The organism is Xanthomonas arboricola pv. juglandis, from assembly GCF_905367715.1.
Classification (GTDB): Bacteria; Pseudomonadota; Gammaproteobacteria; order Xanthomonadales; family Xanthomonadaceae; genus Xanthomonas; species Xanthomonas arboricola.
This window is the reverse complement of the sequence record NZ_HG999362.1, coordinates 1,781,725-1,893,856: the sequence shown is the minus strand read 5'-3', so window position 1 is coordinate 1,893,856 and position 112,132 is coordinate 1,781,725. Positions and strand designations below refer to the sequence as shown.

At 64.7% G+C, this 112,132-nt stretch carries 113 protein-coding genes, 1 tRNA gene and 2 other RNA genes (2 of these 116 running past the window's edge); 46 read left to right on the top strand and 70 right to left on the bottom strand.

Annotated features, from left to right (window positions below; translation table 11 throughout):
- The 3 genes from rlmB to rnr all read right to left on the bottom strand — a co-directional run.
- Positions 1-121: the beginning of a 23S rRNA (guanosine(2251)-2'-O)-methyltransferase RlmB gene (rlmB, locus tag KHN93_RS08200; RefSeq protein ID WP_024940443.1), read on the bottom strand. The gene continues 632 nt to the left of window position 1, outside the view; the window shows 121 of its 753 coding nt (coding positions 1-121); its start codon is at positions 119-121; its stop codon lies beyond the left edge, outside the window.
- Positions 122-366: 245 nt separating this feature from the next.
- The gene (locus tag KHN93_RS08195; protein WP_104559147.1) at positions 367-840 is read right to left on the bottom strand and encodes a GFA family protein; all 474 of its coding nucleotides are present in this window, start codon (positions 838-840) and stop codon (positions 367-369) included.
- A 137-nt stretch (positions 841-977) separates the two neighbouring features.
- Positions 978-3,524 (bottom strand): ribonuclease R, encoded by a 2,547-nt coding sequence (gene rnr / locus KHN93_RS08190; RefSeq protein ID WP_104559146.1) that lies wholly within the window; start codon positions 3,522-3,524, stop codon positions 978-980.
- Between the two features lie 121 nt (positions 3,525-3,645).
- On the opposite strand from rnr, the gene KHN93_RS08185 reads away from it, so the two are divergent.
- Positions 3,646-3,732 (top strand) — tRNA-Leu (locus KHN93_RS08185).
- Positions 3,733-3,962: 230 nt separating this feature from the next.
- Here KHN93_RS08185 and KHN93_RS08180 read toward each other — a convergent pair.
- Complete coding sequence (locus KHN93_RS08180) at positions 3,963-5,486, bottom strand: platelet-activating factor acetylhydrolase IB subunit (RefSeq protein WP_212579374.1); 1,524 nt, start codon at positions 5,484-5,486, stop codon at positions 3,963-3,965.
- A 329-nt stretch (positions 5,487-5,815) separates the two neighbouring features.
- Positions 5,816-6,934 carry an acyl-CoA dehydrogenase family protein gene (locus tag KHN93_RS08175; protein ID WP_244812245.1) on the bottom strand — a complete coding sequence of 373 codons (1,119 nt, stop codon included), beginning with the start codon at positions 6,932-6,934 and terminating at the stop codon, positions 5,816-5,818.
- Between the two features lie 152 nt (positions 6,935-7,086).
- On the opposite strand from KHN93_RS08175, the gene KHN93_RS08170 reads away from it, so the two are divergent.
- The 3 genes from KHN93_RS08170 to metH all read left to right on the top strand — a co-directional run bounded on the left by KHN93_RS08170 (position 7,087) and on the right by metH (position 12,126).
- Complete coding sequence (locus tag KHN93_RS08170) at positions 7,087-8,082, top strand: ArsR/SmtB family transcription factor (protein ID WP_181141780.1); 996 nt, start codon at positions 7,087-7,089, stop codon at positions 8,080-8,082.
- Positions 8,079-9,218 (top strand): homocysteine S-methyltransferase family protein, encoded by a 1,140-nt coding sequence (locus KHN93_RS08165; protein WP_104559142.1) that lies wholly within the window; start codon positions 8,079-8,081, stop codon positions 9,216-9,218. The genes KHN93_RS08170 and KHN93_RS08165 overlap by 4 nt, the downstream gene beginning before the upstream one ends.
- Before the next feature lie 154 nt (positions 9,219-9,372).
- Complete coding sequence (gene metH / locus KHN93_RS08160) at positions 9,373-12,126, top strand: methionine synthase (RefSeq protein WP_104559141.1); 2,754 nt, start codon at positions 9,373-9,375, stop codon at positions 12,124-12,126.
- A 137-nt stretch (positions 12,127-12,263) separates the two neighbouring features.
- Here the strand turns inward: metH and KHN93_RS08155 are convergent, their stop codons facing one another.
- The 11 genes from KHN93_RS08155 to KHN93_RS08105 all read right to left on the bottom strand — a co-directional run bounded on the left by KHN93_RS08155 (position 12,264) and on the right by KHN93_RS08105 (position 24,336).
- Positions 12,264-13,469: an AGE family epimerase/isomerase gene (locus KHN93_RS08155; RefSeq protein WP_039520523.1), complete on the bottom strand. Its 1,206-nt coding sequence runs from the start codon at positions 13,467-13,469 to the stop codon at positions 12,264-12,266.
- Positions 13,466-14,452 (bottom strand): carbohydrate kinase family protein, encoded by a 987-nt coding sequence (locus tag KHN93_RS08150; RefSeq protein WP_181141779.1) that lies wholly within the window; start codon positions 14,450-14,452, stop codon positions 13,466-13,468. Before KHN93_RS08150 ends, KHN93_RS08155 begins: the two co-directional genes overlap by 4 nt.
- On the bottom strand, positions 14,449-15,759 hold the full coding sequence (gene fucP / locus KHN93_RS08145) for an L-fucose:H+ symporter permease (protein WP_039812780.1): 1,311 nt from the start codon (positions 15,757-15,759) through the stop codon (positions 14,449-14,451). The genes KHN93_RS08150 and fucP overlap by 4 nt, the downstream gene beginning before the upstream one ends.
- 13 nt (positions 15,760-15,772) lie before the next feature.
- Complete coding sequence (locus KHN93_RS08140; RefSeq protein ID WP_104559139.1) at positions 15,773-16,945, bottom strand: LacI family DNA-binding transcriptional regulator; 1,173 nt, start codon at positions 16,943-16,945, stop codon at positions 15,773-15,775.
- Between the two features lie 108 nt (positions 16,946-17,053).
- A complete protein-coding gene (locus KHN93_RS08135) occupies positions 17,054-17,899 on the bottom strand; it encodes a transporter (RefSeq protein ID WP_212579373.1) in 846 nt (281 codons plus the stop codon).
- A gap of 135 nt (positions 17,900-18,034) precedes the next feature.
- The gene (locus tag KHN93_RS08130; RefSeq protein WP_104559137.1) at positions 18,035-20,131 is read right to left on the bottom strand and encodes an acyltransferase family protein; all 2,097 of its coding nucleotides are present in this window, start codon (positions 20,129-20,131) and stop codon (positions 18,035-18,037) included.
- A 226-nt stretch (positions 20,132-20,357) separates the two neighbouring features.
- Positions 20,358-21,095 carry a DUF2058 domain-containing protein gene (locus KHN93_RS08125; RefSeq protein ID WP_342344389.1) on the bottom strand — a complete coding sequence of 246 codons (738 nt, stop codon included), beginning with the start codon at positions 21,093-21,095 and terminating at the stop codon, positions 20,358-20,360.
- Between the two features lie 18 nt (positions 21,096-21,113).
- A complete protein-coding gene (locus tag KHN93_RS08120) occupies positions 21,114-21,350 on the bottom strand; it encodes a SlyX family protein (RefSeq protein ID WP_024939344.1) in 237 nt (78 codons plus the stop codon).
- Positions 21,343-22,692, bottom strand: coding sequence for a UDP-glucose dehydrogenase family protein (locus tag KHN93_RS08115; protein WP_024939343.1), 1,350 nt, complete (start codon positions 22,690-22,692; stop codon positions 21,343-21,345). Before KHN93_RS08115 ends, KHN93_RS08120 begins: the two co-directional genes overlap by 8 nt.
- Positions 22,693-22,716: 24 nt before the next feature.
- The gene (locus KHN93_RS08110; protein ID WP_016901531.1) at positions 22,717-23,688 is read right to left on the bottom strand and encodes an FKBP-type peptidyl-prolyl cis-trans isomerase; all 972 of its coding nucleotides are present in this window, start codon (positions 23,686-23,688) and stop codon (positions 22,717-22,719) included.
- Between the two features lie 90 nt (positions 23,689-23,778).
- Complete coding sequence (locus KHN93_RS08105) at positions 23,779-24,336, bottom strand: glutathione peroxidase (RefSeq protein ID WP_104559135.1); 558 nt, start codon at positions 24,334-24,336, stop codon at positions 23,779-23,781.
- Between the two features lie 134 nt (positions 24,337-24,470).
- Between KHN93_RS08105 and KHN93_RS08100 the strand changes: the two genes are divergently transcribed.
- The 7 genes from KHN93_RS08100 to KHN93_RS08070 all read left to right on the top strand — a co-directional run bounded on the left by KHN93_RS08100 (position 24,471) and on the right by KHN93_RS08070 (position 28,967).
- Complete coding sequence (locus KHN93_RS08100; RefSeq protein WP_024939341.1) at positions 24,471-24,719, top strand: hypothetical protein; 249 nt, start codon at positions 24,471-24,473, stop codon at positions 24,717-24,719.
- Between the two features lie 2 nt (positions 24,720-24,721).
- Positions 24,722-25,084, top strand: coding sequence for a GntR family transcriptional regulator (locus KHN93_RS08095; protein ID WP_003483692.1), 363 nt, complete (start codon positions 24,722-24,724; stop codon positions 25,082-25,084).
- Positions 25,081-25,956, top strand: coding sequence for an ABC transporter ATP-binding protein (locus tag KHN93_RS08090; protein ID WP_016901534.1), 876 nt, complete (start codon positions 25,081-25,083; stop codon positions 25,954-25,956). Before KHN93_RS08095 ends, KHN93_RS08090 begins: the two co-directional genes overlap by 4 nt.
- Complete coding sequence (locus tag KHN93_RS08085) at positions 25,953-26,939, top strand: ABC transporter permease (RefSeq protein WP_104559134.1); 987 nt, start codon at positions 25,953-25,955, stop codon at positions 26,937-26,939. Before KHN93_RS08090 ends, KHN93_RS08085 begins: the two co-directional genes overlap by 4 nt.
- Before the next feature lie 10 nt (positions 26,940-26,949).
- Positions 26,950-27,774, top strand: a complete 825-nt coding sequence (locus KHN93_RS08080; protein WP_104559133.1) for a DUF4097 family beta strand repeat-containing protein — start codon at positions 26,950-26,952, stop codon at positions 27,772-27,774.
- Positions 27,775-27,808: 34 nt separating this feature from the next.
- Entirely contained in the window at positions 27,809-28,339 is a 531-nt protein-coding gene (locus KHN93_RS08075; RefSeq protein WP_104559132.1) for a YggN family protein, read from the top strand.
- A gap of 205 nt (positions 28,340-28,544) precedes the next feature.
- On the top strand, positions 28,545-28,967 hold the full coding sequence (locus KHN93_RS08070; RefSeq protein ID WP_212579372.1) for a hypothetical protein: 423 nt from the start codon (positions 28,545-28,547) through the stop codon (positions 28,965-28,967).
- A 120-nt stretch (positions 28,968-29,087) separates the two neighbouring features.
- Here the strand turns inward: KHN93_RS08070 and KHN93_RS08065 are convergent, their stop codons facing one another.
- A complete protein-coding gene (locus KHN93_RS08065) occupies positions 29,088-30,494 on the bottom strand; it encodes a class II fumarate hydratase (protein WP_047128497.1) in 1,407 nt (468 codons plus the stop codon).
- A gap of 289 nt (positions 30,495-30,783) precedes the next feature.
- On the opposite strand from KHN93_RS08065, the gene KHN93_RS08060 reads away from it, so the two are divergent.
- The 16 genes from KHN93_RS08060 to KHN93_RS07985 all read left to right on the top strand — a co-directional run bounded on the left by KHN93_RS08060 (position 30,784) and on the right by KHN93_RS07985 (position 51,782).
- Entirely contained in the window at positions 30,784-32,106 is a 1,323-nt protein-coding gene (locus KHN93_RS08060) for a hemolysin family protein (protein WP_104574107.1), read from the top strand.
- A 36-nt stretch (positions 32,107-32,142) separates the two neighbouring features.
- Entirely contained in the window at positions 32,143-33,510 is a 1,368-nt protein-coding gene (purB, locus tag KHN93_RS08055; RefSeq protein WP_102580983.1) for an adenylosuccinate lyase, read from the top strand.
- Positions 33,511-33,568: 58 nt separating this feature from the next.
- A complete protein-coding gene (locus KHN93_RS08050; protein ID WP_212579371.1) occupies positions 33,569-34,201 on the top strand; it encodes a DUF3060 domain-containing protein in 633 nt (210 codons plus the stop codon).
- A 192-nt stretch (positions 34,202-34,393) separates the two neighbouring features.
- Positions 34,394-35,884, top strand: a complete 1,491-nt coding sequence (locus KHN93_RS08045; protein ID WP_212579619.1) for a ribosomal protein uL16 3-hydroxylase — start codon at positions 34,394-34,396, stop codon at positions 35,882-35,884.
- A complete protein-coding gene (locus KHN93_RS08040) occupies positions 35,881-36,810 on the top strand; it encodes a GNAT family N-acetyltransferase (RefSeq protein WP_212579370.1) in 930 nt (309 codons plus the stop codon). The genes KHN93_RS08045 and KHN93_RS08040 overlap by 4 nt, the downstream gene beginning before the upstream one ends.
- Before the next feature lie 180 nt (positions 36,811-36,990).
- Positions 36,991-39,819, top strand: a complete 2,829-nt coding sequence (locus KHN93_RS08035) for a 2-oxoglutarate dehydrogenase E1 component (protein ID WP_047125629.1) — start codon at positions 36,991-36,993, stop codon at positions 39,817-39,819.
- Between the two features lie 42 nt (positions 39,820-39,861).
- A complete protein-coding gene (gene sucB, locus KHN93_RS08030; RefSeq protein WP_212579369.1) occupies positions 39,862-41,085 on the top strand; it encodes a dihydrolipoyllysine-residue succinyltransferase in 1,224 nt (407 codons plus the stop codon).
- 150 nt (positions 41,086-41,235) lie between these two features.
- Complete coding sequence (gene lpdA, locus KHN93_RS08025) at positions 41,236-42,672, top strand: dihydrolipoyl dehydrogenase (protein WP_039528099.1); 1,437 nt, start codon at positions 41,236-41,238, stop codon at positions 42,670-42,672.
- Positions 42,673-42,826: 154 nt separating this feature from the next.
- Positions 42,827-43,420: an LOG family protein gene (locus KHN93_RS08020; RefSeq protein ID WP_016901548.1), complete on the top strand. Its 594-nt coding sequence runs from the start codon at positions 42,827-42,829 to the stop codon at positions 43,418-43,420.
- Positions 43,421-43,801: 381 nt separating this feature from the next.
- Positions 43,802-44,404, top strand: coding sequence for an IMPACT family protein (locus KHN93_RS08015; RefSeq protein WP_212579618.1), 603 nt, complete (start codon positions 43,802-43,804; stop codon positions 44,402-44,404).
- Entirely contained in the window at positions 44,401-46,170 is a 1,770-nt protein-coding gene (locus tag KHN93_RS08010) for an ABC transporter transmembrane domain-containing protein (RefSeq protein ID WP_104559129.1), read from the top strand. The genes KHN93_RS08015 and KHN93_RS08010 overlap by 4 nt, the downstream gene beginning before the upstream one ends.
- Before the next feature lie 101 nt (positions 46,171-46,271).
- Positions 46,272-47,171 (top strand): hydrogen peroxide-inducible genes activator, encoded by a 900-nt coding sequence (locus tag KHN93_RS08005; RefSeq protein WP_104559128.1) that lies wholly within the window; start codon positions 46,272-46,274, stop codon positions 47,169-47,171.
- An 88-nt stretch (positions 47,172-47,259) separates the two neighbouring features.
- Positions 47,260-48,948, top strand: coding sequence for an ATP-binding cassette domain-containing protein (locus KHN93_RS08000; protein WP_104559127.1), 1,689 nt, complete (start codon positions 47,260-47,262; stop codon positions 48,946-48,948).
- Positions 48,932-50,017, top strand: coding sequence for an efflux RND transporter periplasmic adaptor subunit (locus KHN93_RS07995; RefSeq protein ID WP_039520460.1), 1,086 nt, complete (start codon positions 48,932-48,934; stop codon positions 50,015-50,017). The genes KHN93_RS08000 and KHN93_RS07995 overlap by 17 nt, the downstream gene beginning before the upstream one ends.
- Positions 50,014-51,417: a TolC family protein gene (locus KHN93_RS07990; protein WP_104600718.1), complete on the top strand. Its 1,404-nt coding sequence runs from the start codon at positions 50,014-50,016 to the stop codon at positions 51,415-51,417. The genes KHN93_RS07995 and KHN93_RS07990 overlap by 4 nt, the downstream gene beginning before the upstream one ends.
- A gap of 152 nt (positions 51,418-51,569) precedes the next feature.
- Positions 51,570-51,782 (top strand): hypothetical protein, encoded by a 213-nt coding sequence (locus KHN93_RS07985; protein ID WP_104600719.1) that lies wholly within the window; start codon positions 51,570-51,572, stop codon positions 51,780-51,782.
- 271 nt (positions 51,783-52,053) lie between these two features.
- Here the strand turns inward: KHN93_RS07985 and KHN93_RS07980 are convergent, their stop codons facing one another.
- From KHN93_RS07980 to hrcA, 6 genes are all read right to left on the bottom strand, one after another.
- Complete coding sequence (locus tag KHN93_RS07980) at positions 52,054-53,181, bottom strand: prephenate dehydrogenase (RefSeq protein WP_104600720.1); 1,128 nt, start codon at positions 53,179-53,181, stop codon at positions 52,054-52,056.
- Positions 53,178-54,086 (bottom strand): pyridoxal kinase, encoded by a 909-nt coding sequence (gene pdxY / locus KHN93_RS07975; protein ID WP_102580990.1) that lies wholly within the window; start codon positions 54,084-54,086, stop codon positions 53,178-53,180. The genes KHN93_RS07980 and pdxY overlap by 4 nt, the downstream gene beginning before the upstream one ends.
- Before the next feature lie 341 nt (positions 54,087-54,427).
- Complete coding sequence (gene dnaJ / locus KHN93_RS07970) at positions 54,428-55,555, bottom strand: molecular chaperone DnaJ (RefSeq protein ID WP_016901560.1); 1,128 nt, start codon at positions 55,553-55,555, stop codon at positions 54,428-54,430.
- Between the two features lie 143 nt (positions 55,556-55,698).
- Positions 55,699-57,627: a molecular chaperone DnaK gene (dnaK, locus tag KHN93_RS07965; protein ID WP_039511674.1), complete on the bottom strand. Its 1,929-nt coding sequence runs from the start codon at positions 57,625-57,627 to the stop codon at positions 55,699-55,701.
- 142 nt (positions 57,628-57,769) lie between these two features.
- Positions 57,770-58,288 (bottom strand): nucleotide exchange factor GrpE, encoded by a 519-nt coding sequence (gene grpE, locus KHN93_RS07960; RefSeq protein ID WP_010366360.1) that lies wholly within the window; start codon positions 58,286-58,288, stop codon positions 57,770-57,772.
- Between the two features lie 99 nt (positions 58,289-58,387).
- Positions 58,388-59,440: a heat-inducible transcriptional repressor HrcA gene (hrcA, locus tag KHN93_RS07955; protein WP_212579368.1), complete on the bottom strand. Its 1,053-nt coding sequence runs from the start codon at positions 59,438-59,440 to the stop codon at positions 58,388-58,390.
- Positions 59,441-59,556: 116 nt separating this feature from the next.
- Here hrcA and recN point away from each other — a divergent pair, with 116 nt between their 5' ends.
- Positions 59,557-61,221 (top strand): DNA repair protein RecN, encoded by a 1,665-nt coding sequence (recN, locus tag KHN93_RS07950; protein WP_104623292.1) that lies wholly within the window; start codon positions 59,557-59,559, stop codon positions 61,219-61,221.
- A gap of 111 nt (positions 61,222-61,332) precedes the next feature.
- On the opposite strand, the gene fur is transcribed toward recN, so the two are convergent.
- On the bottom strand, positions 61,333-61,743 hold the full coding sequence (gene fur / locus KHN93_RS07945) for a ferric iron uptake transcriptional regulator (protein WP_016901564.1): 411 nt from the start codon (positions 61,741-61,743) through the stop codon (positions 61,333-61,335).
- 104 nt (positions 61,744-61,847) lie between these two features.
- On the opposite strand from fur, the gene KHN93_RS07940 reads away from it, so the two are divergent.
- On the top strand, positions 61,848-62,243 hold the full coding sequence (locus KHN93_RS07940) for an outer membrane protein assembly factor BamE (RefSeq protein ID WP_039528130.1): 396 nt from the start codon (positions 61,848-61,850) through the stop codon (positions 62,241-62,243).
- A gap of 275 nt (positions 62,244-62,518) precedes the next feature.
- Here the strand turns inward: KHN93_RS07940 and KHN93_RS07935 are convergent, their stop codons facing one another.
- On the bottom strand, positions 62,519-62,794 hold the full coding sequence (locus KHN93_RS07935) for an RnfH family protein (RefSeq protein WP_104570544.1): 276 nt from the start codon (positions 62,792-62,794) through the stop codon (positions 62,519-62,521).
- 2 nt (positions 62,795-62,796) lie between these two features.
- The gene (locus KHN93_RS07930; RefSeq protein ID WP_212579367.1) at positions 62,797-63,228 is read right to left on the bottom strand and encodes a type II toxin-antitoxin system RatA family toxin; all 432 of its coding nucleotides are present in this window, start codon (positions 63,226-63,228) and stop codon (positions 62,797-62,799) included.
- Between the two features lie 60 nt (positions 63,229-63,288).
- Between KHN93_RS07930 and smpB the strand changes: the two genes are divergently transcribed.
- Entirely contained in the window at positions 63,289-63,792 is a 504-nt protein-coding gene (smpB, locus tag KHN93_RS07925) for an SsrA-binding protein SmpB (RefSeq protein ID WP_039520446.1), read from the top strand.
- Between the two features lie 142 nt (positions 63,793-63,934).
- On the opposite strand, the gene KHN93_RS07920 is transcribed toward smpB, so the two are convergent.
- Entirely contained in the window at positions 63,935-66,391 is a 2,457-nt protein-coding gene (locus KHN93_RS07920; RefSeq protein WP_212579366.1) for a S8 family serine peptidase, read from the bottom strand.
- Between the two features lie 133 nt (positions 66,392-66,524).
- Here KHN93_RS07920 and ssrA point away from each other — a divergent pair.
- The 6 genes from ssrA (at position 66,525) to KHN93_RS07890 (ending at position 71,174) form a co-directional block, all read left to right on the top strand.
- Positions 66,525-66,921, top strand: a transfer-messenger RNA (tmRNA) gene (ssrA, locus tag KHN93_RS07915).
- Positions 66,922-67,076: 155 nt separating this feature from the next.
- Positions 67,077-68,264 carry a tyrosine-type recombinase/integrase gene (locus tag KHN93_RS07910; RefSeq protein WP_212579365.1) on the top strand — a complete coding sequence of 396 codons (1,188 nt, stop codon included), beginning with the start codon at positions 67,077-67,079 and terminating at the stop codon, positions 68,262-68,264.
- 180 nt (positions 68,265-68,444) lie between these two features.
- A complete protein-coding gene (locus KHN93_RS07905) occupies positions 68,445-69,125 on the top strand; it encodes a hypothetical protein (RefSeq protein WP_104559122.1) in 681 nt (226 codons plus the stop codon).
- A gap of 2 nt (positions 69,126-69,127) precedes the next feature.
- A complete protein-coding gene (locus tag KHN93_RS07900; protein ID WP_104559121.1) occupies positions 69,128-69,655 on the top strand; it encodes a PIN domain-containing protein in 528 nt (175 codons plus the stop codon).
- A gap of 322 nt (positions 69,656-69,977) precedes the next feature.
- Positions 69,978-70,463 carry a hypothetical protein gene (locus tag KHN93_RS07895; RefSeq protein ID WP_146092491.1) on the top strand — a complete coding sequence of 162 codons (486 nt, stop codon included), beginning with the start codon at positions 69,978-69,980 and terminating at the stop codon, positions 70,461-70,463.
- 501 nt (positions 70,464-70,964) lie between these two features.
- Entirely contained in the window at positions 70,965-71,174 is a 210-nt protein-coding gene (locus tag KHN93_RS07890; protein ID WP_212579364.1) for a hypothetical protein, read from the top strand.
- A gap of 161 nt (positions 71,175-71,335) precedes the next feature.
- Here KHN93_RS07890 and KHN93_RS07885 read toward each other — a convergent pair whose 3' ends face one another.
- Together KHN93_RS07885 and KHN93_RS07880 are read right to left on the bottom strand one after the other, a co-directional pair.
- A complete protein-coding gene (locus tag KHN93_RS07885) occupies positions 71,336-71,893 on the bottom strand; it encodes a hypothetical protein (RefSeq protein ID WP_146092490.1) in 558 nt (185 codons plus the stop codon).
- A gap of 111 nt (positions 71,894-72,004) precedes the next feature.
- Positions 72,005-72,565 (bottom strand): hypothetical protein, encoded by a 561-nt coding sequence (locus KHN93_RS07880; RefSeq protein ID WP_244812222.1) that lies wholly within the window; start codon positions 72,563-72,565, stop codon positions 72,005-72,007.
- Between the two features lie 240 nt (positions 72,566-72,805).
- Here KHN93_RS07880 and KHN93_RS07875 point away from each other — a divergent pair, with 240 nt between their 5' ends.
- The gene (locus KHN93_RS07875) at positions 72,806-73,933 is read left to right on the top strand and encodes an FG-GAP repeat domain-containing protein (protein WP_181141777.1); all 1,128 of its coding nucleotides are present in this window, start codon (positions 72,806-72,808) and stop codon (positions 73,931-73,933) included.
- Between the two features lie 59 nt (positions 73,934-73,992).
- Here KHN93_RS07875 and KHN93_RS07870 read toward each other — a convergent pair whose 3' ends face one another.
- The 19 genes from KHN93_RS07870 to KHN93_RS07780 all read right to left on the bottom strand — a co-directional run bounded on the left by KHN93_RS07870 (position 73,993) and on the right by KHN93_RS07780 (position 87,134).
- Positions 73,993-74,589 carry a hypothetical protein gene (locus KHN93_RS07870; protein ID WP_104559117.1) on the bottom strand — a complete coding sequence of 199 codons (597 nt, stop codon included), beginning with the start codon at positions 74,587-74,589 and terminating at the stop codon, positions 73,993-73,995.
- Between the two features lie 7 nt (positions 74,590-74,596).
- Positions 74,597-74,911 carry a phage tail assembly chaperone gene (locus KHN93_RS07865; protein WP_104559116.1) on the bottom strand — a complete coding sequence of 105 codons (315 nt, stop codon included), beginning with the start codon at positions 74,909-74,911 and terminating at the stop codon, positions 74,597-74,599.
- Positions 74,912-74,939: 28 nt separating this feature from the next.
- Complete coding sequence (locus KHN93_RS07860; RefSeq protein ID WP_104559115.1) at positions 74,940-75,332, bottom strand: hypothetical protein; 393 nt, start codon at positions 75,330-75,332, stop codon at positions 74,940-74,942.
- Between the two features lie 61 nt (positions 75,333-75,393).
- Complete coding sequence (locus tag KHN93_RS07855; protein WP_146092488.1) at positions 75,394-76,200, bottom strand: hypothetical protein; 807 nt, start codon at positions 76,198-76,200, stop codon at positions 75,394-75,396.
- Between the two features lie 107 nt (positions 76,201-76,307).
- Positions 76,308-76,676, bottom strand: a complete 369-nt coding sequence (locus KHN93_RS07850) for a hypothetical protein (RefSeq protein WP_244812221.1) — start codon at positions 76,674-76,676, stop codon at positions 76,308-76,310.
- A gap of 193 nt (positions 76,677-76,869) precedes the next feature.
- A complete protein-coding gene (locus KHN93_RS07845; RefSeq protein ID WP_212579363.1) occupies positions 76,870-77,316 on the bottom strand; it encodes a hypothetical protein in 447 nt (148 codons plus the stop codon).
- 42 nt (positions 77,317-77,358) lie between these two features.
- A complete protein-coding gene (locus KHN93_RS07840) occupies positions 77,359-77,757 on the bottom strand; it encodes a phage tail terminator-like protein (RefSeq protein ID WP_104559113.1) in 399 nt (132 codons plus the stop codon).
- Positions 77,754-78,179: a hypothetical protein gene (locus KHN93_RS07835; protein ID WP_244812220.1), complete on the bottom strand. Its 426-nt coding sequence runs from the start codon at positions 78,177-78,179 to the stop codon at positions 77,754-77,756. Before KHN93_RS07835 ends, KHN93_RS07840 begins: the two co-directional genes overlap by 4 nt.
- Positions 78,160-79,257 (bottom strand): phage minor head protein, encoded by a 1,098-nt coding sequence (locus KHN93_RS07830; RefSeq protein WP_104559112.1) that lies wholly within the window; start codon positions 79,255-79,257, stop codon positions 78,160-78,162. Before KHN93_RS07830 ends, KHN93_RS07835 begins: the two co-directional genes overlap by 20 nt.
- Positions 79,257-79,616 (bottom strand): hypothetical protein, encoded by a 360-nt coding sequence (locus KHN93_RS07825; RefSeq protein ID WP_104559111.1) that lies wholly within the window; start codon positions 79,614-79,616, stop codon positions 79,257-79,259. The genes KHN93_RS07830 and KHN93_RS07825 overlap by 1 nt, the downstream gene beginning before the upstream one ends.
- The gene (locus KHN93_RS07820; protein WP_104559110.1) at positions 79,616-80,128 is read right to left on the bottom strand and encodes a DnaT-like ssDNA-binding protein; all 513 of its coding nucleotides are present in this window, start codon (positions 80,126-80,128) and stop codon (positions 79,616-79,618) included. The genes KHN93_RS07825 and KHN93_RS07820 overlap by 1 nt, the downstream gene beginning before the upstream one ends.
- A 2-nt stretch (positions 80,129-80,130) precedes the next feature.
- Complete coding sequence (locus KHN93_RS07815; protein ID WP_212579362.1) at positions 80,131-80,787, bottom strand: hypothetical protein; 657 nt, start codon at positions 80,785-80,787, stop codon at positions 80,131-80,133.
- Between the two features lie 48 nt (positions 80,788-80,835).
- Positions 80,836-81,783 (bottom strand): DUF2184 domain-containing protein, encoded by a 948-nt coding sequence (locus KHN93_RS07810; RefSeq protein WP_244812219.1) that lies wholly within the window; start codon positions 81,781-81,783, stop codon positions 80,836-80,838.
- A 13-nt stretch (positions 81,784-81,796) separates the two neighbouring features.
- Positions 81,797-82,237: a structural cement protein Gp24 gene (locus KHN93_RS07805; protein ID WP_065031490.1), complete on the bottom strand. Its 441-nt coding sequence runs from the start codon at positions 82,235-82,237 to the stop codon at positions 81,797-81,799.
- A 3-nt stretch (positions 82,238-82,240) separates the two neighbouring features.
- Positions 82,241-83,365 (bottom strand): DUF2213 domain-containing protein, encoded by a 1,125-nt coding sequence (locus KHN93_RS07800; protein WP_104559107.1) that lies wholly within the window; start codon positions 83,363-83,365, stop codon positions 82,241-82,243.
- A gap of 84 nt (positions 83,366-83,449) precedes the next feature.
- Entirely contained in the window at positions 83,450-83,764 is a 315-nt protein-coding gene (locus KHN93_RS07795; RefSeq protein ID WP_104559106.1) for a hypothetical protein, read from the bottom strand.
- A 32-nt stretch (positions 83,765-83,796) separates the two neighbouring features.
- A complete protein-coding gene (locus tag KHN93_RS07790; protein WP_244812218.1) occupies positions 83,797-85,143 on the bottom strand; it encodes a DUF1073 domain-containing protein in 1,347 nt (448 codons plus the stop codon).
- Entirely contained in the window at positions 85,143-86,420 is a 1,278-nt protein-coding gene (terL, locus tag KHN93_RS07785) for a phage terminase large subunit (RefSeq protein ID WP_212579361.1), read from the bottom strand. Before terL ends, KHN93_RS07790 begins: the two co-directional genes overlap by 1 nt.
- 219 nt (positions 86,421-86,639) lie before the next feature.
- On the bottom strand, positions 86,640-87,134 hold the full coding sequence (locus KHN93_RS07780; protein WP_104559104.1) for a terminase small subunit: 495 nt from the start codon (positions 87,132-87,134) through the stop codon (positions 86,640-86,642).
- 81 nt (positions 87,135-87,215) lie between these two features.
- Here KHN93_RS07780 and KHN93_RS07775 point away from each other — a divergent pair, with 81 nt between their 5' ends.
- Positions 87,216-87,476 (top strand): hypothetical protein, encoded by a 261-nt coding sequence (locus tag KHN93_RS07775; protein ID WP_181141776.1) that lies wholly within the window; start codon positions 87,216-87,218, stop codon positions 87,474-87,476.
- Here the strand turns inward: KHN93_RS07775 and KHN93_RS07770 are convergent.
- Genes KHN93_RS07770 through KHN93_RS07750 form a run of 6 tightly spaced genes read right to left on the bottom strand, consistent with a single transcriptional unit; the run spans position 87,470 to position 89,494 of the window.
- Positions 87,470-87,937: a hypothetical protein gene (locus KHN93_RS07770; RefSeq protein ID WP_104559103.1), complete on the bottom strand. Its 468-nt coding sequence runs from the start codon at positions 87,935-87,937 to the stop codon at positions 87,470-87,472. The genes KHN93_RS07775 and KHN93_RS07770 overlap by 7 nt on opposite strands.
- Complete coding sequence (locus KHN93_RS07765) at positions 87,934-88,134, bottom strand: hypothetical protein (protein ID WP_104559102.1); 201 nt, start codon at positions 88,132-88,134, stop codon at positions 87,934-87,936. Before KHN93_RS07765 ends, KHN93_RS07770 begins: the two co-directional genes overlap by 4 nt.
- Before the next feature lie 2 nt (positions 88,135-88,136).
- On the bottom strand, positions 88,137-88,268 hold the full coding sequence (locus tag KHN93_RS21660) for a hypothetical protein (RefSeq protein WP_258079120.1): 132 nt from the start codon (positions 88,266-88,268) through the stop codon (positions 88,137-88,139).
- Between the two features lies 1 nt (position 88,269).
- Positions 88,270-88,482, bottom strand: coding sequence for a hypothetical protein (locus KHN93_RS07760; RefSeq protein WP_104559101.1), 213 nt, complete (start codon positions 88,480-88,482; stop codon positions 88,270-88,272).
- Positions 88,479-88,982 (bottom strand): hypothetical protein, encoded by a 504-nt coding sequence (locus KHN93_RS07755; protein WP_146092486.1) that lies wholly within the window; start codon positions 88,980-88,982, stop codon positions 88,479-88,481. The genes KHN93_RS07760 and KHN93_RS07755 overlap by 4 nt, the downstream gene beginning before the upstream one ends.
- A complete protein-coding gene (locus KHN93_RS07750) occupies positions 88,979-89,494 on the bottom strand; it encodes a glycoside hydrolase family 24 protein (RefSeq protein WP_104559697.1) in 516 nt (171 codons plus the stop codon). The genes KHN93_RS07755 and KHN93_RS07750 overlap by 4 nt, the downstream gene beginning before the upstream one ends.
- 112 nt (positions 89,495-89,606) lie before the next feature.
- Here KHN93_RS07750 and KHN93_RS07745 point away from each other — a divergent pair, with 112 nt between their 5' ends.
- Positions 89,607-90,158 carry a YfbU family protein gene (locus KHN93_RS07745; RefSeq protein WP_104559099.1) on the top strand — a complete coding sequence of 184 codons (552 nt, stop codon included), beginning with the start codon at positions 89,607-89,609 and terminating at the stop codon, positions 90,156-90,158.
- 410 nt (positions 90,159-90,568) lie between these two features.
- Here KHN93_RS07745 and KHN93_RS07740 read toward each other — a convergent pair whose 3' ends face one another.
- Positions 90,569-90,934, bottom strand: coding sequence for a hypothetical protein (locus KHN93_RS07740; protein ID WP_104559098.1), 366 nt, complete (start codon positions 90,932-90,934; stop codon positions 90,569-90,571).
- A 125-nt stretch (positions 90,935-91,059) separates the two neighbouring features.
- On the opposite strand from KHN93_RS07740, the gene KHN93_RS07735 reads away from it, so the two are divergent.
- On the top strand, positions 91,060-92,154 hold the full coding sequence (locus KHN93_RS07735) for a DNA cytosine methyltransferase (RefSeq protein ID WP_146092485.1): 1,095 nt from the start codon (positions 91,060-91,062) through the stop codon (positions 92,152-92,154).
- A gap of 2 nt (positions 92,155-92,156) precedes the next feature.
- On the opposite strand, the gene KHN93_RS07730 is transcribed toward KHN93_RS07735, so the two are convergent.
- Positions 92,157-92,366: a YegP family protein gene (locus tag KHN93_RS07730; RefSeq protein WP_104559097.1), complete on the bottom strand. Its 210-nt coding sequence runs from the start codon at positions 92,364-92,366 to the stop codon at positions 92,157-92,159.
- An 83-nt stretch (positions 92,367-92,449) separates the two neighbouring features.
- On the opposite strand from KHN93_RS07730, the gene KHN93_RS07725 reads away from it, so the two are divergent.
- The 3 genes from KHN93_RS07725 to KHN93_RS07715 are packed head-to-tail and all read left to right on the top strand — an operon-like array spanning position 92,450 to position 93,648.
- Positions 92,450-92,665 carry a hypothetical protein gene (locus tag KHN93_RS07725; RefSeq protein ID WP_104559096.1) on the top strand — a complete coding sequence of 72 codons (216 nt, stop codon included), beginning with the start codon at positions 92,450-92,452 and terminating at the stop codon, positions 92,663-92,665.
- The gene (locus KHN93_RS07720) at positions 92,665-92,868 is read left to right on the top strand and encodes a helix-turn-helix transcriptional regulator (protein WP_104559095.1); all 204 of its coding nucleotides are present in this window, start codon (positions 92,665-92,667) and stop codon (positions 92,866-92,868) included. Before KHN93_RS07725 ends, KHN93_RS07720 begins: the two co-directional genes overlap by 1 nt.
- 24 nt (positions 92,869-92,892) lie before the next feature.
- Complete coding sequence (locus KHN93_RS07715) at positions 92,893-93,648, top strand: hypothetical protein (protein WP_146092484.1); 756 nt, start codon at positions 92,893-92,895, stop codon at positions 93,646-93,648.
- A gap of 297 nt (positions 93,649-93,945) precedes the next feature.
- Here the strand turns inward: KHN93_RS07715 and KHN93_RS07710 are convergent, their stop codons facing one another.
- Together KHN93_RS07710 and KHN93_RS07705 are read right to left on the bottom strand one after the other, a co-directional pair.
- Entirely contained in the window at positions 93,946-94,116 is a 171-nt protein-coding gene (locus KHN93_RS07710) for a hypothetical protein (protein WP_181141775.1), read from the bottom strand.
- Between the two features lie 117 nt (positions 94,117-94,233).
- Positions 94,234-94,482: a hypothetical protein gene (locus tag KHN93_RS07705; RefSeq protein WP_024939309.1), complete on the bottom strand. Its 249-nt coding sequence runs from the start codon at positions 94,480-94,482 to the stop codon at positions 94,234-94,236.
- 154 nt (positions 94,483-94,636) lie between these two features.
- On the opposite strand from KHN93_RS07705, the gene KHN93_RS07700 reads away from it, so the two are divergent.
- Positions 94,637-96,334 (top strand): sensor domain-containing diguanylate cyclase, encoded by a 1,698-nt coding sequence (locus KHN93_RS07700; protein WP_065048932.1) that lies wholly within the window; start codon positions 94,637-94,639, stop codon positions 96,332-96,334.
- Positions 96,335-96,429: 95 nt separating this feature from the next.
- On the opposite strand, the gene KHN93_RS07695 is transcribed toward KHN93_RS07700, so the two are convergent.
- A complete protein-coding gene (locus KHN93_RS07695; RefSeq protein ID WP_024938939.1) occupies positions 96,430-96,735 on the bottom strand; it encodes a hypothetical protein in 306 nt (101 codons plus the stop codon).
- Between the two features lie 94 nt (positions 96,736-96,829).
- On the opposite strand from KHN93_RS07695, the gene KHN93_RS07690 reads away from it, so the two are divergent.
- Complete coding sequence (locus KHN93_RS07690; protein WP_024938938.1) at positions 96,830-97,804, top strand: GGDEF domain-containing protein; 975 nt, start codon at positions 96,830-96,832, stop codon at positions 97,802-97,804.
- A gap of 120 nt (positions 97,805-97,924) precedes the next feature.
- On the opposite strand, the gene KHN93_RS07685 is transcribed toward KHN93_RS07690, so the two are convergent.
- The 7 genes from KHN93_RS07685 to KHN93_RS07655 form a co-directional block, all read right to left on the bottom strand.
- Positions 97,925-98,000, bottom strand: a non-coding RNA gene (locus KHN93_RS07685) — sX9 sRNA.
- Positions 98,001-98,123: 123 nt separating this feature from the next.
- Complete coding sequence (locus tag KHN93_RS07680; RefSeq protein WP_039520439.1) at positions 98,124-99,548, bottom strand: efflux transporter outer membrane subunit; 1,425 nt, start codon at positions 99,546-99,548, stop codon at positions 98,124-98,126.
- The gene (locus tag KHN93_RS07675) at positions 99,542-100,273 is read right to left on the bottom strand and encodes an SDR family oxidoreductase (RefSeq protein WP_039520437.1); all 732 of its coding nucleotides are present in this window, start codon (positions 100,271-100,273) and stop codon (positions 99,542-99,544) included. The genes KHN93_RS07680 and KHN93_RS07675 overlap by 7 nt, the downstream gene beginning before the upstream one ends.
- 43 nt (positions 100,274-100,316) lie before the next feature.
- Positions 100,317-103,487, bottom strand: coding sequence for an efflux RND transporter permease subunit (locus KHN93_RS07670; protein WP_039520435.1), 3,171 nt, complete (start codon positions 103,485-103,487; stop codon positions 100,317-100,319).
- Between the two features lie 105 nt (positions 103,488-103,592).
- On the bottom strand, positions 103,593-104,783 hold the full coding sequence (locus tag KHN93_RS07665; protein ID WP_024938934.1) for an efflux RND transporter periplasmic adaptor subunit: 1,191 nt from the start codon (positions 104,781-104,783) through the stop codon (positions 103,593-103,595).
- Positions 104,780-105,553 (bottom strand): SDR family NAD(P)-dependent oxidoreductase, encoded by a 774-nt coding sequence (locus KHN93_RS07660; RefSeq protein WP_212579360.1) that lies wholly within the window; start codon positions 105,551-105,553, stop codon positions 104,780-104,782. The genes KHN93_RS07665 and KHN93_RS07660 overlap by 4 nt, the downstream gene beginning before the upstream one ends.
- Positions 105,550-105,777, bottom strand: a complete 228-nt coding sequence (locus KHN93_RS07655; protein ID WP_104589014.1) for a hypothetical protein — start codon at positions 105,775-105,777, stop codon at positions 105,550-105,552. The genes KHN93_RS07660 and KHN93_RS07655 overlap by 4 nt, the downstream gene beginning before the upstream one ends.
- A gap of 129 nt (positions 105,778-105,906) precedes the next feature.
- On the opposite strand from KHN93_RS07655, the gene KHN93_RS07650 reads away from it, so the two are divergent.
- Complete coding sequence (locus KHN93_RS07650) at positions 105,907-106,941, top strand: XC_2801 family transcriptional regulator (RefSeq protein WP_054592674.1); 1,035 nt, start codon at positions 105,907-105,909, stop codon at positions 106,939-106,941.
- Between the two features lie 885 nt (positions 106,942-107,826).
- Here KHN93_RS07650 and KHN93_RS07645 read toward each other — a convergent pair.
- From KHN93_RS07645 to KHN93_RS07630, 4 genes are all read right to left on the bottom strand, one after another.
- Entirely contained in the window at positions 107,827-108,552 is a 726-nt protein-coding gene (locus tag KHN93_RS07645) for a YiaD family glycine zipper/OmpA-like lipoprotein (RefSeq protein WP_016902719.1), read from the bottom strand.
- Positions 108,553-108,844: 292 nt separating this feature from the next.
- Positions 108,845-110,263: a cryptochrome/photolyase family protein gene (locus tag KHN93_RS07640; protein ID WP_212579359.1), complete on the bottom strand. Its 1,419-nt coding sequence runs from the start codon at positions 110,261-110,263 to the stop codon at positions 108,845-108,847.
- Between the two features lie 102 nt (positions 110,264-110,365).
- Entirely contained in the window at positions 110,366-111,796 is a 1,431-nt protein-coding gene (locus KHN93_RS07635; protein ID WP_047130779.1) for a replicative DNA helicase, read from the bottom strand.
- A gap of 222 nt (positions 111,797-112,018) precedes the next feature.
- A protein-coding gene (locus tag KHN93_RS07630; protein WP_212579358.1) for an NADPH-dependent FMN reductase crosses the window boundary here: on the bottom strand, positions 112,019-112,132 show its 3' end. It continues 441 nt past the right edge of the window; 114 of the gene's 555 nt are visible here — the last part of the coding sequence; its start codon lies off the right edge, out of view; it ends in the stop codon at positions 112,019-112,021.

Here is a 112,132-nt window from a genome sequence, read left to right as displayed (position 1 = left end):
TCAGGCGCGGATTCTTGCTGCCGGCCTCGATCAAGACCTCGCGCACGTTGTCGGCGTCGTTCTCGACGGACGAGGCGACGGCGTTGACGCCGACGATCCACTGATTCTGCTTGCTGCTCATTGCGCCGGATACGAAGAGATAAAGGGGAATGGTAGGGCCTGCGGCCTGCCACGTCACGGCCGGAGCGCAGACGGCGCTGCCAGCACGGAGATCGCGTTGTTCCTGGGCCACGGCCAGAACCTCAGCACGCCGTACGGCCGATTGCGGGGATGGCGCTCGCACCATTGTGATGGTGCCGGCACCTGCACGCACCCGCTATCGCGCCCCCCCCCCTGCGATCTGCACTCACGCCTGCGGGCGCGGACTCACACTGGCCACTGCGCGGTATCGTGATCCGGATGCTGCCTTGACACCACATCGGCCAGAAACGCCAATGCGGCGACATCGTCCTCGGTGGTGCGCGCCGGCAGACAGGCCAATGCATCGACAAACGGCAGCTTGCGCTCCACCCCGTACTGGATTGCCGGAGGCAGCCGCTCGGGCGTATCGAACGCACCGGCAGCAATCGCCAGGCCGTCGGGCGCTTCGTAGGTCAGCGGCGTTCCACATTCGGCGCAGAAGCCACGCAACACCATCGATGAAGAGGCGAAGCGCTTCGGCTCGCCGCGTGTCCAGCTGAACTCGACACCGCGCACCGAAACCAACGGCGCATAGTAGGCACCGAAGGCTTTTTGACACATGCGGCAATGGCAGATCGAGGCGTCCGTCAGCCCGCCGCGCACGTGGAAACGCACGGCGCCGCACTGGCAGCCACCGCTGTACTCGATTGCTGCGTCCATCGTCGCCTCAAACCTTGAAAGTGGGCACCCAGCACGCGTTACGAGCGTCTGCCCGCAACGACCTGCAGCTCAATATCGGGCGATCCATGGCATCGCGAGCCGCCGTCGGACGGCGGCTCGCGGTCCTGCAGACGCGCTTAGTACTGCTTCTTCTTGCGCTTGGCCGGCTGAGCGCTCGGCGGCGGCGGCGGTTCGGGCGAATCGCCGCGATCCTCGGCCAGGCGGAAGTCGATCTTGCGTTCCTCCATGCTGGCCTTGAGTACCAGCACCCGCACCGGATCGCCCAGACGGAACGTGCGGCCACGGCGCTCGCCACTGAGCGTCTTGCGGATCGGATCGAACTGGTAATAGTCCTGCGGCAGCTGGGTGACATGCACCAGGCCGTTGACCTTGGACTGGGTCAACTCCACGAACAGGCCGAACCCGGTCACGCCGCTGATCACGCCATCGAACTGGCCGCCGACATGCTTTTCCATCCACGCGGCGCGATACCGCTCGTCGACTTCGCGTTCGGCTTCGTCGGCACGCCGACCACGCTCGGAACACTGCAGCGACAGGGCCGCCATCTGACGCGGGGTGTAGATGTATTTTTCCGGGCTGGCGCCGGTCAGGGCGTGCTTGATCGCGCGGTGCACCAGCAGGTCCGGGTAACGCCGGATCGGCGAGGTGAAGTGCGCATACGCCTCCAGCGCCAGACCGAAGTGACCATTGTTGTCCGGCGAATACACCGCCAGGCTCTGGCTGCGCAGCAGCACCGATTCCAGCAACGCCGCATCGGGGCGCGCGCGCACCTTCTTCAGCAACTTGGTGTAGTCGCCGGGGCGCACCTTGCTCCATGCCGGCAGGCTCAGCTGGAATTCCTTGAGGAACTCCAGCAGGTCTTCGTATTTACTCTCCGGCGGCCGTTCGTGCACGCGGTACGGCGCCGGCACATGCATGCTCAGCAGGTAACGCGCGGCCTCGACGTTGGCGGCGATCATGCATTCTTCGATCAGCTTGTGCGCATCGTTGCGCACCAGCATGCCGGCCTGGGTGACTTCGCCGGTGTTGTCGAGCACGAAGCGCACTTCGGAGGTTTCGAACTCGATTGCGCCACGCTGCGTGCGCGCCTTGGACAGCACGTTGTACAGCTGGTGCAGGCGCTGCACCTGCGGCAACAACGGGCCGATGAAGGCCTTGGTGTCGGCATCGTCTTCGCCCACCGCCTTCCAGACCTGGTTATAGGTCAGGCGCGCATGCGAGTTCATCACCGCTTCGTAGAAACGCGAACCGGTGACTTCGCCGTCGCGGCCCACCTGCATGTCGCAGACGAAGCACATGCGGTCGACCTTGGGCATCAGCGAGCAGATGCCGTTGGACAGGGTTTCCGGCAGCATCGGCACCACGAACCCCGGGAAATACACCGAGGTGGCGCGCTTTTGCGCTTCGTCGTCCAGCGGCGTGCCCGGACGCACATAGTTGGACACGTCGGCGATCGCCACCACCAGACGGAAACCGTCGATATTGGGCTCGCAATACACCGCGTCGTCGAAATCCTTGGCGTCTTCGCCGTCGATGGTGACCAGCGGCATCTGCCGCAGATCCACGCGCCCGCCGATCATCTGCGGCTCGACCACCAACGGCACTGCCGCGGCCTCGTCCAGCACTTCCTGCGGAAATTCGTGCGGCAGCTCATGGCCGTGGATGGCCATCTCCACCACCAGCGACGGGGTGAGCTTGTCACCGAGCACCGCGATGATCTTGCCGATCGCCGGGCGCCGCGCATCCGGCGGCGCGATCAGTTCGCACACCACCAACTGCCCTTCGCGCGCCTCGCCGATGCCATCCGGCGCGATCTGCACGTTGCGTTGCACGCGCTTGTCGTCCGGGTCGACATAGGCCACGCCATGCTCGTAGAAGAAGCGTCCGAGCATGCGCGACATACGGCGTTCGAGCACGCGGGCGATCGCACCTTCGCGACGGCCGCGGCGGTCGATGCCGGTGACGTTGGCCAGCGCACGATCGCCGTGCATGACCTTGCGCATTTCATAAGGCGGCAGGAACAGGTCGTCGCCACCTTCGTCCGGCTTGAGGAAACCGAAGCCTTCCGGATTGGCGATCACCACGCCGGCAATCAGGCTGGTCTGCTGCACCGGCGCGTAGCCGCCGCGACGGTTCTGCACCAGCTGCGCTTCGCGCACCATCGCCGCCAGGCGCTTGCCCAGCGCATCGATGCGGTCGCTGAGATTGAGTTTTTCGGCGATTTCCTCGGCGGTCTGCGGGCCATCGCAGGCGTCGAGCAACTGCAGGATGGCCTCGCGGCTGGCGATCGGCTCGGCGTAGCGCAGTGCTTCGCGATCGGCATGCGGATCCTTGAACTCCGCCGCCGGCGCGGACGCTTCGGTCGGCGCCTGCTGGAAGCGTTCCGGCGGCGGCGCCGGCGGACCACTCTTGCGCGGATGCGGTGCGCGTGGCGCCGGCGGCGTGGGCAGCGCTGGCGCTACCGGCAGCTCGGGCGAGGCGTTGGCGGCCTTGTCGGCAGCGCGCTTGTTGGCGGACTTGGTCGACGCACCGGCGGCAGCGCGGACCAGGAAGTCCGGCATCCAGCCCGGCAACTTCTGTTTTTCGGCGGTGGTGGACTCGCCCGGGCTGGTGGACTTGCGGCGACTGGGCCGATCGGAATCTGGGGTGTTTTTCTTTGTCATTGCTTACATGGTACCCCTTGCGGCCGCGCCATGGGCAGCAAGCCTCGCCCGGCCGGCCATCATTGCCGCTCGCCAGGCATTGACAAGCCCGCCGGGAGTCTGCAAAATTCGCGGCTCACCTGCCCAGGTGGCGGAATTGGTAGACGCACTAGCTTCAGGTGCTAGCGGGGGCAACTTCGTGGAGGTTCGAGTCCTCTTCTGGGCACCAGTTTAAAAAGACCTCCGAGCGATCGGGGGTCTTCTGGTTTCTGGGGTTTGGAAAGTTCTGACGGTGGCCGTGCGCCTGCGTTGCCGGCCGATGGCAGCCCGCCATTGATCGGCGGCCGGCGCTTCATTCCGATCACGCCATGACGCAGCAACCGTGCAACCGGATAGCCTGCTACACCACAGCAGCGCCCTCTTCGACGCCGCTGCCCTGACTCCGCAGCCCAGGACGGCTTATGGCGTTGCCGTGATGCCCGCCTCGCGCAGCGCCGTGGCCCAGATCGCATACCCGGTCTCACTGGGATGGGTGCCGTCGGGCATCAGCGCCTCGGGCAAGGTCCCGTCCGGCTGCAGCATCCGAGGGCCGATGTCGACCAGACGCACGGACGGATCCTTGCCATAACGCGCGACCAACAGCCGATTGGTCTCAGCAATGGGCGCGCGCTGCGCATCCCCGGCATGGCGGCCGCGCGGCATGATCGCCATCAGGATCAGCTGACTCCTGGGCAAACGGCGACGCACCTCGCTCACCACCGCCTCCACACCCTGCGCGGTCTCGGCCGGCGTGGCGGCGCGCGCTTGCGCGGTGCCGGTGAAGTTGTTGGTGCCGATATGCAGCACCACCCAGCGCGGATCCAGGCCGTCGAGCTCGCCCTGGCGGATGCGCCACAGCACGTTCTGGGTGCGGTCCCAGCCAAAGCCCAGATTCAGCACCGGGGCCCTGCCGTACAACCAGCTCCAGGACTCGGGGCCACTGACACGCGTGGCCTGCGGTGGGCCGGCCCAGAAGTGCGTGATCGAATCGCCGATCATCACCACCTCGGGCTTGAGGGTGCGCGCTGCGGCCAGCGCCGCATGGTGACGCGCATACCAGTCGTAGGAGTCCTGCTCCAGCCGGTCGACCGGAATCAGCGAGGTCGCAAAATCGCGGCCCAGCGCGGCAACCGGCTTGACCGGCGGCTCGCCGAGCAGGCGCGCCAGGGTCGGCTCGATCGCCTCGGCCAGCATGCGCTGGCCTTGCGTGTCCGGATGCAGGGCAGCGGCCGGCGGGCGGAAGCGGGTGTCGTAAAACAGCTCGGTGCGCAGCTTGCCGTCGCGCTGGAAGATCGACCCCACATCCAGATAGGTCACGCGTGGATTGTCGCCATAGCGCACCGCCAGGCCCTGGTTGATCTGCGCATCGCGGCGCGACTTCTCGCTGGAGATGTCGCTGGGCAGCACACCCACCAGCAAGATCTGCGTGCGCGGCAATTTCTGTTCGATCGCCGCCACCACCGCATCGATACCGAGCTGGGCCTGCTCCGCGGTCTGGCCGAGGTGGCCGGTGTTGTTGGTACCGATCAATACCAGCGCGACCTTGGGCTGCAGGCCATCGACCTCGCCATTGGCCAGCCGCCACAACACGTGTTCGGTGCCATCGCCGCTGAAGCCCAGATTGAGCGCGCCACGGCGGCCGTAGAAGGTCTGCCAGATCGGCTGAAAATCCTCGTCCGGTGCCTTGGCTTTCTCGTAGTTCTGGGTGATCGAATCGCCGATCAACAATAGAGGGGTGTCGGCGTGCTGATTCACCTGCTCCAGCACCTGCGCATGCCGCTGCGCCCACCAGGCTTCCTGCAGGCGGTCGGTGGGCACGATCGAGGGCGGCGGCGTTTGCGCGGTTGCCGCAGCGCAGACCAGCAACAGCGCCCAACAGACCAGCACCGGAACACGGGCGGACAACGAAAGGCGGGAAAACACAGCGTGCAAGGACCGGGGCATGCGCGCACCAGAGGCCAGAGAAGCTGCGATTGTGATCCGCGCGCGCCGCGCGCGACAAGGTCGGGCGCAACCATGTGCGATGTAGGGCTGTGACGTTGCTTGCGGTGTGCCGGCGCCAGGCCAATGACACGGCGCCGCTGCGATATCTGACCGCCCACGTCTGCGTAGGAGCGCGCTTGCGCGCGATGGGGCGTTATCGAGAACGCCGCTTCGCGCGCAAGCGCGCTCCTACATAGTGCGAGGCAATCGCCAGCGCCAAGGTGCCGGATCGACTGCTGCGCAGCTCGGGCCGATGGTGTCGACCGCAACGTACTGCCGGATCATGCTCTTCAGCGCAGGCCGGTCTCGCCACGGGCGATCACCAGGCGCTGGATTTCCGAGGTGCCCTCGTAGATTTCGGTGATCTTGGCGTCGCGGAAGTAACGCTCCAGCGGCATTTCCTTGGAATAGCCCATGCCGCCGTGGATCTGCACCGCCTGATGGGTGATCCACATCGCCGCTTCCGAGGCGGTGAGCTTGGCCACGGCCGCTTCGGTGCCGAACTTCTGGCCCTGCCCCTTCAACCAGGCCGCGCGCAGCGTCAGCAGCAGCGCCGCATCCAGCTTGCATTTCATGTCGGCGATCTTGGCCTGGGTCATCTGGAAGGTGCCGATGGCCGCACCGAAGGCCTTGCGCTCCTTGACGTAGGCCAGGGTCGCCTCATAGGCGGCACGCGCGATGCCGACCGCCTGCGACGCGATGCCGATGCGCCCGGCGTCGAGCACGCTCATCGCGGTCTTGAAGCCCTCGCCTTCCACGCCCAGCACTTCCTCGGGCTGGGCGATGTAATCGGCAAACTCGATCTCGCAGGTGGCCGAGGCACGGATGCCGAGCTTGGGCTCGGTCTTGCCGCGATGGAAGCCGGCGCGATCGGCGTCGACCATGAAAGCGGTAATGCCGCGCGAGCCCTTGTCTGGCTCGGTCACTGCAAACAACACGATGTACTTGGCGACCGGGCCGGAGGTGATCCAGCTCTTCTTGCCGTTGATCACGAAGCTGCCATCGGCCTGCTTGACCGCGCGGCAACGCATCGCCGAAGCATCCGAACCTGACTGCGGCTCGGTCAGTGCGAACGCGCCGATCTGCGCGCCTTCGGCGATCGCGCGCACGTACAGCTGTTTCTGCGCCTCGCTGCCGTTCTTCAGGATGCCGGTGCAAAACAGCGAGTTGTTGACCGACACGATGGTGGAATGCGCGCCGTCGGCGGCGGCGATCTCGATCATTGCCAGCGCATAGCTGATCGGGTCCATGCCGGCGCCACCGTACTCGGCCGGCACCTCGATGCCCATCAGGCCGTTTTCGCCGAGCAGGCGGATGTTCTCCAGCGGGAACTCGCCGCTGCGATCGAACTGCTCCGCGGTGGGGGCGATCTTTTCCTGGGCGATGCGGCGCGCCACATCCTGGATCATCAATTGTTCTTCGGTAAAGCTGAAATCCACGTCGCACCCCTCCAGGCCTAGGCTGAGCGCCCATTGTAGCCCCAACCATTCGCATGCGTATGTAGTTGACCCCACACCCTGCCCGGCCGAAAATATCTCCATATCGCGATATAGAGATATTCATGGATCTGGAAGACTGGTCGGCGCGCCTGAAGGTATTTGCCGACGCCACCCGCGTCCGCCTGCTGACCTTGCTAGAGCAGGAAGAACTCACCGTGGCCGAGCTGTCGGCGATCACCCGCCTGGCCCAGCCACGCGTGTCCACGCACCTGGCCAAGCTCAAGGAAGCTGGCCTGGTGCGCGACCGCCGCGCCGGCGTGTCGGCTTACTACCGTTTCGACGAAGTGTCGCTGGACCCGGCGCAGCGCGCCCTGTGGCTGGCATTGAGCACCGGCAGCGACGACCCGCTGCTGCGTCAGGACGCCGAGCGCGTGGCCGCAGTGCTGGCCAACCGCGCCGCCGACCAGAACTGGGCCGATTCGGTGGCCGGCGACATGGAACGGCACTATTCCCCGGGGCGCACCTGGGAGGCGCTGGCGCGCACCGCCCTGCCCTTGCTGGAAACCGGCGACGTGCTCGACATCGCCTCCGGCGACGGCGTGCTGGCCGAGCTGGTGGCGCCACATGCCACCCGCTACATCTGCATCGACACCAGCGCACGCGTGGTCGCCGCCGCCAGCGAGCGCCTGCGCAAGCTGCGCAATGTGGAAGTGCGCGAGGGTGACATGCATGCGTTGCCGTTTCCCGATGCCAGTTTCGATCTGGTAGTGCTGATGCATGCGCTCACCTATGCAGCCAAGCCGGCGCAGGCAGTGGCCGAATCCGCGCGCGTGCTGCGCCCCGGCGGCCGCCTGCTGCTGTGCAGCCTGGCCAAGCACGAACACCGCGCCGCAGTGCATGCCTATGGCCACGTCAATCTTGGCTTTGCTGCCAAGGAACTGCGCAGGTTTGCCGAGAAAGCCGGGCTGGACGTGTCCAGCCTGGAGACGGTGACGCGCGAGAAGCGCCCGCCGCATTTCGAGGTGATTTCATTGATTGCGGTGAAGCCGGCAATTGGGAGTCGGGAATCGGGAATCGTTGAAAGCAAAGGCACTGCTTCGCGGAGAGCTGAATCATGACGCAGGTATCCAATCCCCAATCTCCAATCCGGTTTGCATTGCCCTGGCTGCATCCCGAGCGCGCCGCCAAACTCACTGCCGCGCTCGCCGAACGCATCCTCATCATCGACGGCGCGATGGGCACGATGATCCAGCGCCACGATCTGCAGGAGCCCGACTATCGCGGCAGCCGCTTTGCCGACGGTTACGACAGTACACAGGTACACGTGCATGGCGCGGGCTGCGATCACGCACACGCACCGGAAGGCCACGACCTGAAAGGCAACAACGATCTGCTGTTGCTGTCGCGCCCGGAGATCATCGCCGGCATCCATCGCGCCTATCTGGACGCCGGTGCCGACCTGCTGGAAACCAATACCTTCAACGCCACCTCGGTGAGCCAGGCCGACTATCACCTGGAACATCTGGTGTACGAATTGAACAAGGCCGGCGCGCAGGTCGCGCGCGCCTGCTGCGACGAAGTCGAGGCGTTGACCCCGCATAAGCCGCGCTTCGTAATCGGCGTGCTCGGCCCCACCAGCCGCACCGCTTCGATCAGCCCGGACGTCAACGACCCCGGCTACCGCAACACCAGCTTCGACGCCTTGCGTGACACCTATCGCGAAGCCATCGACGGCCTGATCGACGGCGGTGCCGACACGCTGATGGTGGAAACCATCTTCGACACGCTCAACGCCAAGGCCGCGCTGTATGCCATCGAGGAAGTGTTCGAAGCGCGCGGCGGACGCCTGCCGGTGATGATCTCCGGCACCATCACCGATGCCTCCGGACGCACCTTGTCCGGCCAGACGGCCGAGGCGTTCTACGCCTCGGTCGCGCACGGGCGGCCGCTGTCGGTGGGCCTGAACTGCGCGCTCGGTGCCAAGGACCTGCGCCCGCATGTGGAAACGCTGGCGCAGATTGCCGACGCCTATGTCAGCGCGCATCCCAATGCCGGCCTGCCGAATGCCTTCGGCGAGTACGACGAAACCCCGGAAGAAATGGCCGAAACCCTGCGCGAATTTGCGCAGGCCGGTTTGCTCAATCTGGTCGGCGGCTGCTGCGGCACCTCACCGGATCACATCCGTGCGATCGCCGAAGCGGTCGCCGACCTGCCGCCGCGGCAATTGCCTGGCGCGCAGGAGCTGGCGGCGTGATGCAGAGCGATGACACTCATCCGTCCTTCGGGCACCTTCTTCCGCATGCGGGGGAAGCAAGCGTGCAGCGCCGGATGAGTGCAGACGACTGCGTCCCGTCACTTCCTTTTCCGATCCGGGCTAGCAACGCGGCCGCCCTTCTTCAGAGCATCGCATGAGCACTCCCCGCCACACCCGCCTGTCCGGCCTGGAACCGCTGGTCATCACCCCGGACCTATTGTTCGTCAACGTGGGCGAGCGCACCAACGTCACCGGCAGCGCGCAGTTCCGCAAGCTGATCAAGGAAGAGCGCTACGAAGAGGCGGTGGAGGTGGCGCGCCAGCAGGTCGCCAACGGTGCGCAGATCCTCGACGTCAACATGGACGAGGGCCTGATCGATTCGGAAAAGGCGATGACGCGTTTTCTCAACCTGATCATGTCCGAGCCGGATATCGCGCGCATCCCGGTGATGGTGGATTCCTCCAAGTGGAGCGTGATCGAAGCCGGCCTGAAATGCCTGCAAGGCAAGAGCGTGGTCAACTCGATCTCGCTCAAGGAAGGCGAGGCGCTGTTCATCGAACAGGCGCGCAAGGTGCTGCGCTATGGCGCTGCCGCGGTGGTGATGGCCTTCGACGAAGTGGGCCAGGCCGATACCTGCGCGCGCAAGGTCGAGATCTGCACGCGCGCCTACAAGGTGCTGACCGAGCAGGTGGGCTTTCCGCCGGAAGACATCATCTTCGACCCGAACATCTTTGCCGTGGCCACCGGCATCGAGGAGCACGACAACTACGCGGTGGACTTCATCGAAGCCACCCGGCAGATCAAACGCATGCTGCCGCACTGCCATGTTTCCGGTGGCGTTTCCAACGTGTCGTTCTCGTTCCGCGGCAACGAGATGGTGCGCCAGGCGATCCACTCGGTGTTCCTGTTCCATGCGATCAAGGCCGGCATGGACATGGGCATCGTCAACGCCGGCGGCATGCCGATCTACGACGAGCTGGACCCGGAGCTGCGCGAACGCGTGGAGGATGTGATCCTCAATCGGCGCAAGGACGGCACCGAACGCTTGCTGGAAATTGCAGAGCGCTACAAAGGCAGCAAGGGCGCGGCGAAAGTCGAAGACCTGGCCTGGCGCGAGAAGCCGGTGCGTGCGCGGCTGGCGCATGCGCTGGTGCACGGCATCGACGCATTCGTGGAAACCGATACCGAGGAAGCGCGCCAGCAGTCCACCCGCCCGCTGGACGTGATCGAAGGCCCGCTGATGGACGGCATGAACGTGGTCGGCGACCTGTTCGGTGCTGGCAAGATGTTCCTGCCGCAGGTGGTCAAGTCCGCGCGTGTGATGAAGAAGGCGGTGGCGTATCTGCTGCCCTTCATCGAAGCGGAAAAGCTGCGGACCGGCGATGTCGGCAAGTCCAACGGCAAGATCATCATGGCCACCGTCAAGGGCGATGTGCACGACATCGGCAAGAACATCGTCGGCGTGGTGCTGGCATGCAACAACTTCGACGTGGTGGACCTGGGCGTGATGGTCTCGGCGCAGGTGATACTGGACCGTGCACGCGCAGAGAATGCGGACCTGATCGGCTTGTCCGGCCTGATCACGCCGTCGCTGGAAGAGATGTCGCATGTCGCACGCGAGATGCAGCGGCAAGGCTTCGAGATTCCGCTATTGATCGGTGGCGCCACCACCTCGCGCGCGCACACCGCCTTGAAGATCGACCCGCACTACACCGCCCCCACCGTGTGGGTGAAAGATGCCTCGCGCGCGGTGGGCGTTGCGCAATCGCTGATCTCGCGCGACCTGCGCCAGGCCTTCGTCGCCGCCAACGATGCCGACTACGCAGAGATCCGCACGCGCCATCGCAACCGCGGCGACGCCAAACGCCTGGTGTCGCTGGAAAAGGCACGCGCACAGCGTTTCGACGGTGACTGGGACACTTACACACCACCCGCCCCGCGTCAGCCGGGCCTGCACGTGTTCGACGACTATCCGCTGCAGGAGTTGATCGAGCTGATCGACTGGACCCCGTTCTTCCAGGCCTGGGAACTGGCCGGCAAGTTCCCGGCGATCCTCAGCGACGAGGTGGTCGGCAGCCAGGCCAGCGAGTTGTACCGCGATGCACGCAAGATGCTGCGCACCATCGTCGCCGAAAAATGGCTGACCGCGAAGGCGGTGTTCGGGCTGTGGCCGGCCAATGCAGTCGGCGATGATGTTGTTGTGCTGACCGAGCCTGCGGAATCGGGAATCGGGAATCGGGAATCGCAAGGCGATGCATCGGCGCCCGACCATTCCCGATTCTCCATTCCCCATTCCCTGCACTTCCTGCGTCAGCAAGTCGACAAACCCGTCGACCGCCCCGACTTCTGCCTGGCCGATTTCATCGCGCCCAAGAGCAGCGGCAAGCAGGACTGGATCGGCGCGTTTGCAGTCACCGCCGGCATCGGCATCGAGCCGCATGTAGCGCGGTTCGAAGCCGCGCACGACGACTACAATGCGATTCTGCTCAAGGCCCTGGCCGACCGTCTGGCCGAGGCGCTGGCCGAGCGCCTGCATCAACGCGTGCGCACCGAATTCTGGGGCTATGTGGAGGATGAGACGCTGGACAACGAGGCGCTGATCGCCGAGCGCTATCGCGGCATTCGCCCGGCTCCGGGGTATCCCGCCTGCCCCGAGCACAGCGAAAAGCGCACCCTGTTCGACCTGCTCGATGCCGAGCGTCATACCACGATGACGCTGACCGAAAGTTTCGCGATGCTGCCCACCGCAGCGGTCTCCGGCTACTACTTCAGCCATCCCAAGAGCCAGTACTTCGTGGTCGGGCGCCTGGGCAAGGAACAGGTGGCCGACTACGCCAAACGCAAGGGCATTACCGTGGCATTGGCCGAACGTTGGCTGGCATCGAATCTGGATTACGACCCGGAATAAGGGCAGCTGCAGACCGCAGATATCGTAGGAGCGCACCCGGGCGCGACGAGGCTTTACCGGTAAAGCCTCGTCGCGCCCGGATGCGCTCCTACGCGGCGCCGACGCATTGCGCGGCGGCGCCCTTGATCACGCCAGCATCAAGCAGCCGGCCGCAACACGTTCAAGACCTCGTAGCACGCGCCCATGGTGTGGTAATCGGTCTTGCCGGCGGGGCTCTTTTCGTCGCTGTACTTGCGGTTGTCCGCATCCAGAATGCGGTACCACGCACCATAGCGGTGGTCGATCATGTGCTCCCAGGAATACGCCCAGAGCTTGTCGTACCACTGCCAGTAGCGCGGCTCGCCGCTGCGCTGCGCCAGCAACGCCGCCGCCGCCAGCGATTCGGCCTGCACCCAGAAGTATTTGTCGTCGTCGCAGACCTTGCCGTCCGGATCGAAGCCGTAATACAGCCCGCCACGCTGCGCATCCCAGGAGCGCTCCACCGCCACATCGAACAGATGTTGCGCGGTCGGCAACAACCAGTCGGTCGGTGCGTAGCGATCCAGCAGCATCAGCAGCTTGGCCCATTCCGTCTGATGGCCCGGCTGGAAACCCCAGGGGCGGAACAGGTGCTTGGGATTGTCGCGGTTGTAGTCCCAGTCGATGTTCCACTGCAGATCGTAGTGTTCCCACACCAGGCCATCGGCCTTGGCCGCCTGACGCCGGGTCATGGTGTCGGCCAGCGACAGCGCACGATCCAGATAGCGTTGCTCGCCACTGGCTTCGTACGCGGCGATCATCGCCTCGCACATGTGCATATTGGCGTTCTGGCCGCGGTAGCTGGTGAAGTTGAACTGCGCATCGGCTTCGTCGCGGTACAGGCCGAATTCCGGCTCCCAGAAGTGCTTTTCCAGCAGCTGCCAGGTCTCGTCCATCCATGCGCGCGCCTCCTCGATGCCCGCCTTCAGGCCGCACGAATACGCCAGCAGCACGAAGGCCACGCCGTAGCAGTGATTCATGTCGTCTTCGACCACGCCATCACGCAAGGTCCATGCGTAACCGCCGGTGGCCGGATTGCGATGCACGTTGCGCAGATAGTCCAGGCCGTGACGCACCGCCTGCAGGTACTGCGCATCCCCGAATTCGCGATACGCCATCGCGTAATTGAAGACGAAGCGCGTGCTGCTGACCAGATGCCGATGCCCGGCATCGTAGATCGAACCATCGTCGCGGAAATACTGGAAAAATCCGCCCGCCGGGTCGATCGCGCGCGGGTGGTAGAACGCCATGGTGTCGGCGATATGCTGACGCAGTACATCGGCCGAACGGAAATCGGGTGCGGGGCTCGCAGGCAAACGGCTCATGATTGTTCCTGGATCAGGGAATGGACTTCATCGACGCTCGGCATGGCCGCAAACGCGCCCTTGCGCGTTACCGCGAGCGCGCCGACCGCCGCGGCAAAACGGATCACCTCGGTGATCGCAGCGGCATCGCCGGACAGCTGCTCCAGCGTGGATGCACGCGTCGCCAGCTGAAACAGCAAGCCACCGACGAACGCATCGCCCGCCGCCGTGCTGTCGCGCACCTGCACGCGGAAGGCCGGCACCTGACCCGAATCGGTGCGTGTCTGCCAGTGCACCGGGCCACCACCGTCGGTGACCAGCAACCAACTGGCCTGGCCCTGCCAGAGCTTGCGGGTGACCGCGCTGGCGTCGCCATCGAGCGTGCCGGCCAGGTAATCGAGTTCTTCGCGCGAGAGCTTGACCACATTGGCCAGCGCCAATGCCTCCCACAGCAGTGCAGCCGGGTCCACGTCCTGCGGCCACAGCATCGGGCGCAGGTTGAGATCCAGGCTGACGATGGCGCCATCGGCGCGTGCGCGGCGCATGCCGTCCAGCGTGCATTGCGCGATCGCAGGCTCGGTCATGCTGTTGGAACACACATGCAGCACGGCAGCCTGCGTGAAGCCGTCCGCAGCGAAATGCTCCGGCCGGAACAGCAGATCCGCCGCAGGCGGACGATAGAAACTGAAACTGCGTTCGCCGGCTTCATCCAACGCCACGAAGGCCAGCGCGGTCTTCGCCTCATCGGTGCGTACGATGCCATCGGTGGCGACGCCGGCCTGCTGCAGGCTCTGCAGCAGAAAATCGCCGAACATGTCGCGCCCCAGCATGCCGACGAAATGCGCTGCGCCGCCCAGGCGCGCCACCGCGACCGCGACATTGGCCGGCGCACCGCCGGCGTATTGCGCAAACGTGCGTGCCTCATCCGGACCGGCCTGCGGCAGTGCCAGCATGTCGATCAAGGCCTCGCCAAAACACACCACCCGGTTCTTCAAGGCACTCATGCGCGCGCCTCCGCCAGTGCGCCGCGCAGACGCGAGCCCCAGATGCCGTAGAACACGATGTACAGGTAGCACACCAGCGGCAACACGAACGACTCGTGCAGACCGATGCTGTCGGCCAGCAGACCTTGCAGATACGGCACGATGGCGCCGCCGACAATGGCCATGATCAACAGGCTCGAGGCGCGGCCGGTCAGCGGACCAAGCCGCTCGATGCCGAGCGTAAAGATGGTCGGGAACATGATCGAATTGAACAGGCCGATCGCCACCAGCGCATACACCGCCAGCATGCCGCCGCTGGCCATGGTCAGGCCCAGCAGCAGTGCGTTGATCCCGGCAAACACCGACAACAGCACGCGCGGCGACAACTTGGCCAGCAAGGCCGAACCGATGAAGCGGCCGATCATCGCCAGCGTCCAGTACGCCGACACGTAGTGGGTCGCCTCGCGCTCGGTGAACCCGCCGATCTGCGGCAACGAGAAATAGTTGACCATCAGGCTGCCGATCGCCACTTCCGCACCGACATAGAAGAAGATCGCCAATACACCGAAGCGCACGTGCGGGTGCGCCAGGGCATCCAGCAGCGAATGCCTGCTTTCATCCTTCTGCGCGCCCGCATCGGTCAGGGCCGGCAGACGGAACAGGAACACGAAGATCGCCAGCAGAAACAGCACGATGCCCAAACCGATGTACGGCCCCTGCACGGCCTGCGCTTCCTGCACGCGATAGGCCAGTTGCTCGGCTTCCGGCAGCACCTTGAGCTGGTCGCCGCTCATCACCGTGTTGGACAGGATCAGCCAGCCACCGAACAACGGCGCGATCGCGGTCCCCAGCGAATTGAGCGCCTGCGCCAGGGTCAAGCGGCTGGACGCACTGCGCTCCGGACCCAGCAGCGCGACATACGGGTTGGCCGCCACCTGCAGGATGGTGATGCCGGTGGCCAGCACGAACAGCGCGCCGAGAAATGCGCCGTACACGCGCAATTCCGCCGCAGGCCAGAAGCCCAGCGCACCGACCGCGGCAACCGCCAGCCCGGCCACGATGCCTTGCTTGTAGCCAAGCCTGGCCACCAGCCAACCGGCCGGCAGCGACATCAGGAAGTACGCGCCGAAGAAGGTGAACTGCACCAGCATCGCCTGCGCGAAGTTGAGTTCGAATACCGCCTTCAGATGCGGGATCAGGATGTCGTTGAGGCAGGTGAGAAAGCCCCACATGAAGAAGATCGTGGTGACGACCGACAACGCAACGCCGTTGTTGACGGGCGCCTTGTTGCCGCTAGGCACTGTGGACTGCGTGGAAAGGGAAACCATAGGAATTGCCTGGTCAGCGGCCTGAGGCCTTGGTGGGGGAATGGGCGGGGGAATCGCTGGGGGAGTGAAGCGGAATCACGGAGCTCAACGCGCTGGCGCTGCTGGCACGGATCTTCAATTCGACTGCGGCGGTCAGGCGCTGCGATGCAAGGGCGGGACTCCCGATACGCTGCAACACCAATTGCGCAGCCTGGCGCCCGCGCGCGCGCGGATCTGCGGCCAGCGTAGTCAGCGCGGGCGTAAACAACGCGGCTTCGGCGATATCGTCGAAACCGGTCACCGCGAAGTCGCGCCCCGGCACGATGCCATGCATCGCCAGCGCCGCCATCAGGCCCAACGCGACGCTATCGTTGTAGCAGACCGCCGCAGTTGCGCGATCGTGCGCGGTGCTACCCAACATGCGACCGGCGCACAGCGCAGCATCCTGCCGGTTCGGTGCGGATTCAACGTAATGCACGGCCAGACCGGCATCGGCCATCGCGCGCGCGTAACCGGCGCGGCGTTGCCGGCAGGAACTGGATTCGGCATGACCACCGAAGAACACGATGCGCCGATGGCCTTGCGCGATCAGATGCGCGCAGGCAAGCAACGCGCCCTGCTCGTTGTCCAGTGCCAGCAGATCCCAGCCAGCGCCCTCCACTTCGCGGTTGAACAACACCACGTTGTGTTGTCGTCCCAGCACCTGGGTCAGCGCCTGTGCCTGGCTGCCTTCGGCCGGCGACAGGATGATGCCGGCTGGAGTGTGCTCCATCAACGAGGTCAGCACCGCCTGCTGGCGCTGCGTCGATTCGCCGGTACTGCCGAGCAGGGTCACATAACCGGCCGCGCCCAGCGCTTCGTCAACGCCTGCGGCGAATTCGGCAAAGAACGGGTTGGACAGATCGTTGATGACCAGCGCGATGCTGGATGAGGTGCGGCAGCGCAGATTGGCCGCAGCACGGTTGTAGACGTAGTGCTGCCGATCCAGTTCTGCCTCCACGCGCGCGCGCGTGGTCGCATGCACCAGCGGGCTACCGCGCAGCACCAACGACACCGTCGCGCGCGATACGCCGATGGCACTGGCGATATCGCGTAGGGTCACCGCCCCGCGTCCGCTGCGGCGCGCGTCGCCGTGCTCCGAAGCGGAGGGCGCCGGTTTGGCACGCGTCACGTTGCCGGCCTTGCAATGGGAGAAGTGCGCATGCATCTGGCGTCGATTGGATCGATCCAATTAGGCCTTTTCCGGGCACTCAATGCATGCGGCAGTGCAACATAGACAGCGGCCGCGACGTCGCCGCCGCCTTCCATTATCCCATCACTGAAAGGCAATCGACAGGCCGATCCCGCCCTGCCAGTCCGGGCTCTCCGAGGTCAGCCCGCGCAGCACCGAGACATCCAGTTGCATCGCGTGCGGCAGCTGCCAGGCACCGCCGGCGCCGGCCACACGCGAATGCTCGCTGCCGGTATCGAAACCTGCCTCGACATAACTGCTGAAACGCTCGCCGGAAAAGAACGTGTAGTTGGGCGAGAAGGTCCAGGTATGCCCGTCGCTGTCGCGCGCATAGTTGACGTATAGCGCCAGTGCGCGCTGCTGGGCCAGATCCCAGGACGCGGTCACGCCCAGTTCGCGCGCGTAGCCATCACTGAAGGCAGGGCTACCGGTCGGCACGCTGTAGCTGCCGAGCGCGGCCCAATGAAAGCTATCCGACTGCGACGGCAATGCCACCTTCAGGCCGATATGGCTATCGCCTCCGCCACGCACATGCGCACCGCCGCTGTGCTGCCAATTGTAGCTGTCGCTGCCGACCTGCAGTTCCACGTTCTGGAACAAGCCAAGGCGCAGCACCGTATCGGCGGTGTACTGCGTGATTCGCTGCCCGTCGCTGCGATCGGTACTCGCATCCGGCAGCCCCTGCTCCCAGGCGAACACACCCGGCTGCAGCACCTCGGCGGCAAACGGAATGCCGGGACGGTCAAACGCGGGCGCATCCTCCGTCTGTGCAGCGGCCTGCCCACTCATCCCGCATAACGCAAGCATGGCAGCGGCCAACACCGTGGCGCGCGTCGCCTGCAAACCCGAAGCGCCACGCGCGGTGGACGCAACCGACGCAATGGCACGGGACTTCAACTCTTTCGACAACATGGACATACGCAGCACCATCTGCAGGAGTGGGCAGCGACGCAGTGGGCACCATGCCCGGCTGCGTCGACAGTAACGCGGCGATGGTGCCGCGCGCGCCGTGACCGGCCCGTGTATCGCCAGCGGCACGTCAACCTTTCCTGAGCAGCCGGTCCTTTATTGAGCCACCGATGCCGACTCTGGCAAGCCACGCAGATGCGCCGCGAAACCCGGCAGCAGCACACGGTTGCCATACCCGCTCAAGTGATCGGCATCGAAGAACAGCGGCCGGCCCTGCTGTGTCGGCGCGCACACCTGCGCATCGCACAGCGACGGCAGCGGGTCCCAGATGCTGGCGCCCCCTAGCCCGGCTGCGATGCGACGCAATCCATCAAGTGCCGGCGCGCGATAGTCTTCCATCGCCTTGCGCTCGATCTGCATGCCGTTGGCACAGATCGCATTGCCACGATTGAACCAGTCCGAACATCGGTAAGGCGGTGCCCTGAGCACCGGTTTGGGCGCTTCGAACACAACCAGAACGCCCCGCGCCTGCACCGGTGCCAGCAATGCGATCGTCGCCGCCACCGTCGCATCGCGTTCGCGCCGTGCCGGCTCGCTCTGCAGCGTGGCGATATTGCCGTGCAGGTCGAACAACACGTCCTGCTCGGCCAGCCGCGGCACCCGCAAACCAGGCAGGAACAGCACATCGCCCGCACGCGCCCTGCCCGCCACGTCCTCCAGCGCCGGCCGCAGGAACGCGTCGCAACCTGCGCCCTGACCGCCCGGTTGCATCGATGCAACCGCACACCCGGCCACGCCATACATGCGCACGCTGCCGCCTTCCAGCAACGGAAAACGCCGCAGCATTTCGTTGTAGGCCAGCGCATGCGAATCGCCGATCACAAAGACCTGGCGCTGGCTGGCCGCAGGACGCGAACACTGCCCGCGCGCGAAGATGCGCACCGGCTGACCGCCCACCGATGCGTTGCTGGCGATCAGGCGGCAGTCCGGCAGCTCCTTGCGCAAGCCGCGCGCATACGCATACCAATCCAGCGGGTGGCGGCTGACCACACTCAACGAGGTATACGGCGTCGACTTGATCACTGCCGATTGCACGCCGAAGGCCAGCACCAACGCAGCGAGGCCGGCCATCACCACGCGCACGTTCGACCAGCCACCCAGACGCCGATTGCGCCAAGGCAGTTCCACCCAGCGATATGACGCCGCCGCGCAAACGACCGTCAGCACCAGCGCCAGCAGCTTGGCCGCCACCGCATCCAGCCCGATCGTCCAGCGCAGCAGCACCAGCACCGGCCAGTGCCACAGATACAGCGAATACGAGATGCGCCCGATCGCCGCCACCGGCCTGGCGGACAACACGCGCCCGATCCAGCCCTCGCTGTGCCGATGCAGCAACGCCAGCACCACCAGCGTGCCAACCACCGGCCACAGGCCATCGCTCCAGGGCGAATGCCCAGGCCGCGCATTCCACAGTCCGTTGCCGATGCCTGCCAAGGCCAACAGCAACAGCACTGCGCGCAACGGTGCAGGCAGGCCGATGCCTGCTGCGAACACACGCTGCCCGTCGCGGCGGCGCAGCAGTGCCATCAGCTGAAACAACACCACGCCGGCACCCAGTTGCCAAAAGCGTGCGGTGGTCAGATAGAACGAAGTGACCTCGTGTCCCGGCACCTGCGTGCGCTGCCAGGCATAGCCCAGCGAGGCCGCGCTGGCGAGCGCGAACAGGCCCAGCGACCAGGCACGTCCGGCACCGCCACGCATCCAGGCCAGGAACATCCACGGAAACAGCAGATAGAACTGCTCCTCCACGCCCAGCGACCAGGTCTGCGTATACGGATTGAACTCGGCACGCGGCGAGAAATAATCCTGACCGACGCTGGCCAACACCCAGTTGCTCAGCCCGAACAAGGCCATGCGTCCGGTCTTGGTGCTGGCTTCGCTCAGCCACGACTCGGGAATGAACAAGGTCGAAAACAGCGCGGTGACCAGCACGCAGACCAGCAAGGCCGGTGCGATACGCCGCAAGCGGCGCGCATAAAACCGCGCCAACTCGGCGGCCACCGCAATGCGCGGCAATCGATCGACAGACGCACTGACCACAAACCCCGAGATAACGAAAAATATATCGACGCCGGTGAAACCACCGGGCAACCAACTGGCGTCCAGGTGATAGGCGATGACCGACAGCACCGCCAATGCACGCAATCCGTCGATATGCGCGAAGTAAGCATTCCCTGTCGCCGAGCGCGTCATCCTGATCCTTGAAATTTCGTCACTTGCACACAAGCGGCCGACCCCATCGCGAGCGGCCGACCCGCGCACTCTAAAACGCGTACGGGCCGGCATGCAGGAGAACTACATCTCCCGCCTTGACGCATCGACCGCATCCACCGGCGGCTACGCAATCGGGTTGACCGCCACTCAACAGATGGGCACCCATCAGGTGCCCATGTGCCAACACAAAACCATCTACGCAGCCTTACCAGACCAGGTCGTCGGGCACCTGATACTGGGGATCGGCATACGGGTCTTCGCCTGCCGGTGCATTCGGGTCCACCTTCAGTGCCACCGATGGCGCGAATACCGCTTCGGCTTCGGCCAGGACCTCGGCAGTTACCAATAGGTAACGACCGTTGAGCTGCAGCACGCCGAGCTCGCCGGCGTTGAGCGCCTTGAGCTGATCGGCAGTCACGTAGATACGCTTGATCTTGCCGCCATACGGGAAATGCCGGGCGATATCCGCATCGGCATGATTGAGCCCCTTGTCCTTGAGCAGCTCTTCGAGCTTGGCCTTGGCCTCGCGACGCAGGCGTGCTTCTTCCTGCTTCAGCCGCTCGGCTTCGATACGCTCGTCCTTCTCGCGTTGCGCGCGAATCGCATAGGCCTTGGCCAGGTCGATGTCCTCACGCGTGCGTGCCGGCCTGGGTCCGCGGCGGTCGGCCGTGGACTGCGGCGGACGTTGCGATCCTGCCGGCTTGCCATCGTTGCGACGCTCCGGCCTGCCGTCATTCTTGCGCTCGCCCCTGCCGTCGGTCGCCGCAGCGGCATGCGGCCGCTGCGGTCCCCTGCCCTGGCCGCCCGGCTTGTTGCCGCCGGGCGCAGGCCTGCCACCGTTGCCATGTTGACGCGCGGCAGGCCGTGCGTCGGGTTTGCGTTCGGGCTTGGGCGCGGACTTGAAGCCCAACCCAAGCAACTGGTCACGTAAGGTATCGCTCATGGCGGTGGCAATCTGCAATCAATAATGCGGAGGCGGCGGTTCATCCGCTGCGTCGGCAAACAACGTGGAGCGCACCTTGCCCAGATCCTCGAGCAGGTGGCGGATCAGTTCGGCATTGCGGGCGCCCGTCAAACGGGCGTCCGCAAGTGCTTCACTCAGTTCATTGAGCGCCTGCTCCTGAAAGGACAGGCGCGTTTCCAGTTCAACCAACCGCGCGTCCAGTTCCTGGTCGCGCGGCGAGAGTTGCTCATGCATGCAACGAACGGCCTCGTCCGATGGCGTAGTAGGCCAGACCTGCGGCTTCGATTTCCTGCGGGTCGTAAAGGTTGCGGCCGTCGAACACGACGTCGTCCTTCAAGGCCTGCTTGATCTTGCCGAAATCCGGGCTGCGGAACTGCTTCCACTCGGTGACCACGACCAGGGCGTCGGCGCCTTCCAATGCGGCAAATGCCTCGTCGCAGAAAGTCAGGTCGTCCCGCTCGCCGAAAATGCGCTTGGCTTCATGGGTCGCTTCCGGGTCGTAGGCACGCACGGTGGCACCGGCTTCCCACAACTGCTCCATCAAACGGCGGCTGGACGCGGCACGCATGTCGTCGGTATTGGGCTTGAACGCCAGGCCCCACACCGCGAAGGTCTTGCCGGCAATGCTGCCGGTGCCTTCGGCGCCGTAATGCCGCTGCACCAGTTCGAACAGGTGCCCCTTCTGCGCGTTGTTGACGCTTTCCACCGCGTTGAGCAGGGTCGGCTCCATGCCGTACTGTTCAGCGGTCTTGGCCAGTGCCTGCACATCCTTCGGGAAGCACGAGCCGCCATAGCCGGCGCCGGGGTAGATGAAGTGCCAGCCGATGCGCGGATCCGAACCGATCCCGTTCCGCACGTGCTCGACGTCCGCACCGACGCGCTCGGCAATATTGGCGATCTCGTTCATGAAACTGATCTTGGTCGCCAGCATTGCGTTGGCCGCGTACTTGGTCAGCTCGGCCGAACGCACGTCCATCTCCACGATGCGGTCGCGGTTGCGGTTGAACGGCGCATATAGACGACGCATGCGGGCGATGGCCGCCGGCTTCTTGGCGCCGATCACGATGCGATCCGGACGCATGCAGTCGGCCACGGCGTCGCCTTCCTTGAGGAACTCGGGGTTGGAGACCACATCGAACTCATGGTCCACGCCGCGTGCGTCCAGCTCTTCCTGGATCGCCACGCGCACCTTGTCGGCGGTGCCGACCGGCACGGTGGACTTGTTGACGACCACCGAGGGGCCATCGATATGGCGACCGACGGTACGCGCAACCGCCAGCACGTACTGCAGGTCGGCACTGCCATCCTCGTCCGGCGGCGTGCCCACGGCGATGAAGGTGATTTCGCCGTGCGCAATCGCCTCGGCCGCATCGGTGGTGAAGCGCAACCGGCCAGAGGCGTGGTTGGCTTTCACCATCGGCTCCAGGCCGGGTTCATAGATGGGAATCACCCCACGATTGAGACCATCAACTTTCGCCTGGTCGATATCCACGCAGATAACGTGATGACCTACTTCCGCCAGACAGGTACCGGTGACAAGACCAACATAGCCGGTACCAAAGATCGCAACTCGCATGGGTGGGGGTACTCCTGTGGGGGATCAGGGAAGGATACCCATCAGTTCGACATCGAACGTCAACGTTGCGTCTGGTCCGATCGGCCCCCCCTGCGTGCCGTTCGGGCCATAGGCCAAGTTGGATGGAATCCAGAAACGGTATTTCGAACCGACCGGCATCAACGCGACGCCCTCGGTCCAACCTGCAATGACTTGATTCAGACCGAACTCCGCCGGCTGGCCGCGCTGGTAGGAGCTGTCGAACACCTGCCCGTTGAGCAGCTTGCCTTCGTAGTTCACGCGCACCGTGTTGGTGGGCATCGGACGCTCGCCGCTGCCCTGGCGCAGCACCATGTACTGCAGGCCCGATGCGGTGGTGATCACGCCCTTTTCGGTCTTGTTCTTGGCCAGGAATGCATTGCCTTCCTCGCGATTCTTGGCACCGGCAGCACCCTGCTTGGCAGAGGCGAACGCCTGCATGGTGGCAGCGGCTTCCTGCTGGGTCAGACGCGTGGTGCCCTTGGCGAACACGGTGCGCACCGCTTCCATCAGGATCGACAGGTCGATCTCGTCCTTGATGCCGGCCAGCGACGGACCAACCGCGCGATCGCCCAGCATCAGGCCGACATTTTCCTTGGACGGCGCGGCCGGCGCGCTACCCGGCGCCATGCCCGGGACCTGCTGGCCGTTACGCGCCGCCAGCGCGGTGCGCAGTGCGGTGTCGGTGGCCTGGGTCTGCTCGTCGGACAACAGCGGCTTGCCGCCCTTGAATGCATTCTCGATGGCGCGTTGCAGTGCGCTCACATCGATGTCCTGGGCAATCGGCTCGAACGAACGTGCCACGTCCATACCGATGGCGTAGCTGACGTTGTCGCGCGTGCTCTTCTCAGACGATGCATTCAAAACTGGCTTCTCCTTGGTGGCCGCTGCGGCCGGTTGCTGCGACATCGCCGGCATCGATGCCGACAGTGCCACCATCAGTAGCGACGCCGCCGCGCCGCGCTTTCCCATCTTCATTCGATGCACTTCCCGAAAGTGAAAAGACACGCCGACGCCGGCGCTGAATGCGCATTGTCGCATGTGCGCGTGGCCTTGCGAGCGCCGTGCTCAGCGCGACGGCGCGTTGAGCTCGCGTTCGATTGCCGCCAGCACGCTCGGATCGTCCGGTTTGATCTTGCTGGGGAACTGCGCCACCACCCGTCCATTGCGCCCGATCAGATACTTGTGGAAGTTCCAGCCCGGCGCCACACCGGTGGCCTGGGTCAGCCGTTGATACAGCGGCGTGGCCTGTGCACCCAGCACATGCACCTTCTCAAACATCGGGAACTTGACGCCATAGGTCAGCGTGCAGAATTCCTGGATCTGCTTCTCAGATCCGGGTTCCTGCCCCTGGAAATCATTGGACGGAAAGCCCAGCACCGAAAAACCGCGGCTGCCGAAGCGCTGGTTGAGCGCCTCCAGCCCTTCGTACTGCGGGGTGTAGCCGCACTTGCTGGCGGTATTGACCACCATCAGGACCTTGCCGCCGTAGGTACGGTTCAGGTTGATTGGCGCCTTGCCGGCCAGTGGCCGGTAGTCCAGATCCAACACCGGCGCGCCGGCGGGCAGCGCCGAGGCGGAGAAAAAGCCAGCGAATACAACGACCAGCAGACGCTTGAGCAACATGAGCGATCCCTTTCGATAGGTCCGGGCCACCCGCCGACGCGGGGTGCCATCAGTTGGGTATGACAGGCAGTTGACTGCCTGCGTGTCGGTGTTATAGTTGAATACAACACCAGTCATCCAACGCAGGGGAAAGCATGAACAGCACACGCTTCACGCGACCAGCTCCATTGCTGCTGTTCGGCAGCGCCCTGTTCGCCATTGGTTGCCTGGGAGCCGCTTCCAGTCAGGTCACGGAGTCCGGCGCCGATTATGGCGTGTCGGAGGCGGTTACGGAAAACGCGACAACTCCCCCCGAGGCGCGCACCCGGCCCAGCCGGCACCTGCGCGCTTCGCTGTCGATGCCCTATTTCTCCTTCGCGCAGGTTCTGCGCCCACGGAGCTGACCATGAACGACATCCAATGGAGCGACGGCGCTCCCATCTACCGCCAACTCAAGGAACGGGTGATAGCCATGATGCTCGATGGAATCCTCAAGCCTGGCGACGCCCTGCCCTCGGTACGGCAGGTGGCGGCCGACTACCAACTCAACCCCATCACCGTCTCGCGCGCTTATCAGGAACTGGCCGACGAGAACCTGGTGGAGAAACGCCGCGGCCTGGGCATGTTCATGACCCCGGAGGCCGCACAGAAATTGCGCGGCAGCGAGCGCGAGCGTTTCCTGAATGAAGAATGGCCCGCAGTGCTGGAACGCATCCAGCGCCTGGGACTGTCCATCGACGATCTGTTGCCACAGGGAAAAACACCATGACCGCCGTCTCCTCCGACCATGTGGTCGACGCACGTGGCCTGCGCAAGGCTTACAAGCATCGGCTCGCGCTGGACAACACCAGCTTCACCATCGCCGCCGGGCGCATCGTCGGCCTGATCGGCCCCAACGGCGCCGGCAAGACCACTGCGCTCAAGGCGGTGCTGGGGCTGACCGATTTCGATGGCGAACTCAGCGTGCTCGGCATGGATCCGCGCACCCAGCGCAACGCGCTGATGAACGAGGTCTGCTTCATCGCCGACGTGGCGGTACTGCCGCGCTGGCTGCGGGTTGGCGAGGCGATCGACTTCGTCGCTGGGGTGCATCCGCGCTTTGATCGCGCCAAGTGCGAACGCTTCCTGGCCAATACGCAGCTCAACCGCAAGTCGCGGGTGCGCGAACTGTCCAAGGGCATGATCGTGCAGCTGCACCTGGCGCTGGTGATGGCCATCGATGCCCGCATCCTGGTGCTGGACGAGCCCACCCTGGGCCTGGACATCCTGTATCGCAAGCAGTTCTACCAGCGCCTGCTGGAGGACTACTTCGACGAGCAGAAGACCATCATCGTCACCACCCATCAGGTCGAAGAGATCGAACACATCCTCACCGATGTGATGTTCATCCGCGATGGCCGCATCGTGCTGACCGCCGACATGGAAAACGTGGCCGAGCGATACACCGAAGTGCTGGTGGGTGCCGAGCATCTCGACGCCGCCAGAGGCCTGCAACCGATCGACGAGCGCAGCCTGCCGTTTGGCAAGACCGTGATGTTGTTCGATGGCGTGCCGAAAGCGCAGCTCGCCCGTTTTGGCGAAACCCGCAATCCCGGCCTTGCCGACCTGTTCGTTGCGGTCATGAAGGGGACCTACGCATGAATGCACTCACCCACCAAGCTTCTCCCGCACGCACGTTCGGCTGGCTGCTCAAACGCGAGTACTGGGAACACCGTGGCGGTTTCGTCTGGGCGCAGATCATCACCGGCGGCATCGCGGTGTTCTTCGCGCTACTGGGCGCGGTGATCGGCGCGATCAGCGCGCGTCGCAACATGATCGGCGACAGCATCACGATGGACGATCTGGCCGAATACACGCGCACCCTGGGCCAGGTCGGCGACGGCCTGCTGCTCGGCGGCATCGGCATCGCCTCGGTGGTCCTGGCGTTCGTGGTGTTCTTCTATTCGCTGGGCAGCCTGTACGACGACCGCCGCGACCGCAGCGTGCTGTTCTGGAAATCGCTGCCGGTGTCCGATGTGCAGACGGTGCTGTCCAAGGCCGCCTGGGCGCTGCTGCTGGCGCCGCTGATCGCCATCGTGATCGGCGTGCTGGTCGGCCTGGCACTGTGGCTGATCGCCATCGTGGGCGCCTCGATCGCGGGCGTCCCCAGCCCCTGGGCCCTGGCGACCCATTCGCACCCGTTCTCGTTGCTGTGGCTGTTGCTGAAGACCGTGCCGATGAGTCTGCTGTGGGCATTGCCGACGGTGGGCTGGCTGATGTTCTGCTCGGCCTGGGCCACTACCAAGCCGTTCCTGTGGGCGGTGCTGTTCCCGCTGCTGGCCTGCGTGATGCTGAGCATCCTCTCGGCGATGCCGGGTATCTCGCTGCCGATCGGCTGGATCTGGTACATCGTCGGCTACCGCGGCCTGCTCAGCGCCCTGCCCGGCACCTGGTCGCCGCGTGCGGTCAGCGGCAACCTCGACAGCAGTGCGATGCAGAACCCCAGCGACCTGGTGCAGTGGGCGCTGCAGCACACCGACAGCGCACGGGTCTACGGCAATCCGGATATCTGGATAGGCGCTGCAATCGGCGTTGCCCTGATCGCCGCCTCCATCTACCTGCGCCGTCGGCGCTCCGAAGCCTGAAGGACATCCCATGCGTCGTCTGCTGAGTCTGGCCATCCTGTTCGCCGTGCCCGGCGCTGCGTTTGCCGAGGAGCAATGCAAGTTCTCCGAACCGCGCAGCCTGGAGTTGAAGCTGAGCGGAGTGAAGTCGGTGCTGTTCGAAGTCGGCTCAAACGACCTGCATCTGGACGCCGCGCCGGGCAACGGCGGGCGTCTGGGCGGCCGCGCCTGCGCCGCCAGGGCCGAGTTGCTCAAGGGCCTGACCGTCACCCAGAAGCGGGTCGGCGACAAGCTGGTGGTGACGCTGGCCGACGACCGCCCACTGCGTATCTCCATCGGCGACAGCTATTCGTACCTGGACCTGCGCGGCAGCGTGCCGGACACGCTGCTGGTGCAGTTCGACGTGGGCTCCGGTGACGCCGAGATCAGCGGCGCTGCCGCCGTGAGTGCCGATGTCGGTTCCGGTGACATGGCCATCCGCCGCACCAAGGGCCGGGTCACCGCCAAGGTCGGTTCCGGCGACATCGAGCTGGAAGAGATGGGGTCACTGCGCGTGCTGGCGGTCGGCTCGGGCGATCTCAAGGCCAGGCAGGTGCATGGCGCGGCAGAGGTCGGCAAGGTCGGTTCGGGCGACGTCAAGCTGCGCGGCGTGGCAGGCAACGTCAAGTTCGGCACGATCGGCTCCGGCGATGTCGACATCGACGATGTGCAAGGCGATGTCGGCGTGGAAGCGGTCAACTCTGGCGCCCTGAGCGTGCACAAGGTGCGCGGCGACGTCAGCGTCGCGCGCAAGGGCAGCGGCGATATCGACGTCAGCGATGTGGCCGGCACCACCCGCGTGCCGACCGACAACTGACCACTGCATTGACCATTCAAGAGGGGGACGGCTAATGAAACTGTTGATTTGTGCGGTACTGGTGGGCGCGCTGCTGGTCGGTTGCGGCAAGTCCGAACCCACGGTCGTGGTGTCGGGCAAGACCAACGCGAACGGGGTGATCTTCAACGGCAAGAGCCTGACGCTCCACCGCGACGGCCTGCCCGCGGCCACCATCGGCGTGGATGGCGCGCTCAGCATCGCCGGCAAGCCGGTGAGCCTGAACGATGCGCAGCGCCAGGCGATGCGCGGCGTCTACGTGCAGATCCAGGGCGTCGCCGATAAAGGCATCGACATCGGCACACAGGGCGCTGCCTTCGGTGCGCATGCCGCTGGGGAAGCGCTCAAGGGCGTGCTCAGCGGCAACACCGACCAGATCGGCGACAAGATCGAAGCGCAGGCGGAAACCTTCAAACACACTGCGATGCAGATCTGCGATCAGCTGGCCAAGCTGCGCAACGCGCAGGACGCCGCCGCGCAACTGGTGCCGGCATTCGCGCCGTACTCGACCCTCAGCCAGCACGATGTCGACGACTGCCGCAAGTAAGCGCAGCCTTGATCGCCGCTGCGCCCACATCGACGGGCGCAGCGGCTGACCGGAACAGGATGGATCGTCACGCCGATTGCTGCGCGCAGGCCAAGCACCCAACATCGGCCTGCGACATCTTGTCAGCCGCGCCATGTGCCGCAGGCGCCGATCGGCTGGCCGGAGCGGGATTACACTAGTGCGCTCCCCTGAACCCGGCGACCCCATGAACAAGTTGGTGATGCTCTGCATGGCGCTCCTGCTATGCGCCCTGACCGCCTGCGGCGACCAGTCGTCGCGGCGCGCCGAACGCGGCAAGCCGCGCGTTGCCATCACCACCCAGTCGGTGATGATCCGCCGCCCACCCGCGGCCAATGCGGAAATCACCCCCGACGGCACGCTGAACATCGACGATATCGCGCTGCCGCAAAAGGAGCCGACGCGCGCCAAGTTGCAGCTGCTGTTCGGGCACCTGCAGATGCTGCGTCAGCAGGCCGTCAACGAGGCTGGCGCGGACCCGGAATACAAGTCGATCAAGCTGACCGCCACGCCGGAGATCCAGAAGCTCAGCGGCGAATTGCTCGATGAAATCCCGTCGCTGCAGCCGTATCGCGAGAGCTTCGGCAACGTGCAGGCCGAGCGGCACTGAGTCCTGGCGACGCCGCGGATTCGCGCAAAGCCATGTAGGAGCGCACCTGGGCGCGACGGGGCGTTGTCGATAAAGCCCCATCGCGCCCAGGTGCGCTCCTACGCACGCACGCTGCGGTGGTCAGCCACCGCCACCCGTGCTGCCGGCCTGGATGCCACCGCGGGTCAGCGCAGCCGGATCCAGCAAACGGCGCAGATCCGCTTCGCTGAGCCCGCTGTCTTCCAGCGCCACGTCCAGCACCGGGCGCTGTTCCTTGTAGGCACGCTTGGCGATCGCCGCGGCCTTCTCGTAGCCGATGATCGGGTTGAGCGCGGTAACCAGGATCGGATTGCGATCCAGCGCCTCGCGCACGCGCTCCTGGCGCACCTTCAACCCGGCAATCGCGCTATCGGCCAGCAGCCGCGCCACATTGCCCAGCAAGTTGATCGAGTCCAGCAGGTTGTAGGCGATCAACGGCAGCGTCACGTTCAACTGGAAGTTGCCGGTCTGCCCGGCCACGGTAATCGCGGTGTGGTGGCCGATCACCTGCGCGCAGGCCATCACGGTGGCTTCGGGAATCACCGGGTTGACCTTGCCCGGCATGATCGAACTGCCCGGCTGCAGCGCCGGCAACTCGATCTCGCCCAGCCCGGCCAGGGGGCCGGCATTCATCCAGCGCAGGTCGTTGGCGATCTTGATCAGTGCCACCGCCAGCGCATTGAGCTGACCGGACAACTCCACTGCATCGTCCTGCGCAGCCAGGCCTTCGAACTTGTTGTCCGCACTCTCGAACTTGAACTTGCTCAAGCCCGACAAGGCCTTGGCCACCTTGCCGCCAAAACGCGGATCGGCATTGATGCCGGTGCCGATCGCGGTGCCGCCCAGCGGCAGCCGCCGCAGGCGCTTGAGGGCATCGTCGATGCGCTCCTGCGCCGAACTCAGCTGCGCCGACCATGCACCGAATTCCTGGCCGAAGGTCAGCGGCATCGCATCCATCAGATGCGTGCGCCCGGTCTTGACCACCTTGTCTAGCCCCTTGCCGCGCTTGTCGATGGTCTTGCGCAGATGCTTGAGCGCCGGCTGCAGGTGTTCCTGCACCGCCAGCAACGCCGACACCCGGATCGCGGTGGGCACCACGTCGTTGGAACTCTGACCGAGATTGACGTGATCGTTGGGATGCACCGCGTCCTTGCCGGCGCGCGTGGCCAGCGTGGCGATCACCTCGTTGGCATTCATGTTGGACGAGGTGCCCGAGCCGGTCTGGTAGACGTCGATCGGAAACTGCGTGTCATACGTGCCGTCAGCGACCTGCAGCGCTGCGTCCTGCACGGCCTTGCCGATCGACTTGGGCAGCAGCCCGAGTTCGGCATTGACGCCGGCCGCAGCTGCCTTGATCAGCCCCAGAGCGCGGATGAAGCCGCGCGGCATCGGCTGGCCGGAGACCGGAAAATTCTGCACGGCACGCTGGGTCTGCGCGCCCCACAAGGCATCGGCGGGCACCTGCAGCTCGCCCATGCTGTCGTGTTCGGTCCTGAAACGTTCGCTCATCTGCACTCTCCGCACATGGTTGGTTTGTGGTGATGGATGGCTGGCAGCGGGCGCACCCACGCTGGCGAGACTGCCTACGATACTCGCTCGCGGCGTTGCGACCGTGTCGTCGCAAGCCGTGGGCTAGACTGGCCAATGATCCATACGAGGTACCACGCCGCCATGGGCGACGACCCTGACTGTAGAAACGCATCGTTTGCGTCTTGCTTGCTTGCACACCGCCCCGGCACTGACGCGCAGCCGCTGACACGCAACGTCACTGCTGTAACGCGGCACGGAGGCGGACGCCATGTTGGGTAATGTGCTGCTGTTGTTCGTCGCATTGCTGCTGGTGCTGTTGAACGGCTTCTTCGTCGCCGCCGAGTTCGCGCTGGTCAAGCTGCGTCACACGCAGGCGGTGGGCCTGGCGCAGAACAACGGTTGGCGTGGGCGGTTATTGCTCGGGGTACATGCGCATCTGGATGCCTACCTGTCGGCGTGCCAGCTCGGCATCACCCTGGCCTCGCTCGGCCTGGGCTGGGTCGGCGAGCCGGCCTTCGCGCATCTCCTGCAGCCGCTGTTCGACACCGCCGGCCTGTCGCCGGAAGCGGCACAGTTCACCGCACTGGCGATCGCCTTCAGCCTGATTTCGTTCCTGCACATCGTGCTGGGCGAACTGGCGCCCAAGACCATGGCGATCCGCCGCCCGGAGCGGATGTCGCTGTGGACCGCCGCGCCGCTCTACGTGTTCTATTGGCTGATGTACCCGGCGATCTGGGTGCTCAACACCAGCGCCAACCGCCTGCTGCGGGTGCTGGGCTGGGGCGATGTGGAGCACCAGTCGCATCGCTATTCGCGCGAGGAGCTGATGCTGATCGTCGGCCGCCAGGATCCCAACGCCGCCACGCCCGATCACGGGCTGGCCCTGATGAGCCATGCACTGGAACTGCCCGACCTGGTCGCCGGCGACCTGATGCGCCCGCGCGAGCACCTGCGCAGCCTGCGCGAAGGCATGACGCTGGAATCGGTGCTGGCCGAGTTCAGCGAGTCGCGCTACAGCCGCTACCCGTGGTTCGACGCCGATGGCGAGCAGGTGCTGGGCATCCTGCATACCAAGGATCTGCTGGTGGCGATGGCGCGCAGCCAGGACCTGGACGATCTGCGCCCGTTGCTGCGCCCGCCCACCCTGCTGACCCTGGAAACCCCGATCCCCAGCGCGCTGGAGCAGTTCCGCACCGGCACCACCCATCTGGCGCTGTGCGTGGAGGACGAGGGCCGTATCCTGGGCTTTTTCACCCTGGAAGACCTGCTGGAAGTGGTCGTCGGCGAGATCGAGGACGAGCACCGCCACGTGGTGCGCGATGCCCCGATCCGCAGCCAGGACGGCTCGCTGCTGGTGGCCGGCAGCACCTCGATCTTCCGCCTGGAACGCCTGCTGGGCCAGGACCTGAGCGCGCCGGACCACGTCAATTCGGTCGGCGGGCTGATCGTGCACCGGTTGCAGCGGCTGCCCGAAGAAGGCGAAACCCTGGAGCTGGACGGCCACGCACTGACGGTGCGGCGCATGGCCGGGCACCGGATCCAGGCCATCACGGTGCGGCCGATCGGCGAAGCCGGCGCCGGGGCGGCGTAGAATACGCACCCCCGCCAGCCTCCCAGTGCCCTGCCCATGTCGGATTCCGCCCTGCTTGCCCTGTCCCCGCTCGACGGCCGCTACGCTTCCAAAGTGGATGCGCTACGCCCGATCTTCTCCGAATACGGCCTGATCAAGGCGCGGGTCAAGGTCGAGATCGAATGGCTGCTGGCATTGGCCGCCGAGCCGGGCATCGCCGAGCTGGCGCCGTTCTCGGCCGCCGCCACCCAGACCCTGCGCCGCCTGGCCGACGACTTCAGCGTCGGCGATGCCGCGCGGGTCAAGCAGATCGAGCGCACCACCAACCACGACGTCAAGGCGGTGGAGTACTTCATCAAGGAACAGCTCAAGGACGATGCGGAGCTGGGCCCGGCGCTGGAATTCGTGCATTTCGCCTGCACCAGCGAGGACATCAACAACCTCAGCTACGGCCTGATGCTGGAGCAGGCGCGCCGCGAGGTGCTGCTGCCCACGCTGGACGGCATTACCGCCAGCCTGCGCACCCTGGCCCATGCCCAGGCAGGCCAGCCGATGCTGTCGCGCACGCATGGCCAGACCGCCTCGCCCACCACGCTGGGCAAGGAAATTGCCAACGTGGTCGCGCGCCTGGAGCGGCAGCGCAAGCAGATCGCCGCGGTCGAACTGACCGGCAAGATCAACGGCGCGGTCGGCAACTACAACGCGCACCTGGTGTCATACCCGGAGCTGGACTGGGCCGGGTTCGCGCAGCGCTTCGTCGAAAGCCTGGGCCTGGTGTTCAACCCCTACACCACCCAGATCGAGCCGCACGACAATGTGGCCGAAATCGGCGACGCCAGCCGCCGCGTCAACACCATCCTGATCGACCTGTCGCGCGACATCTGGGGCTACATCTCGCTGGGCTACTTCAAGCAGAAGCTCAAGGAGGGCGAAGTGGGTTCATCGACCATGCCGCACAAGGTCAACCCGATCGACTTCGAAAATGCCGAAGGCAACTTCGGCATCGCCAATGCGCTGTTCGAGCACTTTTCCGCCAAGCTGCCGATCAGCCGCTGGCAGCGCGACCTCACCGACTCCACCGTGCTGCGCGCGCTCGGCACCGCGTTCGGCCATACCCAGGTCGCGCTGGATTCACTGGCCAAGGGTCTGGGCAAGCTGACCGTCAATCCCGAACGCCTGGATGCCGATCTGGATGCGGCCTGGGAAGTACTGGCCGAAGCCGTGCAGACGGTGATGCGTCGCCACGGCCTGCCCAACCCCTACGAGCAATTGAAGGCACTGACCCGCGGCCAGGGCATCACTGCCGCGTCCATGCAGGCCTTTGTCGAGAGCCTGCAGTTGCCGGAGCAGGACAAGCAGCGGCTGCGGGCGCTGACGCCGGGTGCGTACACCGGGCTGGCCGAACAGCTGGCGCGCGCGATCTAAGCAGCGGTATTCATCCACCGGTATCACGCCCTTGTATCCAGCTGTCAGGAGTATTGCCATGGCATTGCGCGCGCTGCTTTCTGCCTCCCTGCTTGCGTCGGTGGCCTGCGGATTGCTGGCCTGCGGGAAGCAGGCCACTCCCGACTCGCACCCCGACTCCCCCGCTGCCGCGCCGCACGCGCCGGCCGGCGTGGCGGCCGCAGCGGTGCCGCCGGTTCCTTCGGTTCCGTCAGTTCCGAGCATGGACGGCGCCACCCAGGTCGCCAGCAATGGCGAGCGGCAGACACTGATGGTCACCTCGACCAGCGGCACGGTCAGCTGCGACGGCCATAACGTCGATCTGACCGGCCAGAACGCCAATCTGGTCCTCAAGGGTGACTGCGGCACGATCGCGGTACTGGGCCAGCATGCGATCGTGCAGATCGAGCGCGCCGAGGCAGTGCGCATGGTCGGCAACGATACCCAGGTCACCCTCGCCGGCGATGCCGGGACCATCGAACTGTTCAGCCGCACCTCCACACTCAAGGCCGGCCGCATCGGCACGCTGCTGGTGCCGGGCGACGACAACCAGGTACAGGCGCAGGCGATCGCCTCCGCCACGCTGCACGGCCGCGGCAACCGCATCACTCAGCAATCCGGCACTGCGGTGGTCAACGACTACGGCAGCAACAACCAGATCTCCACCCGCTGATCTGCTGACACCGAGACACCCAGCTGCATCCCCGGCCCTGCATGGCCCGGACGCGCACCGCAACCTCACCGCGACACCCGCATGCAAGGCAGCGCATGGCGGGCTGGGCGACAATAAGCCACCTCGCCGGCCGCACCGCGCCGGCCCTCCAGTCGGACCCGTGACACCATGAAAAAGACCCCCGCAAAAAAGATCGCCGCCAGGAAAGGCGCGCCACTGCCCTTCGAGATCCACGCCACCCGCGACCAGCCGCTGGGCATGCCGGTCGAGCGCTTCCTGCGCAACTACTGGCACAAGCACCCGCTGCTGATCCGCAACGCGTTTGCGGACTTCCAGTCCCCGCTGCAGCCCGAAGACCTGGCCGGGCTGGCCTGCGAAGACGGCGTGCTGGCACGCCTGATCAGCCACGACCGCGCCACCGACGACTGGAACGTGCGCACCGGCCCGTTCCAGGAAACCCACTTCCCCGGCCTGCCCGACCATGACTGGACCCTGCTGGTGCAGGACGTGGATAAGTGGGACGCCGATGTCCGCGCACTGCTGGAGCAGTTTCGCTTCCTGCCGCGCTGGCGCATCGACGACATCATGATCAGCTTCGCCGCCACCGGCGGCTCGGTCGGCGCGCATGTCGACCATTACGACGTGTTCCTGCTCCAGGGCCAGGGCCACCGCCGCTGGCAGATCGACGCACGCGCGCAGCAGGGCCGCAAGGCCGCGCCGCTGGCGTTCCGCGACGATGTCGAGCTCAAGCTGCTGCGCGACTTCAAGCCCACCCACGACTGGGTGCTGGGCCCGGGCGACATGCTGTACCTGCCGCCGCTGGTGCCGCACCACGGCGTGGCCGAAGACGCCTGCCTGACCTTCTCCATCGGCACCCGCGCGCCGTCCTCGGCCGAGCTGATCGGCGACTATCTGGACACCTTGATCGCCGATGCCGACGAGGCCGTGCGCTATCACGACGAAGACCTCAAGGTGCCGGCCGATCCGTACGAGATCGACGTCACCGCGATGAACCGCGTGGTCGAAGCGCTCAACGCGCTGCGCATGAACGATCCGGATCGCCTGGGCGACTGGTTCGGCCGCTTCATGACCACCTACCGCGCCTCTGGCGACGTAGTGCCGGCACCCGAACCGATTCCCCGCGAGGCGGTCGAGCAGGCGCTGGAAGAAGGCGTGCTGCTGCACCGTCACCCCTGGTCGCGGCTGGCCTGGCGGCGCGCCAAGCGTGGCGCCACCCTGTTCTGCAGCGGCCTGGAATTCGCGCTGTCGGCCAAGGACGCCGCACGGCTGGCAGCGGCCGAAGAGATCGACGGCGCGCTGTATGCGCAGCTGTCCAACCGTGGCCGCGAGGTGGTGCTGGAGCTGCTGGCGCAGGGCCATTACCAGCGTGCCCACGAGGACGCAGAGCACGACTTCGAGGACATCGACGACGACCAGGCCCACGTCCTGAGCCTGTCGGCCGACCATGACGATGCCGACGAAGGGGCCGACACGCCGGACGCAGACGATGAGATCGACGCCGAAGCCGACGTCGAGCAGGTCGCCGATGCCGCGGACGGCCCGGCCCAGGCTGAGGAGGCCGAACAAGGCGAGGACGCCGACCAGGACGACGACCGCGGACTGGCCGACGACAACGCGGCATCGGACGCTGGCGACGACGACGGGTCCGACCAGCGCGCATGAGTTCCCAGGCCGGGCCGCAGATCGTTTCGCTGGATGCGGCGTCCGACGCCGCAGCCCTGCGTGCGCTGCGCCTGGCCTGCGGCACCGGCAGCACCGACGACAGCGCTGCCGACTGGGACGCCCTGGACCCGCTCAGCCTGCACCTGGCGCTGCGCAGCGAGGACGGCCAGTTGATCGGCTCGGTACGGCTGACGGCGGATCGGCGCATCGACCGGCTCGGCGTGCTGCCGGGATGGCGCCGCCGCGGCCTGGCCGACCGGTTGCTCGCAGCCGCCGTCGCCACCGCGCAACAACGCGGCTGGCCCGGCCTGCAAACCCGCGTGAACACAGACGCCGAGGCCGTGTTCGCACGCCTGGGCTTCCTGCCGGACACCTCTTCCGACCGGCACCCGGCTAGCGCGGCAACGGCGGGCGATCGTCCGGGCAGGCCGCTGCACCGCCGTCTCGACGGCCCGATGGCGGTGGACGACCTGCGCGCGGCCCTGGCCGCCACCACCGGCCTGCTGTGCGCCGCACGCCGCCAGGTGCTGATCTATACGCGGGCACTGGATCCACCGCTGTTCGACAACCCCGCAGTGCTCGATGCGCTGCGCCGCTTCGCCACCGCCCGCCACGACAAGCGCGTGCAGGTGCTGGTGCAGGACACCGCCGCCGCGGGCGCCAACAGCAGCGCGATGCTGCGGCTGGCCCAGCGCCTGCCCAGCGTGTTCCGCTTCCGCGCGGTCAGCGATCCGGTCGATGCCAGCTACGCGTCGGCCTATGTGGTGGGCGATGACGCCTACTACTTTCGTCCAACAGGCCATCGCTTCGACGATGGCGAAACCTGGCTGTCGGGCGCGGCGCGCAGCCGCCAGCTGGAGCGCGAATTCGCGCAGATATGGGAGCGTAGCGCGCTTTGGAACGAACCGCGCGCACTCGGCATCTGAGACCGCAGCGCCCTTCGCACGTAGGCGCCAGGCGGTTGCACCTACCCGTCCGGTCAGCTGGCAGACGCCCCCTCACTAGCGCAAGGGGGTATAATTTTTCGAGATTTGAGACCGACCGACAGGGCATCTCGCCCCGCCGCTTCCGCACAATCATCCCCACAGCAGACCCGACTTACCATCGTGGATAATCTCCTAAAGCAGTTCGCACAGTCATCGCAGCTCGCCGGCGGCAACGCCGCCTATATCGAGGATCTGTACGAGCAGTACCTCGTCGCCCCGGACAGTGTTGACCCGAAGTGGAAGAGCTATTTCGATGGCTTCAAGGGTCGCGATGCCGGTGATGTACCGCACTCGGCAGCCATTGCCCACATCCTCACCGCCTCCAAGCAGGCTGCCAACGCCGGCACCGGCGCAGCGGCCAGTGACGAGCGCGAGCGCAACGTCGGCCGCCTGATCACCGCCTACCGTGCGCGTGGCCACCTCGGCGCGCAGCTCGACCCGCTCGGCCTGACCCCGCCGGTCAACCCGCCCGATCTGGACCTGCCGTTCCACAGCCTTTCGCAGGCGGATATGGACAGCGAGTTCAGCACCGGCGGCGTCGGCGGCCAGCCGCGCATGAAGCTGAAGGATCTGCTGGCCCGCCTGAAGGCGACCTACGCCAGCACCATCGGCGCAGAGTTCATGCACATCCAGGAATTCGACCAGCGCCAGTGGATCTACAAGCGCCTGGAAGATGCCGGTGGCAAGATCGCCGGCGACGCGGCCAGCCGCAAGCGCACGCTGGAGCGGCTCACCGCTGCCGAAGGCCTGGAGCGCTACCTGCACACCAAGTACGTCGGCCAGAAGCGCTTCTCGCTGGAAGGCGGCGACGCGCTGATCCCGATGATGGACGAGATCATTCGCCAGTCCGGCAACGATCAGGTCAAGGACATCGTGATCGGCATGGCCCACCGCGGCCGCCTCAACGTGCTGGTCAATACGCTGGGCAAGAACCCGCGCAAGCTGTTCGACGAGTTCGAAGGCAAGTTCGAGCACGCCCACGACGACCGCGCCCACACCGGCGACGTGAAGTACCACATGGGCTTCTCGGCCGACATCGCGGTCGGTGGCGACAAGCAGGTGCATCTGGCGCTGGCCTTCAACCCCTCGCACCTGGAAATCGTCGACCCGGTCGTGGTCGGCAGCGTGCGTTCGCGTCAGGAACGCTTCGGCGATGCCGAGCGCAAGACCGTGCTGCCGATCCTGATCCACGGCGATGCCGCATTCGCCGGCCAGGGCGTGGTGATGGAACTGTTCCAGATGTCGCAGGCGCGCGGTTTCGCCGTCGGCGGCACCGTGCACATCGTGGTCAATAACCAGATCGGCTTCACCACCAGCGCCCGCGACGACGCCCGTTCCACGCTGTACTGCACCGACGTGGCCAAGATGATCGGCGCGCCGGTCTTCCACGTGAACGGCGACGACCCGGACGCGGTGATGTTCGTGTCCAAGCTGGCCTACGAATTCCGCCAGCAGTTCAAGAAGGACGTGGTCATCGACCTGGTCTGCTACCGACGCTGGGGCCATAACGAGGCCGACGAACCGGCAGCGACCCAGCCGGTGATGTACCAGACCATCCGCAAGCACAAGACCACCCGCGAGCTGTACGCCGCCAAGCTGGAAAGCGACGGCGTGCTTAGCGCCGACGAGGCCAAGGCGCTGGTCGACGGTTACCGCAACAAGCTTGATTCGGGCGAGTACACCACCGAACTGGCGACGCGCAAGCCGGACGAATTCGCCATCGACTGGTCCAAGTATCTGGTCGGCACCGCTGCCGATCCGGTCGACACCCGCGTCAAGCGCGAGCAGCTGGACCGTCTGGCCAAGCTGATCACCACGATTCCGGAAGGCGTCGAGCTGCATGCGCGCGTCGGCAAGATCTACGACGACCGCGTCAAGATGGCCGCCGGTGAGCAGGCCGGCGACTGGGGCTTTGCCGAAAACCTGGCCTACGCCACCTTGCTGGCCGAAGGCCACAAGCTGCGCCTGGTCGGCCAGGACGCCGGTCGCGGCACGTTCTTCCACCGTCACGCGATCCTGCATGACCAGAAGACTGACAGCTACCACCTGCCGCTGCGCCAGCTGGTGCAGAACCCCGAAGACGCCACCATCATCGACTCGCTGCTCAGCGAAGAAGCGGTGATGGGCTTCGAATACGGCTACTCCACCACCGACCCCAATGCGCTGTGCATCTGGGAAGCGCAGTTCGGCGACTTCGCCAATGGCGCGCAGGTGGTGATCGACCAGTTCATCGCTGCTGGCGAAGCCAAGTGGGGCCGCATCGCGGGCCTGTCGCTGTTCCTGCCGCACGGCTATGAAGGCCAGGGCCCGGAGCACAGCTCCGCGCGTCTGGAGCGCTTCCTGCAGCTGTGCGCGCTGGAGAACATGCTGGTCTGCGTGCCGACCACGCCGGCGCAGTGCTTCCACATGATCCGCCGCCAGATGCGCATGACCACCCGCAAGCCGCTGGTGGTGATGACGCCCAAGTCGTTGCTGCGCCACAAGCTGGCGGTATCGAGCCTGGAAGAACTGGCCGAGGGCGAGTTCCAGCATCTGATTCCCGACGCCAAGGCCGATGCCGGCAAGGTCAAACGCGTGGTGCTGTGCTCGGGCAAGGTCTATTACGACCTGCTCGAAGACCAGACCAAGCGTGGCCAGGACGACGTCGCCATCCTGCGCGTGGAGCAGCTGTATCCGTTTCCGCGTGCGCAGCTGGCCGCCGAGCTCAAGGCCTATGCCAACGCCACCGACGTGGTGTGGTGCCAGGAAGAACCGCAGAACCAGGGTGCGTGGTACCAGATCCGCCACCATCTGAACTTCTGCCTGGCCAGCGGCCAGAGCCTGCATTACGCCGGCCGTGCCCGTTCGCCCTCGCCTGCCGCCGGCCATATGGCCGACCACATCGTCGAACAGCAGAAGCTGGTCGCCGATGCGCTCCTCAATCCGTTCAACGACCAAGTCGCTGAATAACTCCTCTTCCCCAAAGAACGAAAACCCTAGGACGCTCCCCGAATGGCCACCGAAGTCAAAGTTCCGGTACTGCCCGAATCCGTTTCCGACGCCACCATCGCCAGCTGGCACAAGAAGGCCGGTGAAGCGGTCAAGCGCGACGAGAATCTGGTCGACCTGGAAACCGACAAGGTCGTGTTGGAAGTTCCTTCGCCGGTCGACGGCGTGCTGAAGGAAATCAAGTTCGAAGCCGGCAGCACCGTCACCAGCAACCAGATCCTGGCGATCATCGAAGAAGGCGCCGTGGCTGCGGCCGCACCGGCCGACGAGAAGAAGGCCGAGGCACCGGCTCCGGCCGCTGCTGCCCCGGCCGCTGCCGCCCCGGCCCCGGCCCCGGCTGCTGCCGCTGCGCCTGCCGCTGCATCCAAGTCCGCTGCCGATGCGCTGCCGCCGGGTGCGCGTTTCTCCGCGATCACCCAGGGCGTGGATCCGGCCCAGGTCGAAGGTACCGGCCGTCGTGGCGCGGTGACCAAGGAAGACATCGTCAACTTCGCCAAGGCCGGCGGCGTGGGCAAGGCATCCGGCGCCCGTCCGGAAGAGCGCGTGCCGATGACCCGCGTGCGCAAGACCATCGCCAAGCGCCTGATGGAGTCCAAGAACTCCACCGCGATGCTGACCACTTTCAACGAGGTCAACCTGGCCAAGGTCTCGGCCGCACGCAAGGAGCTGCAGGACGAGTTCCAGAAGGCGCACGGCATCAAGCTCGGTTTCATGAGCTTCTTCGTCAAGGCCGCCGCCAACGCGCTGCAGCGCTTCCCGCTGGTCAACGCCTCGATCGACGGCGACGACATCATCTATCACGGCTACAGCGACATCTCGATCGCGGTGTCGACCGAGAAGGGCCTGGTCACGCCGGTGCTGCGTAACGTTGAGCGCCAGTCGTTCGCCGACGTCGAACAGGGCATTGCCGACTACGCCGCCAAGGCGCGCGCCGGCAAGCTGGGCCTGGACGATCTGCAGGGTGGCACCTTCACCATCACCAACGGCGGCACCTTCGGCTCGCTGCTGTCGACCCCGATCATCAACCCGCCGCAGAGCGCCATCCTGGGCATGCACGCGATCAAGGAGCGTCCGATCGCCGAGAACGGCCAGGTCGTGATCGCCCCGATGATGTATCTGGCGCTGTCCTACGACCACCGCATCATCGACGGCAAGGACTCGGTGCAGTTCCTGGTCGACATCAAGAATCAGCTGGAAAACCCGGGCCGGATGTTGTTCGGTCTGTAAGAGCCGGGAATCGGGAATGGAGATTCGGGAATGGGACAAGCGCCCATCGACCGCTCCATTCCCGCCTGGACCTGGATGGGACGCAGCAGGCGCACGCATGCGCTCTTGCGATTCTCCATTCCCTATTCCCCATTCCCGTGAGCAAATGAAATGAGCGAACAATTCGACGTCGTCGTCATCGGTGCCGGTCCGGCCGGTTATCACGCTGCGATTCGCGCGGCCCAGCTGGGTATGAAGGTCGCCTGCATCGACGCGGCTATCGGTAAGGATGGCAAGCCGGCGCTGGGCGGTACCTGCCTGCGCGTGGGCTGCATTCCGTCCAAGGCGCTGCTGGATTCCTCGCGCCAGTTCTGGAACATGGGTCACCTGTTCGGCGACCACGGCATCAGCTTCAACGACGCCAAGATGGACGTGCCCACCATGATCGGCCGCAAGGACAAGATCGTGAAGCAGTTCACCGGCGGCATCGCGATGCTGTTCAAGGCGAACAAGATCACCCCGTACTACGGCTTCGGCCAGCTGCTGCCGGGCAACATCGTCAAGGTCGCCCAGCACGAAGGCGGCGAGATCGAGCTCAAGGGCACCAACGTGATCCTGGCGCCGGGCTCGGAGTCGATCGAGCTGCCGTTTGCCAAGTTCGAAGGCGACACCATCGTCGACAACGTCGGCGGCCTGGATTTCACCGCCGTTCCCAAGCGTCTGGCGGTGATCGGCGCCGGCGTGATCGGCCTGGAGCTGGGCAGCGTGTGGAAGCGCCTGGGCGCCGAGGTCACCATCCTCGAAGCGCTGCCGGATTTCCTGGCGCTGGCCGATGCCGAAGTGGCCAAGACCGCGCTGAAGGAATTCAAGAAGCAGGGCCTGGACATCAAGCTCGGCGCCAAGGTCAGCAAGACCGAGATCACCGGCAGCGGCGATGCCAAGCAGGTGGTGGTCAGCTACACCGACGCCGCAGGCGAGCAGACCCTGACCGTGGACAAGTTGCTGGTGGCCGTGGGCCGCAAGGCCGCGACCAAGAACCTGCTGGCCGAGGGCACCGGCGTCAAGCTCAACGAGCGTGGCCAGATCGAGGTGGACGGGCATTGTCACACCGGCGTCGATGGCGTGTGGGCGATTGGTGACTGCGTGCGTGGCCCGATGCTGGCGCACAAGGGCTTCGAGGAAGGCATCGCGGTTGCCGAGTTGATCGCCGGCCTGCCCGGCCACGTCAACTTCGACACCATTCCGTGGGTCATCTACACCGAGCCGGAGATTGCCTGGGTCGGCAAGACCGAGCAGCAGTTGAAGGCCGAAGGCGTCGCCTACAAGGCCGGCAGCTTCCCGTTCGCGGCGATCGGCCGTGCCGTGGCCATGGGCGAGCCGGCCGGCTTCGTCAAGGTCATCGCCGATGCCGAAACCGATCGCGTGCTGGGCATGCACCTGGTTGGCGTGGGCGTGTCCGAGCTGGTGCACGAAGGCGTGCTGACGATGGAATTCAACGGCTCGGCCGACGATCTGGCGCGCATCTGCCACGCCCACCCGACGCTGTCCGAAGCAATCCACGACGCCGCGATGGCAGTGAGCAAGCGCGCGATTCATAAGGCCAACTAAGCCGGGAATCGGGAGTGGGGAATCGGGAATCGTAAGAGCGTTCCCATCACCTCACTCTTCATGCTGACGCCGGACCTAGGTCCGGCGTCATGCGTTCTGGCTGCTGTGTTTGCTTTGACCCATTCCCGATTCCCAACTCCCGATTCCCAATCCCATGAAAAGCATCTGCGTCTACTGCGGTTCCAATGCCGGCAACAAACCCGCCTATGCCGAGCGCGCCACTGCGCTGGGGCAACGCATCGCCGAGCAGGGCCTGCGGCTGGTATATGGCGGCGGCAACGTCGGGCTGATGGGCACCGTGGCCAATGCGGTGCTGGCGGCCGGTGGCGAGGTGACCGGGGTGATTCCGCAGCAGCTGGCCGATTGGGAAGTGGCGCACCGTGGGCTGACCACGCTGGAAATCGTCGGTTCGATGCATGAGCGCAAGATGCGCATGTTCGAGCTGTCCGATGCCTTTGTCGCCCTGCCCGGCGGCTTCGGCACCATGGAAGAGATCTTCGAGATGCTGACCTGGCGCCAGCTCGGCATCGGCAACAAGCCTTGCGCGTTCCTGGATATCGAAGGGTTTTACGCACCGCTGATCGGCATGATCGATCGCATGGTGGAAGAGCGCTTCCTGCATCCGGACCAGCGTAGCGACCTGTGGTACGGCGCCGATATCGAACAGATGCTGGAGTGGATGCAGCACTACACGCCGGCGCAGGCCTCCAAGTGGATCGACGAGAAGCGCCGCTCCACCCTGGTGTGATGCGGGGCGACGCACGCTCCCTGCCCCATCGCAGGCCAGGCCCGGCGTCAGGCACGCGCTTCAGTAGGCACGCAGCGGCGCTGTAGTCATACGTCAGCTGCGTGGAAGTAGCCACGCACCGGGCCATGTCTCACTTATGCGGCCATCGCTCGGCGCGATGCCGCACCCGGCGGCGCCTGCCACGACCCGAATCGTGCGTCACGTTGTTCGCCAAGTCGACGGAGCAGCCACACGGCCTGCGTGTAATGGCCCCAGGGCCTGCGCGCACCCATTGCGCATCTACCCGTCGGCGCAACGCCGCAACGCATCCCTCTGCCGATCTGCAAGCTTGCAACGGCAGTCACGATGGCTGCGGCGTCCGGCGCGACCGGCTCGCATAGAATGGCGACGATGCTCGATACCCTCGCCGCTGACGCGCACCACAGCCTGGACATCAAGCACAGTCGCTTTCTGGCCAACGCTGCGGCACTGGACTCTCCCGCGCAGGCGCTGGAGATCGTGCAGCGCGTGTCCGTTGCCGATGCCACCCACAATTGCTGGGCCTATCGATACGGGCAGGACTACCGTTCCAGCGACGATGGCGAGCCCAGCGGCACCGCCGGGCGGCCAATCCTCGCGGCCATCGATGGGCAAGGCTACGACCGCGTGGTGGTGGTGGTCACGCGTTGGTATGGCGGCATCAAGCTCGGTGCCGGTGGGCTGGTGCGTGCCTACGGCGGCGCCGCGGCCGAATGCCTGCGACTGGCAGCGCGACAGCCATTGGTTGCGTTGTCGCTGCTCGACCTGCAATGTCGGTTCGACGACCTGGGCCTGGTGCATTCTGCCTTGAGCGCCTTCCACGCCGACAAGCTGGACGAGCGCTTCGACGCGCAGGGCGCGGCACTGCGCGTGCAACTGCCTGCCGATCAACTGGCCGGCTTGAAAATGCGCCTGTGCGACGCCACTCGCAACCGTGTCCATCTCTCATCACCGGAAGCCGCATGAACCAGCCAGCCGCCGCCAGGCCCAACCCGTTGCGGAAGCTTGGCAGCCTGCGCACCTTGTGGCCGTTCGTGCAGCGCCAGCGTGGCCTGTTCGCCGCCTGGCTGATCGCACTGGCCATTTCCTCGGCCGCCACGTTGAGCCTGCCGGCGGCGGTCAAGCAGATGATCGACCATGGTTTCTCCGGCGGCTCGCAGATCAACCACGCCTTCGCGCTGCTGTTCGCGGTGGCGGTGGTGCTGGCGGTGGCAACGGCCGCGCGGTTTTATTTCGTCGCGTTGCTGGGCGAAAAAGTGGTGGCCGATTTGCGCGGCCGCCTGTATGCGCATCTGATCGGGCTGGACGCCGGCTTCCATGATCGCAGCCGCAGTGGCGAGCTGGTGTCACGCCTGTCGGCCGACAGCGAGCTGCTGCGCGGGGTGATCGGCACCACCATGTCGGTGGCGCTACGCAGCTCGGTGACGGTGATCGGCAGCATGGTGATGTTGTTCGTGACCAGCCCGCGGCTGGCCGGCTTCACCCTGATCGGCATTCCGCTGGCGGTGCTGCCGATCGTGCTGGGCGCACGCCGCCTGCAGAAGATCTCGCGCGCCAGCCAGGACCGCGTCGCCGATGCCAACACGCTGGCGGCCGAAACGCTGGGCGCGGTGCGCACCGTGCAGGCGCATGCGCGCGAGCGCTACGAGAGCCAGCGGTTCAGCCAGGCCCTGTTCGCCGCGATCGATACCGCACGGCTGCGTATTCGCACCCAGGCCACTGTGACGGCGGTGGCGATCATGCTGATCTTCGGCGCCATCGTCGGTGTGCTGTGGCTGGGCGCGCACGATGTGATTGCCGGACGCATGACCCCCGGCACGTTGGGACAGTTCGTGTTGTACGCGCTGATCGGCGGCGGGTCGGTCGGTGCCTTGGCCGAGGTCTGGAACGAGTTGCAGCGCGCCGCCGGCGGCATGGGCCGGGTCGGCGAATTGCTTGACGAGCAGCCGGCGATCTTCGCCCCGGCCACGCCGCAGCCCTTGCCAAAGCCGCTGCGCGGCGCGATCCATTTCGATCAGGTGGTGTTCCATTATCCGCAGCGCCCCGATGCGCCGGCGCTGGATGGCTTCGACCTGCATGTCCATCCGGGCGAAACCGTGGCGCTGGTCGGGCCCTCCGGCGCCGGCAAGAGCACGGTGCTGGCGATGTTGCTGCGCTTCCACGACCCGGTCAGCGGCAGGCTGCGTATCGACGAGGTGGACCTGCGCGATACCGACCCGGTACTGCTGCGCGAACGCATCGCCCTGGTGCCGCAGCAGCCCACGCTGTTTGCCGCCAGCGCCGCCGACAACATCCGCTATGGGCGCCTGGACGCAAGCGATGCAGAGGTGCAAGCCGCCGCCGCGGCCGCCGAGGCCGACAGTTTCATCCGCGCCCTGCCGCAGGGCTACGCCAGCGAACTCGGCGAACGCGGCACGCGCCTGTCCGGCGGCCAGCAGCAACGGGTGGCGATCGCGCGCGCCTTGCTCAAGGACGCGCCGATCCTGCTGCTGGACGAGGCCACCAGCGCGCTGGATGCGCAGAGCGAACGCGCCGTGCAGCAGGCGCTGGACCGGTTGATGGAAGGCCGCACCACGCTGGTCATCGCCCATCGCCTGGCCACCGTGCTCAAGGCCGACCGCATCGTGGTGATGGATGCCGGCCGCATCGTCGCGCAGGGTACGCACGCGCAGTTGATCGCCGAAGGCGGCCTGTACGCCGAACTGGCGCGGCTGCAGTTCATTGATCAATGACGCCTGGGTGACACCGGCGTGTGCTGTCATGCCGGCGTGTCCGCGGCAGCGGCCCGGGCCGATCCTGCGCCCCCACGCGCCCCCACCTGACGACGTCACGCATGCCCCGCCCCAGAACCACCCTTCGCCAGCTCAGTTATTTCGTCGCGCTCGCCGACACCGGCAGCTTCACCCGCGCCGCAGAGCAGATGGGCGTGTCGCAACCCTCGTTGTCGCAGCAGATCCGGGCGCTGGAAACCATCGTCGGCGCCGCGCTGTTCGAACGCGGCGTGCCGGCCATCCTGACCCCGTTGGGGCGCGACCTGCTTGATCGCGCGCGCAGCATCCTGCTGGACGTCGCCGATCTGGAAGACGTCCGCGCCACCTCGGCCGACACCTTGATCGGCACCATCCGGCTGGGCGTATCGCCCACGCTGGGCGCCTATCTCATGCCGAGCCTGGTCGCGCGCCTGCACCGCGAACACCCGGCGCTGCGCGTGCACGTGCGCGAAGGCCTGCCGACCGCGCTCGCCAGCGGCCTGGCCAGCGGCGTGCACGACCTGATCCTGGCGCAATTGCCGGTGGCCGGGCGCGGCCTGCATAGCGAGCGGCTGTTCCGCGAACCGCTGCACGTGACCATGGCCGCCGATCACCCCTTGCGGGCCAAGACCTGCATCACGCCGGCCGATCTGCGCGGCGCCAACCTGCTCACCTTGATGCCCGAGTACCGCCTGGCCGAACAGGTTGCGGCGATCGCCATGGACGTCGGCGCCAATGTGCTGCGCGATTACGAAGGCACCAGCCTGGATGCGATCCGCCAGATGGCCGGGATGGGCATGGGTCTTGCACTGCTGCCAGACCTGTATGTGCGCCAGGAAATCCGCGAGGGCGACGATGTCGTGGTCCGGCCGATCAAAGGCGGACGCTACTATAGGGAGATCGGGCTGTTGTGGCGGCAGGGCGCAGGACGCGCGCCGGCCTTCGGCCTGATCGCCAATCTTCTGCGTGCGGTGGCCGCATAGGAAAATCCTATGCGTCGAATAAGTGCTGCGGCCTTGTTCGCCAGCTGCAACTCGTCAATGCTTCATTGAACTCATCAACGGAAATCGAATGGCGGGCAAGCAGATCGGATGGCGAGAAGCGGGAGCCTGGCTGGCGGAAATCGTCGGGCCGGACATGCCCTATGTGCGCCTGGCCATGGTGTACGGAGTCGCGATCAGCCTGCTGTCGCTGGCCACGCCGATCTCGGTGCAGTTGCTGATCAACAGCGTAGCCAATACCGCACTGCCGGCGCCGCTGTGGACCCTGTCGAGCCTGCTGCTGGGCCTGTTGCTGCTGGTCGCCGGCCTGAGCGCGATGCGGGTGTGGGTCATGGCGCTGTTCGAGCGCCGGCTGTTCGCACGCGTGGTGTCGGAAATCACCGTGCGTGCGGTGCATGCGCAGAATCCGTTCTTCGCCGACCAGAACCGCGGCGACATGTTCAACCGCTACTTCGATCTGGTGGTGGTGCAGAAAGCGGTGCCGAGCCTGGCCATCGGCGCCTTCACCATCGTGCTGCAATCGGCGGTCGGGCTGATACTCACCAGCTTCTACCACCCGTTCTTCCTGGGCTTCAATGCCTTGCTGCTGCTGGTCATCTTCGGCATCTGGATGATCTGGTCGCGCGGGTCGATCCGCACCGCGGTCGACCTGAGCCATGCCAAGCACGAGGCTGCGCGCTGGCTGGAAAGTGTCGGCGGCTCCAACGGCTTCTATAAGTCCAGCCGCCACCTCAACTTTGCGATGGACCGCTCCGAGTCCGTCACCGCCGCCTATGTCGACCGGCATCGGCGCCACTTCCGTTACAGCTTCACCCAGACGGTGGCGTTCCTGCTGGTCTACGCGATCGCCAGCGCGGCGCTGCTGGCGCTGGGCGGCAACCTGATCCTGCGGGGCGAGTTGTCGATCGGCCAGCTGGTGGCGGCCGAGCTGATCCTCAGTGCTGTGTTCTACGGCATCTCGCAACTCGGTGCGTACCTGGACGCGTTCTACGACCTGGTGGCCAGCTCCGAGGAACTGTCGCTGCTGTTCGCCATCCCGCAGGAACGCGCGGTCGTGGCACCCGGCAAGACGCCCGGCAACAGCGCGGTGCGCCTGGACGGGGTGGTGATCGACGGCGCGCGTTTCGATTTTTCGCTGGCTGCCGGCGAGCAGCTGGTGACGATCGCCGATGGCGGCGCGGAGCGGCTGCTGGCGATGATCCTCAAGCGCCACGTGGTCCCCGATCGCGGGCTGGTGATGGTGGGCGGTGCGGACATGGCCACCTTCGACATGTATCTGCTGCGCTCGGAAGTGACGGTGCTCGACCGGCCGACCATTGTCGAAGTCACCATCCGCGAATATCTGGCGCTGGCATCGGCCGATGTGAACTCCGAGGCAATGCTGGAGGCGATCGATGCGGTGGGCTTGCGCACCCGCATCGCCGCGCTGCCGCACGGCCTGGACACGCGGCTGGCGGCCTCTGGCTACCCGCTGTGGATCGGTGAAGTGATGGCCTTGAAGCTGGCCAATGCGCTGCTGGTGCGCCCGCGCGTGCTGATGCTGTCGCAGCTGTACGACCTGATTCCCGCCGACCGCCTGGCCGGCGTGCTGCGACGCCTGAAGGCGGCCGGCACCACGGTGCTGCTGTGCACCGGCCGGCCGGAAGACATCACCCTGGATGGCTGGTTCCACCTGCAGCCCGAGCGACAGCAGCGCTTTGCCACCCGCGCCGAACTGATCGCCTCCACGCAGGAGGCAAACGATGCAGCACGCTACTGATCGCAACGCGCACTTCCCCACCCTGGCGGCGATGCGCCCACCCAGCATCGCCAAGGCGCTGGCCTGGATGCTGCTGATCGGCATTGTCATTGCCAGTGCGATCCTGGCGCTGGCGCCGTGGGTGCAGACCGCCAGCGGCAAGGGCCAGGTGGTGGCGCTGGATCCGGGCGACCGTCAGCAGCAGGTCACCGCCTTCGTGCCCGGCCGGGTCGAGCGCTGGTATGTACACGACGGCCAGCATGTCTCGCGCGGCGATCCGATCGCGCGTGTCGGCGACCTGGACCCGGATCTGCTCGCCCGCCTGGCCAGTGAACGGGCGCAGGTGCAGGCGGAAATCACCGCGATCCAGCAATCGCGCGCGGTTGCCAGCATCGATGTGGCGCGCAGCAGGCAATTGCTCGCCGAGGGGCTGGCCGGCCGCCGCGACTTCGAACTAACCCAGATCAAGGTCGCCGAGGCCGATGCCAAGCTGGCCGAATCGCGCGCCAAGCTGACCCGCATCGACATCCAGTTGAACCGCCAGTCGGCGCAGCTGGTGCGTGCACCGCGCGATGGCCGCGTGCAGCAGCTCAACGCCGCCAGCGGCAGTGCGATGGTCTCGCCCGGCACGGTGCTGGCGGTGATCGCGCCGGAGCGGGTGGAGCGTGCGGTCGAGCTGTTTATCGACGGCCGCGACGTGCCGCTGATCCGCCCCGGCCGCCCGGTGCGGCTGGAGTTCGAGGGCTGGCCGGCGATCCAGTTCAGCGGCTGGCCGTCGGTGGCGCACGGCATGTTCGATGGCCGCGTGCGCGCCATCGACCCCAATGCCGCGCCCGATGGCCTGTTCCGCATCCTGGTCGAACCGCAGCCGGGCAAGCCGGCCTGGCCGGCGCAGGAATTCGCCCGCCAGGGCGGCAAGGTGCGCGGCTGGGTGCAGGGCGAAACGGTGAAGGTGGGCTACGAACTGTGGCGCCAGCTCAATAATTTCCCGCTGGAGTTCGGCCGCCGTCCGGCGGCAACGACGACGCAGGATGAGGGCAAGGCCAAGGCGGCGCCCAAGGCCGAAGACGACGAGACCGGCAAGAAATGATCCGCCGTCTTGTCGTCCTGCTGATCGCGCTCGTACCGGGCGTGGGCGCCGCCCAGACCACCCCGCTGACGCTGGATGAGGTGCTGCGCTCCTCTGCACGCTCTTCCCCGCAGATCGTCGAAGCGCTGGCCAAGGTCCGCCAGGCCGAGGGCAAGGGCATCTCGGCCGACGGTGCGTTCGATACGGTGTTCGATCTCGACGGCCGTTCGCGCGAGGCCGGCTACTACGACGGCAGCACGATCGAAAGCACCGTCAAGCGTCCCTTCGATGACAACGGCGGCTATTACTACGGCGGTTACCGCTCCTCGCGCGGCGCGTTCCCGGTCTACGAAGACAAGTCCTACACCGACCGCGGCGGCGAAGTGAAAGTCGGCGCGCTGTATGCGCTGCTGCGCGACCGCGTGGTCGACGAGCGCCGCACCCGCCGCAGCGTTGCCGGTGGCGATATTGATGTCGCCCAGTACGAAGCGCAAATGGTCGCCATCGGTGTGCAACGCCGCGCGGTGGATGCCTACCAGAGCTGGGTCGCGGCCGGCCTGAAGCTGCGCGCGTACAACGAGCTGCTGCAGCTGGCCGAGCAGCGCCGCAATGCGATTTCGCGGCAGGTGACGCTGGGCGCGCGGCCCACCATCCTGCTGACCGAGAACGACCAGAATCTGGTCCGCCGGCGTGCCCTGGTGGTGCGTTCGGAGCAGGACTTCGCCAACGCCGCCAATGCCTTGTCGCTGTATCTGCGCGACGATGCCGGCATGCCGTTGATCGTCTCCACCGAGCGCCTGCCGGCCGATACGTCGGCGCTGGAAGGTCTGGCCGGTGCCAGCAGGATCACCGCGCCGGTGGAGCGCCCCGATTACCGCGCGGTGCTGACCCGGATCGACCAGGCCACCGCGCGGCTGATGCTGGCGCAGAACGATCTCAAACCACGCCTGGATGTCAGCTTCGAGGTCAGCAAGGATCTGGGGGCGCCCGGTGTGGGCGGCCCGAACCGCTCGCCGACCGATGCGATCATCGGCTTCCGCTTCAGCGTGCCGCTGGAAAACCGCACCGCCAAGGGCAAGGTCGCCGAGGCACGCGCCGAGATCGAGGCGCTGGATCAGCGCAGCCGCTACCTGCGCGACCAGATCACCGTGGAGGTCGAATCGATCGTCATCTCGCTCACCGCTGCCGAGCGGCTGGCCAAGATCGCCGACGAAGAACGCAGCCTGGCCGACCGCCTCGCCGTGGCCGAACGCCGCCGCTTCGAACTGGGCTCGGGCGATTTCTTCCTGGTCAATCAGCGCGAGGAGACCGCCAACGACGCCCGCGTGCGCCTGATCGATGCGCAGGCGCGCATTGCCTCGGCGCGTGCCGAGCTGGCAGCGGCAACGGCCGACCGGGACGCGTTGCAGCTGAGCCGTTGAGCAGGCTGCGGGGCGGCTCGCCAAGCGTTGCCGCAGTGCGCAATGACGCCCGGGTAACACCTGCCTGCGCATGCTCGCCTGCACCGGCCCGGCGCCGGGCGTGCGGTCCCTGGCGGCTCGCACTGCGACCCTGAAATCCTTCGGAGGTGCGTATGTCTTTCCGGCAATTTCCCGCAATCGGTGCAGATGGCGAGTCCTACGTCATCATCGAATTCCGCGACGAGCTCGAATCCCGCAACGGGCAGCAAGGCCGCACGCAAGCGCATACCGCGCCACGCTACGAACTGCCCGATGGGCGCCGCCTGCAACGGCAGGGCCAGCGCTTCGTCACCGATGGTGGCGAACTGCGCCTGTCGACGCCATGAAATAGCACTGGTCATTTTTTGACCAACTTACCCGTAGCCGTTGCAGCGCAATGGCTGCGCACAGTTATCCACATGCTTGTGCAGGTTTCATCCACACCCTGTGTGGATGAAACCGGTGCGCCTTGTTCGGCATTGCGCCCAGCGACAATATCCCTCGCCCTTGGGGGCATCGCATGCGGTGTCACTCGGCCAGCACATGATCGGTGCCTGACATCTGCACCCTGCTGCGGCCATCGACAGTGGGCAAGCCCACGACCGCCCCGCACTGCTGCTACCCGTTGCGGTCGGAACGCTCCAGCACCCGCCCGATGCCGCTGCGGTCGATTTCGCTGGCTGCCTGCGCCAGCGCGGCGCGATCGCTGCCCGGCTCGAACCCGATGCGGAAATGCAGCTCGCCCACCGGCGTGCGCGAGGAGTGGATCGACGACAGGTTCACCCCGTGCTGCTCGAACACATGCAGCAAGGCACGCAACGAGCCGGGCTGGTCTTCCGGCAGATACACGCTCAGGGTCAGCGGCTCGGTGAGGTCGGCCAGCAGGTAGCCCACGCGCTCATAGGTGTAGTTGCCGGCCGCGAGCGATTCGCCCTGCAGCGCCTGCGCGTTGTCGTCCAGGAACCGGGCGCGAAACTGCGCGCGCGCCGCATCGTCACCTTGCGCGACCAGGGCGCGCAGCTCCTGCAATTGCAGCAACAGCCGATCGAGCATCTCGCCGACGTACGGGTTGCCGAACTGGATGTCTTCGTAGATCGCCGGATTGAGCGAGAGGATGCGCGCGATCACCGCGGTATCCAGCTCGAACGAGGCCGAGCGATACGGCATCAGCGCGCGTAGCTCGCCGAGCAGCGGCGCGTAGTCGCGCAAGGTGCCGGCCTGCGCCAGATGGGTGGCGTGCACCATTGCCTGCACCAGCGCCATCACGCGGTCGTGATGCTCGGGCGTGGCGTACACGCACTCGGCCTGCAACGCGGTACACAGCGCCTGTACCCACGTGGACCAGTGCTGCAGGCGTGCCTGGCAGACCACCATCACCCGCCCTTTCAAGGTGGGCGATTTGGGCGGTGCGGTCATCGGATGCAGGCCGACGACCTCGGCCGGCGAGGCAAGCATCGCGGCGACCGGTGCCTGCTTGATCGAGGTGACATCCATCCACAACTGCGACGCGGCACGCGGGCCGGCAAGATCCACATAGCGCTCGATCAAGCCGGCGGTGTGGCGGATCGGTGCAGAGAAGATCAACACATCCGCTCGCTGCGCCAATGTGGCTTCGTCGATGTCGCCGTCCCCGGCCGGATCGAAGCCGATCACCTCCAGCCGCATGCGCGTGCGCAGGAACTGCGCCAGCCAGCGTCCGTAGGCGCCGGCGATGCCGACGATGCCGACCACCGGCTGCGCCATCACGCCAACCGCTCGACGGCAAAGCGCGGTGCGGCCGCGAGTGCGGCCGGCGCGGCGGCCAGCACATCGAACTCTTCGAAGCCTGCAGCCAGGGTCGCTTCCAGCGCGCTGTGCACGCCGCTGAGCGCATGCCCCACCGCCTGCTCGAACGGCACCTCGCGCAGCAGCAAACCGATCAGCAATGCCATCAGCACATCGCCGGTGCCGGCCACATCCACCGGCAGATGCGGCGTGGCCCAGCGATACACTGCCGCGTTGCTCACCGCCAGGGTTACCAGCTCACCGGTCGCGCCGGCCACGCTGTGCGCAAGCACCCATTGCGGGCCGCGCGCCAGCAATGCGCGCGCGGCAACGATGGCATCGTCCTGCTGCAGACTCGGCAAACCGGTCAGACGCCCGAGCTCGAACGCATTCGGCGTCACCAGCCAGGCATGCGGCAACAGCCGCTCGGCGAAGACGCGCTCCAGTCCAGGCTCGACATACGGGCCGGTGTGCGTGTCGCCGATCACCGGGTCCAGGCAATACCGCAGCTGCGGCGCCTGCGGCAGGGTCTGCTCGAGCCAGTCGGCGAATGCCTCGCCATTGGCCAGGCTGCCGAAGTAGCCGGAGACCAGCATGCGCGCACGCTGCGGCAGGCCGCGCTCGGTGGCACCCAGCAACAGGTCGGCCAACCAGTCGGCCGGCAGGATGCGGCCGCGCAAGGTGGCGTAGAACGGCGCGTTGCTCAGCAGCGTGGTGGGCACTTCCGCCACCCGCAGGCCCAGCGCACGCAACGGCGGCACCGCCGCGCTGTTGCCGGCATGGCCATAGACCAGTTGCGATTGCACCGAGATCACATCGATCGGCGAAGGACCATCCGGGCGCTGGCGGCGACCGTGGACGAGGTGACTGTCGGGGGCATTGTTCATCGCCGCATTTTACGCCAGCACCACCGCGCGCCCAGCGTCGATCGATGCGACCGTCGTCTGCTCGCCGCTGCACACTGCGCCGCCAGGCTGGTCTATGCGCCGGCAGCAGTCGCTATCGCCCTTACCTCTGTGGGCTCCCGCCGCACAAACGCAAATGCCGGCCTCCAGGGCCGGCATTCGTCTGAGAACCTCGCTCCAATGGTGCAAATTTCCGGGCACTCGGGAGCCGGCATCCGCTCACACGAATCCCGAATCGCCACACTGGCGCACCATCCCTGTAGGCCGGGTCACGCCGCCCTTACGATTCCCCAATCCCGATTCCCGATTCCCGATTCCCAGCCTCAGGACGTCATCCGATCCCAGAAGCCCTTGACGCCGTCGATGAACGTGGCCGACTTGGGCGAATGCTTGCGTGCATCCTCACCGGTGAACGTGGCTTCGAACTGCTGCAGCAACTCGCGCTGGTCGGCGGTCAGGTTCACCGGCGTTTCGACCACCACGCGGCAATACAGATCCCCTTCGGTGCGGCTACGCACTGAGCGCACGCCCTTACCGCGCAACCGGAACAGCTTGCCGGTCTGGGTTTCGGCCGGAATGCGGATTTCTGCCTCACCGCCCAGGGTCGCCACACGCACGGTGTCGCCGAGCGCCGCCTGCGAGATGCGGATCGGCACTTCGCAATGCAGGTCGTCGCCGTCGCGCTGGAAGATCGCATGCTCGCGCACGCGCACTTCCACATACAGATCGCCCGGCGGCGTGCCGGCCGGACCGGCCTCGCCCTCGCCTGCCAGGCGGATGCGGTCGCCGGTATCCACGCCGGCAGGCACCTTGATCGATAGCACCTTGTCTTCTTCCACGCGACCGGCGCCGTGGCAGGTCTTGCACGGATTCTGGATCAACGTGCCGCGCCCGTCGCAATGCGGGCAGCTCTGCTGCATGGCAAAGATGCCGCGCTGGATGCGCACCTGGCCGCGTCCATGGCAGGTCCCGCACACTTCCACCTTGCCGTCTTCCGAACCGCTGCCGTGGCAGGGCTCGCACTCGATCAGGGTCGGGATCTCGATGCGGCGCTCGATACCGGCGACGGCTTCTTCCAGATCCAGTTCCAACACATAACCGACGTCGGCGCCACGTCGCGCAGCGCGCGGACCGGCGGCGCCACCGCCGAAAATATTGCCGAAGATATCGCCAAAGATATCTCCCATGTCCGGGCCACCCGGCCCACCACCACCGCCCATGCCGTGCTCGAACGCAGCGTGGCCATGCGCATCGTAGGCGCGGCGCTTGTTGCCGTCCGACAACACTTCATAGGCTTCCTTGCACTCCTTGAACATCGCCTCGGCAGCAGCGTCGCCTGGATTGCGGTCCGGGTGGTGCTTCATCGCACAGCGCCGATACGCCTTCTTCAGCTCCTCGTCGCTGGCGCCACGGGCAACGCCCAGCACTTCGTAGTAATCGCGTTTGCTCATGGCAGGGAATCGGGAATCGGGAGACGGGAATCGTTCAAAGCGCACATCCTCAGTAAATCGCAATCGAAGTGGAAGGGTCCAGACAACGGGAAGGAGCGATGCCGCAGCACCGCTCCTCCCATTCTCGATTCCCTATTCCCCACTCACGCCTTCTTGTCGTCCTTGACCTCGGTGAACTCGGCGTCCACCACGTCGTCGGCGGCCTTGGAGGCCTGCGCGTTACCGCTGGCCGCATCGGCATTGCCGCCCTGCTCTGCCGCGGCGGCGGCTGCGTACAGCGACTGGCCGGCCTCTTCCAGGGTCTTGCTGCGGGCTTCGATCTGCGCCTTGTCGTCGCTCTTCATGGCGGTTTCCAGATCCGACAGCGCCGCTTCCACCTTGCCGATCACATCGCCACCGACCTTGCTGCCATGCTCGGTGATCGCGGTGCGGGTGGCGTGAATCAGGCCATCGGCCTGGTTACGGGCCTGCACCAGTTCCTGGAACTTCTTGTCTTCCTCGCGGTTGGCTTCCGCGTCGGCGACCATGCGCTGGATCTCTTCGTCCGACAGACCCGAACCGGCCTTGATCTCGACCTTCTGTTCCTTGTTGGTCTTCTTGTCCTTGGCCGACACGTGCAGGATGCCGTTGGCGTCGATGTCGAAGGACACCTCCACCTGAGGCATGCCGCGCGGCGCCGGCTCGATGCCGGACAGGTCGAACTTGGCCAGCGACTTGTTGAAGCGGGCCTGCTCGCGCTCACCCTGCAGCACGTGCACGGTCACGGCCGACTGGTTGTCCTCGGCGGTGGAGAAGGTCTGCGAGGCCTTGGTCGGGATGGTGGTGTTCTTTTCGATGATCTTGGTGAACACGCCGCCCATGGTTTCGATACCCAGCGACAGCGGGGTCACGTCCAGCAGCAGCACGTCCTTGACGTCGCCGGCCAGCACGCCGCCCTGGATCGCAGCGCCCACGGCCACGGCTTCGTCCGGGTTGACGTCCTTGCGCGGTTCCTTGCCGAAGAAATCGGCAACCGCCTGCTGCACCTTCGGCATGCGGGTCTGACCGCCGACCAGGATCACTTCGTTGATGTCGCTGGCGCGCAGGCCGGCATCGTTCAACGCGGTGCGGCACGGCTCGATCGACTTCTTGACCAGGTCTTCCACCAGCGCTTCGAGCTTGGCACGGGTCAGCTTGATGTTGAGGTGCTTCGGGCCCGAGGCATCGGCAGTGACGTACGGCAGGTTCACCTCGGTCTGCTGGCTCGTCGACAGCTCGATCTTGGCGCGCTCTGCGGCGTCCTTCAGGCGCTGCAGTGCCAACGGATCCTTGCGCAGATCGATGCCCTGATCCTTGTTGAATTCGTCGACCAGGTACTCGATGACGCGGTTGTCGAAGTCTTCGCCGCCCAGGAAGGTGTCGCCGTTGGTGGCCAGCACTTCGAACTGCTTCTCGCCATCGACTTCAGCGATTTCGATGATCGACACGTCGAAGGTACCGCCGCCCAGGTCGTACACGGCGATCTTGCGGTCACCGCCGTTCTTGTCCAGGCCATAGGCCAGGGCGGCCGCGGTCGGCTCGTTGATGATGCGCTTGACGTCCAGACCGGCGATGCGGCCGGCGTCCTTGGTGGCCTGACGCTGGCTGTCGTTGAAGTAGGCCGGCACCGTGATCACGGCCTCGGTGACCTTCTCGCCCAGGAAGTCCTCGGCGGTCTTCTTCATCTTTTCCAGCACGCGCGCAGAGATTTCCTGCGGTGCCATACGCTTGCCATCGCTGGTCTGCACCCAGGCATCGCCGTTGTCGTGGGCAAGAATGCCGTACGGCACGTGCGAGATGTCCTTCTGCACTTCGGCGTCGGTGAACTTGCGGCCAATCAGGCGCTTCACCGCGTAGAAGGTGTTCTTCGGGTTGGTCACCGCCTGGCGCTTGGCCGAGGCACCGACCAGCACTTCGCCATCCTTGGTGTAGGCGACGATCGAAGGCGTGGTGCGGTCGCCCTCGGAATTTTCGATGACGCGGGCCTTGCCGCCGTCCATGATCGACACGCACGAGTTCGTGGTGCCGAGGTCAATACCAATGATCTTGCCCATGGATACGCTCCTGATGATTCTGTAGCTGTGTCCGGCGACGCCGGGTCTGGCTGAGATGTGGGGGTGGTGCGCAGGTGTTCAAGCCACCTGCACGAATCTGCGTTTCGCGCATGCGCCCGGCAGTTCAGCCGGGCGCTGCGGTTCAGTCGTGCTTGGCCACGACCACCAGGGCCGGGCGCAGCAGACGCTCGTTGAGCAGATAGCCTTTCTGGAACACCTGCACCACGTGGCCCGGGGCGATACCCTCGGCCTCGCCCTGGCTGATCGCCTGGTGCTGGTCCGGGTTGAACGGCTGGCCGACCGGGTCGAGCAGGGTCAGGCCGTTGTCGGCCGCCACCTTGAGCAACTGCTTGTAGGTCATGTCCAGGCCATCGCGCAGCGGGCTGGGCTCGGTGCCGGCCGCAGTCAGGCCGGCGTCCAGGCTGTCGAACACCGGCAGCAGCTCGCCCAGCAGCTTCTCGTTGGCGAACTTGCGTGCGTTCTCGACATCGCGGGCGATGCGCTTGCGCTGGTTTTCCAGATCGGCCCGCTCGCGCAGGGCATCGGCCTTGACCAGCGCGATCTCGCTGCGCAGCGACTCGATCTCGGCCTTGAGCGGATCGGTCTCGGGTGGGTTCTGGGACAGGTCTTCGGAGTCGAATTCGGGGTGGTCTTGGTTCATGTGCAGTTCCCGGGCAAGCGGAACGCCCGCCCCAACGTCACCCCGTATGTGGGCGCGCGCGCGCGTTTCAAGCAAAACGATCGTATCGATCGCTGCCGCTTATCGCGTGCCGGGCGGTTCCATGGCCGCGCCCAGCACCTGGGCGGCGGTCTGCACCAGCGGAATCACCCGGTCGTAGGCCATGCGTTTGGGCCCGATCACGCCCAGCACGCCCAGCACCTGGCCATTGGCGGCATACGGCGCGGTGACCAGCGAGACATCGTCCAGCGACACCATGCCGGTCTCTTCGCCGATGAAGATGCGCACGCCCGGCGCCTGGATGGTGCGTTCGAGCAGCTGCAGGATCTCGCGCTTGCTGGCGAAGGCCTCGAACAGCTCGCGCAGCCGGTCCAGGTCCGACAGGTCCTGCACGCCCATCAGGCGGGTCTGCCCGGCCATCACCATGTCGTCGGCGTCGGCCGGCACCAGCGCCTCGCTGGCCAGATCCACGCTATGCGCCAGCAGCTGCTCCATCTCGTTCTTGGCCATGCGCAGCTCGCGCAGCAGCGAGGCGCGGATGTCTGACAGCGCGCGCCCGGCAAATTGCGCATTGAGGTAATTGGCCACCCGCTCCAGCTCGGCCGGCTCGTAGGCCCGGCGCGGCTCGATCACCCGGTTCTGCACCTCGTTGTCGGCAAACACCAGGATCGCCAGCACCCGGCGCGCGTCCAGCGCCACGAAGTCGATATGCCGGAACGCGAACTGCTCGCGCCGCGGCGCACTGACCACGCCGACGAAATGGCTCATCGCCGACAGCATCTGCGAGGCGCTGCCCAGCAGCGACTGGGTGCCGTTGCCGCTGGCAAGCTCCGCGCGCAGGCGGCGCACTTCTTCCTCGCCGGGCGACTGCATCTGCACCAGGCTGTCGACGAATACCCGGTAACCGTGCGCAGTGGGCACCCGCCCGGCCGAGGTATGCGGAGAGCTGAGCAGCCCCACATCCTCCAGATCGGCCAGGATGTTGCGGATGGTGGCCGGGCTGACGTCCAGCCCCGCGTGCTGGGCCAGCGTCTTGGAACCGACCGGCTCGCCATCGCGGATATAGCGGGCAATCAGCGTCCGCAGCAGTTGGCGTGCGCGGGGATCGAGCGTTGGGGACTGTGACGCGCGCATGGGATCATCCGGTGAGACTGGGCATAGATAATGTCTGGCCCTGCGGTTGGCAAGCGTCTTATTCCCTGCCCGCCGCTCCCACCCTAAGCTTCCCCAAAGCGTTCACACTCGATCCCATGCTCAGACACCTCTCCATCAAGGATTTCGCCGTCGTCCGCGCCACCGAACTGGAATTCGGGCCAGGCATGACCGTGGTTTCCGGCGAAACCGGCGCCGGCAAGTCGCTGATGGTGGACGCGCTGGGCTTCCTGTCCGGGCTGCGCGCCGACAGCGGCGTGGTCCGCCACGGTGCCGATCGCGCCGAGCTGTCGGCCGAATTCCAGCTGCCGGCCCAGCACCCGGGCCTGACCTGGCTGTCGGACAACGAACTCGACGACGATGCGCAATGCCAGCTGCGCCGGATCATCCGTGCCGATGGCGGCTCGCGTGCCTGGATCAACGGCCGCCCGGTGACCTCTTCGCAACTGGCGGAGCTGGCCTCGCGGCTGGTGGAGATCCACGGCCAGCACGAACACCAGGCCCTAATGGCCCGCCACAGCCAGCTCGCCCTGCTCGACGCCTACGCCCGCAACGGCGCGCAGCGCGAGCAGGTGCGCCAGGCCAGCCAGCGCTGGCAGGCCCTGCTGGACGAGCGCGATGCGCTGTCCGCGCAGGGCGATGTCTCAGACCGCATCGGCTTCCTGGAACACCAGCTCAGCGAACTGGAACGCGAGGACCTGGATCCGGCCGCGATCGCCGCGCTGGACGTCAATCACCGCCGCCAGGCGCATGCCACCGCATTGATCGGCGCCTGCGACAGCGTGGCCCTGCAGCTCAATGGCGACGACGGCGCCTCCGCGCTGGGCCTGCTGCAGGACAGCCGCCACGACCTGGCGCGCGTGGCCGAGCACGAGCCACGCCTGGGCGAGGTCGATGCACTGCTGGACAGCGCCGTCATCCAGATCGAGGAGGCGCTGGCCCTGCTCGACCGCGTGCGCGACGACCTGGAGGCCGACCCGGCCCAGTTCGAGGCGATGGAGCGCCGGCTCGGCCGCCTGCACGATCTGGCCCGTAAGCACCGCGTCACCCCGGACGAGCTGGCCGCCCAGCGTGACCGCATGAGCCTGGAAGTGGAGAGCCTGCGCGGCGCCGACGAGCGCCTGCAGCAGCTGGACAAGCATATCGAGGCGGCAATCGGCGTCTGGCGCGGTGCGGCCAGCAGCCTCAGCGCCAGCCGCACCACCGCTGCCGAGGCCTTGTCGGCCGCCACCACCACGCTGATCGGCGAGCTGGGCATGGGCGGCGGGCAGTTCCTGATCCAGCTGCAGCCGCAGGACACCCTGCGCCCCGACCCCAACGGCGCCGAACGGGTGGAATTCCTGGTCGCCGCCAACGCTGGGCAGCCGCCGCGCGCATTGCGCAAGGTCGCCTCCGGCGGCGAGCTATCACGGATTTCGCTGGCGATCGAGGTCGCCGCGCTCGGGCTGGACAGCGTGCCGACCATGGTCTTCGACGAAGTGGATTCCGGCATCGGCGGCGCGGTGGCCGACATCGTCGGGCAAAAGCTGCGCGCCCTGGGCGAAGAGCGCCAGGTGCTGTGCGTGACCCACTTGCCACAGGTGGCCGCCAAGGGCCACGCGCACTATCGGGTCAGCAAGGCGCCGGTGGACGGCATGACCCAGAGCGCGGTCGAACTGCTCGGCCCGCAGGCGCGCCAGGAAGAACTGGCACGCATGCTGGGCGGGGTGGAAGTCAGCAAGGAAGCCCGCGCGGCGGCACGCAAGCTGCTGCAGAGCGCCTGAGCCGCCGGCGCAGTATCGGCCGCCATCGGGGGTGACCAGGCAGCCGATGGCGGCAAACGTACAAGGCGGCCGAAGCCGCCTTGTCGTTGCCGCACTACCACCGGCTTGCCGTCAGCGCGGACGCTTCTTGCGCACGTACAGCACCAGCGAGTGCTCTTCCAGCTCATAGCCATGCTGGGCGGCGATCTGCCGCTGCAAGGCCTCGATCTCTTCGCTTTCGAACTCGATCACGTGGCCGGTGTCCACGTCCACCATATGATCGTGATGGCCGCCGCGATCCAGCTCATAGACCGCCTGGCCGCCTTCGAAATTGTGCTTCAGCACCAGGCCGGCAGCCTCGAACTGGGTCAGCACCCGGTACACCGTGGCCAGACCGATTTCGTCGCCATGGTCGAGCAGCTGCCGATAGATGTCTTCTGCGCTGAGGTGGTGCTGGTTGCTCTTCTGCTCGAGCAGCTCCAGGATCCGCATCCGCGGATGGGTCACCTTGAGCCCGACTTTGCGCAGGTCGTGGGTTTCCATATGTTCTCCGTTCATTGGCGATTTAGCGCCAGCTGCCATCAAACGGGTCGCGGCGACCGGCGGGAGTGTATCATCGGCGTGATTTCCTCAGCACTTAATCCCCGATGCGTAATCTCCTGCTGGTCGCCGCCGTTGCTCTTTCCACCGCTGGCTGCGGCATCATCTACAAGCAGCCGATCTACCAGGGCAATCTGATCAAACAGAATGCCGTGGAGCAACTGCAGGTAGGCCAGAGCAAGCAGCAGGTCAGCGCGTTGCTGGGTACCCCTTCGATCCCCGATCCGTTCCATTCGCAGCGCTGGGACTACACCTCCACCCAGCGCGTGGACCGTCTGGCGCGCACCGAGATCAAGAACTTCACCGTGTTCTTCGAAAACGAGCAGGTCGTTCGCTGGGAAGGCGATTATTTCCCGTCGCAGGACGAGCAGCTGGCCAAATCAGCGCCCAAGCAGTTCGGTCGCAATCTGGCCCGCGACAAGAAGAAGCAGCGCGGCCGTTGATGCGCTTGGTCGCGCACTGCGCGATCGCCTGCGTGTCGCCGCACCAGAAACGCATCCGTTTGAACGGATGCGTTTTTTATTTTCCTGGTCGCAGAGACGTGTTCGGTCAGGAACTGCAGCGCTGATCCAGATATCGACATCTGTGGCTTTCTGTCAGCCGTATCGGGGCGACATGCGCCAGTTCAAGCTACCGGCTGCGCTCGCTTGTCCAGATCGCTCACTAGAAGAGCTCGCTGTTGCGCACGGCGCGCATGCATCGCAGTGCCGGCCAACAGCTATCCGTTGGGGCCGGCCTTTTTGCTCGGTCCGGCACGGCGACGCCGTGCCTCCTTCGGATCCAGCAGCAGCGGCCTGAGCAGTTCCACCCGGTCGCCGTCACGCAGCACCTGATCCGCGCGTGCGATCAGCCCATGGATCGCCTGCGCGGCAGGTGGTCGATCCGGTGCCAAACCGGAGGCGGCAATCGCCTCGGCCACAGTGGCGCCCTCGGCCAGCTCCAGCGACACCGAACTGCAGTGGTCCGGCCAGGCCAGCACGACGTCGACCCGCATGCTCAGACGTCGCCGCGATCGGCGACCCGCACGAAATCGTTGACCATGCGGTCGGCCAGGCCCTGAAAGCCCAGCGCCAGCGCCGGGCCCAACAGTCGCGAGCTGGTTTCCACTTCCAGGGTCAGGCTGACCTTGCAGGCGTTCTCGCCCAGCGACTGAAACTCCCACAGGCCTTCCAGGCGCTTGAACGGCCCGTCGCGCAGATGCATGACGATGCGCTGCGGACGTTCGAGCACGTTTTCGGTGGTGAACCAGGTGCGGAACGACCCCAGCCCCAGATCCAGCCGCGCCACGATATGCGCCTGGTCCTGTTCAAGCACCTGCGCAGCATCACACCAGCCGAAACGGCGCGGATAGGCGGCAACATCATTGACCAGATCGAACATGCGGGTGGCCCTGTGTTCGACCAGGGCGCTGCGACGGATGGTAGGCATTCGCTAACTTGTGAAAGACAGAAGATCGTTTGATGACGCCGAATCGGCGACAATGGCGGCATGAGCAAGAAACCAGCCAAGGATAAAGCAAACGGCGCGACGGCCACGAAAACCATCGCGCTGAACAAGCGTGCGCGCTACGAGTACCACCTGGAAGAGCGCTACGAAGCCGGCCTGGCCCTACAGGGCTGGGAGGTCAAGGCGATCCGCGCCGGCCGCGCCAACATCATCGACGGCTACGCCTATGTGCGCTCCGGCGAGATCTTCCTGATCGGCGCGCAGATCACCCCGCTGATCCAGGCCTCCAGCCACACCGTGCCGGTGGAACGTCGCGATCGCAAGCTGCTGCTGCACCGCCGGGAAATCGACAAGGTGCTGAGCAGCGTCGAACGCGACGGCTACACCCTGGTGCCCACCGCGCTGTACTGGAGCAACAACAAGGTCAAGCTGGAAATCGCGCTGGCCAAGGGCAAGCAGAACCACGACAAGCGCGACGCCGCCAAGGACCGTGACTGGCAACGCGACAAACAGCGCGTGATGCGGCGGCATAACCGGGATGCGTGAGTAGCCGGGATTGGGGATTCGGCATTGGGGATTGGTAACGGCAAAGCCGACCGCAGCCGGCGTTTGCATGGCTCCCGGCCCCGGCGAGCAACGCGGCGCGTAGAACCCATGCTCTTGCGAATCCCCAATTCCTAATCCCGAATCACGTCGCTCCAAGCATCCGCATCAAATTCGGCACTCCCCTGCCCTGCACATAGCGATCGCGTTGCAGGTCGGTGCTGGTGTCCAGCATCAGCTGCTTGACCCGATCCGGAAAGCCGATGAACTCGCGGCGGGCGGAGAGAAATCCGGCCAGCACGCCGGAGACGTGCGGTGCGGCCATGCTGGTGCCGCTCATCTCCACCATCAGGCTGGCCGGATCTTTTGGGTCGAAATCGTAATAGGCCGACAGGATCTTTTCGCCTGGCGCCACGACATCCGGCTTGCCGCGCCCATCGGCGGTCGGGCCGCGCGACGAAAAATACGACACGCCGTAATTGTGCGGGCTGCTCTTGTGCACCGAGCCGACCACGATGGCGTCTTCCAGATTGCCCGGGTCGCTGATCGACAGATCCATGTTGGCCGGATATGCATCGCCGTCGTTGCGCATCAACCAGGCCAGGCCTTCGTTGCCGGCGGCTACCACCACCAGTACGCCTTGCCGCCATAGCCGCCGCAACTCGTTGCACAGCGGCGTAAAACCGCAGCCGTAGCTCTCCGGATCGAAGTAACCGCCCAGGCTCAGATTGACGCCGTGGATGACCAGCTCGCCGGCGCGCTCGTTGATCGCTGCCACCTGCTGCACCGCCTTGATCATCCACGAATCACGGCCGTTGCCGGCATCGTCCAGCACCTTGAACCCGTACAGCTGGGTGTCCGGCGCCATGCCGGCAAACTCCAGCGGTTTGCCCGGGTTGCCCTGCGCGTCGGGAATCACCGCCCGGCTATGGCCGGCGATGATCCCAGCGATATGCGTGCCGTGCCCGTGCCGATCCAGCCGGGCGAAGGCATCGCCGTCAGCGCGCGTCAATCGCCTGGCTGCACCCCGCCGCGTGCAATCCCATTGCGCCACCACCGTGTCGCGCTCCCCCTTTGCGAAGAAATGCGGGTGACTGGCTGCGATACCGGTGTCCAGCACCGCCCAGCCGATCTGTTGCCCGCGTGCGCGATACGCGGTGCGCGCCGCATCGGCATGCAGGACGTTACCGGACACGTTGATCAACGCGCGCTTGCCGGCATCGCGCCACACGCGCCGGAATCCCAGCGCGCGGTAGCGGTCCTGCAGCGATTCGATCTCGAACCGCGTCAGCCGCGCCGACACAAACCGTTGCAAGCCATCTTCCAGCTCGATCGCCTCGTCCAGCGCATCGCCGCTCAAGCCGGTGCTCGCTGCAGCGGTCTGGCGCAATTGCGCCAACAGCAGCGTACGCGTGGCGGCCGGGTCGTCGCCCAGCAACCGTCGATCCAGCTCGATCAGCACTTCGTGCCGGTACTCGGCGCCATGCGCTTCCAGCTGCTCGCTGAGATCCTTGATCAGCACCGCGTTGGAGACCGGTTGGTCGAAGCCGACGCCCACCGCTTCGCGCACCGCCGCGCGCACCTGCGGAATCGACAGATAGCCCGAGCCCGAATGCGCGTTGTGCTGCCAGTCCGGATTCAGGCGCGCGCCCGCGAGGTTTTCGAAACGCCCCTTGGCATTGGCGATGTCGTCGCCGAGATCCGGATCCAGCGCGATCGGGTCGCGCGTGTCGGCCACGTTGATCCAGCGCCGTACGCACGCGGGAAACGGCAGCTTGCGCGTGCCGGTCCAGCGCTTGAACATGCTGCGCACCTGCGGCAGGCCCAAGGGCGAGCCCAGGGTCAGGAACAGGCTGACCTCGCACTCGGCCGCCTGGAGCTGACGCAACACGTCAAAGGCGATCATCGATCCCTGGCTGTGCGCCACCACCACAAACGGCCCGCCACCCGAGCGCAACCGCTGCGTCAGGCTCTCGCGCATCAGCGCCGCACGCTCGGGCACGAAGAACAAATCGTGCACGTCCTGCAGCAGCGCGGCGGAGATCAGCCGCAGCAGCACGCGGTTAATCGCATCGATCGGACCTTTGGCCTGCACCTGGCCCGCCGCCGGCATCGCGGGCGCGGCATCCAGTTCGTCCAGCAAGCGGTGCAGATCGACACGCTCTTGCTCGCTCTGCGCCAAGGCATCGGCGAGCAAATGCAGATCCTGCTCGCCTGGCACCAGCCCAAGCGTGCTCAAGGCGCGCTGCACGCTCTGATTGAGCGCCGGGCCGACATCGCGTGCGTCGCAGTTACCGGGTTCGGCAACCGGATAGCGCTCGCGATTGACCCAGTACGCCAGGCGCGTGCGCTCGCCCATCGGCCGCCCGAACAAGGCCTTGTCCCACTGGCAGCGCAACACCTCGGCCGGCGGCTTGTTGCCGATGCCATGGATGTAGATCACGGTACGCGCCTTGCCCTGCACGCGCGTCAGCCCGGTGCCCTGCGCCTGCTGCTGCGCGGCCTTGGTTGCGCGCCGAGGGCTGGGGGCGTCGACGCCCGATGCACGTTTGCGGGGCGTGCTGCGTGCCTGCCGCGGACCTGGGGGCTTACCTGTCGCCATCGCTTCGCTCCTTGATTACCAGACTTTTCCGTCCGATAGGACTGAAGCCACTGTAAGCGCTGCACGTCTCACCACTTGTGACAGGGCGCTCCGATCCCTACACTGACCAGGTCAGCGTTTTGATGCTTTCCCCGGGGGTGCACTGGTTTCGACGGGGGTCGCGAAGTCGCTTGGCGCATGCCGAGGGGGCAGCTTTCCTCGTTAATCCAGCAGCAAACTTTTAGTTGCCAACGATGACAACTACGGTTCGGACTTCGCTATCGCCGCTTAATTGGCTTTAGTTGTAGTTCTACAGCCGCCTAAGGCGAACCCCCGAACCTACTTGTGCCCGTGCTCGTAGGTGTAGGGTCATTATCACGGAACCATCGGTAGTGGCTGCCTGTCAGCTACCGGTTAGATAAAGCAGGCTGGTTTCCAGGTGCGCTTTGCCAACCGTGCTGCCTGGGAATGAGATCTAACGGAGGGCTAAGCATGTAGTGCTGGGGATGGAGTGCTTCCGGACGGCGGTTCGATTCCGCCCACCTCCACCAATGAGCGGATCTTGAAGATCCGAAGAAGGCCGGGAACCCCCGTAAAACAAGGGTTCTCGGCCTTTTTTATGTGCACTGCGGTGCGCAGGTGAACGTCGCAGGATCGGAGACTCTGGGGGCATATTTTGGGGCACTTGCCCCCAACTGCCGAACAGATGCCCCCACTGACCGATCTCGCAATACGCCGCGCCAAACCTACTGCGAAGACCCAGCGCTTGTACGACAGCGACGGGTTGTATTTGGAGCTCTCGCCCAAGGGGGGGCGCTGGTACCGCCTGAAGTATCGATTCGGTGGCAAGGAAAAGCGGCTGGCCCTCGGTGTCTACCCAGAGGTGCCGCTGGCACTGGCCAGGCAGCGGCGGGACGAAGCACGCCAGTTGGTGGCTCAGGGTATCGATCCGGGCGAGCACCGGAAAGCAGCAACGGCTGCGCGTGCAATCCTCGGCGCCAACACTTTCGAGGTGATCGCCAACGAGTGGCTGGAGAAGCGCAACTGGGTGGATGGGTACCGCGTGAAAGTCGTCGGGTGGTTCACGAACGACGTGTTCCCCTACATCGGCGCGCGGCCGGCGGCGGAACTGGAAGCGCCCGAATTCCTGGCGGTGGCCAGACGCATCGAGAAGCGCGGCGCCTTCGAGTCGGCGCATCGGATCATGCAGAACTGCGGCCAGGTCATGCAATACGCCATCGCCACCGGGCGTGCCAGCCGCAACCCGGTGGCGGATCTGCGCGGCGCGCTGAAGCCAACGCCCGAACGCCACCTTCCGGCGGTGACCGATCCGGACGAGCTGGGGCCGCTGCTGCGCGCCATGGACGGCTACAAGGGCAGCCACGTCACGCGCTGTGCTCTCGTGCTGGCACCGCTGCTATTCGTGCGCCCGGGTGAGCTGCGGCAGGCCGAGTGGTCAGAGTTCGACATCGAGGCCGCCAGGTGGAACATCCCCGCCGACAAGATGAAGATGCGCCAGCCCCACGTTGTCCCGCTCTCGCGCCAGGCGCTGACTGTCCTGGCGGACCTGCAGCGGCTCACCGGTGCCGGCCGCTACCTCTTCCCCAGCACCAGGACGAAGCTCCGGCCGATGTCGGACAACGCGGTGAACGCCGCGTTGCGCCGCATGGGCTACGAGGTAGGCGCGGTGACCGGCCACGGCTTCCGCGCCACAGCTCGCACGATCCTCGACGAGATCCTTGGCTTCCGGCCGGACATCATTGAGCACCAGCTGGCGCATGCAGTGAAGGATCCCAACGGCCGGGCTTACAACCGCACGACACACCTCGCGGAGCGCGTGCGCATGATGCAGCGCTGGGCTGACTACTTGGACGAGCTGCGTAGCGCACGATGACATTGACCGCCTCAGAAATTGATGCGAAGGCGTGCGACTGACTTGCAGGCGTGGCAAGATCATTTGCAAACTCACGGGCGATTTCCGACTTTTTGCTGAATCTGGGGAGCATGGATGGCAGGTACGCCGAGATGGACTTACATGCTGCGCATTCCGGGCGCTAGCCCGGCTACGTTGCCAATGGATAAGCTGGCCGACTACCTCAAGGAGTTCGCCGAGCTGTTGGGCTTGGAAAACAGGCCTGTGTTCGTGGGCATCAAGAACGCCAGCATCGGCTTGAAAGGCAAGGTGCCGCCCCGGCGCCGGGATCAAGCGTGGAAACGTGTCCAGGAAGCCAAATACCGGCCTGCCAGCAGGCCAGGACGCCACCTGAAAGCCATCGAAACCCTGCTGGGCCGCGATGGCTTTCGCGAAGCCGAACTCAAGGATAATGAAGGTAAGGTGCTGTGCCTGTTCCGCTCGGAGGAGCAGATTCCCATGCAAACCATGACTGTCAGAAAGCACGGCGCCGTTGACGGCGTTGTGACCGGCCTCAAAGGGGCCGATGACACCATGCACCTCTACCTGCGTGACCAGATGAGCCGTGACCACAACCTCGTAGTGCGTGATGAAGCGCTTGCGCGCGAGCTCTTGCGGCATTTCCGCGCTGGCATGGTAAGGGTGCGCGTCTATGGCAGTTGGCAGCGCACCGATGATGGCTGGGTGCCAGAGAGCGGCAGGTGCGTGGTGGACAGCTACGACCAGCTCGATGAAACGCCGCTTGTGGAGGTGATGGCAAGCCTTGCCAAAATTGCCGGCAATCGGTGGGCCGAGATGGATGACCCCATGGCGGTGTGGCGCGAGTTGCGGGGGATCCATTGAGCATGAACGAGCTGCCCGCATTAGTTGCCTTCGACTGCAATGCGCTGGTCTGCCTGACCGGCGCTGATTGCGACGACAAGACCAGGCTGGTGCACCTCTTCGAATCGATCGACAAGCGCAAGGGGCAGGCGATCATTCCCACGCCCGCGCTAGCGGAGTATCTGATTGGTGCGGATCGGGCAGGGCTTGAGTACGTTCAAGCTTTCGACAAGCGTTCAGCAATCAGGGTCGCGGACTTCGACATCGCGGCTGCGTTCGAGGCGGCGCAGATGCACGCGGCGGCACTCGGGCGTGGCGACAAGCGGGACGGCGCCTCCGAGGTGTGGCAGAAGGTGAAGTACGACACGCAAATCGTGGCGATCGCCAAGGCCAACGGTGCCCGCCTCTTGATCTCCAATGATGCCGGCGTCCGCGCCTGCGCCGCGCGCATCAACCTCAAGGTGATGAGGGCCGATGAGCTACCGTTCCCCGATGCTGCCAGACAGCACGCACTTCATATGGAAGGTGGCGAAGCAGCTGCGGGCGCCTGATAGCGTTTACGCGCGAACTCGGCCGCCACCTCAAAAGCCTTAGCGATCGCTAACGTTACCGGCGGCGGTACCACTGGGCTTGCGGCGATCGTCAGCGACACAGGTGCCTCAGTCGCCACATTACGCCGAACCCTTGCCAGAAATGGCAACGGTCAGAGCTGCTCTTCAACAGCGCCGGCACCGCGGCAGCCAGATTTTTGAGACAAGTTCTGAGCGTGGCTTCGTCCATAGGCGCCATGCTATCAATGCTAGTCGCAAGAGTTGCCGAAGTGTCTCCGCCCATAGATATTATTTCTCAACAAACCCATAACCCGGACTAGAAATGGAAATTCCAAGCCTGCCAACTGACAACCTCTACAAGTTTGCCGCATTGGCTGGAATTATTTTAGTCGTACTCGGCATTGGCTATCCAGCCTTGAAATTTCTTGAAATCGAATTAATGGCCAATGAAGTGACTACCGAATATAGCGCATCTACCGCTAGAGCCGAAGCTTTCAAGCGTTTGAGCGAGCGCTTGGCAGACAGCAAGGCAACAAAGGATCAAATCGATCGCTACGAGAGTCTGCGCGATAAGGGCCTGGAAGAGGCGGCATTGCTTCGTGGCAAATCAGATAAACTAATCCTGCTATACAAATTCGGGCAATTTTATGTAATAGCCGGGGGTATGGTAAGCATCCTAGGAATCCTTTTAACTTCGTGGGGGTTTCGGAGGTGGATAGTGGTACAAGGAATAATTGACGCACTTCTTATAAAACAGCTATCTACCCATAAAGGTCCCACACCAGCTCGGGAGACCCGTAATCCTTAAGGCGGGCAGAGAGCTCTCTCGAAGCCACAAGGGTTGAGCTGCCGTACCTGGACCCGTGTCCAGCATAAGTTGATTGCGCTCGACGGGTAGCCGCGAGTATCGGCTGCTGACGCATGCACGCGTCAGATATTGCCGATCCATAGACAGGCATACGTCGTGAGTAGACACCTGCAAATGAACGTTTTTCCCCAAGCGAGCGCCACGCATCTCTAGAGTCGCGCCGAGATACCCTCGCGCCGCCGGCAACAACCGGCGCAGCTGATCCGGAGAACGCACGCACTGCTGATCACCGCCGCTGCGGCACTTCTCGGTGTCGCCATCCCTGTCGCTGCCGGCGAACACAGCCAGTTCGGCCGCACCGCCCAGCTGTACCAGGAAACGTCCACCAACGCCGAGACGCTGGACGACTTCATCACCCGCATTGCGCCGCGCGCCCGCGCTGCATCCGTCAGCACGCGAGCGATCGTTTGCGGCGAAATCCTGGGCAGCGGCCCCTACAAGGTGGCACTCAAGACCGATGGGTATGCCGACAACTGCCGCGTGCCGAAAACCGCCGCGCCGTATGTGCTGGTGAACGGCATCGCAAAGGATACCCGTGCGGACCACTTCTCGATCGCCAACCGGTTCCGCCCCGGCTACCTCGTCACGCCGTGGTCCATCAAATTTCAGGATCGTAGCAGCGTGCGCAAGGTTGACGACGTCGGTCACTGAGACGCCACTTCAGTTGGTGATGCCGGAGGTTGCTTGGCATTCGCAAAACGGCCTACGAAAGCTACGAGCGATAGATATCGCCTGATTCCGCGCCGACGGGTCAGAGTCCCCGACCCGCCGGCAACTACACACGAATCTATCGTGACTTCAAGCCAAGGGGATCAGAGCCAGATGTAGCCGATGATCCCGTCGCTCGCGGGGTTTCTCACATTTTCGCAGTTCACGTCCAAAGTTTCGAAGTGGTCCGCCCAATTTCCGGGCTGCAGCCCACCGCGCATGCAGCGATAGAGCGGCACCGTGCCGGGAAGCTGGGTTGATGCAACATACCCGGTGATGGGCATAGATGCCGGGTACGGGACCTGGCCCTCGCAGTTCGGGTCAGGAGAGGTGAACCGATCGCGATAGTTGCTGGTGATGCACGCGTAGAGCGTGTGCCCACCGGCAAACGGCGTGAACGAAATGAAGCCTAGTACACCCTGACGCTTGCCTGGATGACTTTGCCCGACAGTCGTGATGGGCCTAGCCGAAAATGTGTCTTCTTGGAACTTCCAGCGTTCGAGCGAAACCAGAGTGACTCCCTCCGGCACGAGTGCAGGCTGTGCTGCTGCCTCCGCTGCAACTCGCGGAGTTACTCCAAGATACCGAACGTCCTGCGCGGCGGCGTTACAAGAGGCAGCGAGGGCAACCCCAGCCGCCGCAGCGATGAAGAAATTTCTCATGACAATCCTTTCGATCCATGCGAACTCACTGTCCGCTGGCGGAGGATAGCAAAGGCACGCATATGTCTGGCTGCTGCAACGCGACAAGACGGCCGAGCCAATAACCCGGATTCAAACGTCCGCCAACTCCGCTGCAGCGAACGTAACGTTCGACGCAATCGCCGCGTCAGTTGCAGCCTTGATCAGTGCCTGGAGCTTCCAGCCCTCGAGCGCCTGGGTCGTTTCCGCGCCGGGATAGCGGATGGCGTAGGTCGGCGCGATCAGGTCGGCGATGGGCGCCGCCAGTACGCCGAGGGCGGCGCCGCGATCCTCGACCTGGAACGTCACGGTGCCGCTGTCGTTGATCGGGTTCCAGATGATCGTGATCTGCTGCGCGAGCGGTTCCGCATCCGGGTCCGGCGTCACCACGTTTGCATCGTAGGCGGCGCGGGTAGCCGCCTTGATGCCCAGCAACGGGTGCACGCCAGGCTCGGTGACCGTCTCGACCGGCACCTCCATGACCGTGCCGGTCGGTGGGTCAGCCTCGGTCGTCGAGGGCGCGGTGATCTCGTAGCTGCCGCCGATCAGGTCGCTGATCTGCACCGTGAGCACGCGCAGGAAGAAGCGCTCCAGCGTCTGCGTCCACCCATCCGGGTGCGGCTTGGTGGTCATCTGCTCGAGGTGGAACTCCACCGGCCCGTCGTTGGTGGCAGAGTTCCATCTAATTTCGATGCGAGGCGCAACTATCTTTGTCCGAGTACCAAAGCTAGATTTTTCAGTGATAGCAGCCATGTAACCCCCTTGAATTTAAAGAAATAATCTCAGATTCAATGCAGCCAGAGATCCACTTCATGTGAACACAACAACCAAAGACATTAACATTCCGTATATGATTGGTCTCGGCGACAACGCCAACCAAAGGATATGGAGCAAATGGAACTCACACGTAAGGCGTGGCTGCTGCCACTTCTATTCATCGCCCCGATTTGCCATGCTAAATTGGGATTTAGTACGGGGATTAGCGGAGAAGGATCAGGAAAGCAACCTGTGCAAGCACGGGCTGCTGCCGAGGCCAATCTAAAGCGCAACTGTAAAACAACTTACGATGGCATCGGGGTTGCCAATAACTACAATGTCTACAGTAACAGTGGACAAGCTAGCCTTGGCTTCAGCGCCATGGCATTTGGCACGTGTTCTTACCAGAGACTGGAGCCCCCGCACATTTACGGCTTCAACAAGAAAGCAGCCCCAACTGCCATAACCAAGCTGTGGTGGGATGCCGATTACTCAAAGAAGACCGAGATAACGCTGCCAATGTACTTGGGCGGCACAGATGAAAAGAAAATATTTGGAACAGCGGATTTCAACGGGGATGGCACAGAAGACTATTACGTCTTTAGTCGCAGCAATACAGGCTCTGGCACAACAGAAGTTCATGTTATAGACGGCCGAAACCCTCAGAATTTCCTACTACAGACGCCAACTCCGCTTCACGAGACCGGCACCGGATCTGATTATAAGTTCTTACTTGCAGACCGCGATGGCGACAACGTACCTGACGTCTATGTTATCAAGAAAAACGGAGGCAATGGCAAGACAGAAATCCACATCCTTGACGGCGCAGCAAATTATACGCGCTTCAACGGCCAGTTTGAGACTGCATTAACCTCCACAGGAAATGATGTTTCTTTCGATTTCGCGCTAGGAGGATGGGAGAACGGCGTATCACCCGACCTCTACGTCATAACAAAGATGGGGCAATCGAATACGACAGAGGTACATATACTTACGTCCGTTTCAGATTTTAAGACCTATAAGCTTCACGCAACCACTGGATTAGGCGTTACAGGGAACGACAACTCTTATTCCTTTAACATGGGCGATTATAATCACGACGGCAGGCTTGACCTTTTTGCTGTAAGAACTAGCAATGCAGATGCAGAAGTCCTAGTTTACGACGGCAGCACTGGATTCAAGACTCTGCTCTTAGCCGTCCCTACTCCCGCCCAGACTTTGGGCAAGATTAAGGACTGGCAGTTTGTAGTTGGCGCAGGCATGTAATGAATGGCGCGCGGGGGCGGATTCACTGGGAATCCGTCCCGCTACGCATGCGGAGTTATTTAATAACCCGTGACATCTAGAATTGGGGAACGCACCCACGCCTGGCCGTAGTTGCCGGGGGGCGGCTGGGGAGTTCCGCTAGTGCCTGTGCGCAGATCCTGGGCAGTATCGATTGCGGAGATGGATGCGACATTACCATTGATGTTGACCACTCCTTTACGCCACAGCACTTGCACCTGCCATTGCGGGCCGCCGCCGACTAGGCCGCCGATAGCCAACATGATGTTGCCGGTAGAGCCGGCCAGTGCGGCGTAGGTCCGGCCCGCAGGCAAGGTGATCGAGCCGCCCTGGTTTGCATTGGCTTGTAGTAGCCCCCGCACCTTCATGTACTTGAGGGTTGCATCGAAATGCACCTCATCGGTGTCTGGATTGGTGATCACCAAGTAGTCTCGCCGCCCGAAGTTCGGATAGTCGAAAACCATGGCAGTGAAGCTGCCGCTGGTGCTGAAACCGGTGAACGTGAAGTTGTTCCCGCTCTGGGTGCGCGTGGCGAGCACGGCGTTGCTCTCCCCCAGAAACGCGAGGGCAGGATTGGTGCCGGCGACCGTCAGGCTCCAGGTTTTGAGCACGCCGCTGCCTGTGGGTGTGATCGTCATCCATCAATCAGCTCCAGGTGTTGCTCGGTTCCGGCGGCCGCTCGCGCGCCGCGGCTTGTTCTTCGCGCACGGCACGCAGGTAGGCGTCGTCCATCGCCATGAGCATCTCCACCTCTTCGGGGAGCACATCGCGCAGCAGCAGTCGCTGCCACGCGTCGAGTTCGGCGTAGGACAGCGCCTCAGGGCCGGATCGGCGCCGGCCTGATATCAACCAGAACCAGTCCCACACGTGCGCGGCTTCTTCTGGCATATCGACGGCAGGCGCCGGTTCCTCGAAGCGTGCGTTGCGCTGCCGCCGCGTCTCTCCCTTCGCGTCCGGCATGTCGTACCGGACGGTGAGATACGTGGCGTCAGAGAGCCTCGCCTTCAGCGCTGCGAAAAAACTCTGCGCGGTTCCCCAGCTCCACCTCGAGCTGGTCGCTGATCCACGGCAGCTCCTTCAGCACCTTGCGCAGGGCTTCGTCGGTCAGCGCGGGCTTGCTGCCGTGGAAGGTCAGGTCGCCCTGCCACTCCCAGCCGCCCACAGACGCAACGAGCATGTCGGTGCGGCCCTGCTCCATCTTCTCGGCGGTGATCTTGCCCTTGCCCGTCAGGCGCTCATCCAGCGCCTTGCGGCTGGCCCCGCGCACCTTCGGGTGGGTATCGGGCAGCAGGGTGATGCGCAGGCCCACAGGGGCCTCGGTGGCGGGATGCTTGATATCGATGACGCGCTCGGCGGCAACGATGGTGGTCAATTCGGTCATAAAATCTCCAAAAAAAACCCGCCGGTTGGCGGGTTATGCAAAGACACTTAAGAGCTGGACATCACCTTCTTTTTATCGGCACCATTTCGTACGTCTGTCCATTCAATGTCGTATCAAAAAAACCTGTCTTTCCATTCAACTCCGCCGAAAGGTAGATACTCCCCCTCACGTACAAAGACAGCCTAGCCCCTTCCAGAGACCATCTATCAGGCGTAAATTGATCGCTTCCTTGTTTCCATTCGGTCCGCACGTATCCATCATCATCAAACGAGTGAAATTGTCTTACAAAAGCTCGCTCGACCAATTCAACACTGAAACTGTGAAGAAGCAAATATGTGCGCAAAGCCCCTGTCACTTCTTCAGAAGAAATATTATTCAGGACAAAGTTCATCGATACGTACCGAGAGTTTTTCGCAGCTAAATCCAATATTTCCCGCTGAAGTTCCGCAATAACTTTATCTCGCGTAGAGAGGGAAGCCCTCAACTCCCTGCTTTTCTCTTCTGTCAACAACATTAATCCATCAGACCTTAGCTCTAGGTCTCGCTGCCTGCGCTGATGCCATAGATTCCAGCGATGCACTAGTGCACTTATCCATGGCATCACCAGCAAGAAAAATGCGGTAGATATGAGTGGAAATATCAGGTTCATCGAAATCCACGCACCCGGCATACCATAGATTTCGTCATCAATAAAGTCGAATCTCTTTCCCGGCTTTAGATTAGAAAATAATACAAACAGAACTCTATGGTTAATTAGCAGCCAACTTAGCGCAAACAAGCCCGCAATCGGACTGCGCAGCCTGACATTAATTGCCCCCTTCAACTCATTCTTCAACTCAGACAGTGTGTTGTTCGCTTCGTCAGACATACCCCCCCCTTTTTTCCCATATTAGAAAATAAGAAGAGGTTTAACCACCCATAGATTCCGCCTCTGCAGTGTGCCCGCAGAAGCGGACGCAAAGCTCAGACTCACAGTCACGGCACCACCTGCGAAGACACTTCGATCGGCACCTGGTTGAGCGCCAGCGAGTAGACGTGCAGTACGAAGTCCTCGTTGCGGCCGCCAGGCGTGCGGGGACCAGTGACCAGGCCGCGCAAATACTCGATTTCGCCGGACGGACGCTCGACCTTGAAGGCGTAGGCGTCGGTGACCGACGGCAAGCCGGCGGCACGCATCGCGACCTGGCCCGGGTCGTCCAACACGCGTGCCACCTCGACCTCGGGGTCGCCTGCATTCGAGATGCCCTTGCCCTTCAGTGCGACAGCGGTGTCCCACGTGTCGTAGGTGACGATGTTGGTGGTCAGACCGCGCTCGCCGACGCTGCCGACCTTCTTGACCTGCACCCAGGTCAGCGCCGCGAACTGGGTCTGGGTCAGATCCTCGTTCTTCGGCGTGGCGCAGATGTAGAGCTTGGAACCGCTGTTGGTTTGTGCCTAAGCCATTGCTGATATCTCCTCGCGTTGAGCATAAAAAACCCGCCAAGTAGGCGGGTTCTGTAATAGAGCAAATCGGTTATCTCGGGCCTAAGCTAGCTCCTCACTTAAACCCCCTAGGCTTCGGGATGCGTGGCTCAGGACCTGGAATCTTCCCTAGGGCGTCATTCGCAGCTGCTCGACACTGCTCCTCCACTTCGCGAACCTTCGCAAGCTGCCGCTCCAACTCTTCAATTTTCCTCGCAATGTCAGCAAGTCTATCTCTCAGGCTTGCATCCTGATGAATCGCATCAGCCTCCGCGCGAAGCCATTTCAACCACGCTTCTAGAGCCATCCGCAGTTTTGCAGCAAGAACCGCTGCTCGAAGCTTCGCTATGGCGATCGCAATCGCTCCGATGGCCTCAGGTGGGACATGCCCTGCGGCCCGATGCCGGTCAATCTCTTCGCCGATCGCGTCAGAAATTCCCTTAAGCTCCCCTTCCACGTCGAGTGGAGGCCCTTGCAAATCGATGGCAGCTAATTCGTCCTGCAGTTCCTCTAACTCATCCATCGCACAGCTCCGTTGTGAGGCGTTTTTGATGCTAACAGCCTCTCATCCGAAACCGCGCCATCTAACTGTGACGGGATGCATGACTCTCTCTGGATCTTGAATGATGGTTGAGGTCCAGGGCATGCCGTACACGCGCATGCCGGCGAAGATCGTGCCCTTGGCGAAAGCGGCGATGATCTGATCGGTGATGCGCGTGCCGACCATGATCCCGCCGCCTGGGCGGTAGCACGCTGACAGCTGGCCGAAGCCCTGCAGCAGCGACGGGCCATCGTCGCCCATGCCGTAGTTCTGCGTTTCGTTCGGGAACCACTGCAGCTCCAGCCATGCGCCATCCGTCGGCGGTGTGAAGGCCAGGCCCGGATAGGAGCACGGCAGGCCGATACTCGCGGCGAAGACGCCAACCAGGCCGGCAAAGGCGTCATAGATCGCGGTGTCGCTCATGGAATGCGTGCCTTCACCTTCGCGGTGACCTCGTTGACGATGAAATCCCAGTTCTGTGCAGCAGCGCGCATGAAGCCCTTGCCGGCCGGCTCGTACTGCCGGCCCAAGCTGTCCTTGCCGCTGAACCCATGCTCCATGCGCATCGCATAGGCGGCGGTCCAGCCGGCCCAGACGGCCTCGCCCAGCTGCAGGGCTGCGAAGACCAGCGCGGGCTCGCCGCTTTCCGAGGACGCCGGACCATCTTTGGATGCGACGGCGGAGTTGCGCAGGAACCCGGTATCAACCGGCATCCTCCCGCCCTGCCCCTCCGGCGTGTTCGCCTGATCCATCACCGCCTGCGCCGACTCGCGAAAGATGGCCTCCTGCCGCTGCTTCGCCTTTTCCGCGAATGCACGGACCTGGTCACCGAACTTGCTTGCCACGTAGCACCTCCGCCGTCATGTCGATCCGGTACTGCTTCATGCAGCGACAGCCGACGATCTCCTCCGGGCCGGCGCCGAGGCTCGTGACGCCCGGGTAGTTCAGCAGTGCGCCGCTGGGCGACTGGAATGGCTCGCCGAAGACGCGCCGCTGCCCGTTTATGGCTTTGTGCGTGTGCCGGGTCCGCTGGTCGCCAGTGTCCGACCACGTGCCGATGACGTTGTCTGCCGACAGCGCGCCGGATTCGATCTGCTGCCGATAGGCCTCCTCGCGTCCAGCGCTCAAGCTGCCGATCGACTCGGTGCGCGCAATCATCTCGCCACGCAGCTGCAGTAGCCGGTCGGCGTAGCGTCCAGCGATTTTGTCGATGTCCGCCTGCGATACCGGCTTGCCGGCGGCGATGGCCCGCTTGACGATGCCGTCGAGGCGCTTGTCGCGGCGCTTACGGCCGAAGTACTTCGCCATCTCCTTCGGGTCACCGCTGGCCAGCTCCCCGCGCATGCTCTGCACGAACTGGCCCTGCTGCGATGTCAGGCCCAGCACGCCGCCGGTGCGCCGGCCCGTGTCTCCCACGCGCCCCACGATGTCCAGCGCGCTCTGACGAGGATTGCGGCCGGCGACCATGCCGCTCTCCAGCACGTTGCGGATCAGCGTGCGCTGGTCGTTGACGATGCCGGTGATGAGGTTGCTGGACTTGTCGCGCAGCCAGGCCTCGGCGGTGGGGTTGCGCAGGTCGAAGCTCGGACGCAGTGCGGGCGAACGCACGTCCTGCCGTGGCTTGTAGTTGCCGGCGATGATCGGATCCAGGCTGAGCCGCATCTTCGGCATCTCCGACACACCCTGCTGCCCGCCTGCTGCGTAGGCGTTGCGCAGCGCTTCGCCCAGATCCGCAAAGCGCGGCTCGTCCAGCCCCATGACGGTGAGCACGTCGTCGATCCGCCCGGCCTGCAGCAGGTCCGCGATGAGCTGCACGCCTGCCTGACTGGTGACCTCGGATATCGCCTTGAGGAACGCGCGCGCGACGGCTAGCTCCAGCTTCGCCGCCAGCTGTTCGAGTTGGCGGGAAGTCGTTGCGGCCATCAGCGTCTCGCGTGAAATTCGAAGAGGAGGATCTGCCCGCCTGGTGACAGCGGCTGCAGGTCAATGAAGCGATACAGCACGCCGCCGAGCAGGATCCTGTCGTCCTTCGTCGGCTCGATGGCCACATCGGTGGAGATCAGCCCCAGCTTGTCCCCCTGCAGCACCCGCGTGGCGTCACGGTTGGTCAGGCTGTAATCGACTTCCACCACCTTGCAGTCGTGCCGCGTCGGTGGCCCCTGCTGCGGGTTGTGCGGCGGCCCGGTGATGGCGCCGTCGCGCTCCAGCTGTGTGGCGTATCCGTAGCCACCGATCAGCCTGCGAGCGGTCGCTTTCAGTCGTGCATAGAGCGCGGCGGCCATCAGACCACCCTCACGGCTGGCATCACCATCGGGCGACGCAGCAGCGGCGCCAGGATCTCGTCGATGCCCGGAATGACCGGACGGTTCGGCGTGCTGCCTGCAGCGGTGCTGGCACCGTATGAGACTTCGATCGGGCCGACCTTCTCGCGCGTGACCTGTGCGCTTGCGACGTAGTCCGGCGATAGGCTGCCGGGCTCGATCAGCTCGCGCAGCGCTGCTTCGTACGCCGCGTGCTCCACCTCGATCGGCACTGCGTCGGCGGCGATCAGGTTGCCGTCGTAATCGACTGCGCCTGTGCGGGGCCATTCGTTCGGCTGGCCCCGCCCCTCGGTACGCACGCCGGGGAACATCGACTGCCACCGGCCCTGAGACAGCAGCACCCGGTACCGGCCGTCGATGTAGTCGGTACCGCGCACCAGGGAAGCCCTGCGGGCCTCCTCACTGCCTCCCGCCCATGCCGCGTTGCCACGGACCAGGTGATACGCGTCTGCTCCTTCCAGCGTGCCGTACATGGTCAGCTCCCGGTCTTGGGCTTCTCGGCGCCGTCCAGCGCGGCCTGCAGCTTCTCCAAGCCCCAGCGCTTGTCGTGCTTGATGCCGACGGCTTCCAGCTTGGCGATCAGATCGACCTTCTTCTGGTCATCGGCGGCCTTCGCGTCGATCACCGCCTGCGCGGCAGCAGCGGCTTCGGCCTTCAGCGCGTCGAGCGATGCACTGATCCGCGCCTCGCGGTCCACCTCGTCCAGCGAATTCCAGTCCTCCAGCGACTCGGCGGCCTTCGCGTCGATCACCGCCTGCGCGGCAGCAGCGGCTTCGGCCTTCAGCGCGTCGAGCGATGCACTGATCCGCGCCTCGCGGTCCACCTCGTCCAGCGAATTCCAGTCCTCCAGCGACAACGCCGAGGCCTTGAACGCGTGCTGCACGACATCGTCGCGCGTGACGCTATCGCCGCCTTCGATGAGCAGGATGCTGTCGGGCAGGTTGAACGTGCCGAGCAGGAACGGCGCGGTGTCGTCCTCCGACTCGCTGAGGATGTTCGCGGCGAGCCACGCCTGCACGACGGCGTTTTTCTTGATGGCCTGCCAGTTGGGCACGATGGCCGGCGAGCCGGGAATGATCTCGGTGCCGTCCGGCAACGCCAGCGGCGTCTTGTGGTTATTGCTGATCTTCATTGCATGCTCCGGTGTGGCCCCGCCGGTGACGCGCGGGGCCGTTGTGGATCAGATGCCGTCGACGTAGACGACCTGCTTCGGGAGGCGCACGTCCAGGCCGCCCAGGCGCATCACGCCCGGCACGTCCCAGCGCAGCGGGCCGCTCTGGTACACCGGCAGGAACCGGTGCGGCATCGGCATGTGCAGCTTCAGCACATTGGCGTCGTAGCGGTACGCGATCATGCGTGCGACGCCGCCGGCACCTGCCGTGTCCAGGTCACGTAGACCGCGCACCGTCAGCTGTTGCCCGGTGGTAGCGGTGTAGACGTTGTTGGCCAGGAAGTACTGCAGGATGGTCATGTCGCTGTTGTCGCTCATCTTCTTGGTGGAGATGAGCATGAACTTCGACCACGGCAGCAGCAGGCGATCGGCGATCGCGGTGGTGTTGGTGCCGTTGAACACGTTGAGGATTGCCGAGTTCATGTCGGCGACGATCTGGTCGGGCGTGGCGGTACCGGCGGCCTGCAAGGTGCCCCATGCGCCGGTGGGCGCTGCAACCGGCGTTACGCCGGCAGCGTTGAACAGGCCGGTGAAACCCTTGCTTGCGTCGCCCTGTAGCGCCACGCGGTCCACCATCACCTCCGAGGCACGGCGCGTGACGGCAGCGTCCTCGTTGGGCAGGTTAATGCCGAGCAGCTGCGCGCGGCCGACCTCTTCCCAGCCGTAGCCGTAGCCGATACCTGCGGTGTGCACTCCGGTCTGGAACTGCGAGCGGTTGGTGCCGGCCTTCGGGATATCGTCGGCGTTGCCGTTGATCCAGTCAGCCTTGCCGTACTGGTCCTGCGAGTAGTAGGTGACCGACGTGGCGAACTCGCTGCCGGACGTATCGACCGGGATCAGGTCGCGGTACTGGATATCCGGGTAGACGGTGCGGTAAACGCCGGGCTCGATGATGGTGGTCTGCGAGACCACGAAGCCCATGACTACCTGGGCGTCGAAGAGTGGATGTGCACGCATGCGGATAGGCTCCTTAGCCGAGACGGACAACGGCCAGCTGGGCTGCCGCGGTGGTGCTGGTGTCCCAGCGGGCGCCGGTGATGGCGGTGTTGTTGGTGGCGACGTTGGTGAACGCGCCGGCTGCGGTGAGGTACACCGGATCGCCGGCGGCGACGGCGACCGAAGCGGTCACCCAGATGTCGCCCTTGGTGATGACGCGCGCCGATGCACGCTGCGGGAACAGGTCCAGGCCCGTGGCCGAGCGATCCAGCAGCGTGATGCCGACGAACTTCAGGTTGGCGCCGCCGAACGTGACGATGCCCTTGTCCGTCGCGCCCTGTGCCACGGCCAGGCCGAACGCGAGGCCGGCGACGTCCTCGACAGTGCGAGAGATGATGGTGGACGGGATCATCGTGGCCTGCATGCCGCGCACGGCTGCAGGCTGGATGTCCGGGTAGTTGGTTTGCAGTGCCATGGCTTAGGCCCCCTGGTTCTTGGTGCGGTAATCGAGGCCGGCGACGGACGCGGCGTAGCCGTTGTCCTGCACGACGGTGCGGTGTGCGGCGCCATCGCTCAGTGCGCGCGTGACCGGATCGAACGGCTTCACGCCATCGGCGAGGATGTCGAAGCGCGCCTCGATGTAGGCGTCGCCCTTGCCGGCGATGGCGGCGTCGCCAAGCTTGCCGACGACGGCAGCCTTGCGAACGTCCGCATCGCTCTTGCCGCGGCAGTCGGTGTCGCGGATTGCCTTGGCCGTGGCCAGCAGGTCGCCACGCGCCTGCACGCGTGCATCCAGGGCAGCGGCGTCCAACACCTTGCCCTTCAGGTCGTCGATGGCGGCATCGGGCTTGGCGATCTCGGCATCCTTCAGCGCCAGGGCTGCGGTGTGCTCGGTCGCCTGGCGCGCGGCAACTGCGTTGGAGTCGGAGAGCTGGCGCTGCAGCTTGTCGATGGCGATGGCGCTGGCGTCGGTGCATTCGACCGGCAGCCCATCGACCATGACGGTCCGGGTGTTTGTGTTGCTCATGGTGTTGTTCCTCGTTGGGTTGTCGGCGCGATCCTTTCCACCGGGGGCGCGCCCATTCCCGATGCGAAACTGAGAGCCGGCCCGGCCACGGCGGACCAGGGCCAGGTGGTTGTTGCGGATGTCTCGCTGCACCGCGTCGTAGTGCTCGCCTTCCGGCGTGGTTCCAGCTGTCCAGTCGATCTCGGCCGAATAGCCCTGCGACAGCTCGCGCTTGCCGGCCTCGTAGTCGGTGATGGCCTGTTGATCCATCAAGACCAAGGGCACGCGCACGCGCGTCTGGTCATGGGCAACTTCGTCGCCGGTCTGGCCGACCGCGTACTTCTTCCAGTTGTCAGCGTTGACCTGTTCCGGCGGGTGGTAGTTCGTCATGGGCCGATGCGCATAGCTGCGCAGCGTCTCGTCGGAGAACACCTCCTCAGGCGGTCGATACAACCGCACCACCTCCAGGTCAGGCCGCCCGAGCTCGCTGCCCAGGTAGTCTTGGATGCCCGTGCGCGCGACGGATGCCTCAGCCACGAGGTAGCCGTCCGCGGTGCGGCGTGGCGCCGACACCGAGACTCGATCGGTTAAAAACATTTTTCCTGCTCCCAATGAAAAAGCCCCGCGTGGCGGGGCTCTGAATTGACTGTTGGAAGCTATCCACTCGCTAGGGCATCTCCCCTACGAATGGGCGTTCCGGTAGAAGCTGCTGAACTCATCGTCGCTAACAGGTTCCCAGAGGCCAGAAAAATTGCTCTCGATCTGGCCAGTTGGCGTGAGGTGGAATGGACCCGTCTGGATCCGCGCGTGGACCAGATTGAGCATATCCTGCGTCACGGGCCCCTGATCGCTGAACTCGGTGGGGGTGTCCTCGTGGGAAACCATGATCTCGGCCAGCAACTGCAATCGCGCCTGGGGCGTATCACTATCAGCGATGAAGTAGTGGCCGACCTCGTAGCCGTCTTCGACGTAAGCGCAGTAGAGATGAAATGGCATTGCAGCTTCCTTGCTTGATGTAATGCCCGATCCTACGACTTGGCTACGCCTGCCGCAATGCCGGCCGCGGCGTCCTCTTCATCGTCGCGTTCGTCCCCCTTCGGCGTTCCGTAGTGTTCCATTTCCGACTCCAGGCCAGGCGCAACGCCCGCCTCAGTGAGCATGTTCACCGCTACCTTGCTCATCACGTCGTCCGGGATCAGCTTCGTATCCGCGATCGTCTTGATCGTGTCGGCCGTAGTCTTGCCGTTGGTGGCGCGCTCGGTGTCGCTGGTCTGCCACAGGCTGCGCCAGCTGTAGAACACGTCCTTCGGTCGGCTGCCGAGCGCCGAGTAGATCAGGCACTCATCCAGCACCGACATGGCCGGCGTGTAGATCAGCTCCTGGCCTGCCTTGATGCGGTCGTAGTAGTTCCGGATGTCGTTGTCGCCGGTGCTGTTCAGACCGCCGGGCGACTGCCCCAGCAGACGCGTCGACGGGATATCCGCCGCGCCCGACACCTGCTGCAGGAAGGCAAGCATCACGTCGACCAATCCGCTGAAGGAGGCCGACTTCTGCGTGTACTTCTCCTCCCCATCCAGCACCAGCATGCCGTTGATGCCCTTGGCCATCGCCGCGAGCTGCAGGCGCTGAAGCAGCTGCGCCTCATACGCAGGATCTGCCAGCTGCGACATGAGATTCGGGATGTTCAGCACATCGACCTTCGCCTCGAACACCAGGCTGTCGATGTTGGCGCTCGTGCTGTCTGCACGCTTTACCGAGTCGCTCACCGCCATCAGTACCGAGTCGCCCCAGCCGTCACCGTTATCGATGTCCGGATCTGGCCGATGGGCACCGTGCAGGATGACCAGCCGCGAGGGATGAATCTCGACCTGGCCAGCTCGGGCTGAGGTGAGCGTGTAGAACGCCGGTCGGCCGAAGCTGGGCGACTCAGCGTCGCGATCCAGCTCACCTGCGCTCAGGATGCGCTTGGTCAGCACGTTGAGGTGCTTGATGCCCTCTTTCCTCACCCGCGTCGGGTCCAGGGGCTTGCTGACATCCGACTCGCCGGTACCGATGTAGATCGCTGCGCCACCGAACAGCCGCGCCTTGGTGTGCGCCTCCAGCAGCTTCACCTGCAGGCCAAGGCGCTTCTCCTCCGCCTTGAGGGCGCTGATCTGAGTCTGATCGGCGTTCCATGTGCGCCAGTTGCGGCAGCCGTCGAGCGCGGGGATGTCGATAATCTTGCGAGCGAGCCACGTGCCGCAGTAGGCGTTGCTGGCATCAATGTCGCTCAGCGGCGCGAGCGCGTAGTGGCTGTGCACCGCCTTGTCGCGCGAGGTGCCCAGGTTGGCCACGAGATTGACCAGCCCGTCTTTGAATTGTGCGAGCTTGCCCATCAGAGTGCGTTTCCAAGGTTGTAGGTGCTGCCTGTGACCAGCTCAGCGAATGCGCCAGAGAGTGCGTCGACCTGGTCGTCGTGCTTGGCGTTGGGGAACTCGGCGATCTCGTCGAGGAAGGCGGCCACCCAGGGGCCATTCACCAGCTTGATGTTCCCGGCCTCGGCCTGCGCCTCCACCGGTGTTGCGCGGACCTCCTTCGATCCGGACTCGATCGCAGCCTTGACGTCCCAGCCGGCGAGCAGCTTGATCTGGTGCGCGGCGTTGGACTTGCCGGCGGCACCAGGATCCTGCGGGATGCGTACCTTGATCGTCCTGCCATCCTGCCGCGCGGTGTTCGTCAGCATCCGTTCCACGCCGGCGGGCGACACCTGGTCGCGCACCACGTCGAGCACGTAGTAGATGCCGCCGACCTCGCCCAGCAGCAGGCCGACCGTGTAGTCGGGATCGCTGCTGGTCTTCTCCTTCGGATCGGTGGCGCCGAAGTCCCAGCGCCGAACCTTGCGCGCGGTCGAGATGGCCGGCGCCGCTTCGACGACCTCGAACCAATCCCGCTTGAACGAGCCACCGTCGCGCGGTGTTGGCCGCTGCTGGTACTGGCCGGCATACGCGTAGGTGCCTTTGGCGCGCTTCAGCCATTCGATCTCGGCGCGGGGAAAGCGCTCCGGAAAGAGCAGTTCGCCCACGTGGGTGCGCGGATCCTCGAAGAACAGCTTGCCGTCGACGTAGGTGCGGCACGGCCCGCCGGTCTTCTTGCCGTCCTTGTCCGTCCGCTCCTCCTCGAACTCCATCGGGAGGTTGAGGTGGACGAAGCCCAGATCCAGCTCCATCGCCACCGCTGCAATGTCCTGCTGGTGCAGGCGCTGCATGATGATGACCATGGCCGACGACGTGATGTCGTTGAGGCGGTCGGTGATGCCCTCGCGGAAGATGCGGACGGCGGTCTTGCGCTCGGCGTCGCTCTCGGCTGTTTCGGCTGAGTGCGGATCGTCGACCTTGACCCGATCGCCGCGTCCGCCCGTCATCGAGCTGAAGGGTCGGGCCTCACTGAAGCCGTTGCCGGTGTTCTCGAACTTGCCCTTGGCGTTCTGGTCGCCGCGCAGCTTCAGCGGCCACGCCGCCTGGTACTGGTCGCTCTCGATGAGGCGCCGCAGCTTCAGGTTGTCGCGCAGGACGTTTGGCTGGCTGTAGGAGGTGGCCAGCGTCTGCAGGTCGGCGCGGCCGCATGGCCCCCACTCCCAGGCAGTCCAGAACACCAGCACCAGCGACTTCATCATGCCGGGCGGCACGGTAATCAGCAGGAACTAGATGCGACCCTCTGTGACCGCTTCCAGGTGCAGGCACATCGCCCGCAGTGCCCAGCCGATCTTGAGCGGCCGGGTCGGTTCAAGGACGTGCCAGTGCTCGCGAATGAATCCCTCCAGCGACTGCGACCGCGCTCGGATGCCTTCGACATCCTCAGCAATGCGCAGGCGCTCGCGCGCAGGCGCTCGCGCTCAGCCTCCCGCCTCGCCCTCTCCGCTCGGATCTCCGCCAGCGACGGCAAGCGGACCGAGGATCGATTCAAGGCAATCGAGGTCATCGTCGGACACATTGCTCAGGTCGTAGGTGCCGATGGCACCGGAATGGCGGTGGCGCTCGACGGCGAGGCCGTACAGCTTTGCCTTGCCCATGGTGGCGGCGACCATCGCGGACGCCTGCTTCTCTCCCTGGGCAATGCCACGGGCTTCCTCCAGCTCTGCAGCCAGGGAATGCACGGTCACGGCTGCCTGCTGGGCGACCTTGGCCTGCGCCTTCTGGATGGCGGCGGCGATGTCGGGTTTGGTCAGGTTCTCCGACCCGACACTCCTGGCGGTCTTCTCGCTGTACCCGGCGCGGATGGCCGCCTGGGTTGCGATCTGGTTCTTCAGGTACTCGACCACGAACCGCTGCTGCTTCTGGGTCAGCCCGGGCGCTGCACGCGCCTTGGGCTTGGGTTTCTTCTTGGGCATGGGTTCGGCCTCTAGACGGCCCGCGGAACGAGCATTAAAGAAATTGCCAGGCCAGCCGATTATCCGCCCATGGAATTACCAATGAAATTTCGCGTTGCAATGTGGGTGATCGGAACGCTGCTCGGCATTCCGACCAGTTACCACGGGCTCGTATGGCTTCAGACGAAGGTGGCCAAGCAAAGCCTGAACTGTTTCCAGGACCTATCCGCCGCTGATTACTACTCGTCATCAGAGGCTGCACGCGCCGCCGAAGCTAGTTTTTCCGCATGCCGCGATGCTGTGGATGCCAAAAAGGGAACCATCGAATTTCTGCGTGAAGAACGCCGTCGCACGCATCACTGACTGCGGTCTGCGCTGATCACGGTTTGGCAGGCGCGGAGCTGGTCGTCGGCGTCACGGCCGACTCGAACAACAGCGCCCGCAAACTCGTCTCGGCGCTCGGCGGCCGCATCACGTTCGGCGGCGCCGGCGGAAGCCTCGGTGAGGCGCTGGGTCTCACAGCTGGCCCACCCGTCCCGCAGCTTGAGAGCACCACTGCGCAGGCCAGCCACAACAGCATCAGGGACGGCCTGGGCCGCCTGCCGGTCTTCTTCATGCTTGGCTCCAATGTCGGCCAGTGCCTCGGCTTGTTGGTGTTCAGTGGATCGGGCGGCCCGCTCCCCGGCTAGGGCGCCGAGGGCGGCCCCTGCCTTCTGCTCGCTGGTGGCGCCCTCGGCACGATCACCCCGCCAGGCCCAGCCGGCACCGAACATGGCGGCCGACCACACAAGCGCGGCGATGATGGCGATCGCCGTGCGGTTCACGGCGCTCTCTCCGATACCGCCTTGGTCACCGCCGCACCGCACAGCGGGCAGGCGATCTTGTAGTAATCGCCCTCGCGCTGGTCGGGCTGGCGAATGGCCTCGTTGGTGTTCCACTCGAACACGGTGCCGCAAGTGTTGCAGGCGCTCTCGTGGGTGTCCCCGAGCGACGGGTGACGCCCCTGCTTGATGATGCGCATGGTCAGATCCTTGCGTTGGTATAGGCGATCCAGATCCAGGCCAGCCCGGCCAGCAGCAGGCCGCACAGCGCGGTGATCAGCCAGCCGGGTGGATCGCGTGGCGGCGGCAGGCCGCGGTCCCAGTTGTCGGCCATGTCAGGAGCCCGCCTCTCGCTGCGCCCGGTAGTAGTAGCCACCGATGGCACCCATCAGCGGGCCCAGGTTGCCCAGGAGCAGCATCAGCACGTCCTTATTGCCCGCCGGGATCTCCGAGTTGACGAGCACCGCGATGGCCAAGCCATAGAGCAGGAACACGATCAAGGCGATGCCGAGTCGTGCTGTGCCCATGTTTCGGCTGATGAAGGTCATGGCGTGACCGCCGATGCTCCCATGACCAGGCGCATGACCAGGCGCGACACTGCGCGCTTATCGCGCTCGGTGGCATCGCTGAACATCTCCCAGCGGAACTCCTGGATCACCGAGCCGAACTCAAGCCAGTCGCCCTTGCGTGCCGCTGCCCACAGTTCGGCGCTGCCGCGCACCACGGTGGCGCCGATGATGTCGGCGATGGCGATGATGTACGGCAGCGAGCCGCGCATTTCCGGGTGCACCGCCAGCAGCTCGAAGAATCGACCGCGCAATGTCTCCTGGGCTTCCATGACGTCCTCGGTCAGCTCCAGGGTGGCGGCGCGCTCACTCTGCTCACGGGTTTCGATCGCCCGGCCGTAGCCCAGGCGCAGCACGTGCCGGCTGTCGCGACGTGGGCGGGTTGTCCGGCCCCAGCATTCCTGCAGCAGCAGCACCGCCTCGTTGAGCGATTCGCGCTCTGCGGTTAGCAGGGCTTCGTCGTCCAGGTCCGGCATCGTCATGCGCTCCCGACCTTGCCGCCGGCCTTCTTGTACGCGGCGATGAGCTTCTCGATGGCGTACTCGGGCTGGCCGTAGCCGGCACCCGGTAGGCTGGCCCACAGGTTGCGCACCTTCGCCACCGCTTCCACGAAGCGACCGGCCTGGATGTCGGCGATCGCGCGCCGCTCCTTGATCAGCTGCAGCGCCCACCGGTCCTGCGAGAACGGGCCGAAGTCCGGCAGCTTCAGCAGGTCGCGGTAGTGCGCGTAATCCTTGAGCATGAACTGGTAGCGGCCAGACGCGTTGCTAGTCAGCCCCTTCGTGTTGATCGCCTTCGACTTGCGGCCGCCGGCGAACGGATGCCGCGAGTAGTCGGTGAAGATCTCGGGCTTGCGATCCGCGCCGGTGACGATGACGTCATACCCGGCGTTCTTCGTCGCTGGGCTGGTCGATGTGCCCTCGGAATGCGCCAGCATGTCCAGGAAAGCCACGACGTTGCGGCCACCGGCTTGTTGGGACGTGATGACCGCCATGATTTTCTCCAATGTTTTCTGCAGAGCTCCAGGCCTAATACAGCAGGCAGCGCAATCAGGAGCCGCTAGAATCGGGCTGCCGCCAGAAGGCGGCTATCTATAGGGGAAAGGAATGAATGACACCGACTACCTCCGCCTGATTGCCGCAATGGTTGCTGACATCCATAAGCAGACCGTTACGGATGGCGATGTAAATTCAAAGCTAGTTTCAGCAGCGCTGTGGAATCAAGAAGACTGGGCGATTCGCTGGGAACACAATTATTTATTTCCCGATGCGGAGAACCCGCCACATGTTAAGTACGTTGTATCGGTACTCGGCATGTGGACAACCATCGAAGACTCGTATGGGCTATTGAGCGAGGCAGAGCAATCTAAAGTAGCTGCCGAAGCCAAATTCAATAGCGGAAAGAAGCCCGAATTTCACGGCTTTGACGGCAATGAGGAGGCGGAGTACTCCAGCGTTGCCCGCATGCTGATTGAACATCTAAAACGATTTGAGACCTTCAAAGAGCGCTACATGAACACGCACTCCCCGACGACCGAGAGGTATACGAGAATGCTTGAGGTATACAAACCAATCAATTCAGCCCGCTCAAATAATCCACACAACGGATTGAGCGCAGAAGAACTAATCGAAATTCTCAACGCCCCTTATAAGAGGTAAGTGGAAAGCCGCGGTGTTCTGCCACCGCGGCTATTGGGGTGCCCGCCCCGCTGCCGGCTAGGCACGAGGGTTGATCCGGTCTGGGATGCGGGCATTGAAGAACGGCGAGCACCGCCGCGGTGGTCCTGTCCCTTCAGCAGGTCCGCTGCGCCGCGCTGGTCCCGCCCAGCTGGGCAGTTCGCGGCAGTGCTCTCCGATAGGTACCGACCGCCGCCGGCGGATTGGTGGGCGGCGTCATGTCGCCGGCCCGTGCGCGATCCCGGCGCGCAGCGCCTCGCTTCTCGACGAGGACCTGGCACGCTGGCAGCGGTCGGTGTTGGGGCCCCAGAAACGCGAAAACCCGGCGCTAGGCCGGGTTTTAGGGGGAACTTTTGACAGTCGCAGAATCAAACCATTTGCTTACGTCACTGTCAACCGTGGCGGCCAAACCATTCCAAAGATCTGCGGTAGGCATCGAACCGAGTGCCGTATACATCCGTATAGACCAACGCGATCTCCAGTCGTGACAACTCTAGACGTAGCACGCCGATATCTGCTCCTGCCTGCATGGGATCTCGCGCAAACCTGAGCAATACAATTTGCCTCATCTGACCCACATGGCGCCTATCAATGTTGTCGACGAACCACTCGCACGATTTCAGGCTGGTTGCTTTATGGAGTGCATCGAACCTTTCCACACCGTCCTGCAAGACCCTTAAGGAAAGCATCCTCATTGGCCCTACTCCAACGTTTTCTAGCGCGACCGTGATTTGATCCTTGAGGTCTTCAAACTTCACTTCAGGAATTGGAGTGACAGAAACCCTGTTATGCGTCTTCTGGGCGCGCCAGGCCAAGTAGGCGATAAAGCACGCCAAAGAGGCGCGCGGAGGCGATCGAACGCGGCCTGGTTGCGCCGGAAGGCATGGGGAACGTGCTGGCCACGGCCAGCGGTGGCGGCGCGCGAGATCTCGATCAGCCACTGCCAACCATCACCACGGGCGGCGCAGGCGGCGGGCGTCCTGGCTGTGCACGTCCCCAACTGGTGGAGCCGCTCATCGTGATGCGCACCAACAGCGATGGCGGACGCACCTCACGTCCTATTGATGAGCCTCTGCCCACAATCTGCACCGCCGGTGGCGGCTTCCTCGCTGACCCGCTGATCGTCCCGGTGTCGAACAGCAGCAACAAGGCGCCGCCGCGCAGCACCGAGGAACCGCTGCGCACAGTTACCACCGCGAAGGGCGGCGATCAGGCAATGGCAGTGCCGCTCGTGGCGCCCTACTACGGTGGAGGCTCAGGCCTGACCGCTGCTGCGGTCAGCGAGCCAGTGCCTAGCGTGACCACGAAAGCACGTTTCGGCCTGGCTGAGCCTGTGCTGATGCGTGCCGGCCACGGGGACAGCGACGGCCGCGATCCAGCCAGCCGCATCCTCAATCCCGACGCACCGGTGCCAGCTCTGACCGGTTCCAACGAGGTGGCCATCGCACAGCCGATAGTGATGCAGGGCAACGTGGGCATCGGCCGCTCGCGCGACATGCGCAGCGCGGCCGATCCTTTGCCGACGATCACGACATCCGAATCGCTGGCACTCGCCCTGCCAGTGACTCACCACGGCGACACGCGGACCCATGGCATGGACGAACCGCTGCCAACTATCACCGGTGCCAACCGCGGGAAGCTGGGCCTGGCGGCGACATTTTTGGTGCCGAACTATGGCGAGCGAGACGGACAGTCGCCGCGGGTGCACAGCGTTGATGAACCCGTTCCGACGGTCACCACCGCGAACCGCTTCGGAGTAGCAGAGCCAGCTGCAGCGGTGGCCGACGAGATTCGAATCGACATCAACTACCGGATGCTGCACTGGCGAGAGCTGGCGCGCGCAACTTCCTTCGATGACGAGGGCGAGGTCTACGACTTCGCGGGCAATGCCACCGAGATAACCAAGCAGATCGGCAACGCGGTACCTAACCGCACGGCAAAGGCGCTCGCCCTGTCACTGCTGAGGGATCTTGTATGAGATCAGGGCTCCCAAATCTTATCTGTGCCGTTCCAGATCGCGGCATTCGTAGCCACGGCAGCAACCAACCGTGCTCCATGAACGCAGTCCGCTTTACGTTGATAGCCTTCTGCAGAGTCTGCGATTTTCTTCGAATTGACTGCGTAAAGGGTCCAGCGCCATTCACCCTTTGCGTCCTTGTAGATAACGAACTGCTTCGGAGCCTCCGCCATCGCACGTCCTTTATGCCAAGCCGCCTTGGCTCGACCGGGACGTTACTCCCTACATCTGGCATCCGCAATCTGGCTAGGGACGCATGAAGCCCCAGCTCTTCCCGCGCGAGCCCCGCCGGATGAAACAGCCCGCCAAGGATCTGCTCCGGCAGCAGCTCGCCATGGCCGCCGACCACATCGAGCGGGTCACCGCCGAGAACCAGGCTCTGCGCGCCATCTGCGCAGAAGCCATCAACACATGCCAGGGCCAGGCCGAGCAGCTCCGGGCCGCACTGGTAAGGAAGGAGAACATCAAATAATGAGCAATACGAATCCCCAGCAGCGTCTGCTAAGGCTTAAAGATGTGATGAACCAAGTCAGCCTCTCCAAGTTCACCATATATGCGATGATCCGCCGCAAAGAGTTTCCAGCTCCGATCCACCTCGGAAGTACGTCAACTTGGGTAGAAGCAGAAATTCAAAATTGGATTACCGCAAAGATTGCTGACCGTTCGGCCGCCTAGCTTTCATTCTCACGATCTGCGGGAATGCAAGCGATCAATATAAGCGCAGGTAAAATGACACAGATAGCCGCAAGTATTTCGCGAGCAATTGAGAAAAACTCGATCGACCTAATTGTCTCCCGTGACGTCAAAGACGTTTTCCGAGAAGAGACAAAGAAGGGAAAAAGCAATTTGGTGACCACCAGCTTTATCGCGATCTTGATCGCAACTCTTGAGCTTAAAATATCAAGCTTTGCTGGGATTGCTTCGGCGTCTGGCATTCTTGCAGCAGATGTGACGCGCGGATTGGCGTGCCTAGCGGTTGTTTATTTCCTCGTTGCATATGTTCTCGACGTCTACCTAGATGCTGCGACCTGGAGCTTGGAATCAAAGCGCCTCCGCATCTCTCCTTATCTGGTTTTAGTTCGCCATACAGAGCAAATGTATAGGAATTGCTCCGAACAGCTTAAAAACGTCGAATGGACAATAAACCACCTTATATCCCTCGAGCCCAGTCTGCGGGACAACTCGATTTCTTTCAAAAACTTTCAAGATGCTACCGGCCAACTCCCAGCTATTGCTAAGTATCAGGACGAGCTGCTTACGGAGATCCGCCCGCTGCTGCAAAAATGGTCCGAAACCCTAAGAGCGTTCGCTAAGCAAAGGAACCAGAGGCGCGCTGCACAGGCATTTCGAGTTTGGTTCTGGGACGTAACGACCCCTGCCTTACTTGCAGCCCTAGCAATCTGGAAGACATGCGATGGCCTGCCTCTGATTGTTTCCCGTCTTCTTGCCGTTTAAGGCAAGGGAAGTTGGGGGCATCGTTAGGGGTATCGGATGGCAGTCAAAAATTTCTTTCTCTTACCGATCAACCACTTACATTAAAAAATTGGTAGAGCCCACCTCCACCAAACAACGGTCCTAAGACGACCGACTAAGGCCGGGACTCCTCGATGCAGAGGGCTCCCGGCCTTTTTCATGGGCGATACCCTGTCCTGGAGACGCACGATCGACAGCGAGATGGCTCTGACAGGATGCCTCGCCAGTTGATGCCCGGCAGCCCGTGCATCGCAGCCGACTGCAGGCTTACCTGCTGAGTCAATTAGTGACGTTTACGGTCTGTTCGGTGCGTTCGGCGGGTGTAGTTGCGACGACGTTGTCCGCGTCATGCGCCGGCACGGCATCGCCACGCAGTTGATCGAAGAGCGCGAGCAGTTCGGTGGCTTCCTGCTGCAGCAGGACCAGGGCACTTTTGTTGGGCTCTTGCATGTCGCTTCCGTCGAAGACGCTCCCCAGCGTTCTCCCGGAACGGAAGCAAACGGTATGCCAGCTCATCTGGCACTGAGGAGCGCCGGCTTGGTCGATGCGACCAGACGCACATGCGCCTCAGGCGGATTCGAGCTGCCGTTGCGCTTCGGCGTGCATGGCTTCCAGCGTCACCATGCCGGCGACGCGGGCGGCGGCCATGGCGCTGCGGTGGTCGGGAAATGTGGCGGAGAGGGCACTGCCTGCCAGGTCGCCGGCGCTTGCGGCACCAATCTGGGCGATCTGCCAGTCGGCAACCCAGCCGCGGCTAGGGCCATCGCCCTGGGCAGCGCGACAGGTCAATTGATAGCTACCTAGAAAAATGACCAATCTGTTGCCCGGCTCGGTGACGAACGCGAAGGATACCGCCGTGCCGGCGCCGGAGCGACCTCAACCCCTTCCCGCAGCTGACTGGCAAGCGAAGTGGAGCATAGGCACGCGGCTTGCATCAGCCTCTACCAGACGATCGGTGTTGGGGAACACGGTGTTGACCAAAAAAGCAAAACGCCACGCCGCCGGCGCCTTGTTGCTCGGCGGGATGATCTTCGTCCTGATCGGCGTGGGCGGTTATTTCACTACGCAGCGTTCGCTGTCCGACGCCGGCTGGGTGACGCATACGCAGGAAGTGATTGCCAGCATCGACGAGATCCAGGCCGGGATGCTGTCGGCGGAGTCGTCGGTGCGCGGCTATGTCCTGACCGACAACGAGGCGTTTCTCGGGGTGTACGCCGATGCGATCGGGCGGCTGCCCGAGCGCATCGTGCGGCTGGATGCCCTGGTGCAGGACAACCCGGTGCAGCGGCGCAACGTCGTAGCGCTTGGACGCCTGGTGGACATGCGCCTGGTACAGATCAACGACCTGTTGCACAGCTATCGCAAGCAAGGCCTGGATGGCGCGCGCGCGTCGATCGCACGTGGCGTGTTCCAAACCTCGTCTTCGCTGCGCCGCCAGGTGCAGACCATGACGGAACTGGAGCGCCAGCAACTGGTAAAGCGCAACGACACCAATGCGCGCAGCGCGCAGTGGGTGCTGTGGGTGACGGTGGTCGGGATCTTCAGCGGCTTGCTGGTGATGTTGCTGGCCTACCGGTTGCTGTCGCGCGAACTGGAACGGCGCGTGCTCGCCGAAGACGCGGCCAGCACGACCAGCGAACGCCTGATCGAATCGTTCGCCACACTCGAACGCACGTCGGCGGGGCTGGAGGCGCTGGCACGTTACTCGGGCCTGCTGCAGAACTGCCGCAATGCCGAGGAAGCACTGGAAATCACCGCACGCACGATCGCTCCGCTGATCCCCGGCGCAGCCGGCGCGGTCTATCTGTTGCGCGCCTCGCGCGATCGTGCCGAGCAGGTGGTGGCCTGGGGCACGATGGCCGACGACGACAACGCCAGCATCGCGCCGGATACCTGCTGGGCCCTGCGTCGCGATCGCACGCACGTGGTGGAAGACGCCAGCCAGGGCATGCTCTGCCAACATGTCGGCGCCAATCTTCCGGCGCATGCCAGCACCGCCTGCATCCCGTTATCGGCACAGGGCACGCAATTGGGAATGCTGGCGCTGCGCAGCGAAGACCCGCGCGATCTGGCCTCGCTGACCGTGGCCGAGGCCGCGGCCGAACAACTGTCGCTGGCGTTGCACAACCTGCGCCTGCGCGAAACGCTGCGCCAGCAATCCATTCGCGATCCGTTGACCGGTCTGTACAACCGCCGCTATCTCGAAGAAGCGCTCAATCACGAACTGGCGCGCTGCACGCGGCGGGTACAACCTTTGTCGGTGCTGATGCTGGACGTGGACCACTTCAAGCAGTTCAACGATCTGCACGGCCACAGCGGCGGCGACCGCGTATTGGCGGCAATCGGCGACTTCCTGCTGGCACAGACGCGCGGCGAAGACATCTGCTGCCGCTACGGCGGCGAGGAGCTGACGATCATCCTGCCGGAAGTCGATCTGGCGACCGCCTGCAGGATGGCAGAGAAGCTGCGTGCCGGCATCGAGTCGCTGCAGGTCATGGCCGATGGCGTCTCGTTGCCGAAGGTCAGCGCCTCGTTCGGTGCGGCCAGCTTTCCCGAACATGCAGGCAATATGGCGCAGTTGCTGCGGCGCGCGGACGAGGCGCTGTACCGCGCCAAGCAGGCCGGACGCAATCAGGTGGTGAGTGCGGGCACCCCGGCTGCAGGCTAAGGCATGCCGTTATCGGCATTGAACCTGCGCCTGCAGGCATACCTTCGTGCCATGCCCTGCAATATAAGCGTTTTAGTGCCCGCGCAGACCAGGATTCAAGCGCAACTGCGCCCATCCGCATCGGTTGGAATCAGGCCAGCGCCTGCCAGCATGCCGTCGACGCGCGTCCGCACATAGGCCGCGTCCTCGGCCGCGGCACTGCTCAATAGGGCCTGGGCACGCGCTTGAAAATCGAGATAGTCGAAATCCGCATCTTCATCGGCCGATAGCTGCGGCAGTTCGTCCTGCAGCGCATCCAGGCGCGTGTCGAGTTCTTCGCGTGTGGGCATGGCAGACTCCAACGGCAAAGACGCTACGGTTGCGGCACGGCCGTCAAGGATGTGCGAAGCCCGGCGCGGCAACGCTTCATTTTCCTACCCGTTGCCGCGGCGCGTGCACGCTCAACTTTCGCAAGGCTCCGCCGATAATGATGCCGACTCCTATAGAACCTTCCCTGTGATCCTCCACCTGCGGCGGGATTTCCGCCTCGGCATCGTCAAGATGCTGGGGCCGATCACCGCGCTGTTGCTTTGCCTCTATGCGGTGTACCTGGCCATCACCGGTCAGGCGCTGGCCTGCCTGATCACTGCATCGCTCGGTGTGCTTGCGATATGGCGTGGCTGGAAGATGCGCGATGCCGAACGCACCGGCGCCGGTGGCGTGTGGCTGGCGTCCATCAATGTCGGCGGCTGTCTGGTCGCCTGCTGGAGCGGCGGCGATGGCGCCCTGCCCTGGCTGTTTCCGGTGCTGGCCACCAACTACTTCCTGTGCGGCCCGCGACGCGCCGTGCTGCTGAGCCTGCCGTTGCTGGCGGCGCTGTTGCTGTTGCCGGGCCTGATCGTCAGCCCCGGCCAGGGCGTGTCGACAGTCGTGGTGACGCTGGTGACGCTGGCGGTGGGGTATGCGTTTTCGCTGCGCATGCAGGACGACCGCGTGCATCTGGAAGAGCTGGCCTCGCTGGATGCGCTGACCGGCCTGCCCAACCGGCGCATGCTCGAACGTGCGCTCACCCATCAGATCGACCGGCGCCAGCCGCATGAACGGCTCAACAGCCTGATCATTCTGGATCTGGACCATTTCAAGGAGGTCAATGATCTCTACGGGCACGCCGCAGGCGACGCCGCGTTGTCGGATCTGGCCACCATCCTGCGCTTTGAAGTACGCGAGCCGCATCAGGTGTTCCGCTTCGGCGGCGAAGAATTCGTGGTGCTGTTGCGTGCCGGCTCCCTGCAGGAACTGGAAGCGGCCACCGAACGCCTGCGCAAGGTGATCCGCAACGGGCTGCGTGGCCCCGGCGGGAGGATCACCGTGTCGCTGGGCGCGGCGCGCCATGACGGCGAAACGCATTGGCAGGACTGGTTTTCGCGTGCCGATGCCGCGCTGTATCTGGCCAAAAACGGTGGCCGCGACAGCGTGCGGGTGGCCGACTGAGCGTAGCTCCTCGTAGGATCAGCCAGCCCGCAGCCACGCCGACTCGGTGCCCGAGATCCATTCGCCGTATTGGCGGACGACGCGTTGGCGCCGCTTCTCTCCACCGGCGCAGCTAAGCCCGACTAACAAGACGTAGCGAGTAGTCGTCTGGTGGTTGCGGAAGGTGCGCAGGAACACGCACATACCGGTGGTACATGCCAATTCCGGGCACCAACCGCGCCCGCCCGAGGGCTGCGCAGTGGTGTGCCAGCCGTTCCAGGACGCGCTGGCACAGCCGGGTACCTGCAGGACGACCTGACGGCCGCCCTGCAGCCCTGCCCTACCGATTGAGCACGGCCACCGGTGCGGCAGGCGCTTCGCCCTGCTTCCAGCCGCCCAGCGCCTTGTACACACCGACCACGCCGACATTCACCGCGGCTTCGGCCTGCGCCAGCGCATCGTCGGCGGCCAGCTGGGTGCGTTGCGCGTCCAGCAGGGTCAGGAAGTCTTCCGAGCCCTCGCGGTAGCGGATCTGCGCCAGTTGTTCGGCACGCCGCGCCGCATTGGCCTGCTCCACCACGATCGCCAGGCGCGCCTGCTGGCGGCCATAGCCGATCAAGGCGTTCTCGGTGTCTTCCAGCGCCAGCAACACGGTTTGCTGGTATTGCGCCAACGCACCGTCGGCCTGCGCCTTGCTGGCACGCAGGCGTGCACGCACGGTGCCGAAGTCGAATGCCGCCCAGCTGATCGACGGGGTGATCGACCAGGCCTTGCCGCTGCCCTCGGTCAGCCTGGCCGCGTCGCCGGACAGGAAGCCGACAAAGCCGCTGACGCTGATGCGCGGGAACAGATCGGCGGTGGCCACGCCGACCTGCGCGGTGGCCGCTGCCAGGCGACGTTCGGCGCTGCGCACGTCCGGGCGCTGACGCAGCAATCCGGCGGTATCGCCCAGCGGCAATGCACGTGCGAACGCGGGCGTGGTACGCGCCACCAGGGTGGCGTCCAGGGCATTGGGCGCCTGGCCGAGCAGCACCGCCAGGCGATGGCGGTACTGCGCTTCGGCGGTTTCCAGCAACGGAATGTCCGCCTCGATCGCCTTCAGGCGCGCCAGGCTGCTCTGCACATCCAGTTCGCTGCCGGCGCCCAGATCCCAACGCGTCTGCGTCAGCCGCTGGGTGTCGTGCAGGTTGGTCAGCGTGCGCTTGGACACCTCCAGCTGCTTTTGCGTGCCGCGCAACTCGAAGTAATTGCGCGCCACTTCGGCAGCGACGGTGACCTGCACGTCGAGCAGACCGGCCTGCTCGGCTTCCAGATCCGCACGCGCCGCTTCCGAGGCGCGCCGCTGACGGCCGAACAGATCCAGCTCCCAGGCCGCATCCAGGCCCAGGGTGGTCTGTTCGGTGAGGAAGCGCTGGTTGCCGGCAACCACCTGCTGTTGTTCGCGTCGATCGAAGCTGCCCTGCGCGGTGATGTGCGGGGCCTGGTCGAGACGACGCTCGACGAACACCGCACGTGCCTGCTTGACGCGCGACACGGCGATGCGCAGATCGTGATTGGCGAACAAGGCATCGCGCACCAGTTGCTCCAGCACCGGGTCGTCGAACTGCGACCACCAGTTACCGACCGGCGATTCGCTGCTGAAGGCCGCATCCTGCGCGCCCTGCAAGGTCACCGCGGCCGGCGGGTCGGGCCGGTAATCCGGCCCCACCGCGCAGCCGCTGAGCACCAGCGCGGCCAATGCCACGCTCAGGAAGTTTCTTACCATGGCAACACTTCTCCCAGATGCGTAAAGCTGCCGGTGGCGCCGTGCGCGTCGAGCAATGCCATCTGCACGCTGCTGTACGCGCCCTGCTCCACCTCGATCTCGCCGCCGCCACCGTTCATGTCGGTTTTGACGTAGCCCGGATGCACGGTGTTGACCTTGATGGCGGTGTCGCGCAGCTCATGGGCCAGGTGCACCGTCCAGCTGTTGACCGCGCTCTTGGAGGCGTCGTAGGCGGGAATCTTGAAGTCGTAGATCGGCGAACCGGGCTGGGTATGCAGGGTCAGCGAGCCGAGCATGCTGGACACATTGACGATGCGCCCGGCCAGCGAGCGACGCAGCAGCGGCAGGAATGCCTTGGTGACGCTGACGACCGCGAACAGGTTGGTGTCGAAGGTGCGCTTCCACACCTCCAGGCTCTGCTGCGACGGCGTGCGCTGCATGTCCTCGATCATGATGCCGGCGTTGTTGATCAGGATGTCCAGGTGGCCATGACGCTGTTCCACCGTGCCGACCGCCGCAGCGATGCTGATGTCGTCGTTGACGTCGAGCTGGATGGCCTCCACCGGCAGGCCTTCGGCCTGCAGCTTGAGTGCGGCGGCGACGGCATCGTCGCGCTTGCGCCCGGCCAGCAGCGTATGCACGCCGGCCTGGGCCAGTTGCCGAACGGTTTCCAGGCCGATGCCGCGGGTGGCGCCGGTGACCAATGCGATCTTGTGGTTGCTCATTTCAATGTCCTTGTACTGCGAATGGGGGTTTGGGACGACGCACTCACGCCTTGACGTGATCGTGCGCAACAGTGGCCGGTGCAGCGGCTTCGCGACGCGTCACCCACTTGCGCAGCGCCACGTAGAACACCGGGGTCAGGAACAGGCCGAACAAGGTCACACCGAGCATGCCGGCGAACACGGTGATACCGGTGACCGAGCGCACTTCGGCGCCGGCGCCATGCCCGAACACCAGCGGCACGGTGCCGGCGATGAAGGCGATGGAGGTCATCACGATCGGACGCAGACGCAGGCGGCAGGCTTCCAGCGCGGCGTCGACGATGCCCTTGCCATGCATTTCGAGTTCGCGGGCGAACTCCACGATCAGGATCGCGTTCTTGCACGCCAAGCCCATCAGCACCACCAACCCCACCTGCACGAACACGTTGTTGTCGCCGCCGGTGAGCCACACGCCGAACAAGGCCGACAGCAAGGTCATCGGCACGATCAGGATCACCGCCAGCGGCAGCGTCCAGCTCTCGTACAACGCAGCCAGCACCAGGAACGCCAGCAACACCGCCATCGGGAACACGATCAGCGCCGAGTTGCCCTGGGTGGATTGCTGATAGCTCAGGTCGGTCCACTCGATGTTCATGCCGTTGGGCAACACCTTCGGCGCCATGCCGGCCAGCGTCTGCATCGCCTGGGTGGAGGAGAGCACGCGCGGGTCCGCTTCGCCGATCAGGTCGGCCGCCGGGTAGCCGTTGTAGCGGATCACCGGATCCGGGCCGTAGGTCTGGCCCAGCGTGACCATGCTGCCGATCGGCACCATCTGCCCGCGATCGTTGCGGGTGCGCAGGTTGGCAATGTCTTCGACGCTGTCGCGGAACTGTCCATCGGCCTGGGCGATCACCTGATAGGTGCGACCGAAGCGATTGAAGTCGTTGATGTAGGACGAACCCAGATAGGTCTGCAAGGTGTCGAACAGGTTGGTCAGCGGCACGCCCTGTGCCTTGGCCTTATCGCGATCGACCTTGGCATCGAGCTGCGGCACATTGGCCTGATACGTACCGATCGGGAACTGCATGCCCGGCGTCTGCGAGATCGCACCGGACATCGCATTGACCGCACTCTGCAACTGGCCATAGCCCAGGCCGGCGCGGTCCTGGATGTACAGCGAGTAGCCCGAGCCCTGCCCCAGGCCCAGGATCGGCGGCGGCATGAACGCAAACGCAAAGCCCTGCTGGATCTGGCTGATGCGTGCGTTGATCTCCGCATTGATCTGCGCCGCAGTGCGGCTGCGCTGGCTGAATGGCTTGAGCGTCAGGAACACCGTGCCGGTATTGGGCGTGTTGGTGAACTGCAGCGGGTTCAGGCCCGGGAACGCAATCGCGTGGTCCACGCCTTCGGTCTGCAGCGCGATCTGGGTGATCTGACGGATCACTTCGTTGGTACGTTCCAGCGAGGCGCCTTCCGGCAACTTGGTACCGGCAATCAGGTACAGCTTGTCCTGGGTCGGAATGAAGCCGCCCGGCACCACCTTGAACATGAAGCCGGTGACCACCAGCAGCAGCACATACACCGCGAACACCGCGCCACGCTTGCCCAGGGTGCGCGAGACCGCGCCCTGGTACTTGTGCGAACTGCTGTTGAAGAAGCGATTGAACGGACGGAACAACCAGCCGAACAAGCGGTCGATCAACCGCGACGGGCCATCCTTCGGCGCGTCATGCGGCTTGAGCAGCATGGCGGCCAGTGCCGGCGACAAGGTCAGCGAATTGATCGCCGAAATCACCGTGGAAATGGCGATGGTCACCGCGAACTGCTTGTAGAACTGGCCGGTCACGCCCGACAGGAACGCCATCGGCACGAACACCGCGCACAGCACCAGCGCGATGGCGATGATCGGCCCGGACACCTCGCGCATTGCCTGATGCGCAGCAGCCAACGGGGCCAGCCCTTCTTCGATGTTGCGCTCGACGTTTTCCACTACCACGATCGCATCGTCGACCACGATGCCGATCGCCAGTACCAGGCCGAACAGGCTCAGCGTGTTGATCGAAAAACCCAGCAGGTAGAGCGCGGCGAACGTTCCGACCACCGACACCGGCACCGCCAGCAACGGAATGATCGAGGCGCGCCAGGTCTGCAGGAACAGGATCACCACCAGCACCACCAGCAGCACCGCTTCCAGCAGCGTGTGCACCACCGCGCTGATCGAGTCGCGCACGAACACGGTCGGGTCGTACGCAGCCGACCACGCCATGTCCTGCGGGAACTGCTTTTCCAGCTCGGCCATCTTGGCGCGCACCGCATCGGACAATTCGATCGCGTTGGCACCCGGCGACTGGAACACGCCCATGCCCACTGCGTTCTTGTTGTCCAGCTGCGAGCGCAAGGTGTAGTTGCCAGCGCCCAGTTCCAGACGCGCCACATCCGACAGGCGCACGATCTCGCCGCTGTTGCCGCTGCGGATCACGATGTTGCCGAACTCTTCTTCGGTGGTCAGGCGGCCCTGCGCATTGATCGACAGCAGGAAGTCGCTCTTGTTGGGCATCGGCTCGGCGCCAAGCTGGCCGGCGGAGACCTGCACGTTCTGCTCGCGGATGGCCGCGACCACGTCGCTGGCGGTCAGCCCGCGCGCGGCGACCTTGTCCGGATCCAGCCAGATGCGCATGGCGTAATCGCCGGCACCGAAGATCTGGATCTGGCCCACGCCCGGCAGGCGCGACAGTTCGTCCTTGACCTTCAAGGTGGCGTAATTGCTCAGGTACAGCGAGTCGTACTTGCCCTTGGGCGAGGTCAGATGCACGACCATGGTCAGCGTCGGCGACTGCTTCTGCGTGGTCACGCCCTGCCGCCGCACGTCCTCGGGCAGACGCGCCTGCGCCTGACTGACGCGGTTCTGCACCTGTACCTGCGCCTGGTCCGGATCGGTACCCGGCTTGAAGGTCACGGTGACCACCAGCACGCCGTCGGAGCCGGCGACCGACTTCATGTACATCATGTCTTCCACGCCGTTGATGGCTTCCTCAAGCGGCGTGGCGACGGTCTCGGCGATGACCTTGGGATTGGCGCCCGGATACACCGCACGTACCTGCACGCTCGGCGGTACCACTTCCGGGTACTCGCTGATGGGCAGCAGCGGCATGGCGATCAGGCCGGCAGCGAAGATGATGATCGACAGCACCGCGGCAAAGATCGGCCGGTCGATGAAAAAACGGGAAAAGTCCATTGGGGTGGTCCTGAAAGAGGTTGCCGCCAGGTGGCGGCGCGGCACAGCGGCCCCGAACCGGCCTTGTTTCAAGGCCGGTGGTCACGGACGCGATGCAGCGATGAATCAGTTCGAGGCGGTGCGCTTGTCCGGTGCCGTGGCCATGGCCACGGTCTTGGCATCGACCGGCATGCCAGGCATGAAGATCTTCTGCACGCCATCGACCACCACGCGGTCGCCAGCGGCCAGTCCCTTGCGCACGATGCGCAGGCCATCGGCATTGCGGCCCAGCTCGATGTCGCGCCGTTGCGCCTTGCCGTCCTTGTCGACCACGTACACGTACTTGCGGTCCTGATCGGTCAGCACGGCCTTTTCGTCGACCAGCATGGCCTTGAACTGGCCGCTGCCCAGCAACTGCACGTGTGCATACAGGCCCGGCGTGAACTGGCGCTGCGCGTTGTCCAGCACCGCACGCACGCGGATGGTGCCGGTGCTGCGGGTCACCTGGTTATCCAGGAAATCCACGCGCCCGGTGTGCGGGAAGCCCTGCTCGCCGACCAGGCCGATGCGCACCGGCAACTCGCCGCCGCGCGCATCCGGACGCTCGCCGTTGCGCGCCATCTGCGAATAGCGCAGGAAGGTGCCTTCGTCGGCATCGAAGTACACAAACACCTTGTCCAGCGACACCAGCGTGGTCAGCACGCTGGCGCTGTCGCTGGCGGTGACCAGATTGCCGGCGGTGACCATCGCACGCCCGGCGCGGCCATCGATCGGCGCACGCACGCGGGTCCAGTCCAGGTTGAGCTTGGCGGTATCCAGCGCGGCCTGTGCGGCCAGCAGATCGGCGTCGGCCTGATCGGCGGCAGCGCGGCGCTGCTCCCAGGTCTCGGTCGAGATGGCCTGCTGGTCGGACAATTTGCGGGCGCGTGCCGCTTCGCTGCGGGCCAGCGTGGACTGCGTGCGTGCACGCACCAGCGCGGCATTGGCGCGCGCAAATTCGGCACGGTAGCTGCGGTCGTCGATGCTGAAGAGCACATCGCCCTTCTTCACTTCGGCGCCTTCGACGTAGTTGACCTTGTCGATGTAGCCGGACACGCGCGGGCGCAGCTCAACGCTTTCCACCGGCTCGATGCGGCCACTGAATTCGTCCCACTGGCTGATCTCCTTCAGCAACACCGGGGCGACGCTGACGCTGGGCGGCGGCGGCGCGCCGGTCTCGGCAGCCTTGCTGCCGCAACCGGCCAGCACAACCGCGAGTACGGCGCCCGTCAATACAGTACGCAAGGGAAAACGGAACGGGGTGGCGTTCGGGGTCATGGGGAAATCTCTCGGGTGGGGATGGGAAAATGCAGACCTGCGAGCCGGTCGGCCGAAGGAGCGGCGTGCAGACGACGGCTGACGGTCACGATGGCTTGCCCGGGCTGGCCAGGCCCGGCGATCAGCGAAACTGCGGCACGGCCGACATCCACGGCGCGGATCCATTCCGGACACGCGTCCTTGGCACGGCCCGGCGTACACACCGGCTGCTCGACCGACAGCAGGTGCACGCGGACGCCGAGCGGCTTGGCCTCCTCGTGCAGGACCTGGGCGAGCATGCGGGTGGCGGCAGCGGCAATCGAGGTATCGCCGTGCGCGGCCCAGGCACGCAGCGCGCAGGGGCTGCCCAGCAACAGGTAGCGGCCGCCGCCCTCGGCCTCGGCCAGCAGCGGCAGCAGATGCCGCGCGGCCGCCAGGTGCGGCAGCACGTCGCGCTCGATGCGGCGACGCAGCGCGGTGACCGGGCGGTCCAGCAGGCGGCCGGCCTTGAGCGGGCTGCCCACGCTGGCGATCACCGCCGCCAGCGGACGCGGGCGCTGGGCCAGCTCGCCGGCCAGCGCCTGCGCCGAGGTGTCGTCGGCGACCGAGCCCTGCAAGGTCTCCAGCAGCGGTGTGTGGCCATGCTGCGCGCGCAGCGCGTCGAGCTTGGCGGCGTCGCGTCCAATCACCAGCACCGGCATCCGGGCATCGAGCAAGGCGGCGACGATACCGGCGCCGACATTGCCCGCGCCGCCAATGACGGCCGTCTCGGATTGGACCATCCCGGTCATGGGACTTTCACTCCCGACATCGGGACAATTCCGCGCTGTGCCAGACGCGCCGACAGTCCAGTCCGCTGTGTCGGCGCGCCGCCGGCCTGACGCCGGGGCGATGCCGAGAAAGTGCGCGAAACGCCGGCACGCGGGCTTCTCGCCGTGGAAACCACTGGATCGAAGGCACCTTCGATGGCGCTACGCGATGTCGACGACAAGCCGAAAACATTGCACAACCACATGGCCGTGCTCCTGCATGGAGGGGATGCCGCATAAGTTAGGCCCCAAACCAGCACTTGATTAGTCCGGATTTAGGGGAATAATCGTCCCGTAAGCGGTCTAATCCCTCCTGACCCCTGGAAGGCAGTCCCATGACTCACGATCTCAACGACACCCTGATCTTCGTCAAGGTGGTCGAACAAGGCAGCTTCATCGCCGCCGCCAACGCGCTCGGCCTGCCCAAGACCACCGTCAGCCGCAAGGTGCAGGAACTGGAAACCCGGTTGGGTGCCCGCCTGCTGCACCGGACCACGCGCCGCATCGGCCTCACCGAAGCCGGCTCGGTCTATCACGAACATTGCCAGCGCATCGCACGCGAACTGGAAGAGGCCGAGAGCGCCGTCGGGCAGTTGCAGTCCGGTCCGCGCGGCTGGCTGCGCTTCACCGTGCCCTACTCGCTGGGCATCACCTGGATCGCACCGTTGTTGGGCGAATTCCATGCGCAATACCCGGAGATCCAGCTGGACATGCATCTGGGCAACGAGAAGCTGGACTTGATCGGCGGCGAAGCTGATCTGGCATTGCGTGTCGGCGCGCTGCCCGACTCCAATCTGGTCGCGCGCAAGCTCGGCAGCCTGCGCACGCAGGTCTTCGCCAGCCCGTCCTACATCGAGCGCTATGGCGAGCCGCTGCATCCGGACGAGCTGCAGTTCCATCGCACGCTGGCGCTGCGCAAGAACCGCAACGTGCACAACAACCGCTTTTTCTGGTCGCTCAGCGACGGCAGCGATGTGCGCGATTTCCCGGTCAATCCGTTGATGGTGGCCAACGATCCGGCTGCGCTCAATGGCGCGGTGCTATGCGGCGAAGGCTTGCTGTTGACCGGCGATGTGATGGCCAAGCCGTTCGTGCAATCGGGTCTGGTGCGCCGGGTGCTCGCGGGTTGGACCGGGCCGGAGGTGGACTTCAACGCGGTGTTCGCCGGCGGCCGCCTGGTCTCGCCGAAAGTGCGCGCCTTCGTGGACTTCCTGGTGACGCGGATGAACTTCGACGCGGACTACATGATGGCGCAGTGCCCCGCGCGTCTGGCCGCGCAAAAGGCCGACAACGATGCAAAGATCGAGGTCGGCGCAGACGCGGAACTGCGTGCAGAAGGCAAGCGCATCCTGGAAAACGTCACGGCGTAGTCCGTAATCAAATAGTCGCCTAACGGAGCACCCTTCTCCCCCTCGGGAGAAGGTGCCCGAAGGGTGATGGGGAGACGTTGCCCGTACAAGCGAAAACGTCCCGGCTGCTACAAATCTCGAATCCCGAATCCCGAATTCCTGCAGGGGTATCGGGGCCATCCGGCGCCGGTACTGCTTGTCGCGGCGAATCACCATGACCGCTGTCGACCGATGCAATCTTGAAGCAACCGCGCGCGCTTTAGCGTGGTCTGGAGATCCGACGCTGCGTTGGTCAATGCCTAGCGATAACGTCTAGCTGCAAGTCAAAAGATCAGTCGGTCGAGTGCGCGGTGCCCTCACCGCTTGCGGGACACGCCGTGAATCCGTCCATGGAGGCTCCTCGGCGGCATCCATGCCGCCGAGGGTCCCGCAACCGGCAAGGACACCGCACCAGAGAGTTGGTCGGCTGCTTTTTTAAGGATTGTTACTCGGCTTGCGATAGCAGATGCGACGTTTGTAGCTTGCGTGTTGAAAGCACGTTTGTTGCTCGGCTTGCGACGGGAAAATGGTGAGAGGTTGATCGAACACTTAGTGCTCCAAGCAACGTACGGCATGCTCTGCTTGCAAACATGCACACCGACCATCTTCGATGGTCCTTGCCCGCCCACCGTCGCGGGACCTTACGCGGCATGGATGCCGCGTAAGAGCCTACACGGACGTACTTGCGGCGTGTCCCGCGATGGTGGGCGGGCAAGGACCCTGCAGAAAACCCTCAGATCGGCAGCTTTGCACCTGATGCGCCTGATCAGAAAATTCGCAGCGCAAAAAAACAGGCCGCTTTCGCGGCCTGTCTTGCTTACTCATCGCGGCTCGTCAATCGACTCGCCACGATTCAGTGCGGCAGACTCAACGCATGCCCGTGTTGTTCCCGGCACCCTCCGAGCGCAGCGGGATTAGGCGGATTTCGACGCGGCGGTTCTGTGCGCGGCCGGCATCGGTGCTGTTGTCGGCGATCGGGTAACGCTTGCCGGCGCCCATGGTTTCCATGCGCTCACGCTGCACGCCTTGTGCGGTCAGATATTGCGCGACCGCGCCGGCGCGTTCTTCGGACAGACGCTGGTTGACCGCGTCGCTGCCGACGCTGTCGGTGTGACCGACCACTTCCACCATGGTCTGGTTGTACTCGCGCAGTGTGGACGCCACGCCATTGAGCGCGCTGTAGAACTGCGGCTTCAATGCAGACTTGCCGAAGTCGAAGGTGATGCCGTCGGGCAGGTTCAGGGTGATGTTGTCGCCCTGACGCTGCACTTCGATGCCGGTGTTGGCGGTGCGCTCACGCAGTGCGCGCTCCTGGCGATCCTGGTACTGACCAACCGCCGCGCCGCTGAGCGCGCCGATGCCGGCGCCGACCATCGCATGCTGACGACGCTCGGTGGCGCTGTCGCCGGTCAACAGACCAGCGGCCACGCCGATCGCGGTGCCGATCAGCGCGTTGCGGCCGGTGCGGTTCTGCTGTTGGGTCTGCTCGCCGTACTGGTCGCGCTGCACATACGAGCCGCCGGTGGCGCAGGCGGACAACGCAATGGCGCTGGCCAGGGCAACGGCAAGGCTCTTGGTGGCTGCTGGGGACATGGTGTTCTCCTGTGGCCGGACCATCCGGCACTCAATCGTGTCGGCGAGGATAAACAGGCCAACGCGACTGGCGCATGATGAAACCGACCTCCGATCGCGCGCAGCTAGTGCTGCATTCAGGAAAACGTTTTCTGCGTGGACAGCACCATGTATCCGCGTCACGCATTCGATGATGTACGAAACAAGCGTTGCAGCGCACGCACGCAACGCTTCAGCCTTGCAAAAGCAAACACGCAGAAGCGAGCATCAGCTGACCACGCTATCAGGAGGTCGCTCACCCTGCCGCACGCGCTTAGCCGCGCGTCTTCGCATACGCCGCCAGCGCCGCATCGCGGCCTTCGGCCAGGCCGATGATCGGCGTGCGCGGATACTCCGGTGCCAGACGCGCCAGCGACAACGGATGCAGCCACGGTGCGAAGCGTTCCTTGACCGCAAGCTTGCCGAGCTCAGGTACCCAGCGCGTGATGTAGGCGGCCTGCGGATCGAACTTCTCCGCCTGCGTGACCGGATTGAACACACGGAAATACGGCGCCGCATCGGCGCCGGTACCGGCCACCCATTGCCAACCCAGGGTGTTGTTGGCCAGGTCCGCATCCACCAGCGTGTCCCAGAACCAGCGCGCGCCTTCGATCCAGTGCACGCGCAGATGCTTGCACAACAGGCTTGCCACGATCATGCGCACGCGGTTGTGCATCCAGCCGGTGTGCCAGAGCTGGCGCATGCCGGCATCGACGATCGGAATGCCGGTGCGGCCCCGCTGCCAGGCCTGCAATGCGACCGGGTCCAGCTTGGCCCAGTCAAAGCCTTCGAAGCGCGGGTTGAGATTCTGGTTGGTGGTGTCGGGAAAATGGTGCAGCAGGTGATACGCAAAATCGCGCCAGCCAAGCTGGCGGATGTAGCCGTCGATCTCGGCACCGTTGCGTGCGTTGCGATTGGCCTCCAGCGTGCCGGCGATCCGCCACGGCGCGATCTCGCCGAAATGCAGATGCGGCGACAACTGCGAGGTGCCGACCCGGTCGGGCCGGTCGCGGTTTTCGCGATACCCGGACAGCGCGCCATCGATGAAGATTTCCAGCATCTCGTGCGCGCCGGCCTCGCCGGGCTGCCAGTGTTCCCAGAAGCCTCGGTCCCAGTCCAGCGCCGGCAGCAGCCCCAGCGTGTCCAGCGCAGCGCTCTTCAAGTGCGCAGGCAACGGCGGCAGGCTGCGCGGTGCCGGCACGGCAGCCGGCAATTGCAGCTGCGTAAGCGCATTGCGCCAGAACGGGGTGAACACCTTGTAGGGGCCGCCCTGCTGCGTCGTCAACTGCCACGGTTCGACCATCAGTGCGGAGTTGCAGCTCTGCACTTCGATCCCGCGCTCGCGCAGGCTGCGCTTGATCTGCGCATCGCGCGGCTGCGTGGCCGGCTCGTACTTGCGGTTCCAGTACACCGCCACCGCCTTGGTCTGCGCGATCACCTCATCCAGCACCTGCGCGCTGTCACCGGCGCGCATCACCAGACCGCTGCCCAGTGCGCGCAGGGCCGCGTCCAGCGCCGCGAGCGAGCGATGCCGCCAGCTCCGCGAGGCGGCGCCTGGCGTCCACTCGCCCTCTTCGTGCGGCGCATCGATATACAGCGGAATCGGCTGATGCCCCGCATCCAGCGCAGCCTGCAAGGCCGGGTTGTCCTGCAGGCGCAGATCGCGACGGAACCAGACGATGGCGTAGGACATACAAGCTCGGCAGCGGCGATGAGGCGCGCAGCATAAGCCAGCAGATGCAAGGATGGCGCGATGCCGCAGCGACGGATTGCCGCCCGGCATCACGCAGGAGGTTTATTCGAAACTGCCCACCGAATCGTGGGCCAGATTGTCGAACCGGGTGTATTCGCCGAAGAACTTGAGCTTGCACGACCCGGTCGGTCCACCGCGGTGCTTGCCGATGATGATCTCGGCCAGGCCCTTGTCCGGCGAATTTTCCTTGTTGTAATAATCGTCGCGATAGATGAACACGATCATGTCCGCGTCCTGCTCGATCGCGCCGGATTCGCGCAAGTCGGCCATCACCGGGCGCTTGTCGGTCCGTGTTTCCAGTGAGCGGTTGAGCTGCGACAACGCAATCACCGGCACGTTGAGCTCCTTGGCCAGGCCCTTGAGCGAACGCGAGATTTCCGAAATTTCGGTCGCGCGGTTTTCGCTGTTGCCCGGCACCGACATCAGCTGCAGGTAGTCGATGACGATCAGGCCCAGGTCGTGCTCGCGCTTGAGTCGGCGGCACTTGGAGCGCAGCACTTCCGGCGACACGCCCGGCGTGTCGTCGATGAAGATCTTGGTTTCCTTCAGCATCTTGATCGCGCCGGTCACGCGCGCCCAGTCCTCGTCTTCCAGCGCGCCGGTACGCAGGCGTTGCGCATTGATGCGGCCATTGGACGAGATCAGGCGCATCGCCAGCTGCGATGCCGACATTTCCATCGAGAATACCGCCACGCCCTTCTTGGATTTGATCGCGGCATATTCGGCGATATTCAGCGCGAACGTGGTCTTGCCCATTGCCGGACGCGCGGCCAGGATGATCAGGTCGGTCGGCTGCAGACCGGAAGTCATCGCGTCGAAATCGTTGTAGCCGGTCGGCAGGCCGGTGATGTTGCCGCCGTTTTCGAAACGGCTGCGCAATTCCTCGAAGGCGTCCTTCAGCGCGCCCGGCATCGCCACGAAGTCGGTGCGCCCGCGCGCGCCGGCCTCGGCGATCTTGAACACCGCCTTTTCCGCCGACGACAGCAACTCCACGCTGTCGCGCCCCTCCGGCTGGAAGCCGTCGTTGACGATGGTGGTGCCCACTTCGATCAGCTGCCGCAACACCGCCTTGTCGCGCACGATCTCCGCATATGCGGCGATATTGGCTGCCGAAGGCGTGGTGCTGGCCAGCTCGATCAGGTAGGCGCCATCGCCGACCTGCTCCAGCTTGCCCTGCGATTCGAACCACTCGCCCAGGGTCACCGCATCGAAGGGGCGGTCCTTCTCGTTCAGTTCGCGAATCGCACGGTAGATCAGCCGGTGATCGCGGCGGTAAAAGTCGTTTTCGGTCAGCTGGTCATTGACCCGGTCGAACGCATCCGGCGCCAGCATCAACCCGCCGAGCACGGCCTGCTCGGCCTCGACCGAATGCGGCGGTACCCGCAACTGGTCAAGCCGCGGCTCGGGACGATCGTAATCGTCGTCGTCGCGATCGCGATTGCGCTTGGAACGGAAACCAGGACGAGCGGACATGGACAAACAGACCTGACGCGAGGGAGACGAGGGCAGGAAGCATAGTCATCGGCGGCGCCGACGACCATGCACAACTCTGTGGATAACTGGTGGACAGCCGGTGCATCACCGTTCTACGCGACCGCTGTCGCAACCGCCGAGACGCTTGCTGCGCCGGGGTTTGCACCGCGTCACCGGTGCCGGTTGGCGGCTGTCTCCAGGCCCAACGCCGCTGTGGTCAACTCAACGCTTGGACTGTTCGACCAGGCCCAGGAAGGCGTCGACGAAGCCCTGCAGGAACTTGCGGCTGTCGGCGTTGGCGACCTGGTCGTCGGCACCGAACAGGCCGTCCTTGTA

Bases quoted from the DNA above. Each gene is read 5' to 3' on its own strand.
- KHN93_RS07755 (WP_146092486.1), bottom strand. From the start codon at position 88,982: ATGACGATGCCGGACCTGGACGACGAAGCCCTGCTAACCGCAGAGCGC.
- KHN93_RS08105 (WP_104559135.1), bottom strand. From the start codon at position 24,336: ATGTTGCTCAAGCGTCTGCTGGTCGTTGTATTCGCTGGCTTTTTCTCC.
- KHN93_RS08150 (WP_181141779.1), bottom strand. From the start codon at position 14,452: ATGAGTGCCTTGAAGAACCGGGTGGTGTGTTTTGGCGAGGCCTTGATC.
- KHN93_RS07810 (WP_244812219.1), bottom strand. From the start codon at position 81,783: ATGCGTGCACATCCACTCTTCGACGCCCAGGTAGTCATGGGCTTCGTG.
- KHN93_RS07650 (WP_054592674.1), top strand. From the start codon at position 105,907: ATGACTCACGATCTCAACGACACCCTGATCTTCGTCAAGGTGGTCGAA.
- KHN93_RS07805 (WP_065031490.1), bottom strand. From the start codon at position 82,237: ATGGCACTGCAAACCAACTACCCGGACATCCAGCCTGCAGCCGTGCGC.
- KHN93_RS08180 (WP_212579374.1), bottom strand. From the start codon at position 5,486: ATGCCCCGGTCCTTGCACGCTGTGTTTTCCCGCCTTTCGTTGTCCGCC.
- KHN93_RS07730 (WP_104559097.1), bottom strand. From the start codon at position 92,366: ATGGCGGAGGCTCCGAAGCAGTTCGTTATCTACAAGGACGCAAAGGGT.
- KHN93_RS07845 (WP_212579363.1), bottom strand. From the start codon at position 77,316: ATGGATGAGTTAGAGGAACTGCAGGACGAATTAGCTGCCATCGATTTG.
- grpE (WP_010366360.1), bottom strand. From the start codon at position 58,288: ATGAACCAAGACCACCCCGAATTCGACTCCGAAGACCTGTCCCAGAAC.
- KHN93_RS07870 (WP_104559117.1), bottom strand. From the start codon at position 74,589: ATGACGATCACACCCACAGGCAGCGGCGTGCTCAAAACCTGGAGCCTG.
- KHN93_RS07855 (WP_146092488.1), bottom strand. From the start codon at position 76,200: ATGTCTGACGAAGCGAACAACACACTGTCTGAGTTGAAGAATGAGTTG.
- purB (WP_102580983.1), top strand. From the start codon at position 32,143: ATGTCGGATTCCGCCCTGCTTGCCCTGTCCCCGCTCGACGGCCGCTAC.
- fucP (WP_039812780.1), bottom strand. From the start codon at position 15,759: ATGGTTTCCCTTTCCACGCAGTCCACAGTGCCTAGCGGCAACAAGGCG.
- KHN93_RS07940 (WP_039528130.1), top strand. From the start codon at position 61,848: ATGCGTAATCTCCTGCTGGTCGCCGCCGTTGCTCTTTCCACCGCTGGC.
- KHN93_RS07660 (WP_212579360.1), bottom strand. From the start codon at position 105,553: ATGACCGGGATGGTCCAATCCGAGACGGCCGTCATTGGCGGCGCGGGC.
- KHN93_RS07750 (WP_104559697.1), bottom strand. From the start codon at position 89,494: ATGGCGGTCATCACGTCCCAACAAGCCGGTGGCCGCAACGTCGTGGCT.
- KHN93_RS07820 (WP_104559110.1), bottom strand. From the start codon at position 80,128: ATGTACGGCACGCTGGAAGGAGCAGACGCGTATCACCTGGTCCGTGGC.
- dnaK (WP_039511674.1), bottom strand. From the start codon at position 57,627: ATGGGCAAGATCATTGGTATTGACCTCGGCACCACGAACTCGTGCGTG.
- KHN93_RS07990 (WP_104600718.1), top strand. From the start codon at position 50,014: ATGATCCGCCGTCTTGTCGTCCTGCTGATCGCGCTCGTACCGGGCGTG.
- KHN93_RS08000 (WP_104559127.1), top strand. From the start codon at position 47,260: ATGGCGGGCAAGCAGATCGGATGGCGAGAAGCGGGAGCCTGGCTGGCG.
- KHN93_RS07775 (WP_181141776.1), top strand. From the start codon at position 87,216: ATGAAATTTCGCGTTGCAATGTGGGTGATCGGAACGCTGCTCGGCATT.
- fur (WP_016901564.1), bottom strand. From the start codon at position 61,743: ATGGAAACCCACGACCTGCGCAAAGTCGGGCTCAAGGTGACCCATCCG.
- KHN93_RS07815 (WP_212579362.1), bottom strand. From the start codon at position 80,787: ATGAAGATCAGCAATAACCACAAGACGCCGCTGGCGTTGCCGGACGGC.
- rnr (WP_104559146.1), bottom strand. From the start codon at position 3,524: ATGACAAAGAAAAACACCCCAGATTCCGATCGGCCCAGTCGCCGCAAG.
- KHN93_RS08115 (WP_024939343.1), bottom strand. From the start codon at position 22,692: ATGCGAGTTGCGATCTTTGGTACCGGCTATGTTGGTCTTGTCACCGGT.
- KHN93_RS07830 (WP_104559112.1), bottom strand. From the start codon at position 79,257: ATGGCCGCAACGACTTCCCGCCAACTCGAACAGCTGGCGGCGAAGCTG.
- KHN93_RS07745 (WP_104559099.1), top strand. From the start codon at position 89,607: ATGAATGACACCGACTACCTCCGCCTGATTGCCGCAATGGTTGCTGAC.
- KHN93_RS07795 (WP_104559106.1), bottom strand. From the start codon at position 83,764: ATGCCATTTCATCTCTACTGCGCTTACGTCGAAGACGGCTACGAGGTC.
- KHN93_RS07930 (WP_212579367.1), bottom strand. From the start codon at position 63,228: ATGCCTACCATCCGTCGCAGCGCCCTGGTCGAACACAGGGCCACCCGC.
- KHN93_RS08005 (WP_104559128.1), top strand. From the start codon at position 46,272: ATGCCCCGCCCCAGAACCACCCTTCGCCAGCTCAGTTATTTCGTCGCG.
- KHN93_RS07875 (WP_181141777.1), top strand. From the start codon at position 72,806: ATGGAACTCACACGTAAGGCGTGGCTGCTGCCACTTCTATTCATCGCC.
- KHN93_RS07865 (WP_104559116.1), bottom strand. From the start codon at position 74,911: ATGCCGGACGCGAAGGGAGAGACGCGGCGGCAGCGCAACGCACGCTTC.
- KHN93_RS08080 (WP_104559133.1), top strand. From the start codon at position 26,950: ATGCGTCGTCTGCTGAGTCTGGCCATCCTGTTCGCCGTGCCCGGCGCT.
- KHN93_RS07665 (WP_024938934.1), bottom strand. From the start codon at position 104,783: ATGACCCCGAACGCCACCCCGTTCCGTTTTCCCTTGCGTACTGTATTG.
- KHN93_RS07765 (WP_104559102.1), bottom strand. From the start codon at position 88,134: ATGCGCATCATCAAGCAGGGGCGTCACCCGTCGCTCGGGGACACCCAC.
- KHN93_RS08070 (WP_212579372.1), top strand. From the start codon at position 28,545: ATGAACAAGTTGGTGATGCTCTGCATGGCGCTCCTGCTATGCGCCCTG.
- lpdA (WP_039528099.1), top strand. From the start codon at position 41,236: ATGAGCGAACAATTCGACGTCGTCGTCATCGGTGCCGGTCCGGCCGGT.
- KHN93_RS08075 (WP_104559132.1), top strand. From the start codon at position 27,809: ATGAAACTGTTGATTTGTGCGGTACTGGTGGGCGCGCTGCTGGTCGGT.
- KHN93_RS08060 (WP_104574107.1), top strand. From the start codon at position 30,784: ATGTTGGGTAATGTGCTGCTGTTGTTCGTCGCATTGCTGCTGGTGCTG.
- KHN93_RS08140 (WP_104559139.1), bottom strand. From the start codon at position 16,945: ATGCATGCGCACTTCTCCCATTGCAAGGCCGGCAACGTGACGCGTGCC.
- recN (WP_104623292.1), top strand. From the start codon at position 59,557: ATGCTCAGACACCTCTCCATCAAGGATTTCGCCGTCGTCCGCGCCACC.
- KHN93_RS08065 (WP_047128497.1), bottom strand. From the start codon at position 30,494: ATGAGCGAACGTTTCAGGACCGAACACGACAGCATGGGCGAGCTGCAG.
- KHN93_RS07760 (WP_104559101.1), bottom strand. From the start codon at position 88,482: ATGACCTTCATCAGCCGAAACATGGGCACAGCACGACTCGGCATCGCC.
- KHN93_RS07715 (WP_146092484.1), top strand. From the start codon at position 92,893: ATGCAAGCGATCAATATAAGCGCAGGTAAAATGACACAGATAGCCGCA.
- KHN93_RS07995 (WP_039520460.1), top strand. From the start codon at position 48,932: ATGCAGCACGCTACTGATCGCAACGCGCACTTCCCCACCCTGGCGGCG.
- KHN93_RS07800 (WP_104559107.1), bottom strand. From the start codon at position 83,365: ATGTTTTTAACCGATCGAGTCTCGGTGTCGGCGCCACGCCGCACCGCG.
- KHN93_RS07935 (WP_104570544.1), bottom strand. From the start codon at position 62,794: ATGCGGGTCGACGTCGTGCTGGCCTGGCCGGACCACTGCAGTTCGGTG.
- KHN93_RS07985 (WP_104600719.1), top strand. From the start codon at position 51,570: ATGTCTTTCCGGCAATTTCCCGCAATCGGTGCAGATGGCGAGTCCTAC.
- KHN93_RS07710 (WP_181141775.1), bottom strand. From the start codon at position 94,116: ATGCAAGAGCCCAACAAAAGTGCCCTGGTCCTGCTGCAGCAGGAAGCC.
- KHN93_RS07640 (WP_212579359.1), bottom strand. From the start codon at position 110,263: ATGTCCTACGCCATCGTCTGGTTCCGTCGCGATCTGCGCCTGCAGGAC.
- KHN93_RS08090 (WP_016901534.1), top strand. From the start codon at position 25,081: ATGACCGCCGTCTCCTCCGACCATGTGGTCGACGCACGTGGCCTGCGC.
- KHN93_RS08135 (WP_212579373.1), bottom strand. From the start codon at position 17,899: ATGGTGCTGCGTATGTCCATGTTGTCGAAAGAGTTGAAGTCCCGTGCC.
- KHN93_RS07860 (WP_104559115.1), bottom strand. From the start codon at position 75,332: ATGACCGAATTGACCACCATCGTTGCCGCCGAGCGCGTCATCGATATC.
- KHN93_RS07900 (WP_104559121.1), top strand. From the start codon at position 69,128: ATGAACGAGCTGCCCGCATTAGTTGCCTTCGACTGCAATGCGCTGGTC.
- KHN93_RS07725 (WP_104559096.1), top strand. From the start codon at position 92,450: ATGAAGCCCCAGCTCTTCCCGCGCGAGCCCCGCCGGATGAAACAGCCC.
- KHN93_RS07735 (WP_146092485.1), top strand. From the start codon at position 91,060: ATGGGGAACGTGCTGGCCACGGCCAGCGGTGGCGGCGCGCGAGATCTC.
- KHN93_RS08175 (WP_244812245.1), bottom strand. From the start codon at position 6,934: ATGATCCAGGATGTGGCGCGCCGCATCGCCCAGGAAAAGATCGCCCCC.
- KHN93_RS07675 (WP_039520437.1), bottom strand. From the start codon at position 100,273: ATGAGCAACCACAAGATCGCATTGGTCACCGGCGCCACCCGCGGCATC.
- KHN93_RS07635 (WP_047130779.1), bottom strand. From the start codon at position 111,796: ATGTCCGCTCGTCCTGGTTTCCGTTCCAAGCGCAATCGCGATCGCGAC.
- KHN93_RS07645 (WP_016902719.1), bottom strand. From the start codon at position 108,552: ATGTCCCCAGCAGCCACCAAGAGCCTTGCCGTTGCCCTGGCCAGCGCC.
- KHN93_RS07840 (WP_104559113.1), bottom strand. From the start codon at position 77,757: ATGAGCGACACCGCGATCTATGACGCCTTTGCCGGCCTGGTTGGCGTC.
- KHN93_RS07895 (WP_146092491.1), top strand. From the start codon at position 69,978: ATGGAAATTCCAAGCCTGCCAACTGACAACCTCTACAAGTTTGCCGCA.
- terL (WP_212579361.1), bottom strand. From the start codon at position 86,420: ATGATGAAGTCGCTGGTGCTGGTGTTCTGGACTGCCTGGGAGTGGGGG.
- KHN93_RS07655 (WP_104589014.1), bottom strand. From the start codon at position 105,777: ATGTGGTTGTGCAATGTTTTCGGCTTGTCGTCGACATCGCGTAGCGCC.
- KHN93_RS08130 (WP_104559137.1), bottom strand. From the start codon at position 20,131: ATGACGCGCTCGGCGACAGGGAATGCTTACTTCGCGCATATCGACGGA.
- KHN93_RS08095 (WP_003483692.1), top strand. From the start codon at position 24,722: ATGAACGACATCCAATGGAGCGACGGCGCTCCCATCTACCGCCAACTC.
- KHN93_RS07670 (WP_039520435.1), bottom strand. From the start codon at position 103,487: ATGGACTTTTCCCGTTTTTTCATCGACCGGCCGATCTTTGCCGCGGTG.
- hrcA (WP_212579368.1), bottom strand. From the start codon at position 59,440: ATGCGCGCGTCACAGTCCCCAACGCTCGATCCCCGCGCACGCCAACTG.
- KHN93_RS07720 (WP_104559095.1), top strand. From the start codon at position 92,665: ATGAGCAATACGAATCCCCAGCAGCGTCTGCTAAGGCTTAAAGATGTG.
- KHN93_RS08155 (WP_039520523.1), bottom strand. From the start codon at position 13,469: ATGAGCCGTTTGCCTGCGAGCCCCGCACCCGATTTCCGTTCGGCCGAT.
- KHN93_RS07680 (WP_039520439.1), bottom strand. From the start codon at position 99,548: ATGGTAAGAAACTTCCTGAGCGTGGCATTGGCCGCGCTGGTGCTCAGC.
- KHN93_RS07780 (WP_104559104.1), bottom strand. From the start codon at position 87,134: ATGCCCAAGAAGAAACCCAAGCCCAAGGCGCGTGCAGCGCCCGGGCTG.
- KHN93_RS07885 (WP_146092490.1), bottom strand. From the start codon at position 71,893: ATGAGAAATTTCTTCATCGCTGCGGCGGCTGGGGTTGCCCTCGCTGCC.
- KHN93_RS08120 (WP_024939344.1), bottom strand. From the start codon at position 21,350: ATGCATGAGCAACTCTCGCCGCGCGACCAGGAACTGGACGCGCGGTTG.
- KHN93_RS08040 (WP_212579370.1), top strand. From the start codon at position 35,881: ATGAGTTCCCAGGCCGGGCCGCAGATCGTTTCGCTGGATGCGGCGTCC.
- smpB (WP_039520446.1), top strand. From the start codon at position 63,289: ATGAGCAAGAAACCAGCCAAGGATAAAGCAAACGGCGCGACGGCCACG.
- KHN93_RS08050 (WP_212579371.1), top strand. From the start codon at position 33,569: ATGGCATTGCGCGCGCTGCTTTCTGCCTCCCTGCTTGCGTCGGTGGCC.
- KHN93_RS08010 (WP_104559129.1), top strand. From the start codon at position 44,401: ATGAACCAGCCAGCCGCCGCCAGGCCCAACCCGTTGCGGAAGCTTGGC.
- pdxY (WP_102580990.1), bottom strand. From the start codon at position 54,086: ATGAACAATGCCCCCGACAGTCACCTCGTCCACGGTCGCCGCCAGCGC.
- KHN93_RS08085 (WP_104559134.1), top strand. From the start codon at position 25,953: ATGAATGCACTCACCCACCAAGCTTCTCCCGCACGCACGTTCGGCTGG.
- KHN93_RS08110 (WP_016901531.1), bottom strand. From the start codon at position 23,688: ATGAAGATGGGAAAGCGCGGCGCGGCGGCGTCGCTACTGATGGTGGCA.
- KHN93_RS07825 (WP_104559111.1), bottom strand. From the start codon at position 79,616: ATGGCCGCCGCGCTCTATGCACGACTGAAAGCGACCGCTCGCAGGCTG.
- KHN93_RS07905 (WP_104559122.1), top strand. From the start codon at position 68,445: ATGGATAAGCTGGCCGACTACCTCAAGGAGTTCGCCGAGCTGTTGGGC.
- metH (WP_104559141.1), top strand. From the start codon at position 9,373: ATGAGCACTCCCCGCCACACCCGCCTGTCCGGCCTGGAACCGCTGGTC.
- dnaJ (WP_016901560.1), bottom strand. From the start codon at position 55,555: ATGAGCAAACGCGATTACTACGAAGTGCTGGGCGTTGCCCGTGGCGCC.
- KHN93_RS08020 (WP_016901548.1), top strand. From the start codon at position 42,827: ATGAAAAGCATCTGCGTCTACTGCGGTTCCAATGCCGGCAACAAACCC.
- KHN93_RS07910 (WP_212579365.1), top strand. From the start codon at position 67,077: ATGCCCCCACTGACCGATCTCGCAATACGCCGCGCCAAACCTACTGCG.
- KHN93_RS07920 (WP_212579366.1), bottom strand. From the start codon at position 66,391: ATGGCGACAGGTAAGCCCCCAGGTCCGCGGCAGGCACGCAGCACGCCC.
- KHN93_RS08125 (WP_342344389.1), bottom strand. From the start codon at position 21,095: ATGAGCGATACCTTACGTGACCAGTTGCTTGGGTTGGGCTTCAAGTCC.
- KHN93_RS08195 (WP_104559147.1), bottom strand. From the start codon at position 840: ATGGACGCAGCAATCGAGTACAGCGGTGGCTGCCAGTGCGGCGCCGTG.
- KHN93_RS08100 (WP_024939341.1), top strand. From the start codon at position 24,471: ATGAACAGCACACGCTTCACGCGACCAGCTCCATTGCTGCTGTTCGGC.
- KHN93_RS07790 (WP_244812218.1), bottom strand. From the start codon at position 85,143: ATGGGCAAGCTCGCACAATTCAAAGACGGGCTGGTCAATCTCGTGGCC.
- KHN93_RS08015 (WP_212579618.1), top strand. From the start codon at position 43,802: ATGGCGACGATGCTCGATACCCTCGCCGCTGACGCGCACCACAGCCTG.
- KHN93_RS08165 (WP_104559142.1), top strand. From the start codon at position 8,079: ATGACGCAGGTATCCAATCCCCAATCTCCAATCCGGTTTGCATTGCCC.
- KHN93_RS21660 (WP_258079120.1), bottom strand. From the start codon at position 88,268: ATGGCCGACAACTGGGACCGCGGCCTGCCGCCGCCACGCGATCCACCC.
- sucB (WP_212579369.1), top strand. From the start codon at position 39,862: ATGGCCACCGAAGTCAAAGTTCCGGTACTGCCCGAATCCGTTTCCGAC.
- KHN93_RS08170 (WP_181141780.1), top strand. From the start codon at position 7,087: ATGGATCTGGAAGACTGGTCGGCGCGCCTGAAGGTATTTGCCGACGCC.